The following is a 112,682-nucleotide window of genomic DNA, read 5'->3' as shown; positions in this document are numbered from 1 at the left end:
CGGCACCCCGCTGCTGGGCGTCAACCTGGGGCACGTCGGGTTCCTGGCCGAGGCCGAGGTGGCCGACCTGGCGGCGGCGGTCGACAGCGTCGTGGCCGGCCGCTACGACGTCGAGGAGCGGATGACGGTCGATGTTCTCGCCCGGCAGAACGGCCGGGTCCTGGCCGACACCTGGGCGCTGAACGAGGCCACCGTCGAGAAGCAGGAGCGCATGCTGGAGGTCGTCGCCGAGATCGACGGCCGGCCGCTGTCCAGGTGGGGGTGCGACGGGGTGATCTGCGCCACTCCCACCGGTTCCACCGCGTACGCGTTCTCCGCCGGCGGGCCCGTCGTCTGGCCCGAGGTGGAGGCGCTGCTCATGGTGCCCATCAGCGCGCACGCGCTGTTCGCCAAGCCGCTGGTCGTCTCGCCCCGCTCCACGCTGGCCGTGGAGATCCTGCCGGACACGCCCGGCGGGGTTCTGTGGTGTGATGGAAGGCGCAGATTCGAACTCCCGTCCGGAACCCGGGTCGAGGTCCGCCGGGGCGCCGAGCCGGTGCGCCTGGCGCGGCTGCACGGTGTGGAGAGCACCGGCGCGCCGTTCACCGACCGGTTGGTGGCCAAGTTCGAGCTTCCTGTCCAGGGGTGGCGCGGAAGGGCGCGACCCTGAGTGAATGGAGGTAAGAGCGCGTAGGATCACGTGGGCAGTGACGGGCCGCCCGCGAGCGGTCCGTCGAAGGCAGCGGCGTCAGACACGGCAGTGAACGGGAGTGGGCAGTGCGACCGAGGGTCGAGGAGGTCCGCATCCAGGGGCTCGGCGTCATCGACGAGGCCGTGCTCGAGCTTTCGCCTGGCTTCAACGTGGTCACCGGCGAGACGGGTGCGGGCAAGACGATGGTCGTGACCGGGCTCGGGCTGCTGTTCGGCGGCCGGGCCGACCCCTCGCGCGTGCGGCCGGGGGCCGACAGGGCGAGCGTGGAGGGCACGCTGGTCATCGAGCCGGGCGGGCGCGTGGCCCAGCAGGTCGAGGACATCGGCGGCGCGGCCGAGGACGGCGAGCTGATCATCTCGCGTACGGTCTCGGCCGAGGGCAGGTCCAGGGCGTGGCTCGGCGGGCGCACGGTGCCCGTGGGCACGCTGACCTACCTGGCCGACGACCTGGTGGCCGTGCACGGGCAGATGGACCAGCAGCGGCTGCTGCAGCCCGCCAGGCAGCGGGCCGCGCTCGACCGTTACGCCGGCAACGACCTGGTCAAGCCGCTGCGCGCGTACTCGCAGGCGTACAAGCGGCACAAGCAGGTCGCCGCGCAGCTCGAAGAGCTGACCACCAGGGCCAGGGAGCGGGCCCAGGAGGCCGACATGCTGCGCTTCGGCCTGGAGGAGGTCGAGAAGGTCAACCCCAAGGCGGGCGAGGACGACGAGCTGCGCGGCGAGGAGGAGCGGCTCTCGCACGCCGACGCCCTGCGCAGCGCCGCCACGACCGCGCACACGGCGCTGCTCGGCGACCCGATGGAGGCCGCGGGCAGCCCGCACGACGTGATCTCGCTGCTGGGGGAGGCGCGGGCCGCCGTCGAGGCGGTGCGCGACTTCGACACCCAGCTCGCCGGCGTGGCCGACCGCCTCGCCGAGGCCGGATACCTCATCTCCGACGTGGCCACCGACCTGGCCGCCTACGCCGAGTCGATCGAGGCCGACCCGGCGCGGCTGGCGTCCGTGCAGGAGCGCCGCTCGGTGCTGTCCAGCCTGATCCGCAAGTACGCCGAGGACAGCGCGGGAGTGCTGGCCTGGGCGCAGCAGGCCGCCGCCCGGCTGTCCGAGCTGGAGGGCGACGACGAGCGCATCGACGAGCTGACCCGCGAGTTTGACGAGCTGACCGCCCGCCTCACCGAGCTGGCCACCGAGCTGACCAACGTGCGCCAGGCCGCCGCCGAGCGGTTCGGCGAGGCCGTCACCGAGGAGCTGACCGCGCTGGCCATGCCGCACGCCAGGGTCGTGGTGCAGCTCACCCAGGCCGAGGAGTTCGGCCCCGAGGGGCGCGACGAGGTGGAGCTGCGGATGGCGGCGCACCCCGCCGCGCCGCCGCTGCCGCTCAACAAGGGGGCCTCGGGCGGCGAGCTGAGCCGCGTGATGCTGGCGATCGAGGTGGTCTTCGCCGGCGCCGACCCCGTCCCGACGTTCGTCTTCGACGAGGTGGACGCGGGCGTCGGCGGCAAGGCGGCGGTCGAGATCGGGCGCAGGCTGGCCAGGCTGGCCCGCACCGCGCAGGTGATTGTGGTCACACACCTGCCGCAGGTGGCGGCGTTCGCCGACCAGCATCTGGTGGTCGAGAAGGCGAGCGACGGCAGCGTCGTGCGCAGCGGTGTCGTGACGCTCAACCACGAGGGCCGCGTACGCGAGCTGTCCCGCATGCTGGCAGGTCTGGAGGACTCCGAACTGGGCCGGGCGCACGCGGAAGAGCTCCTGGGGCTGGCGGCAGCAGACAGGTGATCCTGGGTGACATAGCGGACACGCCGCGTCATGCGTGGCCTCCGCGCTGTTTCGCTCTGGCAGGATGGTCTTGATGAAGGTTCCGGGAAGCAGATTGCCGGGCCTCCGCGGCAGGAAGGTCGAGGGCCTTCCCGGTGTAACGGCAGTGGCGAGAATCGACCGGCGGACCAAGAGGCTCACCAAGCGCCTCCAGCCCGGTGAAATTGCGATTATCGACCACGTCGACGTTGACCGGGTCAGCGCGGAGGCGCTCGTCGCGTGCGGCGCCGCGGCCGTGGTCAACGTCGCCAGCGGCATCAGCGGCCGTTACCCCAACCTGGGGCCACAGATTTTGCTGGACAGCGGCGTGCCGTTCGTCGACAACGCCAACCAGGAGCTGTTCGAGCGCATCAAGGACGGCGACGTCGTCCGCGTTTGCGAAGGGGTCGTCTACCTCGACGACGACGTGGTCGGCAAGGGCGAGCCGCAGACCATGGAGACCGTCGAGGCGGCCATGGCCGAGGCGCGCGCCGGTCTCGCCGTGCAGATCGAGGCTTTCGCCGTCAACACGATGGAGTACGTTCGCGGTGAGGGCAAGCTTCTCATCGACGGAGTCGGCGTGCCTGAGATCCGCACCCCCATGGAGGGCAGACATGTCCTCATCGTGGTGCGCGGATATCACTACAAGGAAGACATCGCCACGCTGCGCCCGTACATCCGCGAGTACCGTCCGGTCCTCGTCGGCGTGGACGGCGGCGCCGACGCGCTGCTGGAGGCCGGCTACCTGCCCGACGTGATCGTCGGCGACTTCGACTCCGTCTCCACCAAGGCCCTCACCTGCGGCGCCGAGCTCGTCGTGCACGCCTACCGCGACGGCAGGGCGCCCGGCCTGGAGCGCGTGCACCAGCTCGGCCGCGAAGCGGTCATCTTCCCCGCCACCGGCACCAGCGAGGACATCGCGATGCTGCTGGCCGACGACAAGGGCGCCGAGCTCATCGTCGCGGTCGGCACGCACGGCACGCTGGAGGAGTTCCTCGACAAGGGCCGCTCCGGCATGGCCAGCACCTTCCTCACCCGGCTGATCATCGGCAGCAAGCTCATCGACGCCAAGGGCGTCAGCAGGCTCTACCGCAGCCGCATCACCACCTCCCAACTGCTCCTGCTCGTGATCACAGCGCTGATCACCATGGGGGTCGCGCTGGGCCTGTCGCCTCTCGGCCGCACCTGGCTGAACGGCCTGCAAGACCTCTGGAACGCATTCATCTTCTGGCTGGTCGGACTCTTCTCGTGATCGATTTTCGCTACCACCTCGTCTCCATCGTCGCGATCTTCCTGGCCCTCGCGGTGGGGATCGTCCTGGGCACCACGCTGCTGCAGGGGCCGGCGGTCAAGTCCATCGAGGAGGTGACCGCGGGGCTCACCGCGTCCAACGACGAACTGCGCGCGCAGATCGACACGCTGCGCGGGCGCGAGGCGGGCAACGACCAGTTCATCATCTCCGCCACCGGCGACCTGGTGGCCGGTGACCTGACCGGGCAGCGGGTGCTGCTGGTCGAGTCGCCCGGCTCGAGCAACGCCGTACGCGAGGCCTCCGAGCAGGTGCTCGACCAGGCGGGCGCCGAGATCTCCGGACGCGTCGCGCTGAGCGAGAAGTTCTTCGACCCCAAGAACAAGGGCGTGCTCGACGGCCTGGTCAACCAGCTCAAACCGGTCAACATGGTCTTCCCCGCCACCGCCACGAGCTGGGACAGGGCCGCCGCGCTGCTCGCCGCCACCCTGGTCACCACCGACCAGGCCCAGGGCGGCACGCCCAACCCGGCCACCGCCGACGTCGTCAGCACGTTCGAGGCGGGCGGGCTGCTCTCCACCGAGGGCGACCCGGTCAAGCGGGCCACGCTCGTGGTGATGTTCGCGCCGGAGAAGGCGTACGAGGGCGAGAACGCCGAGACGCAGGCGGGCGCCATCGTCTCCGTCGCCGACGGGCTCGACGTCGGCAGCCAGGGCGCGGTGCTGGCAGGGACGGCCGACGCCGCGGCCTCGGCCGGCGACGCGATCAGCGCCGTGCGCGACGAGGGCGAGGTCTCCAAGCGCGTGTCCACGGTCGATACCGCCGACATGCCCGTGGGGCGCGTCGCGATCGTCTACTCTCTGCGGGAGCAGCTGTCCGGGCGTGCCGGCCAATACGGCGTGGGCAAGGGAGCCTCGGCCCCCATCCCCGCGGTGACGTCCGCGACTCCGTCACCCACCACCACGTCAGGGAGCTGACATGCCTGCCAGCCGGGCCCGTGGCCTGCTGTACGCCATCGCCGGAGCCGCGATCGGCGCCGTGGCCGCCCGCGCCGCCTACGCGGCCTTCACCCGCGACCGGCCCGCCGACCTGAGCGGCCGCTGGACCAGGAAGAACCACCGCGGCGAGCCCATCACCCTGCTCGAAGGCCCCGCGTTCGCGGCCGGAGCGGGAGCCGCCGCCGCGCTCGCGCCCGGCCTGCCGCCCAAGGTCCGCGCGGCCGCGCTGCTCGCGGGCGCCGGCAGCGGCGCGGTGGGGGCCTACGACGACCTGTACGGCACCGCCTCGTCCAAGGGCTTCAAGGGGCACCTCAGCGCCCTGGCCCGCGGCGAGGTCACCAGCGGCGCCGTCAAGATCCTCGGGATCGGCGCCAGCGGCCTGGCCGCCGCCGCCCTCGTCTCCGACGGCCCCGCCGACACGCTGGTCAACGGCGCGACCATCGCCGCCACCGCCAACCTCGCCAACCTCTTCGACCTGCGCCCCGGCCGCGCCATCAAGGTCGGCCTGCTGACCGGCGGGCCGCTGCTGGCCGCGGCGCTGCTGGGCGGCTGGCCCGCCACCGCCGCGCTGGCGGCCGCCCCGCTGGGCGCCGCCGCCGCGCTGCTGCCCGACGACCTCGGCGAGCGCGCGATGCTCGGCGACGCCGGCGCCAACGCGCTGGGCGCCCTGCTCGGCCTGGCCGCCGTCACCGGGCTCAACAGGCCCGGCCGGTACGCCCTGCTGGGCACCGTCGTGGCGCTGACGGCGGCGGCGGAGAAGGTCAGCTTCACCAAGGTCATCGCCGGCAACCGCGTGCTGAACAGGATCGACATGCTCGGCCGCCGCCCGGTCGACGCCGTGTGACCCGCGTTCCGCGATTGTCGGTCCGGCCTGCCAGGATGTCTGCGTAACGTGGATGGCTGAGGGAGGCCGGGTGGGTGCGGTGACGGCGCGGGGCGTCGCGGGCGGTGCGATGCTCATCGGGGCGATCACCGTGCTGGCGCGCGTCATCGGCTTCGCCAAGCAGTACGCCTTCGCCGGCACCGTGGGCACCAACTGCCTGTCCACGGCCTACATGACGGCCAACCAGATTCCCAACATCATCTTCGAGGTGGTGGCAGGAGGAGCGCTGGCGGGCATGGTCGTGCCCATGCTGGCCGGCGCGGCCGACCGGGGCTCGCGCGAGCGGGCCGGCTGGATCGGGTCGGCGCTGCTGACGTGGGTGCTGGTCCTGCTCGTCCCGGCCGGCGTGCTGCTGGCGGTGTTCGCCGGGCCGATCACCGGGCTGTTCTTCGGCGGCGCCGTCGCCGGGTGCGACGTCGGTGACGTGAGCGCCGTCGCCACCCGCATGCTCGTCGTCTTCGCCCCCCAGATCCCCCTGTACGGCGTCGCCGTGGTGCTCTACGGCGTGCTCCAGTCGCACAGGCGGTTCACCGGGCCCGCGGTCGCGCCCCTGGTGTCCAGCATCGTGGTCATCGTCGCGTACCTGCTGTTCGTGCCGCTCAGCGGCGGGACGAGCGACCCCGGCTCCCTGCCGCAGCCCGCCGAGCTGGCACTGTCGGTGGGCACCAGCCTGGGGGTGCTGTCGCTGGTGCTGGCCGTGATCGGGCCCGTGGCGCGGCTGGGGCTGCGCTGGCGGCCCACCTTACGGTTCCCCGACGGGGTGGCCGGGCAGGTGCGCAGGCTCGCGCTGGCGGGCATCGCGGCGCTGCTCGCCCAGCAGGCGGCCATGATCGTGGTGCTGGTGCTGTCGAACCACGCGATCGGCAACGGGGCCATCGCCGTCTACAACTACGCGTGGGCGATCTACCTGGTGCCGTACGCGGTGCTGGCCGTGCCCATCGCCACCAGCGCGTTCCCCCGGCTGTCGGCACGGGCGGACGATCCTGAGGAGTTCGCGGCGCTGGCGGCGCGCACGACCCGGGCCGTGGTGCTGGTGTCGGGGCTGGCGGCGGGGGTGCTGGCCGCCGCGTCCGGTCCCGGTGCGGTCGTGTTCCTGGCGAACAAGAGCGAGGTGCCCGCGGGGGAGCTGGCAGCGGCCATCGCGCTGTTCACGCCGGGGCTCGTCGGTTATGGGCTCATCGCGCATCTGAGCCGGGTCCTGTACGCGGCCGGACGGGGGCGCGCGGTCGCCGCCGGGACGGTGGCCGGGTGGGGGGTCGTGATCGTCGCCCAGATCGTCTTCGTGCTGGTGCTGCCCGACGGGTGGAAGATCGGCGGGATGGCGCTGGGGATGAGCGTGGGGATGAGCGTGGGCGGCGGGCTGCTGCTGCGGTCCGTGGTGCGGGCGCGGGGTGCCGCGGCGGTGGCCGGGCTGGTCAGGGCCGGAGCGGCGGCGGTCGCCGGAGGTGTGCTGGGGTACCTGGCAGGGGCCGGGGCGGTGGCGCTGCTCGGGGTGAGCGGCGTGTGGGCGAACGTGGGGGCGGCCGTGCTCGGGGCCGTCGTGGCGCTCGTCGTGGGCGGGGGCGTCGTGGCCCTGGTGGACCGGGGCGACGCGGAGGCGGTGACCGGGTCGTTGCGGCGGGGCGGGAACGGCTGAGGCTCCGGTGAGGAATGCGGGCGGGGGATGCGGCGTGGCGAAGGATGAGACGCCTTGGTGTGAAGCTGAGGCTCCGGTGAGGGGCTGAGGCTCCGGTGAGGGGCTGAGGCTCTGGTGAGGGGCTGAGGCTCTGATGAAGGGCTGAGGCTCTGATGATGGACGTGGTGAGCGGTTGAGGAGGGATCGGGGCGTGCGGGTGGCTTTCGTGCTGGGCACCACGTCCGGCGGCACCGGGCGGCATGTGCTGATGCTCGTGGAGGGCCTCGTGAAGCTGGGCCACCAGGTTTTGGTGATCGGGCCGCGGAGCATCGGCGAGCAGTTCCCGTTCGGGGAGGCGGGGGCCAGGTTCGCGGAGGTGCCCGTCTCCGACCGGCCCGACCCCGTGAACGACGTACGGGCGGTGCTGGCGATCCGGCGGCTGACCCGGGGCGCCGACGTCGTGCACGCCCACGGGCTGCGCGCGGGGGCGCTGGCCGCGCTCGGGCGGCGCGGGCCGGTGGTGACGCTGCACAACGCGCTCACCGCGGGCGGGTTCGTCGGGGTCGTGTACGGGGTGCTGGAGCGGATCGTGGCGCGGCGGGCCGGGCACGTGCTGACCGTCTCGCCGGACCTGGGCGAGCGGATGCGGCGGCTCGGCGCCAGGGACGTGCGGGCGGCCCTGATCGCGGCCCCCGTGCCGAGACCGGCGAAGCGCACGCCCCAGGAGATCAGGGACGAGCTGAAGGCGGGCGAGCGGCCCATCGTGCTCACCGTCGCCAGGCTCGCCCAGCAGAAGGGCCTGGAGACCCTGCTCGACATTGCGGCCGGGCCGTGGCAGGCGGGACGCCAGCCGCTGTTCGTGGTGGCCGGGGGCGGGCCGTTGCGGGGCGAGCTGCAGCGCAGGATCGACGCCGAGGGGCTGCCCGTCGTGCTGCTGGGCAACCGGGACGACGTGCCCGACCTGCTCGGCGCCGCCGTCGCGCTGCTGATGCCGAGCCGGTGGGAGGGGCAGCCGCTCACGCTCAGGGAGGCGCTGATGACCGGCACGCCCGCCGTGGCCTCCGAGGTCGGCGGGATTCCGGAGATTCTCGGGGACGCCGGGATCCTGGTGCCCTACGGGGACGCGGGGAAGTTCCGTGACGCCGTACGAGAGCTGCTGGAAGAGCCGGGAACCGCGCGGACACTGGCGGAGGCGGCCGAGCGGCGCGGGCGGGAGATGCCCGGCGGTGACGAGGTCGTGACGAACGTGCTCGGGGTGTACCGAGCGTAAGCCCCTGAGGATGATTACGCGTGCTCGGCGCGTTCTCATATACTGCCTGGGTTAGGGAGGGGAGTATCCCTTCGCGACAGCCTCGTCATCACGGTGCAGCCCCGCTCCACGGGGCCCCCGGGGCTGCCGGTCCGCAGATCACCGCGGGCGGGAGAGACCTCCGGCGCTGAAGCATGCATGCCGGAGGGTCTGAGTGACTGAACCCCTGTGGGCCTGGATCGCCGTCATCGGCGGTCTCCTCGTTGTCCTTGCCATTGACTTGTGGATCGTCGACCGCGGAGAAGCACGTGAATTCTCCATGCGGCAGGCCGGCTACTGGGTCACCTTCTACGTCGCTCTCGCCGTGGCGTTCGGCGTGCTCCTGTGGTTCACCTCAGGGGGTGACAGAGCCGGCGAGTTCTTCGCGGGCTACATCACCGAGTACAGCCTGAGTGTCGACAATCTCTTCATTTTCTTCATCATCATGAGCCGGTTCGCCGTGCCCAAGGCGTACCAGCACAAGGTGCTGCTCGTCGGCATCCTGCTCGCGCTCGTGATGCGCGGCATCTTCATCGCGCTCGGCGCCGCGGCGCTCGAGCGGTTCAGCTGGCTTTTCTACGTCTTCGGCGCCTTCCTCGTCTACACGGCGATCAACATCGTCCGCCAGCACCTCAAGGGCGAGGACGAGGAGTTCAACGAGAACGTCGTGCTGCGGTGGGTGCGCAGGGCCTTCCCGACCACCGAGGGGTACGTCGGCTCCAAGGTCACCGTCAAGATCGACGGCAAGCGCATGGTGACCCCGATGCTCATTGTGATGGTCGCCATCGGGAGCACCGACCTGCTGTTCGCGCTCGACTCGATTCCGGCGATCTTCGGGCTCACCAAGGACCCGTTCATCGTCTTCACGGCCAACGCGTTCGCCCTGATGGGGCTGCGTCAGCTCTACTTCCTGCTGGGCGGGCTGCTGCAGCGGCTCGTGTACATCAGCTACGGTTTGGCGTTCATCCTGGGGTTCATCGGGGTTAAGCTCGTATTGGAGGCGTTGCACTCCAGCCATGTCTCCTGGGCGCCCGAAATTCCCATCTGGGTGTCGCTCTCGGTCATCGGCGCCACCATGGTCATTGTCACCGTGGCGAGCCTGCTCAAGGCCCGTATCGACGCGCGCAAGGGCGAGGAGCCGCATCCGGAGCAGGTCTAGCGAAATGGGCTTCGAGGCGCTTTGCTTGTGTAGTTGTGCCGTGTAATAGTTGCTGGTTCTGTAACATCACGGCAAAGCGCCCAGTCCAGTCACCACCAAAGGTTGTACGTGTCAGACGATTCTGCTAAGCCGAGCCGCATGAGGCTCGCGCGCGGGGTCTCCCCGTGGCTCCTCCCGACGGCGGCCGCGGCGGCCGCCACCGCTCTGCTGACGCGCCGGGACCGGCGATGGGCGTTCGCGGCGGTGCCGCTGAGCGCGCTCACCGGGGGCATGCTCTGGTTCTTCCGCGACCCCGACCGCACGCCGGGCGAGGGCCGCGTCCTGTCGCCCGCCGACGGCGTGGTGCAGAGCATCGACCCGTGGCCGGACGGCCGCACCCGGGTCGCGATCTTCATGAGCCCGCTGAACGTGCACGTCAACCGTGCCCCCCTTGCGGGAAATGTCACCTCCGTGCAGCATGTGGCAGGTGGGTTCCTGCCGGCGTTCAACAAGGACAGTGACCAGAACGAGCGCGTGGTGTGGCATTTCGAGACCACGCTGGGCGACATCGAGATGGTGCAGATCGCGGGCGCGGTGGCGCGCCGGATCGTGCCGTACCTGAGCGCCGGGGCCAAGGTCGAGCAGGCCGAGCGGATCGGGCTCATCCGGTTCGGTTCGCGGGTCGACATCTACCTGCCCGAAGGGATCGTTCCCGCGGTGTCCGTGGGCCAGAAGACGGTTGCGGGGGTGACCAGAATTGACCGCGGCTGACGCCGGTAGTTGGCAGGCGGACGAGGAAGAACCTCGGGGTCCGGTCGGCAAGGCGTTCCGCCTGTCCGCCGCGGACTCGCTCTCGCTCGGCAACGCCGTCTGCGGGTTCCTGGCGGTGTGCGTGCTGGCCTACTCGGCCATCCAGCAGCTCCAGGTCGACGGCGGCCGGTTCACGCCCGCGCCCAGCTACTTCGCGACCGCCATCGTGCTGCTGCTCATCGGCGCGACCTGCGACCTGTTCGACGGGCTCGTGGCCAGGCGCTTCCGCGCCTCGGCGATGGGCGCCGAGCTCGACAACCTCGCCGACGTCATCAGCTTCGGGTTCGCGCCCGCGTTCATGATCGTCATCTGGGGCGGTTTCACGCAGCAGGTGCCGTTCATGGCGGTGCTGGCCGCCGCGGCGGCCGTGCTCGTCGCCGGCGTGGTACGGCTGGCCAGGTTCGCCTGCGTCAAGACCAAGAGCGGCGACTTCATGGGCCTGCCCATCCCGATGGGCGCCATGACCGTGATCTCGATCGTGCTGCTGTTCCAGCCGAGCATCTGGTCGCTGCTGGCCGTGCTCGGCGTGGCGTGGCTGATGGTCAGCCGCATCGAGTACCCCAAGCCCAAGGGGCAGCTCGCCGCGGTCGTGCTCGGCTGGATCATGGTGAACGTGGCGTTCCTCACGTTCTGGGTGGCCTGGCCCTCGGGCGGCGACCTGCCCATCAAGATCGGGGCGACCATGCAGATCGCGCTCGTGGCGGCCATTCCGCTGCGGGTGCTGTTCTACAAGCGCGAGCAGCGCAGGGAAGCCGAGCGCATCGGGCACTACAAAGGCTAACCGATCCGTAAGTGACGGGATTTTTCGTCATACTTCGGCTTTGATGGAGCCATGTCGGCCACGCCGCGCGAGCACACGCGCACGTACCATCTCGGCAAGCTGGCCACGGAGCTGGAGCAACGCGGGCTGACCGCCCTGCTGCGGTCGCACCCGCCCGCGTTGCGGGTCAGCCATCCCGACACCGTCATGCTGGCTGAGACCGTTGACTGCGTGCCGTTGTCCGAGGGGTGGTTTTATCGGTGGTCTTGGGGGGAGCTTGTCGGGCTTACCGATGATCCTGCCCTTGCGGCCGATCGGATCGTTCATGTGCTGGCGGCTCGGCCCTGAGCCGTCCGTCTGAGCCGCCCGCGCTAGGCAGCGTCACGTGTGCGCCCGCATCGCGCGTCACCTGGCCACGTACGCTCACGTACGCCCGCGGCGCGTCACCTGGTCACGTACGCGCGCCCGCGTCGCGTCACCTGCTCACACGCGCGCGCTCGCAGGTCTGAGCGGCGTGGGCCGGGTGGGGCGGCTTGGGCACGAGCGGCCTGCGCCTGAGAGGCTCGTCTGGGCCGCCCTGCGAGACCGCGCCCCTGAGCGCATGCTTCGCCCGGTGGCGCGGTGGGCGAGCGGGCGGTGTGTGGTGAGTGGCCCGTGGGCGGGCGGCGCGTGGGCAGCCCGCCCTTGGGCGGTGGCGCTGGTTACCAGCCTCTGGCCTTCCATTCCGGCAGTGCGGGGCGCTCCACGCCGAGCGTCGTGTCCTTGCCGTGGCCCGGGTACACCCACGTCTCGTCGGGCAGCCGGTCGAAGATGCGCTCCACCACGTCGGTGTAGAGCTGGTTGAAACGCTCGGGATCCTTCTGGGTGTTGCCGACGCCGCCAGGGAACAGCGAGTCGCCGGTGAACAGGTGATGGCCCGCCTCACCGCCGTCGTACAGCAGCGCGATCGAACCGGGTGTATGCCCCCGCAGATGGATGGCCTCCAGGATGACCGCGCCGACCGTGATCGTGTCGCCGTGCTCGACCGTGCGGTCCACGGGCACGGGGAGGCCGGGGGCGTCGAGCGGGTGGGCGACCACCTGCGCGCCGGTCACCTTGGTCACCTGCTCCAGGGCCTGCCAGTGGTCGCCGTGCTGGTGGGTGGTGACGATCGTGGCGACCGGCTGGTCGTTCATGAGGGCGAGCAGGCGGTCGGAGTCGGCGGCGGCGTCGATGAGCAGGCTCTCACCGGTCTCGGCGCAGCGCAGGAGATAGGCGTTGTTGTCGTACGGGCCGACGGCGAGCTTGCAGATCGTCAGCGCGGGCAGCTCGCGCACGTCGGCGGGGCCGCCGACCTGGACGTCACCTGTGTAGGTCATGGGTAGTCCTTCGGGGGCGTCGCGGGTAGATCAGCGGGGGCCGTCATCGACAGCCACGGTGGCGGCTTTGGAAGATCGACGCCCCCGGGACCTGGCACATGCGACTGCCCCGCGGGCAACAGACTAACGCCCTGACCCCCCGACCTGCCGGTGAGCCAGGCAAGCAGGTCTCGTGGCGTGCCCGTGACGGCGGGTCCGTGACCGAGGCCGGGCCACACTTCGGCCGTCCCGGCGCCGGCGAGTAATGCGCTATTCGGTGCCCTGCCGCTGGCTGCGTCGGCAGGTGGTGCCGCGTCTGGCGTGTCGGTGGGTGGTGCCGTGCCCGGTGCCCCGCCGCCTGCCGTGGTGGTGGGTGGTGCCGTGCCCGGTGCCCCGCCGCCTGCCGTGGTGGTGGATGGTGTCGTGCCGGATGCCTGGCCGCCTGGCGTGCCTGCGGACGATGACGCGCCGGGTCTCGTGCTGTGCGCCGCCGCACCGCCGTGCGATAAGGCGCCCGTTCCGGGGCCGCTTGGGGTGCGGTCCAGGATGACGATCTCGCCGATCGTGGCGTGGTCGGGGGGCCAGGTGCGGAGGCAGTCGTGCAGTTCTCTGCGGACGAACGAGGCGGGCCAGTTCGCGGGGCCGAACCCGGCGGCCAGGTCCACGTGGTGGAAGCCGACCTCGCGCAGACGGCGTACGAGCACGTACCAGGCGGGGTGGGGAGGAGGGCGCATGCCCTGCACCGGCGCCCGCCAGGCGTGCTCGGGCAGGTCGCGGACGGCGGCGGCGAAGCGGGCGGCGCCGTCCTCGACGTCGGCCAGCAGCCGGGCCGCGGGGCGGCGGGCGGTGGCCTCGATCTCGGCGGCCCTCGCCTCGTAGGAAATGTATTGGGGCGTGCGGATGCCGGTCTTGGCCCAGGTCAGGAGGTTGACGTAAGAGTCGGCATTCCTGGCGAGGTGGGTGAGGACGTGTCCTCTGGTCCAGCCGGGCAGGAGGGAGGGGGCGGCGACGTCGGCGTCGGAGAGCGAGGCGGCCGTGGCCAGCAGCTGGTTCGTCGCGGCGGCGAGCTCGGCCTGCAGCGCAGGTAGGACGGTCATGTTCACGGATTTTGTCATCTAGGGTGACTGTGGCAGGGCGGGCATAAAACCGCAGGTCAGGAGGTTGAATGTTGAAGGGCTCCGTCCTGTGGGGGAGTTGGCCGTAACCTGTGAGGGACGGATTTTCGGGGGCCGCGAAGCGGGCCGCCGAAATTGTCGGAGCCGCCGTCTACCATCCCCCGTGGACCTATCCGCCTTTCGACTTCCGGGATCGCCGTGGCAGACCGCCTCATCGTGCGTGGTGCACGAGAACACAACCTCAAGGACGTCTCGCTCGACCTGCCGCGAGACTCGCTGATCGTCTTCACCGGCCTGTCCGGCTCGGGCAAGTCGAGCCTGGCCTTCGACACGATCTTCGCTGAGGGCCAGCGGCGCTACGTCGAGTCCCTGTCGGCGTACGCCCGCCAATTCCTCGGGCAGATGGACAAGCCCGACGTCGACTTCATCGAGGGCCTGTCTCCGGCCGTCTCGATCGACCAGAAGGCCACCAGCAAGAACCCCCGCTCGACCGTCGGCACGATCACCGAGGTCTACGACTACCTGCGGCTGCTGTGGGCGCGCATCGGAAAGCCGCACTGCCCGGTGTGCGAGCGGCCGATCGCCCGCCAGACGCCGCAGCAGATCGTCGACCGGGTGATGGAGCTGGAGGAGGGCACCCGGTTCCAGGTGCTGGCACCGGTCATCAGGCAGCGCAAGGGCGAGTACCTGGAGCTGTTCCGCGAGCTGCAGACCAAGGGCTTCGCCAGGGCCAGGGTCGACGGCACCGTGGTGCGGCTGGAGGAGCCGCCGACGCTGAAGAAGTACGAGAAGCACGACATCGAGGTCATCGTCGACCGCCTGTCGGTCAAGGACACGGCGGTGCGCAGGCTCACCGACTCGGTCGAGACCGCGCTGCAGCTCTCGGGCGGCACGATCACGCTGGAGTTCGTCGACCTGCCGGAGGGCGACCCGGGCCGCGAGCGCTTCTACTCCGAGCACCTCTACTGCCCCTACGACGACCTGTCGTTCGAGGAGATGGAGCCCCGCTCGTTCTCCTTCAACTCGCCCTTCGGCGCCTGCCCCGAGTGCACGGGCCTGGGCACCAAGATGGAGGTGGACCCCGACCTGGTGGTGCCCGACCCCGAGCGCGAGCTCGGCGACGGCGCGCTGCACCCGTGGTCGGGCGGCCACACCAGCGAGTACTTCGCCAGGCTGATCGAGGCGCTGGGCCACACGATGGGCTTCACGCTGGAGACGCCGTGGGACCGGCTGCCGAAGAAGGCGCAGAAGTCGCTGCTGTACGGCCACGACGAGCAGGTGCACGTCCGCTACAGCAACCGCTACGGCCGCCAGCGCTCCTACTACACCACCTACGACGGCGTCATCCCGTGGGTGCAGCGCCGGCACGCCGAGGCCGAGAGCGACGCGGCGCGCGAGCGCTTCGAGGGCTACATGCGGGAGATCCCGTGCCCGGCCTGCAAGGGGGCCAGGCTCAAGCCGGTCAGCCTCGCGGTGACCGTGTCGGGCAGGTCGATCGCCGACGTGTCGTCCATGTCGATCGGCGAGTGCGCCAAGTTCCTGGCCACGCTCAAGCTGTCCGACCGCGACATGCAGATCGCCGAGCGGGTGGTCAAGGAGATCAACGCCCGCATGGGCTTCCTGCTCGACGTCGGCCTCGACTACCTGACCATGGACCGCGCCGCCGCCACCCTGGCGGGCGGCGAGGCGCAGCGCATCCGGCTGGCCACGCAGATCGGCTCCGGCCTGGTCGGCGTCCTGTACGTGCTGGACGAGCCGTCCATCGGCCTGCACCAGCGCGACAACATGCGGCTGCTCGACACGCTGATCAGGCTGCGCGACATGGGCAACACGCTGATCGTCGTCGAGCACGACGAGGACACGATCGCGGCGGCCGACTGGGTCGTCGACATCGGCCCCGGCGCGGGCGAGCACGGCGGCCAGGTCGTGGTCTCCGGCACTGTCCAGGACCTCCTCGCCAGCGAGGAGTCGATGACGGGGGCGTACCTGTCGGGACGCAAGAGCATCGCGATCCCCGCCAAGCGCCGCAAGCGCGACAAGAAGCGGCAGATCACCGTCAAGGGCGCGCGCGAGCACAACCTCAAGGGCGTCGACATCGAGTTCCCGCTCGGGATGTTCACGGCCGTCACCGGGGTGTCGGGGTCCGGCAAGTCGACGCTGGTCAACGACATCCTGTACAACGCGCTGGCCAAGGAGCTCAACGGCGCCCGCACGGTGCCGGGGCGGCACTCGCGGATCAACGGCATGGACCAGGTCGACAAGGTGGTCCACGTGGACCAGTCGCCGATCGGGCGCACGCCGCGCTCCAACCCGGCCACCTACACCGGGGTGTTCGACCACGTGCGCAAGCTGTTCGCCGCCACGGCGGAGGCGAAGGTGCGCGGCTACCAGCCCGGGCGCTTCAGCTTCAACGTCAAGGGCGGGCGCTGTGAGGCGTGCGCGGGCGACGGCACGATCAAGATCGAGATGAACTTCCTGCCGGACGTCTACGTCCCCTGTGAGGTCTGCCACGGCGCCCGCTACAACCGGGAGACGCTGGAGGTCCACTACAAGGGCAAGACGATCGCCGAGGTGCTCGACATGCCGATCGAGGAGGCCCTGGGCTTCTTCGAGGCGATCCCCGCGATCAAGCGGCACCTGCAGACGCTCAACGACGTCGGCCTCGGATACGTCCGGCTCGGCCAGCCGGCCACCACGCTGTCGGGCGGTGAGGCGCAGCGCGTCAAGCTCGCCTCCGAGCTGCAGCGGCGGCAGACCGGCCGGACCATCTACGTTCTCGACGAGCCGACCACCGGCCTGCACTTCGAGGACATCCGGCGGCTGCTCGGGGTGCTCGGGCGGCTGGTGGACGGCGGGAACACGGTCATCGTCATCGAGCACAACCTCGACGTGATCAAGACCGCTGACTGGATCATCGACATGGGGCCCGAGGGCGGGTCCCGCGGCGGCACGCTGGTGGCCAGCGGGACGCCGGAGGAGGTGGCGCTGGTGGACGAGAGCCACACGGGCCGCTTCCTGCGCAAGATCCTCGCTCACTGAGCGGCCGGCGCCCGCCCGTCCTGCAGGGGGAAGGGCGGGCGCACGGACGACGCCGCTCCCGGGCTCGCCGGGCGTGGGGCCGAGCCGTGCCCAGGTCCGGCCGACGTGAGGGTGAGTCGCGCCGGGGTTGCCGGGTGTCGGGGCGGGAGCGCGCCCGGGGCCGGGAGGCGCGGCCGTGTGGTGGGCGCTGGTCCCGGGAGGCACGGGCGTGTGGAGGGCGCTGGGGCCGGGAGGCGCGGGCGCGTGGTGGGCGCTGGTCCCGGGAGGCGCGGGCGTGTGGACGGCGCTGGTCGCGGCGTGTGGTGGGCGCTGGTCTTGGAAGGCGCGGGCGTGTGGACGCGTCCGGGTTAGGGTCCGGCCGGTGTGCGGATGGGGTCGTGCCCGGTGGGAGCGGGACGGGTGCGGCGGCGGCGTCTGGCGGCGTCGCCGCGCTCCAGCCACCACTCGGCCACCAGCAGCGGCAACGTCCAGCCGAGCCAGGCGGCCAGCGCGGCCACCGTGCTGACGAACAGCGCCACGTCACCGTGGAAGGTGGTCTCGAGCTGCGGCTCCAGCATGACGACGATCAGCGCCGTCCACAGCCGGTTGGTGATGATGGACATGGTGAGCGCGAAGCTGCGCACCATCCACCGGCGGTGGTCGACGAACCGCCGCTGCCTGGCCATCCGCCACCCCGCCAGCGTGCACCCCAGCCAGAGCAGCGCCAGCATGACGTCGCTGACCCTGGTGACCGGCCCGTACGGCGTCGCCAGCCCCACCACGAGCCCCAGCAGCCCGCTCGGCAGGCAGCCGCCGAACACGTACACGCGGCCGATGAGCCGGTGGGCGCGGGGATGGCGCGCGCGGAACCACGGCCAGATCTGCAGGCAGCACGTGATCATGGCGATCGAGCCGAACAGCACGTGCATGGACAGCATCACGAAGTGCGGCGGGAAGAAGCCGGGGTCGGGCACCCGTGACCGGCTGGGGTCGAACGACAGGTACGGCGGCAGCGAGAACGCCAGGAACGCGACCGCCACCACCATCAGCGGCGCCACCCACGGCCGCCGCCACCAGCGGGGGCGAGCGGGCGGGCGTTCGGTTGGAAGAGTCATGCGGGCAGCCTGCGGCCCGCGGCTGACGACCGGCCTGCCACGCGCTGACGACCGGCCTGCCACCCGCTGACCGGACCGGGGGCCTGCGTCAATACCCTGGTAACGCCCGCACCTACGGGGGGCAAAAGGCGACACGAGGTGCGGGCTTGTACGGATCACACGATCGGGGGCGGAGCCATGTCGGAAACCGGGCTGGGACGTCGGGAGATGCTGGGCACGGCGGGTGTCGCCGCATGCGGGCTGGCGCTGACGGCGTGCGGAGCCGGCGGCGCGCAGGCGAAGCCGAACCTGAAGGGCAAGGTGCTGGCGAAGACCGCGGAGGTGCCGGTGGGCGGCGGCAAGCTGATCGAGGACCTGAAGGTCGTGGTGACGCAGCCTGCGCAGGGCGTCTTCAAGGCGTTCAGTTCGTCGTGCACGCACAAGGGCTGCCAGGTGTCCACGCCCAAGGACAACGTGATCAGGTGCGCCTGTCACGGCAGTGAGTTCGCCGCCGACAGCGGCAAGGCCACGAAGGGCCCGGCGACGGCGCCGCTGGCGTCGTTCCTGGTCAAGGTGGAAGGCGACGGGATCGTGGTGGCCTGAACAGGTAATTGTGCGTAGTTACCGGGATTGGCCTCGGGCACGCTGAACCGGCGCGAGGGCGCTGGCCGTACCTGAAGAGAGAGCCAATCTGGGAGGACGCACGATGACGGAGACGACGCGCCGGACGGTGATGCTGAGCGCAGGCGGCGCTGGGCTCGCGGCGGTTCTGACGGGCTGTGCCAGCTACGGCTCGCCGACGACGGGAGCGGAGGTCGAGCCGCCCGCGGAGGAGGCGTCGTCCGAGGCGCCCAAGAAGAAGAGCGAGGCCAAGGCGAAGGCGCTGGCGAACACCAGCGACATCCCCGAGGGCGGCGGGAAGGTCTTCAAGAACCAGAAGATCGTGGTGACGCAGCCCACGGCGGGGGAGTACAAGGCGTTCAGCGCGGTCTGCACCCATCAGGGCTGCACGGTCGACGAGGTCGCCGACACGATCAACTGCCCCTGTCACGGCAGCGCGTTCAGTATCACGGACGGTTCCGTGGCGAACGGGCCCGCCACCGAACCGCTGGAGGAGAAGCAGATCAAGGTGGACGGCGAGAAGATCAGACTGGCCTGAGAAAGGTCTCATGAATTTCTCACCTTGGTTCGCTTGGGTGAGCTGCATGGCAGATGACCTTCAGAGCCGCAGGGCGGTGTTCGCAAGCGTCGGAGCGGGTGGCCTGGCGCTTGCGATCACCGCGTGCAGCGGCGGTACCGACACCGCTACGACGGCGGGAACCGCCACGCAGTCGAGCACGGAATCAAGTGCGCCGCAGTCCAGCGCCCCGCAGTCCAGCGCGCCGCAGGCCGGTGGCGCGCTGGCCAAGACCGCCGACATCCCGGTCGGCGGGGGCACGGTCTTCAAGGACCAGAAGGTCGTGGTGACGCAGCCGACGGCCGGGGAGTTCAAGGCGTTCAGCGCGATCTGCACGCACAAGGGCTGCCCGGTGGGCAGCGTCGAGGGCGACGCGATCGTGTGCCCGTGCCACAACAGCAAGTTCGCGATCACCGACGGCTCGGTGACGGCCGGCCCGGCCGAGCAGCCGCTGGCCGCCCAGCAGATCAAGGTGGAGAACGACCAGATCATGCTGGCCTGAGGCGAGGTTGCCCGCCGTACCGTTCGCGAAGAGTACGGCGGGCAACCTTGTCGGTGCGGGCTACTAGGCTGACAATGTGGCGAGATCAGCGGGTAGCACCTTGAGTTTCCGGCCCAAGCCGGGCTCCATCCCCGAATCCCCCGGGGTCTATCGGTTCAGGGACGCGCACGGCAGGGTGATCTACGTCGGCAAGGCCAAGAGCCTGCGCCAGCGGCTCAACTCCTACTTCGCCGACTTCTCCGCCCTGCATCCCCGCACCCAGACGATGCTGACCACGGCCGCCGACGTCGACTGGACGGTCGTCGGCACCGAGGTGGAGGCGCTGCAGCTCGAATACTCCTGGATCAAGGAGTTCGACCCCCGCTTCAACGTCAAGTACCGCGACGACAAGTCCTACCCCTACCTCGCGGTCACCATGGGCGAGGACTTCCCGCGCGTGCAGGTGATGCGCGGCGCCAAGCGCAAGGGCACCCGCTACTTCGGGCCCTACTCCCACGCCTGGGCCATCCGCGAGACGGTTGACCTGCTGCTGCGGGTCTTCCCGGTGCGCACGTGCAGCAGCGGCGTGTTCAAGCGGGCCGGGCAGATCGGCCGGCCGTGCCTGCTCGGCTACATCGACAAGTGCTCGGCGCCGTGCGTCGGCAGGGTCTCCCCGCAGGAGCACCGCGACCTGGCCGAGGACTTCTGCGACTTCATGGCGGGCAACACCGGCCGCTTCATCAAGCGGCTGGAGAAGGAGATGCGCGAGGCCGCCGCCGAGCAGGAGTACGAGCGGGCGGCGCGGCTGCGCGACGACGTGCAGGCGCTGCAGCGGGCGCTGGAGAAGCAGGCGGTGGTGCTCGGCGAGGGCACCGACGCCGACGTGATCGCGCTGGCGGAGGATCCGCTCGAAGCCGCCGTCCAGGTCTTCTACGTGCGCGGCGGCCGCATCCGCGGCCAGCGCGGCTGGGTGGTCGACAAGGTCGAGGAGACCTCGCCCGGCGAGCTGGTCGAGCAGTTCCTGCTGCAGATGTACGCCGAGGCGAGCCCCGACTCCATGCCCCGCGAGGTGCTGGTGCCGGCGCTGCCGCCCGACAGCGAGGCGGTCGCCGAGCTGCTGACGGAGCAGCGCAGGGCCAGGGTCGAGGTGCGGGTGCCGCAGCGCGGCGACAAGCGCTCGCTGATGGAGACCGTCGAGCGCAACGCCAAGGAGTCGCTGGCCCAGCACAAGGTGCGCCGCGCCGGCGACCTGACCACCCGCAGCAAGGCGCTGCAGGAGATCGCCGACGCGCTCGACCTCGACCAGGCGCCGCTGCGCATCGAGTGTTACGACGTCTCCCACCTGCAGGGCGAGAACGTGGTGGCGTCCATGGTGGTCTTCGAGGACGGCCTGGCGCGCAAGAGCGAGTACCGCCGCTTCGCCGTCAAGACGAAGGAGGGCGACGTCGCCTCGATCCACGAGGTGATCATGCGCCGGTTCCGCCGCTACCTGGAGGAGCGCTCGGCCACGGGCGAGCTGGCCGCCGACGACGACGACGGCCACGGGCCGATCGACCCGGAGACGGGCCGGCCGCGCAAGTTCGCCTACCCGCCCAACCTGCTGGTGGTCGACGGCGCGGGCCCGCAGGCCGCGGCGGCGCAGCGGGCGCTCGACGAGCTCGGCATCGACGACGTGGCGGTGTGCGGGCTGGCCAAACGGCTGGAGGAGGTGTGGCTGCCCGGCGACGACCAGCCGGTGATCATGCCTCGTTCAAGCGAGGGTCTCTACCTCCTGCAACGGGTCAGAGACGAAGCACACAGGTTCGCCATCACCTACCATCGATCCAAGAGGTCCAAGACGGTGAAGGAGAGCGCGCTCGACGGCGTGCCCGGCCTCGGGCCGGCGCGCAGGCAGGCGCTGCTCAAACACTTCGGCTCCGTGAAGAAGCTACGCGAGGCCACTGCCGCCGAAATCTGCGAGGTTCCCGGCATCGGCCCGTCCATCGCCGAGGTCATCGTGTCGACGCTGAAGGGAGAGTCACCTTGATCTCGCCAGGATGCCAGGGTGCCGTCCGCACCGGTCACGAGGTGGGGCGATGAGCACCGAGCCCGCGTTCGTCATCGTCACCGGCATGTCCGGGGCGGGGCGCAGCACCGCGGCCAAGGCCCTTGAGGATCTGGGCTGGTTCGTCATCGACAACCTGCCGCCGGGTCTGCTGTTCGCGATGGCGGAGGAGGCCGGCAAGGTCAAGCTGGCCGCCGACAAGGTCGCGGCCGTGGTCGACGTGCGCAGCCTCGCCTTCACCACCGACCTGAACGCGGCCATCGAGGAGCTGGAGGGGCGCGGCGTGCGCGTGCGCGTCGTGTTCCTGGAGGCCAGCGACGAGGAGCTGGTGCGCAGGTTCGAGAACGTGCGCAGACCGCACCCCTTGCAGGGCGAGGGGCGGCTGGTCGACGGCATCACCCGCGAGCGGGGCATCCTGCGCGAGGTGCGGGCCAACGCCGACCTGGTCATCGACACCTCCGCGCACAACGTGCACGACCTGCGCAACAAGATCGTCGCCTACTTCGGCGGGGAGGACCGGCCGGGGCTGCGGCTCAACGTCGTGTCCTTCGGCTTCAAGTACGGCCTGCCGGTCGACGCCGACCTCGTGGTCGACTGCCGGTTCCTGCCCAACCCGCACTGGGTGCCCGAGCTGCGGCCGATGAACGGGCTCGACCCCTCGGTCAGCGACTACGTGCTCGGCCAGCCGGGCGCCAAGGAGTTCCTCGACGCCTACGAGGAGGTCCTGCAGGTCGTCGCCGCCGGATACACGCGCGAGGGCAAGAGCTACGCGACGCTGGCGGTCGGCTGCACGGGCGGCAAGCACCGCAGCGTGGCCATGGCCGAGCAGGTGGCCGCCCGGCTGCGTGACCGCGGCATGGAGGTCCAGGTGAGCCACCGGGATGTGGGGCGGGAGTGACCGATGAGGGCTTCGAGGCCGCCGCGCCGGTAGCCGGCGAGACGAGGTACGCCGGGTTCGGGCCGTCCGTCGTGTCCCTGGGCGGCGGGCACGGGCTGTACGCGTCCCTGTCGGCATTACGGATGGTCACCGACCGGTTGACCGCCGTGGTCACCGTCGCCGACGACGGCGGCTCCAGCGGGCGGCTGCGCCGCGAGCTGGGCGTGCTGCCGCCCGGCGACCTGCGCATGGCGCTGGCCGCGCTGTGCGGCGACGACGAGTGGGGCAGCACCTGGAGCGAGGTCGTCCAGCACCGTTTCCGCAGCGAGGGCGACCTGCACGGCCACGCCGTCGGCAACCTGCTCATCGTCGCCCTGTGGGAGCTGCTCGGCGACCCGGTGGCCGGGCTCGACTGGGTCGGGCGGCTGCTGGGCGCGCACGGCCGCGTCCTGCCGATGGCCTCGGTGCCGCTCGACATCGTGGCGGAGGTGGAGCTCGACGGCGTCATCTCGACCGTGCGCGGCCAGGTGGCGTGCGCCCTGACCCCCGGGCGGGTGCAGGCCATCTCGCTCGTGCCGGAGGACCCCCCTGCCCGCCCTGAGGCGGTCGCGGCGGTGCTGGAGGCCGACTGGGTCGTGTTCGGGCCCGGGTCGTGGTTCACCAGCGTGCTGCCGCACCTGAAGGTGCCCGAGCTGGCCAGGGCGCTGCACGCGACCAGGGCCAGGCGGCTCGTCACGCTCAATCTCGCGCCGCAGCCGGGCGAGACCGACGACTTCTCCCCCCAGCAGCATCTGGAGGTGCTCCGACAGCACGCACCCGATCTGTCGATCGACGTCGTGCTCGCCGACACCGGGGTCGTGGACGATCCCGACGCGCTGGACAAGGCCGCCGCGGCGCTCGGCGCGCGGCTCGTGATGGCCGACGTCGCCGCCGCGGACGGCTCCGCGAGGCATGACCCACGACGTCTTGCCTCCGTCCTGGACGAGATTTTCCTCTCGAAGCGTTGATCCTGGTCGGCGTGGCGCGAAGGTGCGAGAGACTCGGAGGAGCCGGTCTGAATGGGGGAGAGGACTAACGCATGGCGATGACAGGTGTGGTGAAAGACGAGCTGAGCCGCCTGCCGGTGCTCAAGCCGTGCTGCCGGAAGGCGGAGGTCTCGACGTTGCTGCGGTTCGCCAGCGGCCTCCATCTGGTGGGCGGGCGGATCGTGATCGAGGCGGAGCTCGACACCAACGCCACCGCACGGCGGCTGATCAAGGACATCGGCGAGGTGTTCGGCCACAAGGCGGAGGTGCTGGTGCTGGCGCCCGCCGGGCTGCGCAAGGGCTCCCGCTACGTGGTGCGCGTCTACCGCGACGGTGAGGCGCTGGCCCGGCAGACGGGCCTGATCGACAATCACGGCCGCCCGGTGCGCGGCCTGCCCCGTCAGGTGGTGGCGGGGGCCTCCTGCGACGCGGAGGCGGCCTGGCGCGGCGCGTTCCTGGCGCACGGCTCGCTGACCGAGCCGGGGCGGTCCATGTCGCTGGAGGTCACCTGCCCGGGGCCGGAGGCGGCGCTGGCGCTGGTGGGCTCTGCGCGGCGGCTGAAGATCCACGCCAAGGCGCGCGAGGTGCGCGGCGTGGACCGGGTCGTGGTGCGCGACGGCGACGCGATCAGCGCGCTGCTCACCCGGCTCGGCGCGCACGACAGCGTGCTGGCCTGGGAGGAGCGGCGGATGCGCCGTGAGGTGCGGGCCACCGCCAACCGGCTCGCCAACTTCGACGACGCCAACCTGCGCCGCTCGGCGCGGGCCGCGGTGGCGGCGGGCGCGCGGGTGCAGCGGGCGCTGGAGATCCTCGGGGACGAGGCGCCTGAGCACCTCGTGGTGGCGGGGCGGCTGCGGGTGGAGCACAAGCAGGCGTCGCTGGAGGAGCTGGGGCAGATCGCCGACCCGCCGCTGACCAAGGACGCCATCGCGGGCCGCATCAGGCGGCTGCTGGCGATGGCCGACAAGCGGGCGTCCGACCTGGGGATTCCCAACACGGAGGCGAACCTCACCGTCGACATGCTCGCGCCTTAGGTTTTGTGACGGCGAGCCGGCAGAGTTTTTCTGTTACGGCAAGCCAGGCAGGGCCCACCCACCGCACGTGGCTGGGCCCTGTCCAGGGGGACGCTCCGCCGGTGGGGGTGGCGGGGCGCCGTTACGCGCGCACAGTGGGCCGTGGACGTGGCAAAACCCGGCGGCACGCCCGGGATGCTCAGTCCCTGGCCGGGTCGCGGGGGGTGAACAGGTCGGCCGTCGGCTTCGGGGTGGGCTGCTGGGCGGGCTCGAACGGGGCCCGGTACTCCGGCTCCTCCGGCTCCGTCTCGGCGGCGGCCTGCTCCGCGCGCAGGGCGCGGCGTACGCGGGTGACCCTGAGGGCGACCAGGGCGAGGGCGGCCAGGGCCGCCACGGCGATGCAGAGCCAGGCCGCCCAGGTCTGCGTCAGCGCGCCCCGGTAGAGCGACAGGGCGTCGCCGAGGCCCGCGTTGAGGTTCTCCAGGGTGACGTCCCCCACGTCCACGGTCACGTTCATGGTCGAGCGCTGCGGCGTGCGCAGGGCGGCGCCGTCCATGACGGCCTTGCCGGTGATCTGGCCGGCCGCCACCGCGCCGCCCGCGTACAGGGCGGCGAGGGGGAGCAGGGCCAGGCTGCGCGGGCGGACGGCGCTGATCGCGAGCGCCACCACGACGGCGATCAGCAGCGACAGCGCGAGCGAGACCGGCAGGCCGCCGCCGAAGGTCATGACGGCGGCGGGAAGGCGCTGCTGGAACAGGATGGCCGCCCCCAGGCCGGCCGCGCACAGGAGCGCGGCGAGCAGGCCCGTGAGGAGCCCCGAGAGCAGGCCGGACCGCTTATGTGACATCTCAGCCCCCAGAGAATGCACGAATTTACTCCGACGAGTCGGGCACTTTACTCGAACCTCGCAAAACGTGTCGCCAGAACGGTGATTCGCGCCGCGGTACCTGCAGTGGTCTAAACCAATTTGGGTCCGATAAGGTTCGTGGTTGAGGTTTCAGCCCGCCATCTGTTCGAGGAGTTCGGTTCCCGTGAGCATCCGCGTAGGCGTCAACGGCTTCGGCCGCATCGGTCGCAACTTCTGGCGCGCTGTCGCCGCCAGCGGCAAGGACATCGAGATCGTCGCGGTCAACGACCTGACCGACACCGCGACGCTCGCGCACCTGCTGAAGTACGACAGCATCCTCGGCCGCCTGCCCTACGAGGTGAAGGCGTCCAGCGACGAGATCACCGTCGACGGCAAGGCGATCAAGGTCTTCGCGGAGCGCGACCCGGGCAAGCTGCCCTGGGGCGAGCTCGGCGTGGACGTCGTGCTGGAGTCGACCGGCCTGTTCACCGACGCCACCAAGGCCAAGGTGCACGCCGACAACGGCGCCAAGAAGGTCATCATCTCCGCCCCGGCGAAGAACGAGGACGTCACGGTCGTCGTGGGCGTCAACGACGGCACCTACGACCCGGCGCAGCACACCATCATCTCCAACGCCTCCTGCACCACCAACTGCCTGGCGCCGCTGGCCAAGGTCCTTCACGACACCTTCACCATCGAGAAGGGTCTGATGACCACCATCCACGCCTACACGCAGGACCAGAACCTCCAGGACGGCCCGCACAAGGACCTGCGCCGCGCCCGCGCCGCCGCGCTCAACGTGGTGCCCACCTCCACCGGCGCCGCCAAGGCCATCGGCCTGGTCCTGCCCGAGCTCAAGGGCAAGCTCGACGGCTTCGCCATGCGCGTGCCGATCCCCACGGGCTCGGCCACCGACCTCACCGTCGAGGTCGGCCGCGACGTCACCGTCGAAGAGGTCAACGCCGCGTTCAAGGCCGCCGCCGATGGCCCGCTCAAGGGCATCCTCACCTACACCGAGGACGAGATCGTCTCCTCCGACATCGTCACCGACCCGGCCTCCTGCATCTTCGACGCCGGCCTCACCAAGGTCATCGGCAACCAGGTCAAGGTCGTCGGCTGGTACGACAACGAGTGGGGCTACTCCAACCGTCTCGCCGACCTCATCGAGCTCGTGGGCCGCGGCCTCTGAACGTACGGCTGAACGGGAGCATGAGCATGCGCACGCTCGACGAGCTCGACGTGAAGGGGCGGCGCGTGCTCGTGCGCGCCGACCTCAACGTCCCCCTCGACGGGGAGACGATCACCGACGACGGCCGCATCCGGGCGTCGGTGCCGACGATCAAAACCCTGGTGGGGCGCGGCGCGAAGGTCGTCGTCTGCGCCCACCTGGGCAGGCCCAAGGGCCAGGTCAACCCGAAGTACTCACTGCGGCCCGTGGCGGCGCGGCTCGGCGAGCTGCTCGGCCAGGAGGTGGCCTTCGCCACCGACGTGGTCGGCGACAGCGCCACCAGCACCGTCGAGGGCCTCCAGGACGGCCAGGTGGCCCTGCTGGAGAACCTGCGCTACGAGCCCGGCGAGGAGTCCAAGGACGACGCCGTGCGCGGCGAGTTCGCCGCAAAGCTCGCCGGGCTGGCCGAGCTGTACGTCGGCGACGGCTTCGGCGCGGTGCACCGCAAGCACGCCAGCGTCTACGACGTGCCCGGCCTGCTGCCGCACGCCGCGGGCGGGCTCGTGGTGGCCGAGGTCGAGGTGCTGAGGAAGCTGACCGAGGACACCGAGCGGCCCTACGTGGTGGTGCTGGGCGGCGCCAAGGTCTCCGACAAGCTCGGCGTCATCGCCAACCTGCTGACCAAGGTCGACCGCCTGCTCATCGGCGGCGGCATGGCCTACACCTTCCTCAAGGCCCAGGGCCACGAGGTCGGCAACTCGCTGCTCCAGGAGGACCAGCTCGACCAGGTGCGCGGCTTCCTCCAGGAGGCGGACGAGCGCGGGGTCGAGCTCGTGCTGCCGGTCGACGTGCTGGCGGCGGTCACCTTCGCCGCCGACGCCGAGCACGACGTGGTCGAGGCCACCGCCATCCCGGCCGACCGGGAGGGCCTGGACATCGGGCCGAAGACCCGCGAGCTGTTCGCCGCCAAGCTGGCCGACGCCAAGACCGTCTTCTGGAACGGGCCGATGGGCGTGTTCGAGTTCGACGCGTTCTCCGGCGGCACCAAGGCGGTCGCCCAGGCACTGATCGACTCCGAGGCCTTCACCGTGGTGGGCGGGGGCGACTCGGCGGCGGCCGTGCGCAAGCTGGGGTTGCCCGAGGACGGCTTCTCGCACATCTCCACCGGTGGCGGGGCCAGCCTCGAATACCTCGAAGGCAAGGAACTGCCCGGACTCGAGGCTCTGGAGGACTAGTTGACTCAGCGGAAGCCGCTCATCGCCGGCAACTGGAAGATGAACCTCAACCACTTCGAGGCCATCAAGCTGGTCCAGAAGCTGGCCTTCGCGCTCAACGACAAGGACTTCGACAAGGCCGAGGTCGCCGTCCTGCCGCCGTTCACCGACCTGCGCAGCGTCCAGACCCTGGTCGACGGCGACAAGCTCAGGATCGTCTACGGCGCCCAGGACCTGTCCCAGCACGACGCGGGCGCCTACACCGGCGAGGTGTCGGGCGCCATGCTGGCCAAGCTCGGCTGCACGTACGCGACGATCGGGCACTCCGAGCGGCGGCAGTACCACGCCGAGGACGACGACCTGGTCAACGCCAAGGTGCAGGCCGCCTACCGGCACTCGCTGACCCCCATCCTGTGCGTGGGGGAGCCGCTGTCGGTGCGCCAAGAGGGGGGCCACATCGCGTACTGTCTTGCCCAACTCGACGGCGCGCTGCGCAAAATCAGCGCCGAGCAGGCAAAATCGATAGTGGTGGCCTACGAGCCGGTGTGGGCGATCGGCACCGGCGAGGTGGCCACCCCTGAGGACGCGCAGGAGGCCTGTGGAGCGTTGCGGGTGAGACTCGCTGAGCTCTACGACACCGAAGTGGCCTCCGGGATCCGTATCCTTTACGGTGGCTCGGTCAAGTCAGGCAATATCAAGGGGATCATGGCTCAGCCGGATGTCGATGGCGCCCTCGTGGGTGGCGCGAGCATCGACGCCGACGAGTTCGCGAAGATCTGCCGATTCTCCGATATGCCCGGCTAACTGAGCCGTTCTGGGGGTGCGACTTGACATCAGGTCGTACCCTCAAGAGGCAAGTCTGAATCGTCACGCGTAACAGAGCATTGAAGGAACAGGCATACCGTGGAAATCGGAATCTCCATCGCCCTCATCCTGGCGAGCCTTCTCATGATCCTGCTCGTCCTGCTCCACAAGGGCAAGGGTGGTGGCCTGTCTGACATGTTCGGCGGCGGCTTCTCGTCGAACTTCGGTGGTTCCTCGGTGGTGGAGCGCAACCTCGACCGGCTCACCGTGATCACGGGCACGGTCTGGTTCGTCTGCATCATCGCTCTCGGCCTGCTTCTGAGGCCCTGAGCAACAAAGTTAAACGCGTGACAGTGATTCTCCCCCCGTGTCTGTACGCGGGGCGATCGAGCGAGGAGTTCATCCGTGGGTAGTGGCAACGCGATCCGTGGCAGCCGAGTCGGCGCCGGCCCGATGGGGGAGGCCGAGCGCGGCGAGGCGGCTCCGAGAGTGCGGGTCTCGTTCTGGTGCGCCAACATGCACGAGACGCGCCCCAGTTTCGCCAGCGACGCGGCGGTCCCCGAGACGTGGGACTGCCCCCGTTGCGGCCTTCCTGCCGGACAGGACGAAGCGGCGCCGCCTGCCCCGCCGAAGAACGAGCCGTACAAGACGCACCTGGCTTACGTGAAGGAGCGCAGGAGCGACAAGGACGGCAAGGCGATCCTCGAGGAGGCACTGGAGCGCCTGCGGAACAACAAGTCCCCCTGGTAGTCACAGGCGACGACGAAGGGCCCCGGGAGTGAACTTCCCGGGGCCCTTCGTCGTGCGCGGCGGGTCTCGTGGGCGGGCGCGCCCAGCGTGTCAGGTGCGCGTGTGCGCCCGGCGGCTCTCGTGCGTACGTGCGTGCGGCGGGTTCAGGGCCGTTCGAAGACGGGGTCGCCGTCCACGAACGTCATGCGGGCCTGGGCGGTCCAGATGTCGGAGGGCGGGAGCTCGAACGGGTCGCGGTCCAGCACCACCAGGTCGGCCGGGCGGCCCGGCTCGACGGCGCCGGCGGGGGAGCGGTTGATCCAGGCCGAGCCCGCCGTGTACGCGGTCATCGCCGTGGCCAGGTCGATGCGCTGGCCGGGCAGGAACGGCGTCTGCGCGGTCGGGTAGCCGGCGTGCACGGAGCTGCCCGGCTCGGTGCGGTTGACGGCCACGTGCATGCCCTGCAACGGGTCGGCGTTGGAGACGGGCCAGTCGCTGCCCGCGCAGAAGCGGGTGCCGTGCGCCAGCAGGTCGGCGAACGGGTACTGCCACGACGAGCGCGGCTCGCCCAGGTAGGGCAGCGTCAGCTCGTCCATCTGGGCGTGGTGGGTGGCCCACAGCGGCTGCAGGTTGGCCGTGACGCCGAGCGCGGCGAAGCGGGGCACGTCGGAGGGCTCGATGATCTGCAGGTGGGCGATGTGGTGCCGGTTGGCGGGGTCCGTGCCCTCGAAGCTGTCCAGGGCCTCGCGCACCGCGCGTTCGCCGATGGCGTGGAAGTGCACCTGGAAGCCGTTACGGTCCAGCTCGGCGACGTACTCCCTGAGCTTGGCGGGGTCCACGTACGACAGGCCCGTGCCGCCGCACAGGCAGTACGGCTCCAGGGTGGCGGCCGTGAAGTTCTCCGTGATGCCGTCCTGCATGATCTTGACGGAGGTGGCTCTGAAGCGGCCGAGCCCCTCGGCGGAGGCGCGGCGCGCGATCAGGTCCTCGATCTGCTCGGCGCCCCGCGTGCGGTCCCACCACAGCGCGCCCACGACGCGGGCGCGCAGGCGTCCGGAGCGGGCCGCCTCCAGGTAGGTGGGGAGCTGGTCGTCGGAGCCCGCGTACGAGCCCACGATGGCGTCCTGCCAGCCCGTGATGCCCAGCGAGAACAGGTGCCGCTCGGCGTCCGCGAGGGCGTCCAGCAGGTCCTGGGCGGCCGGGCGCGGGGTGAGCAGGCCGACGAGGTCCATGGCGCCCTCGTGCAGGACGCCGGTGGGCTCGCCGGCGGCGTCACGCTCGATGCGGCCGTCGGCCGGGTCGGGGGTGTCGCGGGTGATGCCCGCCCTGCCGAGCGCGGCGGTGTTGACCCAGGCGGCGTGGTGGTCGCGCTGGATCAGATAGACGGGACGGTCGAGGAAGTCGATCTGGTCGCGGTGCGGAAGGCCACCCGGAAATGCCGACATGTCCCAGCCGCCGCCATCAATCCACTCTTTATCAAGATTTTTAGTGGCATAGTCGGCGATCTTTTCTATGTACGCGTCAAGGCCGAATACCTCGGACAAATCGCACTTCGCTCGTTCGAGCCCGGCCTGAACCGGATGCAGGTGCGCGTCCGTGAAACCCGGCGTCAGCAGACCGCCGTTCAGATCCACCGTTTCGTGCGGCTCGCGCGCCAGCTCCCGCTCAGGGCCGACGGCGGCGATCACGCCGTCGCGCACCAGCACGGCCTCGGCCAGGACGCCGCGCGGGGTGAAGACGCGCCCGCCTCGGAAGAGCAGGTCCATGGGGGGTGTTCCCTTCTGCGAAAAAGTCAGTGTCCCGTGATCAGGTCGGCGAAGCGGGCCAGCACCGAGGTGCGCGGCATCGTCCGCTCCCGGTGGTCGGCCACCCGGTACAGGCGGTACATCGTGTGCACGCCCAGCCACCGCAGCGGCTCCGGCTCCCAGGACCGCACCCGGCGGCCCACCCACGGCAGCGACGTCAGCTCCGTCTCCTCGCCCAGTATCAGGTCACGCAGCGTGCGGCCGGCCAGGTTGGTGGTGGTCACGCCGTGTCCGGTGTAGCCGCCCGCCCAGCCGAGGCCGGTGGCCCGGTCCACGTGCACGGTGGAGCACCAGTCGCGCGGCACGCCGAGCACGCCGGACCAGGCGTGCGCGATCGAGGAGGAGCGGGCGGCGGGGAAGAACTCGGTCAGCAGCCGCCACAGCGCCTCGACGGTCCACTCGTGGGTGTGGCCGCGGGCGTCCACGCGGGAGCCGTACAGGTAGGGCCGGCCGCGCCCGCCGAAGGCGATGCGGTCGTCGGCGGTGCGCTGGGCGTACATGTAGTAGTGGGCCATGTCGCCGAGCAGCTCGGCGCCCTGCCAGCCGACCTCGTCCCAGAACGAGGCGGGCAGCGGCTCGGTGACGATCATCGAGCTGTTCATCGGCAGCCACTGGCGGCGCAGGTGCGGCAGGCGGGCCGTGAAGCCCTCCGTCGCGCGGATCACGTGGCCCGCCGTCACGGTGCCGTACGGGGTGACGGCCCGGTGCGGGGCGATCTCGGTCACCGGGGTGCGCTCGTAGATGGGCACGCCCAGCTCGCGTACGGCCCTGGCCAGGCCCTGGGCCAGCTTCGCCGGCTGGATGCGCGCGCAGTGGGGGCTCCAGGAGCCCTCCAGGGCGCCGGCGACGCGCAGGTGGTCGGAGGGGTCGACCAGGCGCAGATCGGCCTCCTCGATGCCCCACGAGCGGGCCGAGGACACGCTCTCCCGCAGCCGGGCGGCCTGGGCGGGGGTGCGCGCCACGTTCAGCACGCCTCCCTTGACCAGGTCGCAGTCGATGGACTCCTTCTCGCAGACCGCGATGACCTCGTCGATGGAGGCGTACATCTCGCGCTGCAGCCGCCGCGCGCCCGCGCCGTAACGCTCGTGCGAGCCCGCCAGGTCGCCGGTCAGCCAGCCGCCGTTGCGCCCCGACGCGCCGAACCCGGCGAACTCCTGCTCCAGCAGCACCACGTTGAGTGAGGGGCGGGCGCGCTTGAGGTAGTACGCGGTCCACAGGCCCGTGTAGCCGGCGCCGACGACGGCCACGTCGGCCTGGAGGTCGCCGTCGAGGCGGGGGCCGGGGGCGGGCAGGCCGGCGGACCGGTACCAGAAGGAGACGTCGCCGTTCACGTACTCGGACGACAAGGGGACACGCACGCTCATGGCGACATATCCTCCTATATCGGGATAAGTCGGCGCATCTTGCGACGAAATACGCAATGAAACACGTCGTTAGCGGCCGTGTAACAGCCGCCGGGCATGCTCGTACGCATGGGATTCTTGCGCATCCGCACCACGGTGGACGAGCGACCCGGCCGGCTGGCCTCGCTGGCGGCGGCCCTGGCCCACAGGGGCGGCAACATCCTCGGCCTGAGCGTACAGTCCGACACCGACGGCACCGTAGACGAGTTCGTCGCCGACATCCCCGCGAGCCCCGAGACCGTGCGCGAGGCTCTCGAAGCGGCCGGGGGCCGCAACGTCAAGGTGGTGCCCGCCACCGCCCACGAGCTGACCGACGAGCCCACCAGGGCGCTGCTGCTCGCCTCCAGGCTGCGCACCATGCCGTGGCGGCTGCCCGAGCTGCTCGCCGAGCTGCTGCGCGCGGACGACGCACGCTGGGTCTATGGTGAGGCCGTGAGTGATCTTCCCGACCCGACCCAGCTCATCGTGCCCGTCGCGCCGCGCAGAGCCGTCCGGCTGCGCCGCGCCGACCTGCCGTTCAGCCTGACCGAGGCGGCCAGGGCGGCCTCCTTCGCCCGGCTCGCCCAGCCCGCGACCGAGCAGAGCACCACCGACGGAGCGGTCAAGCTCGCCGACGGCGTCGAGGTCACCGTCCGCCCGCTCACCTCCATCTACCGCGAGGCCGTGCGCGACCTGCACGACAGGTGCTCGCCGGAGTCGCGCAGGTTCCGCTACTTCACCTCGATGCCCGCGCTGCCGCCGCGCATGTTCGACAAGCTCTGCGATCGGAACAGGGGGTACTCGCTGGTCGCCGGGCACGACGGCCAGGTCGTCGGCATGGCCAACCTGATGTTCACGAACGATCCCGGCACCGCCGAGATGGCCTTCCTGGTCGAGGACCGCTGGCAGGGGCGCGGTCTGGGCACGGCGATGGCCCGGATGCTGGTGCGGGCGGCTCGCGACCTCGGATACGCCGAGGTCAGGGCCACCATGTTGTCCGACAACGCGCGCATGCGGCGGCTGCTGCTGTCGCTGGGCGCCACCCTCGGCTACACCGAGGACCCCGGCGTGATCGAGGCCCGGCTGCCGGTCGGCGCGATGGTGTCGGCCTAAGGAACCTGTTCCCGGCGCAGGCCGGGGTGGTGCTGTCGGCTCAGGGCCTCGCCCCCGGTGCCGGGGCAGGGGCTTGCCTCCGGCGTCGGCAGGCGCGATGGCGTCGGGGCGGGAGCGTCAGCCCAGGGCCTCGCCCTCGCCTTCGCGGGGCTCCTCGTCCGCCTTGTCGCGGGGCGGCGGCGTGTCGCGTTTGATGCCCAGGTGGCGCTCGATGCGGTCGAGGCTGTCCTGGATCTGGGTGAGCCGCTCGTTCAGCACGGAGCCGCCCGCGAAGAACATCTCGCTCGGCCGCTCCTTGGAGCCGCGCCCCACGCGGTCCAGGACGCGCTGGCGCACGTCGATCAGGTCCGTGCCGGCGTCCACGAGCGCCTGGGCGGCCAGGCCCTCGCCCTCCCTGATCAGGCCGAGCAGGATGTGCTCGGTGCCGATGTAGTTGTGCCTGAGCTGCAGCGCCTCGCGCAGCGACAGCTCCAAAACCTTCTTGGCGCGCGGCGTGAACGGGATGTGCCCCGCCGCCGCCTTGGCGCCGGACTGCCGGGTGCCGCCGGGCGCGGCCCCGTCGCGGCCCACCTCGCGCTCGACGAAGGCGCGTACGTGGTCGAGCTCCACGCCGCAGCTCTCCAGGACGAGCGCGGCGAGCCCCTCACCCTCGTGGATGAGGCCGAGCAATATGTGTTCCGTGCCGATGTAGTTGTGGCTCATCATCCGCGCCTCCTCCTGGGCGAGGACGACGACCCTGCGCGCACGGTCGGTGAAGCGTTCGAACACCGGGGGGCCTCCGTTCGGCTGGAGCTGCCTCCACTATGCGCTAGAAGGACGCGCATGTGGGGTATTTGTGCTGTGTGGATCTTGACGAGGTGGCGGACCGGCTGTACGGGCTGACGCCGTCCGAGTTCACCGCCGCACGCACGGCCGAGGCCCGTGCGGCCAAGGACGCGGGCGATGCGCGGCTCTCGCGCGAGATCGCGCGGCTGCGCAGGCCGACGGTGTCCGCCTGGGCGGTGAACAGGCTCGCCCGCGAGCACCCCGGCGAGCTGGCCGAGCTGCTGGAGGTGGGGGAGCGGCTGCGCGCCGCCTGGCAGGAGCAGGACGCCGACGCGCTGGCCGAGCTGACCCAGCGCAGGGGCGAGGTCGCGGCCAAGGTGGGGCGGCTGGCCAGGCAGGCGGGCGGGCTGTCGGCGGCGGCTGGCACCGAGGTGGACCAGACCCTGGACGCGGCGCTGGTGGACGCGGGGGCGGCCGGGGAGGTGCGGCAGGGGCGGCTGGTCAAGCCGTTGCAGTACAGCGGGTTCGCGCCCGCGCCCGTCTCGCGCGCTCCCGTCTCACGGAGGAGGCGCAGTGAGGAGGAGCGGGCCGAGGAGGAGGCTTCGCGGGCGCGGGCCCGTGAGGAGGCCGAGGCCAGGAAGGCGCGCGAGCGCGAGGAAGCGGAGGCGGCGCACCGGGAGTGGGTGCGGGAGCTGGACGCCGCGCGGGCCGAGCACGAGGAGCGGGCGGAGAAGGTGGCCCGGCTGGAGAAGAAGCTGGGCAAGGCGCGCAAGAAGCTGGACGAGGTCAGGCAGCGGCTGGAGGTGACCCAGCGCGAGGAACGCCACGCCCGGCAGCGGCTGGAACGCTGAGCCCGACCGGCGCACGGGGAACGGCGAAGGGGCCGTGCCGGGCGCGCGCAGGGCGGCGCTCTCCAGTTCGGTGGTGCGTCAGACGGGGAAGCGGGGGTGGCGGCGGCCCGCCAGGCCGCGGCGGGCCATCGCGCGCCGCGCCATCCGGCGGGCCGAGCGGCGGCGGTGCGTCCAGGAGCGCTGCCGGGTCCGCCTGCTCCCCGCGACCCAGCGGGACAGCGCGAGCGGCCCGTACGCGGCCAGCACCGCCCCCACCTCCACGGCCCGCCCGGCAGCCGCAGGCACGGCCAGCGCGGCGGCGGTGGTGAGGGCGTACACCATGGAGAAGCGCGCGGCGGAGCGCACGCGCACGGCGGCGCGCCGGAGCCGGGCGACGGTCCACCGGCGCGGGACCGCGCCGCTCACCAGGAAGGTCAGCGCGACGGCGCCGAGGTTGGTCGCGACGGGCGACCAGAACGCGCGCAGGCTCAGGTAGACCAGCGCGTACAGGACGCAGGAGGCCGCGTTGACCATGACGAACGACCGGAAGGTGGCCTCGCGCGGCCGGGCGACCACCGCGTCCGGGTGCCTGGGCCTCGGCTCGGGCCGCGCCACCTCGACCCTGGCCCGCCCTCTGCAGATGGACCAGGCGACCCTGGCCAGCCCCTTCAGGTCGTCGACTGCGGTCCTGACGACGCGCACCCGCGAGTCGGTGTCCTCGATCCAGTCGACGGGCACCTCGTGCACGCGCAGCCCGTTGTGCTCGGCCAGCAGGAGCAGCTCGGTGTCGAAGAACCAGGCGTCGTCCCTGACGTGGCCCAGCAGCGGCCTGACCACGTCGGTCCTGGCCGCCTTGAAGCCGCACTGGGCGTCGCTGAAGCGCACTCCGAAGCCGTGCCTGAGCAGGGCGTTGTAGCCGCGCGATATCACCTCGCGGCGCAGCGAGCGGCGGGTGCGGGCGCCGGGCGCCAGCCGGGTGCCGATGGCGATCTCCGAGTGGCCGCTGGCCACCGAGGCGACCAGCGGGAACAGGGCGTCGAGGTCGGTGGACAGGTCCACGTCCATGTAGGCGACGATGTCGGCCGTGCTGTCCTGCCAGGCCGCGCGCAGCGCCGCGCCCCGGCCGCGGATGTCGAGCCGGCGGGCGTGCACCTGCTCCAGCTCGTTCGCCAGTGAGGCGGCGACGCGCCAGGTGCCGTCGGTGCTGCCGTTGTCGACGATCGTGATGCGCCACGGCAGCGGGAAGCCGCCGAGGTAGGCGGCCAGTGTCCGGACGCAGCCCGGCAGCGCGCGCTCCTCGTTGAGTACGGGGATGACGATGTCCACGCTGACCGGCGTGGCCGCAGGCGCGCCGTGCCACGCCTGCAGCCTCCGGCGGGCCGGCGCGTTGCTCACATGCCGGACCACGGCCGGACGGGAACGACGTAGAAGCTCTGGTTCACGTTGCCGTGGCAGCGGTAGGCGACGATGGAGGCCCCGTCGCCGAGGCTGCCGTCGCGCACGTCCAGGCACTTGCCGGCGGAGGTGCGGATGGCGAACCGGCCGCGGCTGACGGGCGTGAACCGGAAGCGCTGGTTGTGCTCGGCGTGGCAGCGGAACTGCACGAGCCGCGCGCCGTCGTCGCGGCTGCCGTGCTCGACGTCGAGGCACTTGCCGCTGAAGGTCTGGACGGCCACCGAGCCGTCGGGCATCCGGCGGAGCCGGAAGCGCTGGTGGGACTCGTCGTCGCAGCCGTACTGGATGATCGGCGTCCGGTCCTCGGCGCTGATGCCCGCAACGTCGAAGCACTTGTCGGCGTGGGTCTGGATCTCCACGACGTCGCCGCCGTACCGCGGGTCCGCGACGGCGGGCGGCGCGGAGAGCGTGGTGAGGGCGATCGCCGTGACGGCGCAGCTCGCGGCGGCGCGAGCGGTGGTGCACAACCTCATGGTGGGTCCTTTTTTGTCATGAATAGCCGGTTGACGCCCGGCGACGTGAACATCGCGAATATCGCGAAGTCATGCTAACGGCGGGCGTGAGAATTCTCCGGAAGTGCGCTGGGTGTGTCGCGATCGGCGTAGCTTTTCGAAATATCGGACATTTCCCATCGTGTGTGGGCGATATGACTCTTTGCCAGGCTTTTGGTAGCGGGATCAAGGCTGTGAGCTGCGGCAACAGTGATAATCGGTGTCGGGTTGGACGGTACGGGCAAATCTCCTGACCCCGTGAATTGTGGCGACCCGTGGCCCTATCGGATCGCATCGTTGGAGAGACATGACTTGTACGGATGTGGGCGTTCTGCGATTCGGTGCGACGACGGGCGGATGCGTTAGATTCGGATATTTCCGTACGACATTCGCCGCCGGCGCGGCGCCGAGGCGGTGAGCGCGGCATGCCGTCCCAGGAACATCCGCCAGGGCTGAACCCGGTCGGGAAGGACGACTCGGTCGCCGTCGTCTTCCCCGCGCGTCCCCGTCCCGACGACCTCGAACACGGCGTGGAGGCCCTGCTCGCGACGCTCGCGGAAGCGGGCCTGGAGCACCGGATCGTCATCGTCGGCCGGCCGGGCGGCGCGCCCGGTGCCCTGGACGCGCTGGCGTCGCGCTATCCCGACCGCGTCATCACCGTGCCGCACAACGGGCCGCCCGACTCGCCGGAGGCCGAGCGCGCCGGGATCCTGGCCGCGCTGGAGCGCACCGACATGCGGCGGCTCGTGCTCGTCGGGCCAGGCGACCGGATCGACGCCGCCGACCTGCCCGTGCTGCTGCGCGTCCAGCGCGAGGAGCGGGCCGACGCGGTGGTCGGCACGCCGGAGCGGACCCGCTCCCGCTCCCGCCGCGCCACGGTGCTGACCTGGGCCGCGTGGGAACGCCTGCTGCCCAGGGGCCGGGCGAGCAGCGGCGCCTGCTCCTACCGGCTGCTCGACAGATGGCTGCTGGAGGAGCCGGAGCACGGCGGGGCGGCGCGGCCCGCGCCCCTGGAGACGGCCGGGCGCGGGGACGTCAGGATCGTCGAGCTGCCCCTGTCGCCGCACGGCCGCACCCCGGTGCCGCGGGCCGTCTCGCGAGCCAGGGCGGGCCTGCGCCTCGACGGCGGCCGGCGCCGCCCCGCCTGGCGGATGCCGCGCGACCCGCTGCTCGCCGTCGTGACGCTGGCCGGCGTGGCGCTGTCGATCATCGCCTGCCTGTACCACCTGGAGCTGGGCACCGTGCTGGCCTACAAGGACAGCGGCTCGCACCTGCTCATCGCCCGCCGGGTGCTCGACAGCCCGACCCCGGGGCTGGCCCAGCTCGGCGGCGTCTGGCCGCCGCTGCCGCACGTGCTGTCCCTGCCCCTCATCTGGCACGACGCGCTGTTCTACTCGGGGCTGGCGGGCTCGCTGATCTCGATGGTCTCGTACGTGGTCACCGTGCGGTACGCGTACCTGATCGCCGCCGGGATGGCCGGAACCGACCGCACGCGCCGCAGGGCGGCCGGGGTGACGGCGGCGGCACTGCTCGCGCTCAACCCCAACCTGCTCTACCTGCAGAGCACCCCGATGACGGAGCTGCTGCTGTTCGCCTGCATCGCCGCGGCGGTGCACCACCTGGCGCAGTGGTGCCGCACCGGCCGGTACACGCAGCTCTCGATCGCCTCGGCGGCGACGTTGCTGGCCACGCTGACCCGCTACGAGGGCTGGGTGCTGGCGGTGGCGATGACGGTCGTGGTGGGGTACGTCTCGTTGCGCCGCTGGCGCGGGCTCGCCCGCCTGGAGGCGCATCTGATCTTCTTCGGGGTGGTGGCGTTCGCCGGGATCGCCGGCTGGGTCGCCTGGGCCTGGCTGATCTTCGACGACTGGCTGTACTGGCACTCCGGCGAGTACGCCAAGCCCGCGCTGTGGGTCGCCTCAGGCGATCCGAACATCGGCGCGGCGGGCGTCGCCCTGAGCACCTACGCCTACGCCATGGCGCACGCCCTCGGCACGCTCACGCCGCTCGCAGGGGCGGCCGGGGTGCTGGTGTACGCCTGGCGGCGACGGCTCCAGGTGGAGGCGGTCGCCCCGTACGCGCTGCTGGTCTTCCTGCCGTTCTTCGTCCTGGCCCTGTACCTGGGGCAGCGCCCGCTGCACGTGCCCGAGGTGCACGGCGGCGGCCTCTACAACGTGCGCTTCGCCCTGGTGATGGCGCTCGCCGCGGCCGTCTTCGCCGCCTACCTGGTGTCGCTGATCCCGCCGCGCCGCCGCTGGGCGCCGGCCGCCGCGGCCTGCGCCATGATCGGCACGGTGCTGGCGGTGCCCGGCACCGCGACGCTCGCCGAGCCGCTGCACTGGGACGCGGGCCACGAGGGGCGCGTCGCCGCGGGGGCGGTGGCCTGGCTGCGGAGCCACTACGACGGCGGGCTCGTGCTCATGGAGAACCACGGCAACGAGATCGTCGCCTTCGACTCGCGCGTCCCGCTGGGGCGCATCGTCTACGAGGGCAGCTTCCGGCTGTGGCGCCCGGCGCTGAAGGACCCGGCGGGCAGCGGGATCCAGTGGATCTACGCGCGTACCGCGCCGGGCAAGGAGGACCGCACCTGGCGGGCGCTGCGCGACCGGGCCTCGCTGACGCACGACTTCACGCTGGTCTACCGGGACGCCGCCCAGCGCATCTACCGGAGGCGAGTGTGATGAGCACCTCACATCGTGAGCGCGACGGCCGGGCGGCCATCGGCGTCCTCGACCCGGACCTGAGCGCCCGGCGCCTGCTCAGCCGGGGGCAGGCGGGCGTCGCCGTCGCCGTCCCCGCCGTGATCGCCGTCGCGCTGCTCACGCACCTGGCCTTCGGCTGGGGGCCGTCGCCGCTGTGGTGGTGCCAGGCCGCCATAGCGCTCGCCACCGCCGTCTACCTCGTCGTGCTCGCGTTCAAGACGGTCGTGGTGCTGGGCGCGTGGGAGGCCGCGGTCATCGACCTGGACGAGGCGGACGTGCACCGGCTGTCCGGCGAGGCGCTGCCGCCCTACACCGTGCTGGTGCCGCTGTACCGCGAGGCGGCGGTGCTGCCGGCCCTGCTGGAGCGGCTGGCCGGGCTCGACTACCCGGCCGAGTCGCTGCAGATCATGCTGCTGATCGAGGAGGACGACGAGGAGACCCGCGCGGCGCTGCCCGAGCTGAGCGCGCCGTTCGAGGTGGTGCTCGTGCCGCCGTCCGCGCCGCGCACCAAGCCCAAGGCGTGCAACATCGGGCTCGCCAGGGCGCGCGGCGAGTACGTCGTCATCTACGACGCCGAGGACCGCCCCGACCCCGACCAGCTCCGCAAGGCCGTGCTCGCCTTCCGCGCGCTGCCCGGCAGGGTCGTCTGCGTCCAGGCCGAGCTGCAGTACTGGAACCCCTGGACCAACTGGCTGACCCGGTGCTTCGCCGCCGAGTACGCCACCCACTTCAGCCTCATGCTGCGCGGCCTCGACCGCTACCGGCTGCCGATCCCGCTGGGCGGCACCTCCAACCACTTCCGCGCCGACGCGCTGCTCGCCCTGGGCGGCTGGGATCCGTACAACGTCACCGAGGACGCCGACCTGGGCATCCGCATCGCCCGCCGGGGCTGGGACGTGCGCATGATGGTCTCCGTCACCGAGGAGGAGGCCAACAGCCGCCTGGGCAACTGGATCCGCCAGCGCAGCCGCTGGATCAAGGGCTACCTGCAGACCTGGCTCGTGCACACCAGGCACCCGGTGCGGCTGTGGCGGCAGCTCGGGACGAGGCGGACGCTCGCCTTCCACCTCACGATGGGCCTGTCCACGATCACCACGCTGGTGAACCCGTTCTTCTGGGGCCTGACGCTGCTCTACCTGTGCACCGGCACCCAGTACGTGCAGGCGCTCTTCCCGCCCGTCTCGCTCTACTGCGGCGCCGCCGCCATGGTGATCGGCAACTCCCTGATGATCTACTGCATGATGGCCGGGTGCCTGGAACGCGGGCTCTTCCCCGCGGTGCGGGCGATGCTGACCATCCCGCTGTACTGGGCGCTGATGAGCGTGGCCGCGTACAAGGCGCTGTGGCAGCTCGCCCGGCCTGACCGGCGGCACTTCTGGGAGCTGACCGAGCACGGCCTGGTGGAGGGTGATCTTCAGCCCGCGATCGGTGATGTAATGGGGGCGAAACGGGCTCGTACTCCGGAGTGACGATGACGACGTGGACCCCCGACTCCATGCCCGGCCTGAGCGGCAGGAGCGCCGTCGTGACCGGCGCCAACAGCGGCATCGGCCTGCCGACCGCGCTGGAGCTGGCCCGCCACGGCGCGCACGTCGTGGTGGCCGCCCGCGACCCGGCCAAGGGCGCCGAGGCCGTCCGCCGGATCAGGCGCGCGGCGCCGGACGCCCGGGTCGAGCTGGGGCAGCTCGACCTGGCCGACCTCGCCTCGGTCAGGAGCTTCGCCGCCGGAGTGCGCGAGGTGGACCTGCTCGTCAACAACGCGGGCGTCGGCCTGACCCCGAAGGGGCTGACCAAGGACGGCTTCGAGACCCAGTTCGGCACCAACCACCTGGGGCACTTCGCGCTCACCGGGCTGCTCCTGCCCCTGCTCGCCGCCCGCCCCGGCGCGCGGGTGGTGACCGTGACCAGCGACGCGCACGCCGCCGGGCGGATCGACTTCGACGATCTCGGGCTGGAGCGCGGCTACGGGCGCATGGCCGCCTACGCCCGCTCCAAGCTCGCCAACCTGCTGTTCGCGCTGGAGCTGCAGCGGCGGGCCGATCGCGCGGGCGTGGATCTCAAGAGCGTCGCCACCCATCCGGGGACGACCGCGACGAACATCGTCAAGGTGGGGCCGCTCCAGCCGCTCGTGCGGCTGCTGCTGAAGGCGCCCGCGGCCGGGGCCGTGCCCTCGCTGTACGCCGCCACTTCGCCGGACGTGCGCGGGGGTGAGTACTTCGGGCCCAAAGCCAGGCTGCTGCGGCCCGCGCGGGCGGCGCAGTCGGAGGAGCTGGCGGCCCGGCTGTGGGAGGTGTCGGCCGAGCTGACGGGCGTGCGCTTCGAGCAGCTCACCGGCCGCTGAACGAGGTGCGGTCCGTGCATCGCCCGGCCGCTGAACGACGTGCGGTCCGAGCATCGGCCCGGCCGTTGAAGGCGGTCACCTGACGGCGCGTGCCAGGTAGGCGCAGACGGGGAACCCGTCCCGCTCGTACGGCGCCGCGAGCCGGGCGTACTCGGCCCTGATGCGCCGCACGACCTCCGGCGGCTGGAAGCCGATCATCCCGAACCGCGGCCCGCCCACCTCCACCACGTCCGTCCACCACGCCGCCACATCGACCTGGTGCCGCCACCGCACCGCCTCCACGGCCGCCTCCCTGAACCCCGCCCCCTTCAGCAGGGCGGTGAACAGCGGCGGCGTGTCGTGGGCGGAGAAGGGCCGGGCCGGCGGGTCGTAGGGGACCCCGGACGCGGCGATGGCCTCGGTGAACACGCTGGTGGCCGTCATCTCGTCGGACTTCCACCAGCTCAGCGCCAGGGTGCCGCCGGGCCGCAGCACGCGGCGCAGCTCGCCGAGCGCGGCGGGCGCGTCGGTGACGTGGTTGATGACGAAGTTGCCCGCGACGCAGTCGAAGCCGCGGTCCTCGAACGGCAGCTCGGGCAGCGCGGCCCGGCGGATGGTCGCGTAGGGGTGCCGCCGGGCGAGCAGCTCCAGCATGACCGGGTCGCTGTCGACGGCGGTGACCTCTGCGCCCAGCGCGAGCGCCGCCGCCGTCACCACGCCGGTGCCGCAGCCCACATCGAGCAGGCGGCGGGCGCGGCTCTGGCGGGCGGGGGCGAGGAGGTGGCCGACGGTGTGCGAGCTGAGGTGGGCGAAGCCGCGATCGTACGCTTCGGCGTTGGTCACCGGCCCAGCCTAGCCCAGGCGCGAACTTGACAATCTCAGGTGAGATTCCACCGCAAAGCCTGTTTTTTCGCGAAATGTCGGCCTTAAGGTCGTCGGCATGACCTCCATCGACGCCTTCATCGACGCCCTGCCCAAGGCCGAGCTGCACGTCCACCTGGTGGGCTCCGCCTCGGTCGCCACCGTGCTGGAGCTGTCGCGCCGCCACCCGGGCAGCGCCGTCCCCACCAGCGAGGAGGAGCTGCGCCGGTTCTACCGGTTCGTCGACTTCCCGCACTTCGCCCGCGTCTACCGGGCCGTCAACGCGCTCGTCCGCGAGCCGGAGGACGTCGCCACGCTCGTCCTCGGCCTGGCCCGCGACCTCGCCGGACAGGGCGCCCGCTACGTGGAGCTGCAGGTCACCCCGTACGCCCACCACGTGGTCGGGATGCCCATGCGCGAGGTCACCGAGGCCCTCGACCTGGCCGCCGCCCGCTCACTCGCCGACCACGGGGTCGAGATGGCCTACATCTTCGACATCCCGGGCGAGTACGGCGAGGAGGCCGCGAAGGTGACGCTGGAGCACGCCCTCCAGGAACCTCCCGCCGCCCTGGTAGGTTTCGGCATCGGCGGAATCGAACAGGAACGCGCCAAATACCGGGACGCCTACCGCGCCGCCTTCTCCGCCGCCCGCGCCGCCGGCCTGCACAGCGTTCCGCACGGCGGCGAGATGACCGGCCCCGAGACGATCTGGGAGGTCATCGACGGGTACGGCGCCGAGCGCATCGGCCACGGCATCAACTGCCTGTCCGACCCGCGCCTGGTGGCCCACCTGCGCGAGACGCGGCTCCCGCTGGACGTCTGCCCCACCTCCAACGTGTGCACCGGCCAGGTCGGGCGCATCGAGGACCATCCGCTGCCCAGGATGCTGGAGGAGGGCCTGTACGTGACGCTGAACAGCGACGACCCGCCCATGTTCGCCACCACGCTGGCCGAGGAGTACCGGGTGGCGCACCGGGTGTTCGGGTTCGGCGAGCCGGAGCTGGCGCAGTTCGCGCGCAACGGGGTGCGGGCGTCGTACCTGGGGGAGGGGCGCAAGCGGGAGCTGCTGGCCGAGATCGACACCCTCCTCGCGGCGGGCTGATCCCGGCCAGGCCCCTCTCAGCGCCTCACGGCGAGGCGATGCGTCCCAGCTCGGGCGGGATCTTGCTCGCCGCCTTGCGGTCCAGCAGGAACAACGTCCGCCCCCGCCCACGGGCCCCGGCGGCCGGCACCTGCACGGGCCCGGACTCCGACAGCGCGAGCCGCACGGCCCCCGACTTCTCCTCGCCGGCCGCCACCACCCACACCTCGCGGGAGGCCTGGATGGCGGGCAGCGTCAGGGAGATGCGGGTGGGCGGCGGCTTGGGCGAGCCGTGCACCGCGACCACCGGGCGCGTGTCGTAGAGCGCGGGCATCCCGGGGAACAGGGACGCCACGTGCGCGTCGGGGCCCATGCCGAGCAGCATCACGTCGAAGCTCGGCACCGGCCCGTGGTCCTCGGGCCTGGCGGCCTTGCGCAGCTCGGCGGCGTACGCGTCGGCCGACTCCTCGGCCGTCATGCCCGAGTCGGGGCCGCGCATGACGTGCACCCGCGCGGGGTCCACGTCCACGTGGTCGAGCAGGGCGTCGCGGGCGCCGGTCTCGTTGCGCTCCTTGTCGCCGGAGGGCACGAAGCGTTCGTCGCCCCACCAGACGTCCAGGCGCCGCCAGTCGACGGCGTCCCTGGCGGGGGTGGCGGCGATGGCCGCGAGCGTGGCGATGCCGACGGTGCCGCCCGTCAGCACGAGCGACGCCGAGCCCTTGGCCGACTGGACGTCCACGAGCCGGGTGATGATCCGCGCGGCGACGGCCTTGGCCAGGACGTCGGCGTCGCGGTGCACGACGATGCCGGGAACGCTCATGGTCGTCTCCCCTTGAACTGCCGTCATCCCTTGTACGTCCTCGCGAACCGCTTGACCGCGGCCTCGTAGATCTCGTCGGTGTCGAGCCTGCGCAGCTCCTCGGCCATCAGCTCCGAGGTCTGCCGCCTGGCCAGCGCCACGTTCCTGTCGGGCTGGCCGGGGCGGCACAGCGTGGCCAGCCGGGCGTCGGTCCTGACGACCGCCAGCTCGCCGTCGGAGACCTGGAGCCGCACGGCGGTCAGGCCTGGCCCGGGCGAGTCGACGACCTTGATCGGGGCGCCGAGCCGCTCCGACAGCCACGCGGCCAGCAGCGGCGCGCTCGGGTGGCCGGGCGAGGCCTCCACGGTGCCCTTGCGCACCTTGCCCACCGGCTGGTCGAACGCGGCGGCCAGCAGGCTGCGCCACGGCGTCAGCCGCGCCCACGACAGGTCGGTGTCGCCGCGCGCGTAGCCCTTGGCCCGGACGACCAGCGACTTGACGCCGCCGTCGTCGAACCCCTTGGCGTCGGTGATGCGCCGCTGCGCCAGCGCCCCGATCGCGTCCTTGGCCGGCGCGTCGGGCGCCGCGCCCGGCCACCACGCCACCACCGGCGTGTCGGGCAGCAGCAGCGGGCTGACCACGGAGTCGGCGTGGTCGGTGAGCTCGCCGTACAGGCGCAGCACCACGACCTCGCCTGGCGTGTTCTCGCCGATGCGCAGCTCCGCGTCGAGCCTGATGGCCTCCTCAGGCTCGCGCTTGATCACCACGATGATGCGCGACGGGTGCTCGCGGGCGGCCTCCGTGGCGGCGCGCAGCGCGTCGTACTGGTGGCGCTCCTCGCTGACCACGACGAGCGTGAGCACCATGCCGATGGCCGGTGCGCCCATCTGGTGACGGAGATGGGTGAGCTGGGCGGCGATCTTGCCCGCCGTGGTGTCCGTCAACATGAACGTGGTCATCTAGAGCCTCCTCCACACGCGGCCGTCGCGGGCCATCATCGCGTCGGCCGACTCGGGCCCCCACGAACCGGACTCGTACGGCTCCGGCTGCCCCTGCGTGGCCCAGAACTCCTCGATCGGGTCGAGGATGTTCCACGACAGCTCCACCTCCCGCTGGTGCGGGAAGAGCGGCGGATCGCCGATCATCACGTCGAGCAGCAGCCGCTCGTACGCCTCCGGCGACGACTCCAGGAACGACTCGCCGTAGGCGAAGTCCATGGACACGTCGCGGACCTCCATGGCGGTGCCGGGCACCTTCGACCCGAACCGCACCGTGATGCCCTCGTCGGGCTGGACGCGGACCACCAGCGCGTTCTGGCCGAGGATCTCGGTGTCGTCCTTGCTGAACGGCAGGTGCGGCGCCCGCTGGAACACCACGGCCACCTCGGTGACGCGGCGGCCCAGCCGCTTGCCGGTGCGCAGGTAGAACGGCACCCCGGCCCAGCGCCTGTTGGCGATCTCCAGCTTGATGGCGGCGTAGGTCTCGGTCGTGGACTGCGGGGAGATGCCCTCCTCCTGCAGGTAGCCGACGACCTTCTCGCCGCCCTGCCAGCCCGCGGAGTACTGGCCGCGCGCGGTGTTCAGCCCCAGGTTGGCGGGCAGCCGCACGGCCTTGAGCACCTTCTCCTTCTCCCGCCGCAGCGAGTTGGCCTCGAAGGAGGTCGGGTCCTCCATCGCGACGAGCGCGAGGAGCTGGAGCAGGTGGTTCTGGATCACGTCGCGGGCGGCGCCGATGCCGTCGTAGTAGCCGGCCCGGCCGCCGATGCCGATGTCCTCGGCCATCGTGATCTGCACGTGGTCGACGAAGCTGCGGTTCCAGATCGGCTCGTAGAGGTTGTTGGCGAACCTCAGCGCCATGATGTTCTGGACGGTCTCCTTGCCCAGGTAGTGGTCGATCCGGAAGATCGAGCTCTCCGGGAAGGCCGAGGTGGTGATCTCGTTCAGCTCGTGAGCCGACTTCAGGTCGTGCCCGAACGGCTTCTCGATCACCACGCGCCGCCACGACCCGTCGGGCGCGTCGGACAACCCCGTCCGCTTGAGCTGCTCCACCACCACGGGGAAGAACTTCGGCGGCACCGACAGGTAGAAAGCGTAGTTTCCGCCGGTGCCGCGGGTCTCGTCGATCTCAGCCAACGCCATGGCCAGCGCGTCGAACGCCCCGTCGTCAGAGAACTCGCCGGGCACGAAATGGATGCCCTCGCGGATCTGCTTCCAGACCTCCTCGCGGAACGGGGTCCTGGCGTGCGCCTTGACGGCGTCGTGCGTCAACTGGGCGAAATCCTGGTCTTTCCAATCGCGCCGGGCGAAGCCGACCAGCGAGAAGCCGGGCGGCAGCAGCCCCCGGTTCCCCAGGTCGTAGATCGCCGGCAGCAGCTTGCGCTTGGCCAGGTCACCCGTCACGCCGAACAACACCATCACACACGGCCCGGCCACCCGGGGCAGCCGCTTGTCGCGCGGGTCGCGCAGCGGGTTGGCGGCTGCCACTTCCTCAGTGGTGGCGGTGCCCGCGACGGCCGCCGCAACGGTGGCGGCTTCCTCCGCGGGTGCTGCCGGGTCTGTCATCTCAAGCCTCCTGTGCGGCTGCGAGCAAACGCGCGACGCCCGCCGCGCGGTCGGTCAAATGCAGGCGTACGGCCGGGCGCCCGCGGGTCTCCAGCGCCGCCAGATCCCCCAGGGCCTGGGCGAGCTGGAGCCTGCCCAGGCTGTACGGCCTGCCGGGCACGGCGACGTCCTCCGTCACCACCCCCGTGATCTGCAGGAACACGCCGTTCTGCGGCCCGCCCTTGTGGTACTGCCCGGTGGAGTGCAGGAACCGCGGCCCCCAGCCGAACGTCACCGGCCGGTCGGTCCGCAGCGCGAGCAGCGTCCGCAACGTCAGCGGATCGGCCATCATCCACGCGTCGGTCATCTGCTCGAAGTCGGCACCCTCGGGCACCGGGGCGTCGAAGGCGGCCAGCCGGTCCAGATAAGCCATGATCGCCAGGTAGCCGTCGCCGGGGATCGCGTGCAGCAGCTCCGCGAACAGCCCCGGCAGGTCCTTGGCCGTCGCCGCCCCGTACACCTCGACGGGGCCGTCGGTGAACGCGGGCGCGCCCGTCGGCAGGTCGGGCAGGGCCAGCAGGGCGGTGGTGTTCTCCTTCGACTCGGCCACCTGCGGCTGGTCGAACGGATCCACCTCCAGCAGCAGCCCGGCCACGGCGGTGGCGTACTCCCAGACCAGGAACTGCGCGCCCAGCGGCCCGTCCACGCGCACGTCGCCGACGTCGGACTCGATCGCGACGACCAGCTCGTCGCCCGACCGGTTGGGGTCGGCGCCGACGACCGGCAGGATGCCCCTGCCCTGCTTGCCGGTGGACTCGGCGACGAGCTGCTCGATCCAGTCGGGCAGCCCGAAGATGGGCGAGAGCTGGTCCTCCAGGAGCAGCTTGTCGCGCCCGGCCAGCGCCGCCCCGCCGAGCGCCGCCCCCAGGTCGAGCCCGGGGTTGCCGGTGTCGAGCGACAGCAGCGGCAGCACCTCGGCGGCCTCGTCGAGCAGCCCCGCCACGTCGGCCCCGGCCAGCGCGGCGGGCACCAGCCCGAACGCCGACAGCGCCGAGTAGCGGCCGCCCACGTCGGGCGGCGCGAGCACCAGCTCGTGGCCGCCGTCGGCGGCGAGCTGCTCCAGCGGCGAGCCCGGGTCGGTGACGACCACGACGCGGCCCGCGGGGTCGAGGCCCGCGTCCGCGAAGAGCCGCTGGTAGATCCGCAGATGACAGTCGGTCTCCACGGTCGAGCCGCTCTTGCTCGCCACCACCACGACCGTGGACTCCAGGCGGTCGGTCAGCGCGCGGCGGACCTGCCCCGGGTCGGTCGTGTCGAGCACGGTGAGCGGCACGTCGCCGGTGGCGCAGATGATCTCCGCGGCCAGCGACGAGCCGCCCATCCCGGCCAGGACCACGTTCGTCAGGCCCGCGGCGCGGGTTCTCGCCGCGAGCTCGCCCAGGGCGGGCAGCAGCTCGCGGGAGGAGCGGGGCAGGGTCAGCCAGCCGAGCCTGACCGCCGCCTCCGCCTCGGCGTCCTCACCCCACAGCGTGGGGTCGCCGCCGGCGAGCCGCGCGGGCACGCCGTCGGCGACGAGGCGCCCCGCGACGGAGGAGGCGGCCGAGGCCACCCCCTCCTCGCGGTAGGACACCTCCATCACGGAACCAGGTTCTTGGTGACGCTCTCGAGCAGCTCGTTCCAGGACGCCTCGAACTTCTCCACGCCCTCCTCCTCCAGGACCTTCACCACGTCGTCGTAGTCGACGCCGGCGTCCTTGAGCGCGGCCATGGTGTTCCAGGCCTGCTCGTAGAACGGGCGGACGGTGTCGCCGGTGACGTTGGCGTGGTCGGCCGTGGCGTCGAGCGTCTTCTCCGGCATCGTGTTGACGGTGCCGGGGGCGACGAGCTGGTCGACGTACATGGTGTCGGAGTATTCAGGGTTCTTGACGCCCGTCGAGGCCCACAGCGGGCGCTGCGGCCGGGCGCCGGCGGCGCGCAGGCTCTGCCACCGCTCGGAGTTCATGACCTCCTCGAACGCCGCGTACGCCAGGCGCGCGTTGGCGATGCCCGCCTTGCCCTTCAGCTCCGGCTTGCCGAGCTGCTCCAGGCGCTTGTCGATCTCGGTGTCGACGCGGCTGACGAAGAACGAGGCCACCGACTCGATCGAGGCCAGGTTCAGGCCCTTGGCCTGCGCGGCCTCCAGGCCGGCGAGCCAGGCGTCCATGACCGCGCGGTAGCGCTCCAGGGAGAAGATCAGCGTGACGTTGACGCTGATGCCCTCCGACAGCGCCTGCGTGATCGCGGGCAGGCCCTCGACCGTCGCCGGGATCTTGATCATCAGGTTGGGCCTGTCGACCAGCCACCACAGCGCGCGGGCCTCGGCGATCGTCTTCTCGCTCTCGCGGGCCAGCCGCGGGTCCACCTCCAGCGACACGCGGCCGTCCACGCCGCCGCTGGCGTCGTAGACCGGGCGCAGCACGTCGGCGGCCCAGCGGATGTCGTAGGCGGTGAGGGCGCGTACGGCCTCGCCCACCTCGACGCCGCGTACGGCCAGGTCGTGGAGCTGGCTGTCGTAGGCGTCGCCCTTGCTGAGCGCGTTGGCGAAGATCGTGGGGTTGGAGGTGACCCCGACGACGTTCTTCTCGCGGATCAGCTGCTCCAGGTTGCCGCTGCGCAGGCGCTCACGGCTGATGTCGTCGAGCCAGATGGCAACGCCCTGGCCGGACAGCTTCTTGAGGATCTCGCTCATCTCTTCTTCAGTTTCCCGTCGTCTCGCCCTTGTCCTGACCCAGCTTGGCCAGGCTCGCCTTGGCCGCCGCCGCCACGCGCTCAGCCGTCAGCCCGAACTGCTCGTACAAAGTCTTGTACGGCGCAGAGGCACCGAAGTGTTCGAGGCTGACCACCTCGCCGCACTCGCCGACGTACTCGTGCCAGCCGAGCGCGATGCCCGCCTCGACCGCCACCCGAGCCCGGATCGACGAGGGCAGAACCGTCTGCCTGTATGCGGTGTCCTGCCCGTTGAACCACTCGACACACGGCATCGAGACCACCCGCGTGGGGATGCCCTGCGCCTCCAGGAGGTCGCGGCCGTTCAGCGCGATCTCCACTTCGCTGCCCGTGGCGATGAGGATGACCTTCGGCTGGCCGTCGGACGCCTCACGCAGCACGTAGCCGCCGCGGGCCACGCCCTCGGCGCTGGTGCCCTCGACGACCGGCAGGTTCTGCCTGGTCAGCGCCAGCGCGGCGGGGCGGTCGGTGTGCTCCAGCACGGTCTTCCACGCGTACGCCGTCTCGTTGGCGTCGGCCGGGCGCACCACGTCGAGGCCGGGGATCGCGCGCAGCGCCCACAGGTGCTCGATCGGCTGGTGGGTGGGGCCGTCCTCGCCGAGGCCGATCGAGTCGTGCGTCCACACGTACGTGACCGGCAGCTTCATCAGCGCGGCCAGCCGAACCGCGGGCCGCATGTAGTCGGAGAAGACCAGGAACGTGCCGCCGTACGGGCGGGTGCCGCCGTGCAGCGCGATGCCGTTGAGAATGGCGCCCATGGCGTGCTCGCGGATGCCGAAGTGCAGCGTGCGGCCGAAGCGGTTGCCCTTGAAGTCCTTGGTCTGGAACTCCTCGGGGATGAAGGACGGCTCGCCCTTCATCGTGGTGAGGTTGGACTCGGCCAGGTCGGCCGAGCCGCCCCACAGCTCGGGCAGCACCGGGGCCAGCGCGTTGAGCACCTCGCCGCTCGCCTTGCGGGTGGCGACGGAGGAGCCCTTCTCGAACGACGGCAGCGCGGTGGCCCAGCCGGCCGGCAGCTCGCGGCGGGAGATGCGGTCGAGCTCGGCGGCGCGCTCGGGGTTGGCCAGGCGCCACTCGGCGTAGGACTTGTCCCACTCGGCGTGCTCGGTGCGCCCGCGCTGGGCGACGCCGCGGGCGTGCTCCAGCACCTCGGCCGGCACGTCGAAGGTCTTGGCCGGGTCCAGGCCCAGCACTTCCTTGGTGGCCTTCACCTCGGCCTCGCCCAGGGCGGAGCCGTGGATCTTGCCGGTGTTCTGCTTGTTGGGCGCCGGGTAGCCGATGATCGTGCGCAGCCGGATGAACGACGGCCTGTCCGTCTCCGCCCTGGCCGCCTGCAGCGCCTCGTAGAGGGCCTGGACGTCCTCGACGTACTCGCCGGACTCGGTCCAGTCGACGCTCTGGGTGTGCCAGCCGTAGGCCTCGTAGCGCTTGACCACGTCCTCCGACAGGGCGATCTGCGTGTCGTCCTCGATGGAGATGTGGTTGTCGTCGTAGACGACGACGAGGTTGCCCAGCTTCTGGTGGCCGGCGAGCGAGCTGGCCTCGTGGCTGATGCCCTCCTCGATGTCACCGTCGCTGACGAAGCACCAGATGTTGTGGTCGAACGGCGAGGCGCCGTCGGCGGACTCGGGGTCGAACAGGCCGCGCTCGCGGCGGGCCGCCATGGCCATGCCGACGGCGTTGGCGATGCCCTGGCCGAGCGGGCCCGTCGTGGTCTCCACACCCGCCGTGTGCCCGTGCTCGGGGTGACCCGGCGTCAGACTGTCCCACTGCCGCAGGCGCCTGAGGTCGTCCAGCGTCAGGCCGTAACCGGACAGGTAGAGCTGGATGTAGAGCGTCAGGCTGCTGTGGCCGCACGACAGGACGAAACGGTCACGGCCGAGCCAGTTCGGGTCAGTCGGGTCGTGACGCATCACGCGCTGGAACAGCAGGTATGCGGCGGGGGCCAGACTCATGGCGGTGCCGGGGTGACCCGAGCCCGCCTTCTCCACTGCGTCCATCGCCAGTGCTCGAACGACGTCGACCGCCTGCTTGTCGAGGTCGGTCCATTCAAGGGCTGGCACGAGTTCGGTGCTCAAGTGCTCGATCTCCGGAATCTAGTTGTCATTGGTCGTACCGCCTGCCGCGGCTCGCCGCAGGTTGCGCTGCGCGCGCGCCTACACGGAAACCCTAACCGGGTGGAGCTGGCGATCGATTCCCATTCCCACCTTCGCGTGTCCATGTACGGCGCAAGCCCCCCATTGGCCGGACCGGCCGCCCCTGCGACTACAGTTTGTTTGTTCGCAGGGGCGCCACCGGCGCCCGCCCATGGATCCGCTCTCATCAGAGGTTACGCGTTGACTTCCGACAGGCTGGAAGCGCCTTGACGGTGCTGACCAACAGGCAGGCGACGGCCCCATCACCGCAGGTGAAGGCGCCGCGCTCGATCGGCATGATCGTCAAGGCCTACATCGCGCTCACCAAGCCGCGGATCATCGAGCTGCTGCTGATCACGACACTGCCCGTGATGTTCCTCGCGGCGGGCGGCCTGCCGCCGCTGTGGACGTCGATCGCGGTCATGGTGTTCGGCACCCTGTCGGCGGGCAGCGCCAACGCGCTCAACTGCTACGTGGACCGCGACATCGACCAGAAGATGCGCCGCACCCGCCGCAGGCCGCTGGCCAGGCACCAGGTCTCGCCGCGCGGCGCGCTGATCTTCGGCATCGTGCTGGGCGTGCTGTCCACGGCCGGCCTGTGGCTGACCACCAACTGGCTGGCCGCGGTCCTGTCGCTCGCCGCGATCCTGTTCTACGTGCTGGTCTACTCGATGCTGCTCAAGCGCCGCACGGCGCAGAACATCGTGTGGGGCGGCATCGCGGGCTGCATGCCGGTCATGATCGGCTGGGCGGGCATCACCGAGCGGCTCGACTGGGCGCCGCTGGTGCTGTTCGGGGTGGTGTTCTTCTGGACGCCGCCGCACACCTGGACGCTGGCCATGCGCTACAAGGAGGACTACGCGGCGGCCAAGGTGCCGATGCTGCCGGTGGTGGCCACCGAGCGGCGGGTCATCATGGAGTCCATCGCCTACACCTGGGCCACCGTGCTGTGCTCGCTGGCGTTGTGGCCGGTGGCGGGCACCACGTTGTTCTACCCGGTCGTGGCGGCCGTGCTGGGCGCGATGTGCCTGTGGGAGGTGCACCGCCTGCTGGCCAGGCTCAACTCGGGCAAGAGCGGTGTGGACCTGCGGCCGATGCGCTTCTTCCACTGGTCGAACGCCTACCTGGCGCTGCTGTTCCTCGCGGTGGCGATCGACCCGCTGCTGGCCTGATCGTGGAGAGCCCGGCCGTTGCGCCGGGCTTTTTCGCGTTCCTATGATGCACATGTGAACAGCTCTTCAGGTGTTGTGACGCACTTGAGGGAGACGGGATGAGCGGGGGCCACGGGCACGGTCACACGGCCGGCGCCGACAGGCGGTACCTGATCGGCGCGCTGGCGCTCATCGCCGGCTACATGGCCGTCGAGGTCGTCGCGGGTGTGATCGCCAACTCGATCGCGCTGATCTCGGACGCCGCCCACCTGCTGACCGACGCCAGCGCCATCGCGCTGGCCCTGGTCGCGATGCGCATCGCCGCCAGGCCGGCCGGCGGCGCCTACACCTTCGGCTACCAGCGGGCCGAGATCCTCTCCGCGCAGATCAACGGCGTGACGCTGCTCCTGCTGGTGGCGTACTTCGCCTACGAGGGCGTGCGCCGCCTCCTCGACCCGCCCGACGTGCACGGGCCCGTCGTGCTGGGCACCGCCGTGGCGGGCGTCGCCGTGAACGCGCTGGCCGCGTGGCTGCTGTCCAGGGCGAACCGGCGCAGCCTCAACGTCGAGGGCGCCTTCCAGCACGTGCTCAACGACATGTACGCGTTCATCGCCACGGCCGTCTCGGGAGCCGTGGTCTGGCTGACCGGCTTCCGCCAGGCCGACACGATCGCCGCCCTGGTCGTGGCCGCGCTGATGCTCAAAGCAGGCTGGGGCCTGCTGCGCGACTCCGGCCGGGTGCTGCTGCAGGCGGCCCCCGCCGGCCTCGACCCGGACGAGATCGGCCGCCTGCTGGCCGCTCAGCGCGACGTGGAGGAGGTGCACGACCTCCATGTCTGGACGGTGACGAGTGGCTACCCGACCCTGTCGGCCCACGTGCTGGTGGCGCGCGGCGCCGACTGCCACCGGGTGCGCACGCGGCTCGCCGACCTGCTGCACGAGCGGTTCGCGATCGGCCACACCACCCTCCAGGTCGATCACGGCGCCCCCGGCCTGGAGCGGCACTGCGTGGACCCGCACGGACCCCGGCACTCTGATCCGTTAAAGTCACCCTATGGCGAGCCGTGATCCACGCTGGGTGTTGAAGGACCGCCCGTCGTTCGCGTTGATCATCGGGCTGGTCCTCACCGGCATCTGCGCCCTGGTCTCGTTCTCCTTCGACGTGTTCAACGGCGCGCCGGTGCAGTTCTTCATCGCCCTGGCGCTGGCGCTCGCGCCGGTTCCGCTGCTGCTGGCGGCCGTGCTGGCGCTCGACCGGATGGAGCCGGAGCCGCGCAGCAACCTGATCTTCGCCTTCGCCTGGGGCGCGGGCGTGGCGGTGCTCGTGGCCGGCGTGATCAACTCGCTCAACCTGCACTACATCATCGACACCGCCAAGCTGTCGGAGGCCAGCGCGCGCAACCTCGCGGCCACGTTCGGCGCGCCGGTGGTGGAGGAGACGATGAAGGGCCTGGTGCTGCTGGGCCTGCTCCGCTTCCGCAGGGCCGAGCTCGACGGGCCGACCGACGGCATCATCTACGCCAGCATGGTCGGCCTCGGCTTCGCCATGAGCGAGAACGTCAGCTACTACCTGGGCGCGCTGTCCACCTCCGGGGTCAAGGGGCTGGCCGTCACCGTGGTGCTGCGCGGCATCCTGTCGCCGCTGGCCCACCCGCTGTTCAGCTCGATGATCGGGGTCGCCGTCGCGTACGCGGCCCAGCGCAGGGGGCCCGAGCGCAGCACGTACGTGCTGGCGGGGTGGACGGCGGCGATGATCCTGCACGGGCTGTGGAACGGCCTGGCCTCCTACGGCGGGTTCCCCGGGCTGGTGGTGGCCTATCTGACGCTGCTGGTGGTGCTGGTCGTGCTCATCGGCGTGGTGTTCAGGGACCGGCGGCGCATCGTGGCGCTCATCCAGCGCTACCTGCCGGCGTACGAGCCGACCAAGCTGGTCACCCAGGCCGACATCTTCATGCTCTCGGCCTTCGCCCGGCGGCGGCAGGCCAGGCAGTGGGCCCGCGCGCACGGCGGCAAGCCGGGGCTGCGGGCGATGCGCGACTACCAGCTCGCCGCCACCGAGCTGGGCCTGCTGCACGAGCGGGCGGCCCGCCACATGGTCGACGAGCACACCTTCCACGAGGAGCAGCGGGCGCTGCTGGAGTGCATGAGCACCGCCCGCGCCGACTTCCCGGTGCCGGAGATGCACGCCAGGTCGGTGGCCAGGGGGTCGCCGCCGCCCGGCTACGCGCCCGGCGCGCCCGGCTGAGACAGAGCGCGGGGTGACCACACGCCGTGGGACCTCCGGCTACGCGCCCGGCTGGGACAGGATGCGGGTGAGTGAGACCTCGCGGGGCCCCGGGTAGACCGGGTCGGAGTTCAGGACCAGGGCGTCGGTGAAGGCCTTGGCGGTGGCGAACAGCTCGCGGGCGGCGTAGGCGTACGTGGTCGCGGCCCAGCGCCTGGAGGAGTCGTCACCGGCGCCGAACGCCTCCAGCCCGGCCGTCCTGCACAGCGTCACGGCCCTGGGGATGTGGAACTCCTGGGTCACCACGGTCACCCGCTCAGCGCCGAACACCTCGCGCGCCCGCACGCACGAGTCCCACGTGTCGAACCCGGCGTAGTCGAGCACCATCACCGCGTCGGGCACCCCCTTGGCGCGCAGGTAGTCGCGCATGGCGGTGGGCTCGTCGTACTCCACGCGGCTGTTGTCGCCCGACAGCAGCAGCGCCTTCACCTTGCCCGCCAGGTACAGCTCGGCGGCGATGTCGAGCCTGCGGGCCAGCATCGGGGAGGGGTGCCCGGCGAACAGGCCGGCGCCGAGCACCAGCGCGGCCTGCGTCTCGGGCACCCGCCGGATCCAGCCCGCGTCCTCGGCCATCGCCCGGTGTCCAGAGCTGCCGAGCCAGGCCCACGTCATGGGCGCCAGCGTGAGCACGCTGGCCAGCACCAGCCCCTGGTACGCGCGGCGCAGCGCCTTCCGGGAGAGGCGGACTTTTCCCCGCAAAGCACACCCCTTCCGGGCCGGGGGAGTGGCGAACGTAACACCACATACCCTGGCATATCCGCTCAGGCGACGGCGGCTGCCTCGGTGGGGGAGTGGGCGGCGGCCGACGGCTCGGGGTCGCGGGAGCGCAGCGAGGTGGCGACCCTCAGCGCGGCGATCCAGACCAGCGTCGAGCCGACGACGTGCAGCAGGACCAGCACCGCCGGCACGGCCAGGAACCACTGCGTGTAGCCGATCACGCCCTGCAGCAGTTCCACGCCGAGCGCGGCCAGCGCCGCCCGCTTGGCCGCTCGCGGCGCGTCGGTCACGTGCAGGGCGAACAGCAGCGCGAACGTCAGCCCCACCACCACGTAGGCCACGTCGGCGTGCAGCCTGGCCACGGTCTCGATGTCTAGGTCGAAGCGGGAGGCCATCTCGTCGCCCGAGTGCGGCCCAGTGCCGCTGACCACGACCCCGATCACCAGCAGCGCGAACACGGCCGCCACCAGCGAATGGCCGAGCACGCGGATGTTGCGGTGGACGACCGGCCGCGCCGGCCCGTCGCCCTCGCCCGCGCGCGCGTACAACATCCAGCAGGCCGCGATCAGGCCGCTGGAGATGAGGTAGTGCATGCCGACGGTGAACGGGTTGAGCGTCGTGTTGACCACCACCCCGCCCCACAGGGCCTGCGCGATGATCCCGATCGGCTGCAGCCAGGCCAGGCGGATCAGGGAGACGCGGCGCGGGCGCATCCGCACGGCGGCCACCCAGCAGGCGATGCCCACGGCCAGCACCAGGAACGCGAGCAGCCGGTTGCCGAACTCGACGGCCATGTTCAGCGGCGACACCTCGGGGTGCGCGACCGGGATGAAGCTGTCGGGCGTGCACCTGGGCCATGTGGGGCAGCCGAGCCCGGAGGCGGTGACGCGCACGCCCGCCCCGGTGACCGTGATGCCGGCGTTGACCACCACGGAGGCCAACGCCCAGACGCGCATCGAGCGCGTCGTCGGCGCCCAGAAGGACCGGATGAAACGCGCGAGGAGGTGGGGGTTGTCCGTGGGTAGCTTCACGTCATCGATGGTAGGGGCCCCACTGGCCGGTCCGGCCATCGGGCTCGTGGGAGCTGCGGACTTCTCAAGCATCCAAGGTATGTGACATATTACTGGCAGGAGGTGGTGATGTCCGACGTGATCGTCGTCGGCGCGGGAGTGGTGGGAGCGGCCTGCGCCTACTACGCGGCGCGCGCGGGCCTCGACGTGACCGTGATCGACCGCGGCCCGGTGGCCGGCGGCACGACCGGCTCGGGCGAGGGCAACGTGCTGGTCTCCGACAAGGAACCGGGCCCCGAGCTGGACCTGGCCGTGCTGTCGAACCGGCTGTGGCGCTCGCTGGCCGAGCTCGGCGGGTTCGAGTTCGAGCCGAAGGGCGGCCTCGTCGTCGCCGAGACCGAGGACGTCCAGCGGCAGCTCACCGAGCTGGCGGGCAAGCAGGGCGTCGAGCACACCCTCGTGCCCGCCCCCAGGCTGCGCGACCACGAGCCGCACCTGGCGGAAGGCCTGGCCGGAGGCGTGTTCTACCCCCAGGACGCCCAGGTGCAGCCCATGCTCGCCGCCGCCGCCCTGCTGCGGCACGGCGCGGAACGCTTCGGCCACGGCACGCTGCGGCTGCGGCTCGGCGCCACCGTGACCGGCGTCCTGCGCTCGGGAGACCGGGTGACCGGCGTGCGCACCACACAGGGCGACGTACTCGGCGACGCCGTCGTCAACGCGGCGGGCACCTGGGGCGGCGAGGTCGCCGCGCTCGCGGGCGTGCACCTGCCGGTGCTGCCCAGGCGCGGGTTCATCCTCGTCACCGAGCCGCTGCGCGAGCCGCTCATCAGGCACAAGGTCTACACCGCCGCCTACGTGACGAACGTGGCCAGCGACTCCGCAGGGCTGGAGACCTCCGCCGTGGTGGAGGGCACGCCCGCCGGGACCGTGCTCATCGGGGCCAGCAGGGAACGCGTCGGGTTCGACAGGACCACGTCGGTGCCGGTGCTGGCGCGGCTGGCCGAGCAGGCGGTCGCGCTCTTCCCGGCGCTGAAGGAGGTGCGGGCGATCCGGTCGTACTGCGGGTTCCGGCCGTACTGTCCCGATCACCTGCCGGTCATCGGGGCGGATCCGCGGGCGCCCGGGTTGTATCACGCGTGCGGTCATGAAGGCGCGGGGATCGGGCTGGCCCCGGCCACCGGGCACCTGCTCGCCCAGCTTCTCGCGGGCGAGCAGACCGATCTCGACCTGCGGCCCTTCCGCCCCGACCGTTTCCCCGCACCCTCGCTCTCCTCCGAGGAGGCCTCGTGACCTTCCACATCACCGTCGACGGCCGCCCCGTGCCCGTCGTGCCGGGGCAGACCATCGGCGCGGCCCTGCACGCGGCCGGGGTGCGGTCCTGGCGCACCACCCGCTTCGGCGGCCGGCCGCGCGGGCTGTTCTGCGGGATCGGGGTCTGCTTCGACTGCCTGATCTCGGTGAACGGGCGCCCGCCCGAGCGGGCCTGCCTGCTGGAGGCCGAGCCCGGGGACGAGGTGACGACGGCGTGACGTACGACCTCGTGGTGGTCGGCGGCGGGCCCGCCGGCGTGGCGGGCGCGCTCACGGCGGCGCTGGCCGGGCTGCGGGTGGCGCTGGTGGACTCCGGGATCCGGCTCGGCGGCCAGTACTTCAGGCACGCGGCCCGGCCCGAACGCGCGCCCGGACTCGATCGGTTCCTGCGGCAGGCGCGGGTGCTCGACGCGCGCGCCGACGTGCTGCTGCGGCACCAGGTGTGGGCGGTGTCCCGCGAGCCGGACGGCGACCTGCTCGTGCACTGCGCGACCAGGGACGCCTCCGCGCCCGGCGAGCGGGCGGTGGTGCTGCGGGCGCGGCGGTTGCTGATCGCGACCGGGGCGCACGACCGGCCGCTGCCGTTCCCCGGCTGGGACCTGCCGGGCGTGCTCACCGCCGGCGGCGCCCAGGCGCTGCTCAAGGGCGGCGGAGTGGTGGCGGGCCGCCGCATCGTGGTGTCCGGCACCGGCCCGTTCCTGCTGCCCGTCGCCACGGGCCTGGCGGGCGCGGGGGCGCGGGTGCTCGGCGTGTACGAGGCCAACGGCGGCCTCGGCCTGGCCAGGCACCCCGTACTGGCGCTGGGCAAGTCCGGGGAGGCGGCGGGATACGCGGCGGCCCTGGCCAGGCACCGGGTGCCGTACCGGACGAGGCAGGCGGTGGTGGCCGCGCACGGCGAGCACGAGGTGGAGGCCGTCACCGTCGCCCGCCTCGACCCCGACTGGAACGTCACCGGCACCCACGTCGTCGAGTGCGACGCTCTTGCCGTCGGGTACGGCTTCGTGCCGCAGATCGAGCTGGGGACGCAGCTCGGCTGCGAGACCCGCCACGACGTGGACGGCAGCCCGGTGCTGAGCGTGGACGCCACCCTCCGGACCAGCGTGCCGGGCGTGTGGGCGGCGGGCGAGCCCGTGGGGGTGGGCGGCTGGCGGCTGGCCGAACTGGAGGGCCGCCTCGCCGGCCGCGCCATCGTCGCCGACGCCCGCCAGGCCCGTGGCGCCGACGCCCGCCCCGCGCCTGGGGCCGACGATCGCACCGCGCCCGCTGGCGTTCGTCGCGTGCCAGGGGCCGGAGGCGTGCCGGTGGGTGGGAGCGCGGCCGCTGTCGTGCCGCCGTTGTTCGCGCGGAGGCGGGAGCGGTGGCGGGCGTTCGGGGAGGCGCTGCAGCGCGCGTACCCCGTCAAGCCCGGCTGGCAGGGCTGGTTGCGCGACGACACGCTCGTGTGCCGGTGCGAGGAGGTGCCGCTGGCCCGGGTACGCGAGGCGCAGGCCCTCGGCGCCACCGACGCGCGCGCGGTCAAGCTGCTGGCCAGGCCCGGCATGGGCTGGTGCCAGGGCCGCGTCTGCGGCTACGCCGTCTCCTGCCTGGCAGGCGAACGGCCGCAGCCGCCCCGCCGCCCGATCGCCCAGCCCGTCACTCTGGGCGCCCTGGCCTCCCTCACCACCCCTGCTGACGATGACACCAGCGACACTCCCCCCGACGACCCTTCCGCTCACTGACCCCCCGACACCTGGAGGACCTCCCCATGGAACACCGCAGCAAGCCCTGGCAGGGCGTCATGGTCGCCACCGCGCTCCCCCTGCGCGAAGACCTCTCGGTCGACTACGACGGCTACGCGGAGCACTGCCGCTGGCTGGTCGACAACGGCTGCGACGGCGTCGTACCGAACGGCTCGCTCGGCGAGTACCAGACGCTCACCCCGCAGGAGCGCACGAAGGTCATCGAGACGGCGGTCGCGGCGGTCGGCGGCGGCAACGTGATGGCGGGCGCGGGCGCGTACGGCGCCGCGGAGTCGCGGCGCTGGGCCGAGCAGGCGGGCGAGGCGGGCTGCGGCTCGGTCCTCCTGCTGCCGCCGAACGCCTACCGGGCCGACGAGCGGGCGGTCGTGGCGCACTACCGGGAGGTCGCCAAGGCGGGGGTGCCGATCGTGGCCTACAACAACCCCTACGACACCAAGGTGGACCTCACCCCCGCGCTGCTGGCCAGGCTGCACGAGGAGGGGCTGATCGTGGCGGTCAAGGAGTTCAGCGGCGACGTGCGCAGGGCGTACGAGATCGCCGAGCTGGCACCCGGGCTGGACCTGCTGATCGGCTCCGACGACGTGCTGCTGGAGCTGGCCGTGGCCGGGGCGGTCGGCTGGATCGCCGGCTACCCGAACGCGCTGCCCGCCTCCAACAGCGCCCTGTACCGCGCGGCCGTGGCCGGTGACCTGGAGACGGCGCTGCCGCTGTACCGGACCCTGCACCCGCTGCTGCGCTGGGACTCCAAGACGGAGTTCGTCCAGGCCATCAAGCTGTCCATGGACGTGGCGGGCCGCCACGGCGGCCCGTGCAGGCAGCCCAGGCAGCCGCTGACGGACGAGCAGGCCGCTATCGTGCGTGCGGCGACCGAGAAGGCACTGGCAGAAGGGCTGCGATGAGGACCAAGCGCGTTTTCCACGCCGTCGACTCCCACACCGAGGGCATGCCCACGCGGGTCATCACCGGCGGCATCGGCGTCATCCCCGGCGCGAGCATGGCCGAGCGGCGCGTGTACTTCCGCGACAACCTCGACCACGTCCGCACCCTGCTGATGACGGAGCCGCGCGGCCACTCGGCCATGAGCGGCGCCATCCTGCAGCCGCCGACCAGGCCGGACGCCGACTACGGCGTGCTGTTCATCGAGGTGTCCGGGCTGCTGCCGATGTGCGGGCACGGCACGATCGGCGTGGCCACCGTGCTGGTGGAGACCGGCATGGTCGAGGTGGTCGAGCCGGTCACGACCGTGCGCCTGGAGGTGCCCGCCGGGCTCGTCGAGGTGGACGTCGCCGTCGAGGACGGCATGGCCATGTCGGTGACGCTGCGCAACGTGCCGTCCTACTGCGACAGGCTGGACGCGAGCGTGACCGTGCCGGGGTTCGGGGAGATCCCGTACGACCTCGCGTACGGCGGCAACTTCTACGCCGTCGTGAACCTCGACCACTACGGCCTGCCGTTCGACCGCAAGGCCAAGAACGAGATCATCGCCGCCGGCCTGGCCACCATGGAGGCCGTCAACGCCGCCGACGAGCCCGTCCACCGCGAGGACTCCCGCATCCGCGGCTGCCACCACGTCTACTTCGCCGCCCCCGGCTCCGACGCCCACCACTCGCGGCACGCCATGGCCATCCACCCGGGCTGGTTCGACCGCTCGCCGTGCGGCACCGGCACCAGCGCCCGCATGGCCCAGCTCCACGCCAGGGGCGAGCTGCCGCTCGGCCGGGACTTCACGAACGAGTCGTTCATCGGCACCCATTTCATCGGGCGGCTGCTGGAGGAGACCACGGTGGGCGGGCGGCCGGCGGTCCTGCCGTCCATCACCGGGCGCGCCTGGATCACCGGAACCGCCCAGTACTTCCTCGACCCGCGCGACCCGTTCCCCGCGGGGTTCGAGCTCTGATGGTGACGACGGTCGACTACCACACCGCCGGGGAGCCGTTCAGAATCGTCACGGGCGGGGTGCCCGAGATCCCCGGCTCCACCGTGCTCGACCGCCGCACCACCGCGATGGCCGAGCTCGACGACCTGCGCCGGCTGCTGTGCAACGAGCCGCGCGGGCACGCCGACATGTACGGCTGCTTCCTGGTGCCGCCGGACGACCCGGGTGCGCGGTTCGGGGCGCTGTTCTGGCACAAGGACGGCTTCTCCACCGCCTGCGGGCACGGCACGATCGCGCTGGGCGTGCACGCGGTGCGCGAGGGCCTGGTCGAGGCCGCCCCCGACGGGGTGACGGACGTGGTCGTGGACGTGCCGTCGGGGCGCGTCACGGCCCGGGTGCGGCTGTCCGGCGGCGAGATCGAGGGCGTCACGTTCGTCAACGTGCCCTCGTACGTGATCGCCTGTGACGTCCCCGTGGCGGGCGTGCGCGCCGACGTCTCCTACGGCGGCGCCATCTACGCGTCCGTACGCGCCGCCGACCTCGGCCTGACGGTCGAGCCACGGCACGTCAACGCCCTCATCGAGCACGCCCGCCGGATCAAGGCCGGGCTGGCGGGCCACCCCGCCGCCCGGCACCCGTCCGACGAGCGGCTCTCCGGCGTCTACGGCGTGATCTTCTACGACGAGCTGCCCGACCTGGACGGCGTCAGGCGGCAGCGCAACGTCACCGTGTTCGCCGACGGAGAGGTGGACCGCTCGCCCTGCGGCTCCGGCACCGCGGCCAGGATGGCGCTGCTGTACGACGCCGGCAAGACGGCCGGCCTCGTCCACGAGAGCGTCGTGGGCAGCGTGTTCACCGCCCGCGTGGGGGAGACGACCGGGGAGGGCGTGATCGTGGAGATCGACGGCATGGCGTACCGGACCGGGCGGCACGTCTTCGAGCTCGACCCGGGCGACCCGTTCCCGACCGGGTTCACGCTGCGATGAGCGGGCTGCCGTACCTCGACGCCGCCGCCGTGGAGCGGCTGGTGCCCATGGGGCGGGCCGTGGACGTGCTGGAGGAGGCGCTGCGGGCCGGGCTCGACCCCGAGACGACCCCGCGCCGGCCCATCGTCGACCTGCCCGCCGGGCAACTCCTGCTCATGCCCGCCTCCACCCGGCGGTACGCGGGCGTCAAGGCCGTCAGCATCGCGCCCGGCAACCCGGGGCGGGGGCTGCCCCGCATCCAGGGCACGTACCTGCTGTTCGACGGCGAGACCCTGGCCCCGCTGGCCGCGCTGGACGGGATCGCGCTCACCTCGCTGCGCACGCCCGCCGTCTCCGCCCTCGCCGTCCGGCACCTCGCGGAGCCGGGGGCGCGGCGGCTGGTGGTGTTCGGGAGCGGGCCGCAGGCGTACGGGCATGTGCTGGCCCTGCGGGAGGTGCGGCCGGTGGAGGACGTCACCGTCGTCGCCCGCGACCGGCACCGGGCGGAGGCGCTCGCGGCCTGGTGCCGCGAGCTGGGGCTGACCGCCCGCGCCGCCGACTCCGGCGCGCGGCTGGCGGAGGCGGTGGCGGGGGCCGATCTGGTCGCGTGCTGCACCACGGCCAGAGACCCCCTGTTCCCCGGTAAGCTCGCCCGCGACGGCGTCACCGTCGTCGCGGTCGGCTCGCACGAGCCCGGCGCCCGCGAGCTCGACGGCGACCTGATCGCCCGCGCCACCGTGGTCGTCGAGGCCAGGGCGGCCGCCCTGGAGGAGGCGGGCGACATCGTCGTGCCGATCCGCCAGGGTACGATCACCTCTCATCATCTCGCCGGGAACCTCGCCGACCTGATCGCCGGAAGGGTGGTCGCCGGTCCGGGGCCGCGCGTGTTCAAGAGCACGGGCATGGCGTGGGAGGACCTCGTGGTCGCGGCTGCCGCCTACGAGGCCGCACAGCAGGGCCCAGGTGAGGGCCCGCGTTCGCGGGCACAGGCATGAGGGTGGACAGAGAAAGGGAGCGGCCGATGGCTGCCGAGGACCGGCTCGACCTGCCGATGGTGGGGGAGCGGCAGAGCTTGCGCGAGCAGGTGGCGCACGCGCTGCGCGCCGCGCTGATCACCGGTGAGATGCGGCCGGGGGTGGTCTACTCGGCGCCGGTGCTGGCCGCCCAGTTCGGCGTCTCGGCCACGCCGGTGCGCGAGGCGATGCTCGACCTGGCCAAGGAGGGCCTGGTCGAGGCCGTCCGCAACAAGGGGTTCAGGGTCACGGAGCTGTCCGACCGCGACCTGGACGAGCTGACCGAGATCCGCCAGCTCATCGAGGTGCCCACGGTGGCGAGGCTGGCCGACAGCTCGCGGGCGGAGGAGTTCGAGCGGCTGCGGCCGATCGCCGAGGAGATCGTGTCGGCCAGTGAGCGGGGCGACCTGCTCGCGTACGTGGACGCCGACCTGCGCTTCCACGTCGAGCTGCTGTCGCTGTGCGGGAACGCGCACCTGGTGTCGGTGGTGCAGGACCTGCGCAACAGGGCCAGGCTGTACGGCCTGTCGCAGCTTTCCGAGCGCGGCACGCTGGGCGACTCGGCGAGGGAGCACCTGCAACTGCTGGACGCGCTCAAGAGCGGCGACGGCGCCGCCGTCGGGCACCTGATGGCGGAGCACATCGGCCACGTCCGCGGCATCTGGGCAGAGCACTGACCGGCAAACAGGGTTAAGTTCTGAAATTCGGGATCGGGCACTCCCCGATGGCGGTAATCTCAATGCGGATCGGCCGGGCGACGCCTGGCGCGAGCGCCGCCGATCCCGCGTCCCCGGTCCGCAACGGACCGGCCCCTTTCGGCACATGCCTGGTCAAGCGGACACCCGCACTCCGCTGACCTTCATGGGCTCGGCACACCCCGCCCACCGAGCCGAGCCCACCGCCGCGCGCCCGAGACCCCATCCCACGGGCGCGCGGCGGCCCTCATCAGCGTTCGCGCGTGCGGGTCGAGCCCAGGCTGGCGGCCACGATGCAGATGATCGCCGCCCACTGCTGGACGTGCAGGATCTCGCTCAGCAGCAGCACCCCGATCAGCGCCGCCACGGCGGGCTCCAGGCTCATCAGGATGCCGAACACGTGCTTGGGCATGCGCCGCAGCGCCTGCAGCTCCAGCGAGTACGGGATCACCGACGACAGCAGCCCCACACCGAGCCCGATGAGCAGCAGCTCCGGCTGCAGCAGGTCGGCGCCGCCCGTCGTGACGCCGACCGGCAGGATCACCAGCGCCGACACGATCATGGCGAACGACAGCCCGCTCGTCCCGGGAAAGCGCCGCCCGGCCGCCGCCGACAGCAGGATGTAGGCGGCCCAGCAGGCGCCCGCCACCATCGCGAACCCGATGCCCACCCAGCTCACCGACGCCGACTCGCCCCACGGGGCCAGCAGCAGCACGCCGATGGCGGCCAGCCCGACCCACACCAGGTCGATCCGCCGCCGTGAGGCGGCCACCGCGACGCCCAGCGGCCCGAGGAACTCGATCGCCACCGCGATGCCCATCGGCAGCCGCGCCAGGGCCTCGTAGAAGGTCAGGTTCATGACGGCGAGCGTCAGGCCGAAGCCGGCCCCCACCGCCCAGTCGCGCCAGGACAGCCCCCTGAGTCTGGGCCGCGCGACCGCCCCCATGATGAGCGCCCCGGCCGCGATGCGCAGGAACACCACCGCGCTCGGCGGCAGCGTCGCGAACAGCTCCTTGGCGAACCCGGCGCCGAGCTGTACCGAGAAGATTCCCAGCAGCACGAGCCCCGAGGGCGGGATGCTGTCGGCGGCGCCGCGGAGCAGCTTGCCCGGCCGGGGGAGGCCGGGCCCCCGGTCGATGGGCTCGTCGAGTGCGAAGGCGGTCACGGAACTCCTCGTCAGAACAGGTGGGGCAACCTGCAGAGCCTACTCAACGCGCCCGATATTCCCCCCTTTAAGGTGGTACTACTGCCGACTGGATCATTTATCCGGACAAATAGAACATGGACCTATGAAAGCCCCCGCTCCTCCCGTCAGTCTCACCCGCCCGCCGCTGACCCTGTCCGTGGCCGGGTTCGTCAGCAGCTTCGACCGGTTCGCCGTGAGCCCCATGCTCGTGCTCATCGCCGCCGACCTGGGCGTCCCGCTGTCGGCCGCGGTCGCCGCCGCCAGCGGCTACTACCTGGCGTACGGGCTGACGCAGCCGCTGTGGGGCCTGCTGTCCGACCGCTTCGGACGCGTGAGCGTGATGCGGTGGGCGCTGTTCGGCGCGGCGCTGGCGGGCCTGGCCTCGGCGCTGATGCCCGTGCTCGGCGCGCTCGTCGTGGCCAGGGTGGTGACGGGCGCCTGCTTCGGCGCGGTGATCCCGACAGGGCTGACGTACGTCGGCGACACCGTCGCGCCCTCGGTGCGCCAGCGCGCGCTCACCGACCTCATGGCCGCCGCCGCGCTCGGCACGGCGCTCGCCACGGGGCTGGGCGGCGTCGTCGCGGGCCTGCTGGACTGGCGGGTGGCCTTCACCGTGCCCGCCGTCTGCGCGCTGGCCTGCGCGCTGTCCCTGCGCACGCTGCCCGAGCCGCCCCGCCACGAGAACGCCGGCAGCGGGGTGCTCAGCCACCTCGGGGCGGTGCTCGGGCAGCGGTGGGCGCTGCTGGTGTTCGCGCTGGCCTTCACCGAGGGGGCCATCATGCTGGGCGTCATGCCGTTCCTGGCCCCCGCGCTCCAGCACACGGGGCTGGCCGCCGCCGTGGCCGGGCTGTCGATCACCGCGTACGGGCTGGGGCTGTGGGGCTTCGCCAAGCTCGTCAAGCACCTGTCGGGACGCTGGTCCGCGCCCCTGCTCATGGTCGTGGGCGGTGCGCAGCTCTGCGCGGGGTTCGCCGTCGTGGCCGTGCACGTCAGCGTGCCCGTCGTGGTCGTCACGGCGCTGCTGCTGGGCGGGGGCTGGTCGTTCCTGCACTCCTCGCTGCAGACCTGGGCCACCTCCGTCGTGCCCGAGGCCCGCGGGACCACCATCGCGTTCTTCGCCTGCGCGTTGTTCGTGGGCAGCGCGGTCGCCTCGTGGGCGGCGGGGCCGCTGGCGCAGGACGGGCGCTACGGGCTCCTGTTCGGGCTGGCGGCCGGTGCGGCCATCCCCCTCACGGCGGTGGCCGCCCTCACCCGCCGCCACTACGGCGCCCTGCGCCCCGAACCGCCGCGCCCGGAGTAACGCCCGCCCCGGACCCGGAGACGCCCGCGCCGAGCCGCCCACGCCGAGCCGCCCACCTGCCGCCTCGCTCCCGCCGTCCTCACTCCCAGCGGAACGTGCGCGACACCAGCCCCAGCGACACCACCGCCCACGCCGCCAGCACGACGACCGGCACCAGCGGCAGAGCCGCCCCTTGGGCGAGCACCGCGCGCAGGCCGCCGGTCAGCGCCGAGATGGGCAGCGCCTCCAGCACCGGCCGCACCCCGTCGGGGAACTTGGACAGGGGGAACATCACTCCGCCCACCCCCAGCAGCACCAGGTAGACCAGGTTGGCCGCCGCCAGGGTGGCCTCGGCGCGCAGCGTGCCGGCCATCAGCAGCCCGAGCCCGCTGAACGCCGCCGTGCCCAGCACGATCAGCACCACCGCGCTCAGGAACGAGCCCTGGGGCCGCCACCCCAGCGCCAGCCCCACGGTCACGATGACCACGGCCTGGATGAGCTCCACGCCGGCCACCGCCGCCGTCTTGGCCAGCATGAGCCCGCTCCTGGACAGCGGGGTGGCGCCCAGCCGCTTGAGCACGCCGTAACGGCGCTCGAAGCCGGTGCCGATGGCCTGCCCGGTGAAGGCGGTGGACATGACGGCCAGCGCGAGCACGCCCGGCACCAGGAAGTCGACGCGCCGCCCGCCGCCGACGTCGATCAGCGGCGCGAGCGAGAACCCAGTCAGCAGCAGCACCGGAATGATCATGGTGAGCAGGAGCTGCTCGCCGTTGCGCAGCATGGCGCGGATCTCCGCGCCGGCCTGCGCCAGCACCATGCGCGGGAACGGCGCCGCGCCGGGAGCGGGGGTGAGGTCGAGGGCGGTCATCGCAGCTCCCTGCCGGTCAGCTCCAGGAAGACGTCTTCGAGGGTGCGGCGCTCGATGCGCAGGTCGTCGGCCGTGACGCCCTCGGCCGCGCACCAGGCCGTCACCGTGGCCAGCAGCTCGGGCCCCACCAGGCCCTCGATGATGTAGTGGCCGGCCGGTGACTCCTTGGCCGCGCTGCCCGTGGGGAGCGCGTTGAGCAGCTCCTCCAGCGCCAGCCCTGGCCGCGCCCTGAACCTGAGCTGCCGCTCGGCCCCGGTGAGGGAGGCGGGGCTGCCCTCGGCCACCACGCGGCCCCTGTCGATGATGACGACGTGGTCGGCCAGCCGCTCGGCCTCGTCCATGTGGTGGGTGGTCAGCATGACCGACACGCCGGCGGCGCGCAGCTCGCCGACGAGGTCCCAGCAGGCGTGCCTGGCCTGCGGGTCGAGGCCGGCCGTGGGCTCGTCGAGGAAGACCAGCTCGGGCCGCCCGACGACGGCCGCCGCCAGGGACAGCCGCTGCTGCTGGCCGCCCGACAGCCGCCGGTACGGGGTGCGTACGTGATCGGTCAGCCCCAGCCGTTCGAGCAGCGCGCCCGCGTCGAGCGGGTGCGCGTAGAAGCGGGAGACCAGCCGCAGCCACTCGGCGCAGCGCATGGCCGGCGGCACGCCGCCCGCCTGCAGCATGACGCCCACCCGCGCGCGCAGCTCGGGCAGCGCGGGCGCCAGGCCGAGGACCTTGACCGTGCCGGCGTCGGCCTTGCGGAACCCCTCGCAGATCTCCACCGTGGACGTCTTGCCCGCGCCGTTGGGACCGAGGACCGCGGTGACGGCGCCGCGCTCGGCGCGGAAGGTGAGGCCGTCGACGGCGGTGCTGCCGCCGTAGCGTTTGACCAGGTCGACGATCTCGACGGCTGGGGAATCCATGGCCACGAGTTTAGGGACTCCCGCAGGCGGTCCGGGCCGCAGGTAAGCATGACCGCGTTGGCCTGGTAAGGCACCCCATCGGATGAGATTTCCGGAAATATCTGATGACTGGGAATTCGGAGGACCGAAACATGGTTTGACCATCCGGCCCTCGTGGGGCCACAGGCCTACGAGGGAGAGGGGTACACGCATGTCCGTGGCTGAGATCGCCACGTCCGCCGCCGTCGTCCAACCGGAGCGGAGGAGCCGCCGCGGAGTGCTGCTGGTGATCCTCGGCGCCCTGTCGGCGATCGGCCCGCTGTCCATCGACATGTACCTCCCCGCCCTGCCCGCCATCACCTCCGAGATGCTCAGCGGGGAGGCGCAGGTCCAGCTCACGCTCACCGCCTGCCTCATCGGCGTGTCGCTCGGTCAGGTGATCGCCGGGCCCACGAGCGACGTGCGCGGCCGGCGGGTGCCGCTGATGATCGGGGTGGCCGGGTTCATGGTCGCCTCGTTGCTGTGCGCGTTCGCGCCGTCGGTGCCGATGCTCATCGTCTTCCGCCTGCTGCAGGGCATGCTGGGCGGCGCGGCGCTGGTCATCGTGCGGGCGGTCGTCCGCGACCTGTACGACGGCGCCGCCATCGCCCGCATCTTCGCCACGCTGATGCTGGTCAGCGGCCTCGCGCCGATCCTGGCGCCCATCGCGGGGGCGCAGCTCCTCGCGTTCACCTCGTGGCGCGGCGTGTTCGTGGCGCTCAGCGTCGCCGGGCTCCTGCTGCTGCTGGCCGTGCTGGCGGGCGTGCGCGAGACGCTGCCCGCCGAGGAGCGCGAGAGCGGCGGGCTCAGGCACACCGTGAGCACCTTCTGGCACCTCCTGCGCGACCGCTCGTTCATGGGCTTCGCGCTGACCGGCGGGCTGGCGTTCGCGGCCATGTTCGGCTACATCTCGGGCTCGCCGTTCGTCCTCCAGGACGTGTACGGCGCCACGCCGCAGCAGTATTCCCTCATCTTCGGCCTGAACGCCTTCGCCCTCATCGCGACCTCCCAGCTCGGCGGCCGGCTGTCGGGCCGGGTGCGGCCGGTGCTGCTGGTGCGCGCCGGACTCGGCGTCGCGCTGCTCGGCGCGGCGCTGCTGATGACCGCGGCGCTGGCGGACCTCGGCCTGTGGGGCATCGTGAGCGGGCTGATCGTCATCATGCTGGGCCAGGGCCTGGTCCTGCCCGGCACCGGCGCGCTGGCGCTGGGCTCCCAGCCCGCGCAGGTCGCCGGGAGCGCCTCGGCGCTGACCGGCGTGCTGCAGTTCGCCCTGGGCGCGGCTGCCGCCCCGCTGGTCGGACTTGCCGGAACCGGCTCCGCGGTGCCCATGGCCTGTGTCATGCTCGGGCTCTTCTTCTGCTCGGCCCTGGCGTTCACGATCCTCGGCCGGACAAAAGTTAGGTAAGGCTACCCTGCGTGACAAATTCCATTCCCGTCCCTGCTCAGATCCGTTTGTGAAGCGGGAAGGAATTACGGCACACTGATGTTGTGAAAAACATGCCCACGATGGAGCCCGGTGGTGAGCGCGGCACCCGCGCCCGCGTCGCCAGGCTGATTCTTGAGCATGGTCCCGTCACGGCCGCGGCTCTCGGCGAGCGGCTCGGGCTCACGCCCGCCGCCGTCCGGCGTCACCTCGACGCGCTGCTGGCCGACGGGATGATCGAGCCTCGTACGGTACGCCCGCGCGGACAGCGCGGGCGCGGGCGGCCCGCCAAGCTGTTCGCGATCACCGACGCGGGGCGCAGTGCTTTCGAGCACGCCTACGACGACCTGGCCGGGAGCGCGCTGCGTTTCCTGGCCGAGCGTATGGGGCGAGAAGCCGTGGCAGACTTCGCCCGCGAGCAGGTGGCCAGCCTGCTCAGGAGGCTGGAGCCCGTCATGGCGACGGTGCCCGCGGACCAGCGCGTGCAGGTGCTGGCGCAGGCGCTGTCGGCAGAGGGGTATGCCGCCTCGGCCAGCAAGGCCAAGTCGGGTGGCGACCAGCTCTGCCAGCACCACTGCCCGGTGGCGCACGCGGCCGCGGAGTTCCCGCAGCTGTGTGAGGCCGAGACGGAGGCGTTCGCGCAGCTGCTCGGCACCCCGGTGCAGCGCCTGGCCACGATCGCCCACGGCGACGGGGTGTGCACGACGCACGTGTCCCCGCAGTCATTGGCCGATTCCGCACATAGAGACAAGAGCAAGGAGACCGGAAGGTGACTGTCACCGACCGCCCGGAGCTGGAAGGCCTCGGGAATTACAAGTTCGGCTGGGCCGACCCGGATGCCGCGGGCGCGGCGGCCAAGCGCGGCCTGTCCGAGGAGGTCGTCCGCAACATCTCCGCGCTCAAGAACGAGCCGGAGTGGATGCTCGACCTTCGCCTGAAGGGCCTCCGCCTGTTCGCCAAGAAGCCGCTGCCCACCTGGGGCTCCGACCTCACCGGCATCGACTTCGACAACATCAAGTACTTCGTGCGCTCGACCGAGAAGCAGGCCGCTTCCTGGGACGAGCTGCCGGAGGACATCAAGAACACCTACGACAAGCTCGGCATCCCGGAGGCGGAGAAGCAGCGCCTCATCGCCGGTGTCGCGGCCCAGTACGAGTCCGAGGTCGTCTATCACAAGATCCGTGAGGACCTCGAGGAGAAGGGTGTCATCTTCGTCGACACCGACACGGGCCTGAAGGAGCACGAGGAGCTCTTCAAGGAGTACTTCGGCTCGGTGATCCCGGTGGGCGACAACAAGTTCGCCGCGCTCAACACCTCCGTGTGGTCCGGTGGCTCGTTCATCTACGTGCCGCCGAACGTCGAGGTCGAGATCCCGCTGCAGGCCTACTTCCGGATCAACACCGAGAACATGGGCCAGTTCGAGCGGACCCTGATCATCGTCGACGAGAACAGCTACGTGCACTACGTCGAGGGCTGCACCGCGCCGATCTACTCCTCCGACTCGCTGCACAGCGCGGTCGTCGAGATCATCGTGAAGAAGAACGCCCGCTGCCGTTACACGACCATCCAGAACTGGTCGAACAACGTCTACAACCTGGTGACCAAGCGCGCCGTCGCCTACGAGGGCGCCACCATGGAGTGGATCGACGGCAACATCGGCTCCAAGGTCACGATGAAGTACCCGGCCGTCTACCTGATGGGCGAGCACGCCAAGGGCGAGACGCTGAGCGTCGCGTTCGCGGGCGAGGGCCAGCACCAGGACGCCGGCTCCAAGATGGTGCACCTGGCGCCCAACACCAGCTCCAGCGTCATCTCCAAGTCGGTGGCGCGCGGCGGCGGCCGCACCTCCTACCGCGGTCTCGTGCAGATCGAGGAGGGCGCCCACGGCAGCGCCAGCACCGTCAAGTGCGACGCCCTGCTGGTCGACCAGATCAGCCGCTCCGACACCTACCCGTACGTCGACGTCCGCGAGGACGACGTCTCGATGGGCCACGAGGCCACGGTCTCCAAGGTCAGCGAGGACCAGCTGTTCTACCTCATGAGCCGCGGGCTCGACGAGGACGAGGCGATGGCGATGATCGTGCGCGGCTTCGTGGAGCCGATCGCGCGCGAGCTGCCCATGGAGTACGCGCTCGAGCTGAACCGGCTGATCGAGCTGCAGATGGAAGGAGCCGTCGGCTGATGGGCCTGAACGAGAAGCCCCTGTCGACCCTGCACGAGAAGGCGTCCTACGAGCTGGGCGACTTCGAGGTCCCGACCGGGCGCGAGGAGGCGTGGCGCTTCACGCCGCTGTCCCGCCTGAAGGGCCTGCACAACGGCAAGGCCGATCCGGTCGGCCACGTCCGCGTGGACGTGGACGCCGCCCCCGAGGTCACCGTCGAGACGGTCGGCCGTGACGACGCCCGCGTGGGCAAGTCGTTCATGCCGACCGACCGGGTGAGCGCGCAGGCGTGGAACAGCTTCGAGAAGGCCACCGTGATCACGGTGCCGCGCGAGGCCGTCACCTCCAGGCCGACCGTGCTGACGCTGACGGGCGAGGGCGACGGCGCGACCTACGGCCACATCGTGGTCAAGGTCGAGCCGATGGCCGAGGCCGTGCTCGTGCTCGACCACAAGGGCAGCGCCGTCTACGCCGACAACATCGAGTTCGTCGTCGGCGACGGCGCCAACCTCAAGGTCGTCAGCCTGCAGGACTGGGAGGACGACGCGGTCCACGTCTCCCACCACCACGCGCGGCTCGCCAAGGACGCGACCTTCCGCAGCTTCGTGGTGACGCTCGGCGGCGACCTGGTACGCCTGTCGCCCAGCGTCACCTACACCGCGCCGGGCGGCGACGCCGACATGTCGGGCGTCTACTTCGTCGACGCCGGGCAGCACCTGGAGCACCGCCTGCTGGTCGACCACTCGCAGCCCAACTGCAAGAGCAACGTCGACTACCGCGGCGCCCTGCAGGGCGAGGCGGCGCACGCCGTCTGGATCGGCGACGTGATCATCAGGGTCGAGGCCGAGGGCACCGACACCTACGAGCTCAACCGCAACCTCATCCTCACCGACGGCGCCCGCGCCGACTCGGTGCCCAACCTGGAGATCCTCACCGGCGAGGTCGCGGGAGCGGGGCACGCCTCCGCCTCCGGCCGCCTCGACGACGAGCACATCTTCTACCTCCAGGCCCGCGGCATCCCCTACGACGAGGCTCGCCGCCTGGTCGTGCGGGGCTTCCTCGGCCAGCTCGTGGAGAAGATCCAGATCGAGGAGATCCGCGAGCGCGTCATGGCCGCGCTGGAAGCGGAACTGAGCCGATGAGCACGTTCGAGAAGGTGTGCAAGGTCGAGGACATCCCTGACGGGGGCGTCATCGGCGTCGAGGTCGGCGCGGACGAGACGCCCGTGGCGCTCGTGCGCAAGGGCCACGAGGTGCGCGCCCTGCACGACGTCTGCTCCCACGCCGAGGTCAAGCTCAGCGAGGGCGAGGTGTACGACGGCACCCTGGAGTGCTGGCTGCACGGCTCGTGCTTCGACATCAACACCGGCAAGCCCACCGGGCCGCCCGCCACCCAACCCGTGAACGTCTACACAGTGAAGATCGACGGCGATGACGTCCTCGTCTCGCTCTCGAAGGAGTCCTAAGCACATGTCCACCCTTGAGATCCGTGACCTCCAGGTCGCCGTCGAGGACAAGGAAATCCTGCGCGGCGTCAACCTGACCGTGAAGGCCGGGCAGACCCACGCCATCATGGGCCCCAACGGCTCGGGCAAGTCGACGCTCGCCTACGCCATCGCCGGTCACCCCAAATACACGATCACCGGCGGCCAGGTGCTGCTCGACGGCGTGGACCTGCTTGAGCTGTCCGTCGACGAGCGCGCCCGCGCCGGCCTGTTCCTGGCCATGCAGTATCCAGTCGAGGTGCCCGGCGTCTCGGTGTCCAACTTCCTGCGCTCGGCCGTCACCGCCGTCCGCGGCGAGGCGCCGAAGCTGCGCGAGTTCGCCAAGGACCTCAAGAGCGGCATGGACGCCCTGTCCATCGACCCCGCCTTCGCCCAGCGCAACCTGAACGAGGGTTTCTCCGGCGGCGAGAAGAAGCGCCACGAGATCCTCCAGATGGAGCTGCTCAAGCCGAAGATCGCGGTGCTCGACGAGACCGACTCCGGCCTCGACGTCGACGCGCTGCGCGTGGTGTCGGAGGGCATCAACCGCTTCCGCGCCTCGGGCGAGACCGGCGTGCTGCTGATCACCCACTACACCCGCATCCTGCGTTACGTGAAGCCGGACTTCGTGCACGTCTTCGCCGCCGGCCGGATCGTCGAGGAGGGCGGCCCCGAACTGGCCGACAAGCTCGAGGCCGAGGGCTACGAGCAGTACACGAAGGCATCTGCATGACTTCCACCAGCTTCGATGTGGAGAAGATCAGGAAGGATTTCCCGGTCTTCTCCCGCGAGCTGCCCGACGGGCGACCGCTCGTCTATCTCGACTCGGGCAACTCCTCACAGAAGCCCAACCAGGTCATCGAGACCATGCGGGAGCACCTGGCGCTGCACTACAGCAACGTCGGGCGCGCCATGCACGTGCTCGGGGCCGAGTCGACCGACGCCTACGAGGGCGCCCGCGACAAGATCGCGGGCTTCGTCGGGGCGCCGTCGCGCGACGAGGTGATCTTCACCAAGAACGCCTCCGAGGCCCTCAACCTGCTCGCCTACTCCTTCGGGCGTAACACATGGCGCGCCTCCGGCACGACCGATGCCAACACCGACCCGCGCTTCACGATGGGCCCCGGTGACGAGATCGTCATCTCCGAGATGGAGCACCACTCCAACATCGTGCCGTGGCAGCTGCTCGCGCAGCGCACCGGCGCGAGCCTGAAGTGGTTCGGCGTCACCGACGAGGGGCGGCTCGACTACGACCCCGCCCTGATCACCGAGCGGACGAAGATCGTCTCGGTCGCCCACCAGTCGAACGTGCTGGGCACGGTCAACCCGGTGGCCGCGATCGCCGCGCGGGCGCACGAGGTCGGGGCGCTCGTCGCGCTCGACGCCTCCCAGTCCGTGCCGCACCACCCGGTGAACGTGACCGAGCTGGGCGCCGACTTCGTGGCCTTCACCGGCCACAAGATGGTCGGCCCCTCGGGCATCGGCGTGCTGTGGGGGCGGGCCGAGCTGCTGGAGGCCATGCCCCCGTTCCTGGGCGGCGGCGAGATGATCGAGGCGGTCTGGATGGACCGCTCGACGTACGCGCCGATCCCGCACAAGTTCGAGGCGGGCACGCCGCCGATCGTCGAGGCCATCGGGCTCGGCGCGGCGGTCGACTACCTCACCGACATCGGTCTCGACGCCGTCGAGGCCTACGAGCGGGAGCTTACGGCGTACGCGCTGGAGGCTCTGCGCGAGGTGCCCACGCTGCGCTTCATCGGCCCCGATACGCTGGAGCAGCGCGGAGCGACGGTGTCCTTCACACTGGAGGGCATCCACCCGCACGACGTCGGGCAGATCCTGGACGACCAGTTCGGCGTGGCCGTCCGCGTCGGGCACCACTGCGCGCGCCCGCTGCACCTGCGGTTCGGAATACCCGCGACCACGCGGGCGTCGTTCTACCTGTACAACACCACGGGCGAGATCGATGCCCTGGTCCGCGGCCTCCATCACGTTCAGAAGGTGTTCGCATAGCCATGATCGGCGAGTCGATGTACCAGGAGCTGATCCTGGAACACTACAAGCACCCGCAGGGGCGGGGGCTGCGCGAGCCGTACGACGCCGAGGTTCACCACGTGAACCCGACGTGCGGCGACGAGATCACGCTCAGGGTCAAGGTGGGCGACGCCGGCAAGATCCTGGACGTGTCCTACGAGGGTCAGGGCTGTTCGATCAGCCAGGCCGCCGCCTCGGTGCTGCACGAGCTGACCACCGGCTCCACGGTGGACGAGACGCTCTCGGTGGTCGACGAGTTCACCCGGCTGATGCAGGGCAGGGGGAAGGTCGAGGCCGACGAGGAGGTCCTCGGCGACGCGGTCGCGTTCGCGGGCGTGGCCAAGTTCCCGGCGCGTGTTAAATGTGCGTTGCTTTCGTGGATGGCCTACAAGGACGCTGTTGTGAGGAGTGCTGGGCAATGAGCAAGCCGACGGAGACGCCGACGAGCTTCGACGGTGACACGACCGTCGATGAGATCATGGAGGCGCTCAAGGACGTCGTGGACCCCGAGCTCGGCATCAACGTCGTGGACCTGGGCCTGATCTACGGGCTCAACCTCGACCCGGCCGACGGCGGGCAGCCCGTGTGCACCATCGACATGACGCTGACCAGCGCGGCCTGCCCGCTCACCGACGTGATCGAGGACCAGGCGCACTCGGCGCTCGACGGCATGGTCTCCGACGTCAAGATCAACTGGGTCTGGCTGCCGCCGTGGGGTCCCGACAAGATCACCGACGAGGGGCGCGAGCAGCTTCGTATGCTAGGCTTCAACGTCTGATCTTTCTGCTGTCACCCCTGACGGTAAAACGTCGGGGGTATCAGCGTGCCTTGCGTTTTCGCAAGGTCCACCACGCATAGCCGGGGAATATCCGATAACATCCCCGGCGTTGAGTGACAGGTACACCTGACGTCTCATCACGCGTATCGCATCGCCTGCGGCCGATGCCCTGGGTGTCCCCCTCATCTTCACCCCGCCCCCATGACGGCGGGTGCCCTTGAACCTTGTGCGGCCTCCGAGGCCGCACATCATGGCTCGTCCTTTCGCAGAAGTGACGCGCCACTTCGACGGAAAGGCACGACTTTCGTGACCATGCTTGACGCTGTCATGCCCACGCTCGGCGACACCTCCGCTGCCGCGGAGACCCCCGCTGCCGAGCCGGGCCCGTCCGAGTTCGAGCTGCTCGGCCTGCCGAAGCCGCTCGTGAACGGGCTGGCCAAGCTGGGCTTCGACAGCCCGTTCCCCATCCAGAGCGCGACGATCCCCGACGTGCTCGCCGGCAACGACGTGCTCGGCCGCGGCCAGACCGGCTCCGGCAAGACGCTCGCGTTCGGCCTGCCCACCATGGCGCGCATCGCCGGTGTGAAGCCCGCTCCGGGCCGCCCCCACGCGATGATCCTGGTGCCCACCCGTGAGCTGGCCCTCCAGGTGCACGACGCCCTCGAGCCCCTCGGGCGCGGCCTCGGCCTGCGCATGAAGGTCGTCGTCGGCGGCATGTCCATGGGCAAGCAGATCGAGGCGCTGCGGCGCGGCGTGGACGTCGTCATCGCCACCCCGGGCCGCCTCGGCGACCTGATCAGGCAGGGCGAGTGCTCGCTGGGCGACGTCGAGGTGAGCGTGCTCGACGAGGCCGACCACATGTGCGACCTCGGCTTCTTCCCCGTCGTCACCGACCTGCTCGCGCAGACCCCGGCCGACGGGCAGCGGCTGCTGTTCTCCGCCACCCTCGACGGCGACGTCGACAAGCTGGTGCAGCGCTTCCTCAAGAACCCGATCACGCACTCCGTGGCCCCGGCGACCTCGCCGGTCGACACCATGGAGCACCACGTGATGCAGGTCACCCGCGACGACAAGTTCGACGTGACGGCCGAGATCGCCAACCGCGAGGGCCGCACCATCATCTTCGTCCGCACCCAGCACGGCGTGGACCGGCTGTGCAAGCAGCTCGCCCGCGTCGGCGTCAAGAGCGGCGGCCTGCACGGCGGCAAGCGCCAGAACCAGCGCACCCGCATCCTGTCGGAGTTCCGCGAGGGCTCCGTCAACGTGCTGGTCTGCACCGACGTCGCGGCGCGCGGCATCCACGTCGACAACATCAGCCTGGTGCTGCACGTCGACCCGCCGCAGGACCACAAGAGCTACCTGCACAGGGGCGGCCGCACCGCCCGCGCCGGCGAGAAGGGCACCGTCGTCACGCTGGTGCTGCCGAACGAGCGCCGCTCGACCGACGCGCTCACCCGCCGCGCCGGGATCCACCCGTTCCGCCTGAAGGCCACGCCCGGCCACCCCAGGCTCGCCGAGGTGACCGGCGCCCGCACGCCGAGCGGCGAGGCCATCCCCGTGTGGGAGCCGGACGTCCGCAAGCCGCTGCGCCCCCGCCGTGAGGGCGGCGGCGGGTCCGAGCGCCGTGGCCGCCGTGGCCGCCGCGACTTCGACGGCGAGCGCCGCCCGCGCCGCCACGACGACGGCGAGCGTCCGTTCAACTCCGGTGACGATCGCCGCCCGCGCAGGCACGAGGACGGCGGGCGTCCCTTCAACTCCGGTGACGACCGCCGCCCGCGCCGCCACGAGGACGGCGACCGCCCTTTCAACGCGGGTGACGACCGTCGTCCGCGCAGGCACGGCGAGGGCGAGCGGCCGTTCGGCCGCACGCAGGAGCCGCGCACGTTCGGCGACGACCGCCGGCGTGACGGTCAGGGCCGCGGCGGCTACCGCTCCGACGACCGGCCGTTCCGGCAGGACGACCGCGGCGGCGACCGGGTCAACGACCGGGGCCCGCGCTACAACTCCGACCGTGGCCGCCCCTTCACGGGCGACCGCGACCGGGGCTTCCGCACCGACGACCGCCCGGCCCGTGACGGCTACCGCTCCGGTGACCGTCCCTCCGGTGACCGTCCCGCGCGTGACGGTTTCCGCGCCGCCGAGCGTCCGGCGCGCGACGGCTACCGCTCCGGCGCCGGCCGCTCGGACGAGCGCGGCAACGGCGGCGGCTTCCGCCGCAACTCCGGCCGCCGCTTCGAGCGCTGACCGGGCCGTACCACGCGACCGGCCGGACTTCGCTGACCGGCCACGAAGCGCGACCGCTGCCCGCCGCACCTTCCCGGTGCGGCGGGCAGCGCCGTTTTCACCCCTTCAGCCCGCTCAGCGCGATCCCCCGGACGAAGTACCGCTGGAACATCAGGAAGAAGACGATCGTCGGCACCGACGCGATCAGCCCGCCCGCCATGATCGCCCCCTGATGATCCGGCCCCGCGTAGTACGAGTTCAGCCGCGCCAGCGCCACCGGCAGGTTGGCCATCTCGTCGCTCTGCACGATGATGAGCGGCCACAGGAAGTTGTTCCACTCCCCGAGCACGATGAAGATCGACATCGCGGCGAGCGCCGGCCGCAGCAGCGGCAGCACGATCCGCCACCAGATGCGCCACTCCCCGGCCCCGTCCACCCTGGCCGCGTGGATCAGCTCGTCCGGCAGCGACTGCAGGAACTGCACCAGGAAGAACAGCACGAACGCCTTGGCCAGCGCCGGCATGATGTATCCGGCGTAGCTGTCCAGCCACCCCAGGTTCCGCATGATCACGTAGTTGGGGATGAGCGTGGTCTGCCAGGGCACCATCATCGAGGCGACGACCAGCAGGAAGATGACCCGGCGGCCCTTGATGTCGTGCTTGGCGATCACGTACGCGGCCAGCGAGCAGATCAGCAGCGCCCCGACGGTGATGACGCTGGTGATGAACAGGCTGTTGAACAGGAACCGCCAGAACCCGAAGTCCACCTGGAACCGCTGGAAGATGCCCTGCAGATGGCCCGGGTTGACGCGCTCGGCCGACCACTCGGCGTCGTAGAAGTTGGCGACGGTCGGCGACTGCGGCACGAACGACGGCGGCGTCCTGGCCAGCTCGGCAGGCGGTTTGAACACCGTGATGAGCAGCCAGTAGAACGGCACCACCATGGTCAGCGACAGCAGGTAGAACGGCAGGCGCAGCAGGTGCCCGCCGGCCCGCGACCGGCCGGGGGCCGCGGGAACCGCGCGGGCCGCCGGGGCGGCGGAGGCCGCGGTGGCCATCACAGCTCCTTCATCGCGCGGCCCAGGCGCAGGTTGACGAGGCTGAGCACGAAGATGACCAGGAAGAGCACCCAGGCGATGGCCGAGGCGTAACCCAGCTTGAAGTGGGTGAACCCCTGGTCGTACAGGTAGGGGACGATCATCAGGCCGGAGTCGAGCACCCCGCCGACGCTGTTGGTGCCGCGGAAGACGATGTAGACCGCCTCGAACACCTGGAAGGCGCCGATCAGCCCGGTCACCACCACGTACGTGGTGACGGGCCGCAGCAGCGGCAGCGTGACGTGCAGCAGCCGCCGCCAGGCCGAGGCGCCGTCGATCTCGGCCGCCTCGTAGTACTCCCGGGGGATCGAGCCGAGCCCGGCGACGTACAGCACCATGCCGTAACCCATGCCGCCCCACACCGCCATCAGCACCAGGATCGGGATGGTCAGCCCCGGCGTGGCCAGCCAGGCGACGGCCGTGCCGCCGAACCAGCGCACGATCGTGTTGGCCAGGCCCACGTCGCTGGGGAACAGCACCCACTTCCACATCAGCATGAGCGCGATGGAGGAGGTGACGGACGGCAGGAAGAAGACGGTGCGCATGATGCGGTGCGGCCAGCTCGGGCCGCCGAACGCCAGCGCCAGGCCGAGCGACAGCAGGGTGCCGATGAGGACGGACGCGACCACGTACCCGCTGGTGTTGCTCAGCGCGTGCAGGAAGCGGGTGTCCTCGGCCAGCAGCCGGAAGTTCTCCAGGCCGGTGAAGGCGGCCGGGTTGATGCCGTCGAACGTGGTGAAGCTCAGGTAGAGCGAGTTGGCCAGCGGCCAGATCAGGAACGCCGCGAACAGCGCGAGGAAGGGCAGCAGCATCGCGTACGAGGTGCCGTAGCGGCGCAGCCTGCTGCGCAGCGGGACGGGGTTCGCCATGTCGGGGGCTCCTCCTCAGCCGGCGTTGCGCTCCATCACCTTGGCGGCCTCGGCCAGCGCGGTCTTGACGTCCGCCTTGCCGAGGATGGCCGACTGCAGTTGCTTGGAGACGTCCGGGGCGCTCTCGTCCCAGCCGGGGCAGCCGGGCGCGGCCTTGCCGGTGCTGAACGCCTGCTCGAAAACGCGGGCCTGGTCGGGCGTGAACGACGAGGAGTCCACCACCTTGTCGGGACGCGGCGGGATGTAGGGCAGGTTCCGCTTCCTGGCCTCGTCCACGATCGCCGCGATGGCCTCGTCGCTGTACATGAATTTCACGAAGTCCGCGCCCGTCTGGGCGTGCTTGCTGAAGGACGTCACGCCGATCGCGCGCCCGCCGATGAACGTGGTCGGCCCGGCCGGGCCCGCGGGCAGCGTGGTCATCGCCCACTTGCCCTTCAGCTTCGGCTTGTTGACGTCGATGCCCTTGGCGATCCAGTTGCCGCCCACCACCAGCGCGGTGCCGGTGTCGAGCGCGTCGGAGGCCTCCACGCTGGCGGTCGGCGCGCCGTGCTCGCGGTACAGGTCCACCCAGTACGCCAGCGCCTGCTCGGCCTGCGGGGTGCCGAGCGAGGGCTTGCACTCGGGCGTGTAGAAGGCGCCGCCCGCCTGGTAGAGGTAGTTGAAGTAGCCGATCCAGTCGAGGTTGCCCCAGTCCTGGCTGTACGGCTTGGCCACCCCGGCCGCCTTCAGCTTGCCGATGGCCGCGGTCAGCTCCTCCCACGTCTTCGGCGGTCCGTCGAGACCGGCCTTCTCCAGCAGGTCGGTGCGGTAGTAGAGGGCGAGGGTGGACATGTCCAGCGGCACGCCGTACACCGAGCCGTCGGGAGAGATGGCGGACTCCCACTGCGCGGGCTGGGCCTGCGCCTTGAGCGACTCCAGGCCGTGCTTGCGCAGGTCCACCATGGCGCCTCTGGCGCCGAACTGGATGGTCCAGGTCATGCCGCCGGAGATGACGTCGGGGCCGCTGCGGCTGGTGGCCGCCGCCAGGAGCTTGGCGTACGCGTCGTCCCACGACAGGGTCTGCACCTTGACCGTCACGTTGGGGTGTTTCTGGTGGTAGAGGTCGGCCGCCTTCTGGAAGATCGCCGTCTCGTCGTCGCCGCCGGTGGACCAGAAGGACAGGGTCGCGGGGGCGTCGGTCGCCGCCTGCTGGGTCTGGGGCCGGCCGCTCGTGGCGCAGGCCGCGCTCACGAGCGCGAGCAGGACCGTGGTGCATGCCGCCGTCGTACGTCGCATGGGGAGCCATCCGATCTCTCGCCGCCTAATGTGCGGAATCTCATCACTTAAACGGGTAAGTGACAACTCTGAGTCATGTAAGTTTCATCGCTGTGTGAGCGACGCGGCGCTGGCCTGTCGAGATGCGGTTTTGGCACGATGCACGGCCTGCCGGGGGCGGCTTTCCCGGTTCAGGGCTTGCGGGTAGGGTGGCGCGATGTTCGTCGACATGCCCCTGCCGCAGCTACGCGAGTACCTGCCCGAGCGGGACGAGCCCGCCGACTTCGACGCCTTCTGGCAGCGGACACTCGCCGAGGCCCGCGCCCACGACCTCGCCCCCGAGTTCGTCCCCGTCCCCACCGGCCTGACCGTGGCCGACGTGTTCGACGTGACCTTCGCCGGCTTCGGCGGCCACCCCATCAAGGGCTGGCTGCTGCTGCCGCGCCACACCACCGGGCCGGTGCCGTGCGTGGTCGAGTACCAGGGGTACGGCGGCGGGCGCGGGCTGCCGATCGACTGGCTGCTGTGGCCCAGCTTCGGGTACGCCGTGTTCGCCATGGACAGCCGCGGCCAGGGCGCGGGCGGGTGGCGGCGCGGCGACACCGCCGACCCGTACCCCGGCACGGGGCCGCAGACGCCGGGCGTGATGACCAGCGGCATCCACGACCCCGGCGCCTACTACTACCGGCGGCTCTACACCGACGCCGTGCGCGCGGTCGAAGCAGCCAGGGCGCATCCCGGGATCGGCGCGGTCGCGGTCGGCGGCGCGAGCCAGGGCGGCGCGATCGCGCTGGCCGTGTCCGCGCTGGCGCCCGGCCTGGCGTGCGCGCTGCTGGACGTGCCCTTCATGTGCCACATCAGGCACGCCACGCAGATCACCCCCGAGTACCCGTACGCCGAGCTGGCCGCCTACTGCCGGGCGTTCAAGGACCAGGTGGAGCGGGTCTTCGCGACCCTCGCCTACTTCGACGGGGTCAACTTCGCCGCCAGGGCGCGCACGCCCGCGCTGTTCTCCGCCGGGCTGCAGGACGGGATCACGCCGCCGTCCACGGTGTTCGCCGCCTACAACCACTACGCGGGGGAGAAGGACATCAGGGTGTACCCGTACAACGGGCACGAGGGCGGCGAGTCCGCGCACGCCATGGAACGGGTGGCCAGGGCAAGGAAGGCACTGGGATGAACAGCGGGTGACGCCCGTCTCGCGTGGCGGACGCGGGGCGGCGTCACCCCGTGACGCAGACTAGGCTTAACAGGCACGTCATCCGACCGACGAGAGAGATCATGAAGACCTTCGAAGAGCTGTTCGCCGAGCTGTCAGAGAAGGCCCGTACCCGGCCCGCGGGCTCGGGCACCGTGGCCGCGCTCGACGCCGGCGTCCATGCCATCGGCAAGAAGGTCGTCGAGGAGGCCGCCGAGAGCTGGATGGCCGCCGAGTACGAGTCAGACGACAGGGCCGCCGAGGAGATCTCGCAGCTCCTCTACCACGTGCAGGTGCTGATGATCGCCAAGGGCATCGGCCTCGACCAGGTCTACAAGCATCTCTAGGGCGCCGCGGTGCGCCCGCCACCAGAGATAGCGGAAGGCACACACACGTAAGGACCTACGGACATGCTGCGTCTGGCAGTACCCAACAAGGGCTCGCTCAGCGAGGCCGCCCAGGACATGCTGAAGGAGGCCGGTTACCGGTCCCGCAGGGACAGCAAGGAGCTCGTCGTCGTCGACGAGGCGAACGGCTGGGAGCTGTTCTTCCTGCGCCCCCGCGACATCGCCGTCTACGTCGGTGAGGGCACCCTCGACGTCGGCATCACCGGCCGCGACATGCTGATCGACTCCGGCGCTCCGGTCGAGGAGATCATGCCGCTCGGCTTCGGTGCCTCCACCTTCCGGCTGGCCGCCGCGGCCGGCACGATGTCCTGCGCACAGGACCTCAACGGCAGGCGCATCGCCACCTCCTATGCGGGCCTGCTCGACAAGTACCTCTCCGACCAGGGCGTGGACGCCCGGGTGATCAAGCTCGACGGCGCCGTCGAGACGGCCATCAGGCTGGGCGTGGCCGACGCCGTGGCCGACGTCGTCGAGACCGGCACCACGCTGCGCAACGTCGGCCTGGAGGTGTTCGGCGACCCGATCATGAAGTCGGAGGCCGTGCTGATCAAGCGGCACAGCGCGCCCGACACCCCGGGGGTCGGCCAGCTCGTCCGCCGCTTCCAGGGCGTCGTGCAGGCCCGCGACTACGTCATGATGGACTACGACATCCGCGCCGAGCGCATCGAGGAGGCCATCGCGCTGACGCCCGGCATGGAGGGCCCCACCGTCTCGCCGCTGCACCGCGAGGGCTGGGTCGCCGTGCGCGCCATGGTCCGGCGCAAGGGCCACCAGCAGGTGATGGATCAGCTCTGGGACATCGGCGCAAGGGCCATCCTGGTCACCGACATCTACGCCTGCCGCCTGTGAGGTCTGCCCGCTAGGCCACCGGCCCGGCGGGCATACCGGAACCGTGCGTAACGAAGCGGTCGCTTGGCGTGGTTCAGCCAGGCAGATGTGGTCCTTACTCGAACAGGGCAACCGGCGCTGGGCGGCGGGCAAGTCCGCCCACCCGCACCAGGACCCGCGACGCCGGAGACAGGTCGCCTCCGGGCAGCAGCCCCGGGCGGTCGTGCTCTCGTGCATCGACTCCCGGGTGCCGCCCGAGGTCGTCTTCGACGTCGGCCTCGGCGACCTGCTGGTCGTCCGTACCGCCGCCCACACCCTCGACTCCCTCGTCACCGCCGCCGTCCAGTACGGCCCGCAGGACCTGCGGGCCAGCCTCGTCGTGGTCCTCGGCCACCAGCGCTGCGGCGCGGTCACGGCGGCCGCGCGGGCCTTACGCCGGCGCCTCACCCTGCCCGGCGAGCTGCCCGCGATCGTCGAGGCGCTCGAACCCGCCTACGCCACCTCCAACGGCCGCGTCGAACCCATGGTCCAGGCCCACATCCGGCGGACCGTCCAACGCCTGAGAGCCGACCCCCTCCTGTACGGCAGCGCCACCGTCATCGGCGCCTACTACAGCCTCGACACGGGGCTGGTGAGCCGCGTGATCTGACAAATGTCACCGCCAGAAGCGGAAGGAACGCACTGCCGCCGTCCCGCGGGCCCGGCCTAACGTTCCGGTCATGACCGGCATCGTGTTCGACCACGTCAGCAAGCACTACGGGGACGTGCTCGCCGTGGACGACCTCTCACTCACCATCGAGCCCGGCACCACCGTGGCCCTGCTCGGGCCCAACGGCGCGGGCAAGTCGACCTCCATCAACCTCCTGCTCGGCCTGCTGCGGCCCAGCCGGGGCACGATCGCCGTCCACGGCCGTGCCCCGGCCCAGGCCGTCGCGGCCGGCGAGATGGGCGCCATGCTGCAGGACGGCGCGCTCATCCCCGAGCTGACCGTCAAGGAGACCGTGGACCTCGTCCGCGGGCTCTACCCCGACCCGCTCGCCCTCGACGAGATCCTCTCCATGGCCGACCTGACCGAGCTCGCCGGGCGGCGCGCGAACAAGCTGTCCGGCGGGCAGGCGCAGCGCGTCAGGTTCGCCCTGGCCGTCGCGGGCGCGCCGCGCGTCCTGCTGCTCGACGAGCCGACCGCGGCCATGGACGTGGAGTCCAGGCTGCGCTTCTGGGCCGCCATGCACGACTACGCGGCCGGCGGCAGGACCGTGCTGTTCGCCACCCACTACCTGGAGGAGGCCGACGAGCACTCCGACCGGGTGATCGTCATCGCCAGGGGGCGGCTGGCCGCCGACGGCACCGCCGCCCAGATCAAGGCCGACGCCGGCGGCCACACCGTCAGCTTCACGCTGGGCGCCCAGCCCTCGGCCGGGCTCGACCGGCTGCCCGGCGTCACCGCCGTGGAGATCGCCGACGGCACCGCCGTCCTGCACACCCGCGACGCCGACGCCACGCTCGCCGGCCTCTACCGCGGCACCACGCTGGACGTGCGCGGGATCCGGCTCTCCTCCGCGGACCTCGAGTCCGCCTTCCTCCAGCTCACCAGGGAGTCCTGATGCTGCTCTCCTTCGCCAGGGCCGAGACGCTGCGCACCCTGCGCAACCGGCGCTACCTCATCTTCGTCGTCGCCTTCCCCGTCCTGCTCTACCTGATCAACGCCAACATCTACGGCAGCCAGGCCGACGGGACCGGCGTCGGCTACAACGTCGTGCTCATGGTGTCGATGGCCGCCTACGGCGCGCTGGCCTCGTCCATGATGAGCTCCGCCGTCCCGCTGGCCGCCGAACGGCAGTCCGGCTGGCTGCGGCAGATCCAGATCACCCCGCTGCCGCCCTGGGCCGTCGTCGCCGCCAAGCTCGCCAGCGCCATGACGCTCGTGCTGCCCTCGCTGCTGCTGGTCGGCCTGGTCGCGGTCGTGCAGCAGGGCGTGTCGCTGCCGCCAGGACGGTGGCTGGCGCTGCTGCTGGCGCTGTGGCTGGGCGTCGTGCCGTTCGTCGCGCTGGGGCTGGCCCTCGGGTCGCTGCTGTCCGCGGACGCCTGCCAGCCGGCCACCATGATCTGCATGTTCGCGCTGACCATCGCCGGCGGCCTGTGGTTCCCGCCCGACCTGTTCGGCGGCGTGATGCGGACCGTCGCCGAGATCACCCCGTCCTTCCACTACGCGAGCCTCGGCTGGAGCCTGGCGGGCGGGCACGGCGTCGCGATGCTCGACGTGCTGGTGGTGGCCGCGTGGGCGGTCGTGCTGGGCGGGGCGGCGGCGCTGCTCTACCGGCGGGCTACCGTACGGGCATGAGCTTCGCCGACAGGATCAGCTTCAACGAGACAGGCTCGCCGCCGCGGCGGCTGCTCGGCATCTCGGTCGGGCTGGTCTACCTGGTCTTCCCCGCCGCCGAGATCGTGACCGGCGAGATCACGGGGGCGCGGGCGGTCTGGGCGGGGGTGGCGCTGGCCGCGTACGTCGCCGGCTTCCTGGCCACGGTGCTCAGCGCGAAGAGCATCACCGAGCGCGGCCGGTGGACGTACCTGCTGCTCGTGATCACCACCGTGCTCGGGATGGGCGCCGCGGCGGTCTTCGGCGGCGCCTGGCTGTCCCTGCCGGTCTTCACCGTCGTGCTGTACGGGTTCACGCTCCCGGCCCTGTGGGCGCTGTGGGCGATCAGCGTCAACCTGGTGACCGTGATCGCCGCGGGCGTCGTCCACGACAACGACGCCGCCGGCCTCATCGTGCTGGCCTTGCAGGTGGTGACGCTCGGCGTGCTGTTCATCAGCATCCGCAACAGCCGGGCCATGGGCATCAAGCTGCGCCTGGCCCAGGACGAGGTGGCCCGGCTGGCCGCGACGGAGGAACGGCTGCGCATCGCCCGCGACCTGCACGACCTGCTCGGCCACAGCCTGTCGCTGATCGTGCTCAAGAGCGAGCTGGCCGGCCGCCTCGCCGAGCAGTCGCCCGAGATCCGCGGCGAGATCGGCGACATCGAGGCCGTCGCCAGGAAGGCCCTGGTCGAGGTGCGCGAGGCCGTCACCGGCTACCGGCGGCGCAACCTGGAGGAAGAGCTCGACAGCGCCAGGGCCGTGCTGCGGGCGGCCGGGGTGCACGCCGAGGTGCGGCTGTCGGGCACGCCGCTGCCCGAGCCGCTCGACGGCCTGTTCGGGTGGGGCGTGCGCGAGGGCACCACCAACGTCGTACGCCACGCGCGGGCCACCCGGTGCGAGATCAGGATGACGTACGAGAAGGACGCCGCCATCCTGGAGATCATGGACGACGGGAACGGCGACGGCCGGCCGTACGAGCAGGGCAGCGGCCTGCGCGGGCTGACCGAACGGGTGACGGGCGCGGGCGGCACCGTCATGGCGGGCCCCGCGCCGGGCGGCGGGCACCGGCTGAGCGTGCGGGTGCCGGCGTGATCCGGGTGATCCTGGCCGAGGACCAAGGCATGGTGCGGGGCGCGCTGGCGTCCCTGCTGGGCCTCGAACCGGACATCGAGGTCGTCGGCGAGGCCGCGAACGGCGACGAGGCCCTGACCGTGGCGGCCGCGGCCCGGCCCGACGTGGCGCTGCTCGACATCGAGATGCCCGGCACCGACGGGCTCACCGCCTGCGCGCGGATCACCTCACGGGTGCCCGGCTGCCGGGTGATGATCCTCACCACGTTCGGGCGGCCCGGCTACCTGCGGACGGCCATGGAGGCCGGGGCGGTGGCGTTCCTCGTCAAGGACAGCCCGGCCAGGGAGCTGGCGGCGGCCATCCGGCGGGTGCACGCGGGGGAGCGGGTCATCGACCCGGCACTCGCCGCGGCGGCGCTCAGCGCGGGGCCCAACCCGCTGTCGGGGCGCGAGCGCGACGTGCTGGCCGCGGCGGCGGACGGCTCGACCATCGGGGACATCGCCTCGGCGTTGCATCTGTCGGAGGGCACCGTGCGCAACTACCTGTCGTCGGCCATCCAGAAGACGCACGCCCGCAACCGCATCGAGGCGGTGCGGCGGGCCAGGGCGCAGGGCTGGGTGTAGGGCTCGGTGCAGGGCTGGGCGCAGGAGTCAGTAGCGCAGCTCGGCCAGCACCCCGTAGTGGTCGGAGCCGGGCTCGGCGCCGTCGCCGACCACCTCGCAGCGCGTCGGATGCCCCGCGCCGCCCGCCCTCGGCCAGGCGCTCAGCACGTAGTCGAAGCGCCGGTCGGGGTAGAGGCCGGGCCGCGCGTACGGGTTGGCGTTGCTCCAGGTGTGGCCGGGGCCGCCGTCGCCGGCGACCTCCCACGCGTCGTAGAAGACGAGCCCCGGCACGGGGGTCGCGGCGCGCCCGGTCAGCATCCGCATCTCGTCGCTGTCGGGCGGCGCGTTGAAGTCGCCGCACACCAGCGTCGGATGCCGGCGGGAGGCCACCTCCCGGACGAACGCGGCCAGCGCCCGTACCTGCTCCTGCCGTGCCCGCGAGTCGCCCAGCCGGTAGGCCCCGATCATCACGCTGAACACCTGCAACGGCCCGCGCGGCCCGTCCACCTCGCAGAACTGCGCCCGGCCTGGCAGCACCGCGCCCGGCTCGCCCTCGGGCGGCCCGCCCGGCAGCAGGCGATCCGCCTGCCGCACGATCGGCCAGCGCGACAACACGGCGACCGGCGCCTGCGCGGTGACGGCCGCCGCGTGCTCGTAGCCGAAGCGCTGACCGGCCCACTCCTGTAACGCCACCACGTCGGGCGTCAGGTCGCGCACCGCCTTCTCGACGCGCGGCGCCCGCTCGGCGTACGGGCCGTGCTCGCCCCACACGTTCCAGGTCAGCACGCGCACGCCGGTCCCGATCAGCGGCCCGTACGGCTCCGACCAGATCATCTCAGCCCCTCCACCGCCTTGACCGCCGCGTCCACCTGCTCGGGACCCGTCACGATACTCGTGCCGAACCGCAGCAGCGAGGGGTTGTACGGCGTCACGCTCGCGACCACCTTGCGCTCGTGCAACCGCCGCACCGCCTCGAACGGCTCCATCCCGGCCACCGAGCAGCACACCAGCCCCGCCGACAACTCGGGAGCCCGCGGCGTGGCCAGCGTGACGTGCGGGATTTCGGCCAGGCCCGCCTTCAGCCGGGTGGCCAGCTCCTGGGTGCGCGCCCGCACCCGGTCCTTGCCGATCGCCGTCATGAACGCGAACGCCTGCGGCATCGCCCACCGGTGCTCGAACGCCTTGAACCCGCCGGGCGTGACCAGCTCGGCCGTCGTGGCGCCGGGTGAGCCGCCGCCCTGCCAGGCGGTGAAGGCGGCCTGGCTGAAGCTCGGCACGATCGGGGCGACCGCGTCCCAGGAGCGGCCCCACACGATGCCGGTGCCGCGCGGCCCGAACAGCCACTTGTGGGTGCCGCTGGCCAGGAAATCGCAGCCCAGGTCGGCGACACCGTCGTCCATCGCGCCGAACCCGTGCACGCCGTCCACGCACAGCAGCGCCCTGTCGTGTTCGGCGCGGCCCTTGTTCGCCTCGGCCAGCAGGTCGGCGATGGCGCGGATCGGCACGCGCACGCCGGTGCTGGAGTGCACCCAGGTGACCGCCACGACCCGGGTGCGCGGGCCGAGACCCTCCTTGATCGCCGACACCATGCGGTCGGCCGAGGCGCGGGCCGGGTCGTCGTACAGGCGGACCCTGCGCACCTCCGCGCCCGTGCGCGCCGCCAGCAGGCGCAGGCCCTCGTGGGTGGCCAGGAAGTCGTGCTCGGTGGTCAGCACGTCCTGGCCGGGGCGCAGGACGAGGCCGGAGTAGAGCAGCGCCAGGCCCATCGTGGTGCTGTCGGTCAGCGCGATCCCGCCCGGGTCCGTCTTCAGGTAGCGGGCGGCGGCCTCGCGCACGGCCCCGTCGGGGGAGCCGTCCGGCGAGCCGCCGCCGGGCGGCGTGTACTCCGGGTCGGCGTCCAGCCCGTCGCGGTGCGTCCTGATCGCCTCGCGCACCTGCGCCGGGGCGGGGGCCAGCACGAACGCGGCGAACTGGCCGTACGCCGGGTCGAGCGCGAACTGGGCACGCACCGACGCCCAGTCGGCCGGATCGAAACTCCGCGGCGGGGCGGACGGCGGGGACGGTTTGGCGGTGCACGCCGACGCCCCGGCAAGCAGCCCGGCACCGAGCAGGGCCCGTCTGTTCAGCATGCCTGCTTCCTACCCGCATGCGTCGGCCATGCTTGCTTCGTGCGTGCATGCGTCCGCCATGCTTCCTGCCGGCATGCGTCGGCGATGCTTTGCTTCCTGTCCACATGCGTCGGCCATGCCTGCATTCCACCCGCATGCGTCAGAGAGTGCCTGCTTCTCACCCGTATGCGTCAGCTGCGGATCGCGGCGATCTGCCTGATCAGGTCGGAGACGCGGACGATGCCCAGGCAGCGGTTCAGCTCGTCGGTGACCACCAGGTCGTCGTAGACGCGGGTCGCGTCCCGGCCGGCCGCCTGCATGGCGGCGATGGCCGGGGTGGTGCGCGGCACCGTACGCGGCGGGTCGGCCAGCCGCTGAGCGGGTTTCGAGCCGTGCAGCGCGTGCCCGTAGCGGGCCGCGAACGACAGCAGGAAGCGGCTGCGGTCCAGGCTGCCCTTGGGCCGCTGGAACTCGTCCACCAGGATCACGCTGGTGATCGTCGGCTCGTGCCCGAACGCCGCCACGGCGTCCTCCGCTTTCGCCTCCGCGGGCAGCGTCACGGCGGGCAGCAGCAGCTCCTGGACACGCGGGCCGAGCATGACCGTGGCGGGCGACTCGTCCGAGACCGGCAGCGGCACCCGGATCTTGCCGTCCGGGCCGGGCGCCAGCAGCGGGCCGTGCGCGAGCCGCACGCCCAGCCCGCGCGCCGTCGCCACCTGCGCCTCGCGCTCCACGCCCGGCGCCATGACGTGCGCGCCGATCCCGCGCGCCAGCGTCACGACCGCCCGCGCCACCGCGATCGCCCGGTGGTCGCCGGGGATGCGCGAGACCACCTCGGGGTCGAGGGCCAGCAGGTACGGGGAGGAGTCGGTGATCAGGTCCAGGGCCGCGCCCGCGGTGCCCACGTCCGCGAAACCGAGCAGGTAGCCGATCGTGCGCAGCCCGTCGAGCCCTACCTTGAGCAGCGGCCTGTCCTGGTCGTGGCACGGTCCAGCGAGCAGCAGGATCGCCTCGCGCGGATGCCTGCCCGCTCTGCGCAGCGCCTCGTGCAGGGGGGCCAGCGCGCCCGCGCCCGACAGCACCACCCGGACCGGCAGCTCCAGCACCATGGGCAGCGGGACGGCGCGGAGGGTGCCGGTGGCGTCCACGAGGGCGGGGTGCGCGATGACGGCCCCGGTGTCGAGATCCACCAGGGGACTCGTGAGCAGGGAGGACACGTACAGATGGTGCTCCTGTCACAGGGGTATCAGAAGCCCCGCGAAACAGAATTTACCGACATTTCCGCTTTGGTTCCCGGGCGCGGCTCTGTTCGGGACGCCTGTTCTCGCTGTTTCGGCGTTGTTCCGCGTGAGGGGGACCGGTGGGGGTCCGCTAGCCTGCGGGGCATGAGTGCGCGTCCGGCGAGGGGCGGCGGGCGGTGGGTCACCGTGCCGCCGGAGCGCCTGCACCCGTGGATCGACGGGTTCGCCACGCGTCACGGGCCCTTCTCGGCGAGCGGCGACGAGCGGGTCGTGCGGCTGGTCGCGGGCGACGGGGCGGTGGCCGAGCTGCACGTGCCGTTCCCGCCCATGACGCCGCCGGGGCCGCCGCACGTGACCAGGCTCGTCGCGCACGCCGGCCGGGAGCGGCGCATCGGGGTGTTCCTGGTACGGCTCGGCGGGTACGCGGCGGGGGTCTTCCACGGCGGCTCGCTGGTGGCGTCCAAGGTCGGGTCGCGGCTCGTGCAGGGGAGGACGGCGGCCGGGGGGTGGTCGCAGCAGCGGTTCGCCAGGCGGCGCAGGAACCAGGCGGCGCAGGCGTTCGACGACGCGGTGGGCACGGCGGTGCGGGTGCTGGGGCCGTACCTGGGGGAACTGGACGCGGTCGTGCTCGGTGGTGACCGCAGGGCGGTGGACGCCCTGCGCGCCGACCGGCGGCTGGCGCCGGTGCTGGCGCTGGAGACCGAGCCCTTTCTGGTGGTGCCGGATCCGCGGCTGGCCGTGCTCCGCGACACACCCGCGCTGTTCCGAGCGGTACGCGTCCGCGTCATCGACCCCGCCTGACGCGTCCAGGCGATCAGGGCTGACGCCCCCAGACGGCCCGCCTCGATCACGCCCGCCTCCTGCACCCGGCCTCCTGCACCCGGCCTCATGCGCTCGCCTCCTGCGCCCAGTTGGGGTGCTTGCCTTGTGCGCCCGGTTGAGGTGCCCGGCTGAGGCGATCCGTCATGCGCCCCCGTCATGCGCCTGCCTGACCGTGCCCGCCTCAAGGGCTCGGCTGACGCGTCCGGCTGGGGTGTTCAGGCGAAGGCGTGCTTGTGGTCGGTGAGGAAGGCCTGCCATGTGCGGGGCGCGCGCCCCGTGACCTCCTCCACCACCCCCGTGGTCGGCGCCCAGCTCCCATCCCCCGTCTCGGCCTGCAGCTCGGCCAGCTCCCCCGCGAACGGCTGCGGAATGCCCTGCCGCTCCAGGTGGGCGGCCATCTCGGGCACGGACAGGTTCACGTACCGGACCTCCCGCCCGAGCACCTCGGCCACCTGCCCGGCGATGGCGGAGTGGGAGAGGGACGGCGGGCCCGTCAGCAGGTAGTCGCGGCCGGGGCCCACGGGCGAGGTGAGCAGGGCGGCGGCCACGTCGGCGATGTCGCGGGTGTCGATGTAGTTGACCGGGGTGTGGCCGTAGGAGCCGTACATGGTGCCGTCGTGGAAGTCGCGGGGGAGGGTCTGCATGAAGCCGCTGGGCTGGAGGATCGCGTACGGGACGCCGGACTTCCTGAGGTGGGCGTCGATGAGGCCGTGCATGCCCATGCCGAGCCGCGCGCCCGGCGCGGCGTCGCGGACGGAGACGGCGACGATCTGCGCGACGCCCGCCTCGGCGGCCAGGTCGATGACGGCGCGGTGGGCGTCGACGAAGCCGGGCCAGATGCCGCTGTTGAGGAAGAGCCGGTCGCCGGGGGACAGCAGCGCGCCGATGGTGCGGGGCTCGTCGAAGTCGGCCGGCGCGTACGGGCTGCCCAGGTCGTCGGCGGGGCGGCGGACGACGGCGAGCGTGTCGTGGCCGTGGCCGTGCAGCCGCCCGGTGAGGGCGCGGCCGATGTTGCCGGTGGCACCGGTGATCACGATCATGGGAGTCCTCCCGGTAAGTGGAATCTCGGATTCCGGTTGCCTGGACGGTACACTAAGCGGAATCGGATCGTCCACTTGGAGGTCGTGGGTGCGCGCGGATGCCAGGCGGAACCTGCACAAGATCGTCGAGGCGGCCGCGGAGGTCGTCGCGGAGCGCGGCGTCAACGCCCCCATGGAGGCCATCGCCAAGCGCGCCGGCGTCGGCATCGGCACGCTCTACCGCCGCTTCCCCGACCGCGACGCGCTGATCGCGGCCGTCGGTGACCACTACATCCACACGATGGCCGAGGCGCTGGACACCGCCGCCGCCGGTTCCGCCGACGCCTGGAGCGCCATCTGGGAGTTCGTCTCCTGGGTCGCCGAGCCGGGCCGGGCCGCGCTGTCCACCGCGCTGGCCGTGCTGCCGGAGGAGGCGGTCGTGGACCGGGAGGAGTTCGCGCGGGTGCGGGCGGGCTGGGTGGAGCAGTTCGCCGCGCTGGTCAGTAAGGCGCAGGCCGAGGGGTCGATGCGGCCGGACGTCGGCGTCGAGGACCTCATCCACCTGCTGAACGTCTTCACCTGCCACCCGGACCAGCTTCCCGCCCCGGTGGCCGCCGATCCGGGCCGGTATCTGCGCCTGATGCTCGACGGGATGAAGTCCGGCGCGGCCACGCCTTCCGGAGCGTGACCACCCCGAGTCGTTGAGACGATTCAAAACAATCTTGAATGCCGCTATGATGAGCCGAAGTTCACGGTGAACCGCAGTCGGCGGTTCGCCGTACGCAGCGAGTCCTGCGTTTTATCACTCTGATCGACGTACTTCTTCTGCAGCACGGCCTCGTGAGGATCGATGGCGACCAGGAACATCAAGGAGGTCGCGCAGCTGGCGCGCGTCTCAGTGGGGACGGTGAGCAATGTGCTCAACCGCCCGGAGATCGTGTCCCCCGCCACACGCGAACGCGTCTTCGAAGCAATCAAGAAACTCGGCTTCGTCCGCAATGAGGTGGCCCGCCACCTGCGGGTGGGCCGCAGCAGGACGGTGGGGCTCGTCGTGCTGGACGTGTCCAACCCGTTCTTCGTGGACGTCGCCCAGGGTGCGGAATCCGTGGCCGACGACCACGACTCGATGGTGGTGCTCTGCAACAGCGCCGGCGACACCGGCCGCGAGCGCCGCCACCTCGACCAGCTCGAACAGCAGCGGGTGATGGGCATACTGATCACCCCGGTCGAGACGGAGAGCCCGTGGGTGGAGGAGCTGATCGCCCGCGGCACCCCTGTCGTGCTGGTCGACAGCCCCGCGACCGGGCTGCAGTGCTCGGTCGCCGTGGACGACCGGCTCGGCGGGCAGATCGCCGGCGCGCACCTCATCGAGCGCGGGCACCGGCGGATCATGTTCGCCGGCGGGCCGATGTCCATCAAACAGGTGGCCGACCGGCACGCGGGCGTGACCAGCGCCGTCGCCGCCGCGGACGGCGCCGTCGAACTGCTCACCTCCAGCGCGCCGACGCTGACCGTGGCGGAGGGGCGGGCCATCGGCGAACGGGTGGCGGCGCTGCCTCCCGACGAGCGGCCGACCGCCGCGTTCTGCGCCAACGACATGATGGCGCTGGGGTTTTTACAGGCCATGGCCTCGCACGGGCTCCGCGTCCCCGAGGATCTGGCGATCATCGGCTACGACGACATCGACTTCGCGGCCGCCGCGGCCGTGCCGCTGTCCTCCGTCCGGCAGCCCAGGGAACTCCTGGGACGCACGGCGATCGACCTGTTGCTGGAGGAGGTCGCCGACCCCGAGCAGCATCGGCACCGTCAGGTCATCTTCCAGCCTGACCTGGTGATCCGGGAGTCGAGCGCGCTGCGCCGCGACGCCTGAGCGCGGGGGTGGCCCCACCGCCGGGCGATCACCGGCGGTCGTTCAATCGTTTGCCCCGCACAAGGGAGCACCTTCATGAGAGTTCTCTATGAGAATTCCCTGTCCACCCCTCAGGACCTGGCCGGTTTCCGCATGGAGGGGGACGGCGCCCTGTCGTTCCCGCAGGGCAGGCTGCGGCTGGAGAGTCTCCGGCCGCCGTCCGACGGTCAGGCGGCCAACCTCGTCCTCTGGTGTCCCGAGGAGTTTCCGCAGGACATCCGCGTCGAGTGGGACTTCTGGCCCGTCAGGGAGCCGGGCCTGGCGATCATGTTCTTCCACGCCAGGGGGAGGGACGGCGAGGACCTGTTCGACCCCGCCCTGACGCCCCGCAACGGGCCCTACGAGCAATACCACCACGGCGACATCGACGCCTACCACGTGTCGTACTTCCGCCGGATGTGGCCCTCCGAACGGGCCCTGCACACCTGCAACCTGCGCAAGAGCCATGGCTTCCACCTGGTCGCCCAGGGGCCTGACCCGCTGCCGGCCGTGCTGGACGCCGACGGTCCCTACGCGATCCGCCTCGACGTCGAGGCGGGAGCCGTGACGTTCGCAATCAACGATTTGGTCTCGTTCCGCTGGGAGGACGACGGGTCCATCGGCGGCCCCGCCCTGGCAGGAGGCAAGATCGGGTTCCGGCAGATGGCTCCGCTGATCGGAGAGTACGCAAATCTCCGCGTATCTCGTCATTGACTTTGAGTCGATTCAACACTAATTTCGCACCAACCGCCGTTCACTCGCTTGTAACTGGGCAGGAACCACGGTGCAATACTCCACCCCCGTATCCGTGCACATGCCACGAGAAGGTGGTGCCGGATGAACCATCCCGCCATGTCGATCAGGATCCAAGCTGCCTGCTCAGAGGTCATCTGGGCGGCTCGCCTGAACCTGATCTGGCTCGTGTTCACCCTCGCGGGAGGCGTGATTCTCGGGCTCGGGCCCGCTACCGTGGCCGCCTACACCCTGGCGCGGAGGCATGCCCGGAATGAAACGTTTCAGGCTTGGACCGAATTCTGGACCGTCTACCGACGGGAGTTCGTCCGGGCCTCGTTGCTGGTCCTGCCGGCGGTGCTCGTCGCCACCGTGCTGGTCGGCAACTACCTCTACTTCTCCGCCCTGGGGCCTGACCTCGCAGCGCCGCGAATCGCCAGTTTCGTGGCACTCATCGTGCTCGCGGGTGTGGGGGCACATGTGGGGCCGCTCTACACGCACTACGACCTGCCGCTCTGGGCCTACTGGCCCAAGGCGGTCCAGCTAGCGCTGCTGCGTCCGGCGTCGTCCGTGATCTTGCTGCTAGCGCTCTCGGCCATCGCCTACGCGACCTTGGCGCTGCCCATCCTGGCGCCGCTGATCAGCTTCGGCGCGTGGATCTATCTCAACACGTGGCTCTGCCAGCGCTTCTTTCAGGAGAACGAGGCGCGCTTGCATTCGAAAGGGAACTCATGAGCGCATCCCGTCGTCGGCGGCTTCTTGCCGGTGTGTTAACGCTAACGGCTGCTCTCACCGCCTCGGCCTGTTCTGGAGGTGGCGACGCGGCCCAGTCGGACCCGAACACGATCACGTTCATGGCGAAGCTGTTCGGCACCGCGCCCGAGCCCACCGGCGAGTTGCAGCAGGCCATCGAGAAGTTCCTCGGCAAGAAGATCAAGGTCACCTGGGTCCCCAACGCCGAGTACACCGAGAAGATGAACGTCACGCTGGCCTCGGACAGCATTCCGCAGGTCGTCGTCGTGGACCCGAAGATGCCGGCGTTCGTGAAGTCCGCGCAGGCCGGGGCGTTCTGGGACCTGACCGACAAACTGGACAAGTATCCGAACCTCAAGCCGGCGGACGAGCGGACCGCGCTCAACGCCTCCGTCAACGGCAAGATCTACGGCCTCTACCGCATGCGCCCCCTGCTGCGTTCGGCGGTCGTGATCCGCAAGGACTGGCTGGAGAAGGTCGGCCTCAAGGAGCCGACGACGATCGAGGAGTTCTACGAGGTCGCCAAGGCCTTCACCGAGAAGGACCCGGACGGCAACGGCAAGAAGGACACCTACGGCCTCATCATCCCGAAGTGGCCGTCCAGCTCCTACGCCAGCGCCAGCCCGTACGACGTGGTCGAGACCTGGTTCGGCGCCCCGACCGGCTGGGGCGAGCGCGACGGCAAGGTCATCCCCGGCTTCGACACGCCGGAGTTCATCGAGGCCAACAAGTTCCTCAAGAAGATGGTCGACGAGGGCCTGGTCAACCCCGACTTCGCCACCCTCGACACCGCCAAGTGGAACGAGCCGTTCTTCCACGGCCGCGGCGGCATGATCATCGACGTCAACATCCGCTCCCGCCAGGTCCTCGACCTGTTCAGGGAGGACGGCGACCAGAACTACGGTGACAAGGTCACCATGGTCGGCAACCTGGCGCGCTCCGACGGCAAGAAGTTCTCCTACCCCTTCAGCGGCTACGCCGACTCCCTGGCCATCTCCAAGCAGAGCGTGCGGACCGAGGCCGAGCTGGACAACGTGCTGAAGACGCTGGACAAGCTGGCCACCAAGGAAGGCCAGGTCCTGCTGCAGAACGGCATCGAGGGCCGCAACTTCAAGGTCGAGAACGGCGACACCGCCACGCTGATCAACGTGGACGACCCCGCCGTCAGGACCATCCAGGACAACGTGGACGACGCGTTCACCCAGCTCAGCACCAAGGGCACGATGGACATCGGCGGCATCGCCTACCAGCGCATCCCGCCCGGCCAGCCGTACAGGGACATCATCGCCAAGCAGAAGGAACTGGTGGAGGAGGACCTCAAGACGGCGGTGCACAACGTCGCGCTGCCCGTCGTGGCTCCCGCTCAGGTCGAGAAGGGCCCGCAGATCGACAAGATCATCGGTGACGCGCGGGTCAAGTTCCTCTCGGGCGCGATCGACGAGGCGGGCCTGAAGGCCGAGATCCAGAAGTGGCACACCGGCGGCGGCGACCAGATCATCACCGAGGTCAACGACCTGCTCGCCAAGCTCCCCAAGTAGAACGACCCCCCGCGTGAGGGGCCCGGCTCCCGCCGGGCCCCTCACATCGAAAGGAGGCCGCTGTGGCCACCGACCTGGCGACGCCTCCTGAGGCGGCGCCCAAGGCGAAGAAGCCGAAAAGGGCCGACAAGGTGCCGCTCGGCACCGCGGTCCTGCGTTATCGCTGGCTCTACCTGATGCTCCTGCCGGGCGTCGCCTACTTCGTGATCTTCAAGTACCTGCCGATGTACGGCGTGACGATCGCGTTCCAGGACTACCTGCCCTTCCTCGGTTACTCGGGCAGCCCCTGGGTCGGCCTCAAGCACTTCGAGCAGCTCTTCTCCGGGCCTGACTTCACCCGGCTGCTGGCCAACACGCTGATCCTGGCGGCGCTGCACATCATGTTCGTCTTCACCGCGCCGGTCATCGTCGCGCTGATGCTGAACGAGCTGCGGGTCAACATCCTCAAGCGCTCGATCCAGTCGCTCATCTACATCCCGCACTTCCTGTCGTGGACCATCGTCGCGGCGCTGACGTACGTGCTGTTCGCGGCCGACTTCGGGGTGATCGCCGCCTGGATGCGCGATCTGCTGGGCGACACCACCAAGATCGACTACATGGCGCAGGAGCAGTGGTTCCGCGAGATCGTCATCCTCCAGCAGCTCTGGAAGATGACGGGCTGGGGCACGATCATCTACCTGGCCGCGCTGGCCGGCGTGGACCCCAACCTGTACGAGGCCGCCCGCATGGACGGCGCCGGCCGCTCCCGCCAGCTCTGGCACGTCACGCTGCCCGCGATCCGCCCGACGGTCGTCGTCATGGCCATCCTCGCCTCCGGGAACCTGCTGGACTCCGGCTTCGAGCAGATCTGGCTGATGACCACTTCACTGAACCGCGAGGTCGCCGAGGTGTTCGACACCTACGTCTACTACGCCGGCGTCCAGAACGGGAACTTCAGCTACTCCACCGCGGTCGGCCTGTTCAAGGGCGTGGCCGGCGTCATCCTGATCTTCGGCTCCAACTGGCTGGCCAAGCGCATGGGCCAGCGGGGACTGTTCTAAGGGGGCCCGGCCATGACCACTATGACTGAGACCAAGCCCAAGCAGCTCGCGGTCAACAACAGCAGCTCCGTCGGCAGCCGCGTCTTCGACGTCCTCAACGTCGTCGCGCTCGTCGGCCTGGCGTTGATCACGGTGCTGCCGCTGCTCTACGTGCTGGCCGCGTCGCTCGCCAGCGAGCCCGAGATCGCCTCCAGGCCGTTCTTCCTGTGGCCGGAGAAGATCGTCACCGAGGCGTACGAGTACATCTTCGCCACCCCCACCTTCATCCGATCCCTGCTCACGACCGTCGTCGTGACGGCGGTCGGCATGGTGGTGCAGGTCATGCTGACCTTCACCATGGCCTACCCGCTGGCCAAGCGGTACCTGCCGGGCCGCACGCTGGTGCTGAACCTGGTCATCTTCACCATGGTCTTCTCCGGCGGCATGATCCCCACCTACCTGGTGGTGCGCGACCTGGGGCTGCTCGACAGCTACTGGGCGCTCATCCTGCCGCTGGCGATCAACCCGTTCTACCTGATCATCGTCAAGAGCTTCTTCCAGGAGCTGCCGCAGGCGCTGGAGGAGGCGGCCAGGATCGACGGCTGCAACGAGATGGGCGTCTTCTTCAAGATCGTCCTTCCGCTGTCGAAGCCGATCATCGCGACGTTCTCGCTGTTCTACGCGGTGGCGATCTGGAACGACTACATGTCGCCGCTGCTCTACATCACCGATCCGAACAAGTGGACGCTGCAGATCCTCGTCCGCCAGCTCGTGGCCACCGACCCCGCGGCCGCCCTGTCGCAGATGGACCGCACCTGGGTGCCGCCGGAGCAGGGCGTCAAGTTCGCGATCATCGTGATCGCGACGCTGCCGATCCTGTTCTTCTACCCGTTCCTGCAGAAGCACTTCGCCAAGGGCGTGCTGATCGGGGGCGTCAAGGAGTGAGCACCCGCACCGTGCTGCTGGCGGGGGACTCGACGGTCGCCTCCTGCCCGGCCTTCGAAGCACCGATGTCCGGATGGGGGGCGCAGCTCGGATCGTACGTCGGCGGCCCGGTGCGCAACCTCGCCAAGGGCGGCGCCACCACGGCCAGCCACCGCGCCGAAGGGTTGTGGGCGGCGTTGCTGCGCGAGACCTCGCCCGGTGACGTGGTGGTGATCCAGTTCGGGCACAACGACCAGAAGGAGCCCGGGCTGCCGTACCGCGAGAACCTGCGCGCCTTCGTCGAGGAGGCGCGCGGGGCGGGCGCGCTCGCGGTGCTGTGCACACCTGTGCAAAGGCGCAGGTTCGAGGGCGGGCGGCTGGTGCCCACGCACGGCGACTACCCCGGCCTGGTGCGCGAGCTGGCCGCCGCCGAGGACGTACCGCTCATCGACCTGACGCGAGCCACCACCGAGCTGTACGAACGCCTCGGCCCCGAGGGGTCGAAGGCCCTGTTCACCCACTTCCCGCCGGGCACGCATCCGCTCTATCCGGACGGCGTGGCCGACGACACCCACTTCTGCTTCCGCGGCGCCGACGAGGTGGCCGCGATCGTCGCCGGACGACTGAAGGGAATCGCATGACCGAGCTGCGCTGGCTGGACCGACCGGGAGAGCAAGGGGTGACCTGGGGAGTCCCGTGGCCACGCGGCACGGTCGGGCGGGGCACGCCGTTCGTGCTGGCCGACGGCGACGGCCGCCGGGTGCCGGTGCAGAGCTGGGTGACCGCCACCTGGCCGGACGGCTCGGTCAAGTGGACGGCCCACGCCATCGGCGCCCGGCCCGCCGCGAAGACGTACCGGCTCGAACCCGGCGCGCCCGCCGCGCACGAGCACCGGCCGGAACCGGGCGGCACGCCCGCCGCGCACGAGCACCGGCCGGAACCGGGCGGCGAGCCCGCGGCCCCCGGGGCTCAGGCCGCCGCGAAAGAGGAGCGGCTCGAACCCGCCGTCACCGTCGCCCACGAGGGTCGTGACCTGGTCGTGGACACGGGTGTCGTGACCTGGAGGATCGGCGGCGGCTCGGTGGCCAGGTCGATCTCGCGCGGGAGCCGCGAGATCGCCAGGGACGTGCGCCTGATCAGCCTCCGCCAGGCCGAGCCCACCCCCGACGAGGGCGGCCACGTCGCCCGCGAGCAGGCGGAAGGCGTCGTCGAGAGCGTCACGGTCGAGCAGGACGGGCCGGTGCGCGCCGTCGTCAGGCTGGAGGGCAGGCACGGCGACTGGCTGCCGTTCACCGTGCGGCTGTACTTCTACGCGGGCGCCGAGCAGGTGCGCGTCCTGCACACCTTCATCTGGGACGGCGACCCCGGGCGTGACTTCCTGGCCGGGCTGGGCCTGCGCGCCGACGTGATCATGCGGGACGAGCCGCACGACCGGCACGTGCGGCTGGCCGGCGGCGACGGGTTCCTCACCGAGGCCGTGCGCGGGCTGACCGGCCTGCGCATCGATCCGGGCGAGGCCGCCCGCCGCGCCCAGGTGGAGGGCCGTCCGGCGGGCGAGCTGGATCGGGAGGTCGCGAGCCGCCTGCACCTCATCCCCGCCTGGAACGACTACACCCTCGACCAGACCTCGGCCGACGGCTACACCCTGCGCAAGCGCACCAAGGAGGGCCACTCCTGGGTGACGATCCCCGCGGGCGCCCGCTCGAACGGCTACGGCTACGTGGGCGGGGTCAGTGGCGGGCTCGGCTTCGGGCTGCGCGACTTCTGGCGGCTGCACCCGTCCCGGCTGGACGTCAGGAACGCCGCGGGCGACGTCGCCACCGCCACCGTCTGGCTGTGGTCGCCGTCCGCGCCCGCCATGGACCTGCGGTTCTACCACGACGGCATGGGCCAGGACACGTTCGAGGAGCAGCTCGAAGGCCTGGAGATCACCTACGAGGACTACGAGCCGGGGTTCGGCGATCCGCGCGGCATCGCGCGTACGCACGAGCTGAGCCTGCGCGTCCACGACGCCACGCCGTCCGCGCGGGACCTGGCGGCGCACGCCGCCGCCATGAACGAGCCGGGGCTGCTGGTCGCGAGCCCGGAGCGGGTGCGCGAGGCGGGCGTGTTCGGCGTGTGGGGCCTGCCCGACCGCTCGACGCCCGCGCACGCCGAGATCGAGGACCGCCTCGACTTCCTCTTCGACCTGTACGTGCGCGAGCGCGAGCAGCGCCGCTGGTACGGGTTCTGGGACTACGGCGACGTCATGCACACCTACGACGGCGACCGGCACACCTGGCGCTACGACGTCGGCGGCTACGCCTGGGACAACTCGGAGCTGTCGCCCGACCTGTGGCTGTGGCTGCAGTTCCTGCGCACCGGCCGCGCCGACGTCTTCCGCTTCGCCGAGGCCATGACCCGGCACACCGGCGAGGTGGACGTCTACCATCTCGGCAGGTGGAAGGGCCTGGGCAGCCGCCACAACGTGCAGCACTGGGGCTGCAGCTGCAAGCAGTTGCGCATCTCCAACGCCGCCTACCGGCGCTTCTACTACTACCTGACGGCCGACGAGCGCACCGGCGACCTGATGGACGAGCTGAGCGTCCCGGAGGAGACGTTCCTGGCGATCGACCCGCTGCGCAAGGTGCGTGAGGACGTCTACACGCCCGACCGGTCGGCGCTGTCGGTCGGGCTCGGCACCGACTGGGGCTCGCTGGCGGCGGCCTGGCTGACCAGGTGGGAGCGGCACGGCGACGAGCGGGCCAGGGACCGGCTGCTCGGCACGATGGCCGACATCGGCGCGATGCCGCGCCGCTTCCTGACGGGCGAGGGCCGCCTCGACCTGGACAGCGGGCGCTTCGACACCGCCCGCGACCAGATCTCCGTCTCGCACCTGTCGTCGCTGTTCGGGCTGCCGGAGATGTGCGCGGAGCTGATCGCGCTGGACCTGGACGTGCCCGGCTTCGAGCAGGCGTGGCTGGAGTACTGCCGCCTCTACCTGGCGCCGCCGGAGCAGCAGGAGGCCGAGGTGGGGCAGCGGCTGAGCGGGATCTCGCTGATCCAGGCGCACAGCCGGCTCACGGCGTACGCGGCGGCCCGCACGGGCGACGCGGAACTGGCGGCGTGGGCGTGGCGCAAGTTCCGGCTGGGGGAGGGCGACCAGCTCAACCGCAACCCGTTGCAGCAGCAGGAGAACTGGGAGCTGACGCTGGTGGACGGGCCCGAGGTGCCGCATCCGGTGCACGAGGCGCCGTTCGTCAGCACCAACAGCGCCGCGCAGTACGGCCTGGCCGCCATTCACAACCTGGTGCTGATCGGCGAGCACCTGCTGAAGCGTTAACGAGAGGTGGGGCTCCCGCCGGGAGCCCTACACTGATCGGTATGCATACTCCCGATTGACCGGCGGCGCACGCCCAATCCTGTTTCCTAGCTCGGGAGTGTTTCCGGTCACCATGATCATCGCTAATGATATCGAGCTGCGCGCGGGCGCGCGCCTGCTCATCGAGAAGGCCTCGTTCCGGGTCAATCCCGGCGACAAGATCGGCCTCGTCGGCCGCAACGGCGCGGGCAAGACGACGCTGACCAAGGTGCTGGCGGGTGAGGGCATCCCCGCCGCCGGCACCGTCACCACCACCGGCAGCGTCGGCTACCTGCCGCAGGACCCGCGCACCGGCGACCTCCAGGTGCTCGCCCGCGACCGCATCCTGTCGGCGCGCGGCCTCGACGAGGTCATCCGCAAGCTGCGCGAGGCCGAGCTCGGCATGTCCTCGGCCGACGACCGCACCAGGGAGAAGGCCGTCAGGCGGTACGGCCGGCTGGAAGATCAGATGCACGTCCTGGGCGGGTACGCCGCCGAGTCGGAGGCCGCCTCCATCGCCTCCAGCCTGGGGCTGCCCGACCGGGTGCTCGGACAGCCCTTGCAAACGCTTTCCGGCGGTCAGCGCAGACGCGTGGAATTGGCACGAATTCTTTTCAGCGGGGCGGAAACTCTCCTTCTAGACGAGCCCACAAACCACCTAGATGCGGACTCAATCGGGTGGCTTCGCGATTTTTTGCGCAGTCATCAAGGTGGCTTGGTGATCATCAGCCACGATGTCGGGCTTCTTGAAGCGACGGTCAACAAGGTCCTGCACCTGGACGCCAACCGCTCGGTGATCGATCACTACAACGTCGGCTGGAAGGCGTACCTGGCCCAGCGGGAGACCGACGAGAAGCGCAGGAAGCGCGAGCGGGCCAACGCCGAGAAGCAGGCCGGCGCCCTGCTGGCGCAGGCCGACAAGATGCGCGCCAAGGCCACCAAGGCCAAGGCCGCCCAGGACATGATGCGCCGCGCGCACCGCCTGCTGGCGGGCACCGAGGAGGAGCGGCAGAGCGACAAGGTGGCGCGGCTGCGCTTCCCCGAGCCGCAGCCCTGCGGGCGCACCCCGCTGACGGCTCAGGAGCTGTCCAAGTCGTACGGGTCGCTGGAGGTCTTCACCGACGTCAACGTGGCCATCGACCGAGGTCACAGAGTCGTGATCCTGGGGCTGAACGGCGCAGGCAAGACCACTCTGCTGCGCATTCTCGGCGGCATCGAGCAGCCCGACACCGGCGAGATCAGGCCCGGCCACGGCCTCAAGATCGGCTACTACGCGCAGGAGCACGAGACCCTCGACGCAGGCCGCACTCTGCTGGAGAACATGCGCTCGGCGGGGGGCGAATTCACCGACACCGAGCTGCGCAAGGTGCTCGGCTCGTTCCTGTTCACCGGCGACGACGTGGACAAGCCCGCCGGTGTTCTGTCGGGCGGCGAGAAGACTCGCCTGGCACTGGCGATCTTGGTACTGTCGAGCGCCAATGTCCTCCTTCTCGACGAGCCCACGAACAACCTCGATCCGGTCAGCCGCGAGCAGGTTCTCAACGCCCTGAGGTCGTATTCAGGAGCAATCGTCCTAGTCACACATGACGAGGGTGCCGTTGACGCCCTGTCACCGGATAGGGTGATCTTGCTACCGGACGGAACTGAAGACGCGTGGAGCGACGAATTTTCCGATCTTGTGGCACTTGCCTGATCTTAATTTGAGTGGGTACGGATCTTTTCCCGTGGAGTAGGTAGCCGATCCCGCTGAAATGACTGATCATGGCGGAGTAACGCTGCGGAAGTCCGGCACTACAGGAGGTACTCGTGGCCGAGACACTGAAGAAGGGCACCCGGGTCACCGGGGCCGACCGGGAAAAACTGGCCGGCGATCTCAAGAAGCGCTACGCCGCGGGCGAGAGCATTCGCGCCCTGGCCGCTTCGACCGGTCGGTCTTACGGGTTCATCCACCGCATCCTCAGCGAGTCCGGTGTGACTCTGCGCGGGCGCGGCGGGGCGACCCGAGGCAAGTCCAAGCGCTGACGGCCGCCTCGGAACGTGCGACCGCAGCCGCCCGTCCCTAGTCAGCCGCCGTCGCGCCCGTGCCAGAACGATATTCTGTAGGCTCGGGCGCGACGGTCAGCACTCCGGACGAAGGAGCGGGCGATGGCGGAAGCGCAGGCGCAACAGCGCGGGGGGTATGCGGACGACGGCCCTGCCACGGCAGAGGGCGGAGTTCGCTTCGAGGTGGACGGTGAGATAGCGACGATCACGCTGGCCCGGCCGGAAAAGCGCAACGCACAGACGTTCGCGACATGGTCGGCACTGGCTCGCATCGGCAACAGCCTGCCTGAGCAGGTACGCGTCGTCGTCGTGAAAGGTGAGGGACCGTCCTTCTCGGCAGGGATCGACCTGCGAATGTTCACACCTGAGGGGGTGCCCGGACAGGGCTCGTTCAGCTCGGCGGCCAGAAGCGAGGGCGCCGATTTCGAGCAGCGCATCAGACAGGCCCAAGCGGGGTTCCTGTGGCTGCGCCGCCCGGAGATCGTCTCCGTCGCCGCAGTGCGAGGGCACGCGATCGGGGCGGGATTCCAACTCGCGCTCGCCTGCGACCTGCGGATCGTGGCCGACGACGTCAAGTTCTGCATGAAAGAGCCCGCACTGGGCCTGGTGCCCGACCTGACGGGGACCAAGCCCCTGGTCGAGCTGGTCGGCCTGGCCAAGGCGATCGACATCTGCCTGACCGCCAGGACCGTGCACGCCGACGAGGCCATGCGCATCGGCCTCGCCGAGTCAGTGGTCGCCGGGGGCGACCTGGACGACGCTGTACGTGAGAAGGTCGCGCAACTGCTGTCCACCAACCGGGACGCGGCCGTGGCGACCAAGCGGCTCCTCCAGGGAGCGCAGTCACGCACCCTGGAGGAGCAGAGTGTGGCCGAAGGGGTCGAGCAGGCGGCGCGGATCAAGGCCTTGTTCGGCTGAGTTGTTCGGCTGATTGAACGGTCAAGGAAGTCGCGGTTGACGTGCGTCGGCGGCGAGCGCTTTCCGTCCGCCGCCGGGCCGTGAGGGGGTCTGTGCCGTCCTTATGGTGATTTTGTAGCCGCTCTATGGGGGAGCGGCTGTGTGGCGCTCAGAGGGGGCTTCGAGGGGCGCCGAAGGGGTGCTGAGGGCGTGCCGGGGCGGGGCGTTCGCCAGGAGCCGTGCGAGGGGCGTTCGGGCGCGGGACGCCGTCAGTCTGGGCCGGAGTTTCGCGGTGAGCTGAGCCGGGAATCCCCATGCGCTCCGGCGGCGCTGTCTCCGGCGGAGTAGGAGGGGATCCCCCGGATGGCGATGATGGGCGGCGGCTTCGGCCCCAGCACGATGATGTCCCTGCGGCGTGACGGTTCGGTCACCAAGCAGCGGCTGCGTCCCGGCACGGTGCGGCGCATCGCGCGCTACGCGCGGCCGTACACCCGGCAGATAGCGGCGTTCCTGCTGCTCGTCGTGGCGGGCGCGGTGATCGTGATCGCCAACCCGCTGCTGATGAAGGCGATCATCGACGACGGCATCCTGCCAGGTCAGACCAGCGTGGTGATCGGCCTGGCCGTGGCCATCGCGGGGCTCGCGGTGGTGGACGCCGGGCTGACGCTGGTGCAGCGGTGGTTCTCGGCGCGCATCGGCGAAGGGCTGATCTACGACCTGCGCACCGAGGTGTTCGACCACGTGCAGCGCATGCCGGTCGCGTTCTTCATGCGCGCGCAGACCGGCGCGCTGGTCAGCAGGCTCAACACCGACGTGATCGGCGCCCAGCGCGCGCTGACCAGCACGCTGTCCTCCGTCGTGTCCAACGTGGTCAGCCTGGTGCTCGTGCTGGGCGCGATGCTGGCGCTGTCGTGGCAGGTGACGCTGGTCGCGCTGGTGCTGCTGCCGATCTTCATCGTGCCCGCCAAGTACGTCGGCCGCCGCATGTCGGCGCTGACCCGCGAGCAGATGCAGCTCGACGCCGAGATGAGCTCCGTCACCACCGAGCGCTTCAACGTCGCCGGCGCCATGGTCGCCAAGCTCTACGGCAGGCCGGAGGACGACGCCGCCGTGTTCGGCTCCCGCGCGGCCAGGGTGCGCGACGTCGGCGTGACCGTCGGCATGTACGGCACCGTGTTCCGGGTCGCGCTCGGCCTGGTCGCGGCCCTCGCCACCGCGCTGGTCTACGGCATCGGCGGGGTGCTGGCCGTGTCCGGGGCGTTCGAGCTGGGCACGCTGGTGGCGCTGGCCGCGCTGCTGATGCGCCTGTACGGGCCCCTCACGTCGCTGTCGAACGTGCACGTGGACGTGATGACCGCGCTCGTCAGCTTCGACCGGGTCTTCGAGATCCTCGACCTCAAGCCCATGGTGGCGCAGAAGCCGGACGCCGTGCCCGTGCCGGAGGGCCCGGTCACGATCGAGTTCGACGACGTGCGCTTCCGCTACCCGGCCGCCGAGGAGGTGTCGCTGGCCTCGCTGGAGTCGGTGGCCAGGCAGGACAGCGGCCCGTCCTACCCCGTGCTGAAGGGCGTGTCGTTCACCGCCGCGCCCGGGCAGCTCATCGCGCTCGTCGGGCACAGCGGGGCGGGCAAGACCACGATCACCTCGCTGGTGTCGCGGCTGTACGACGTCAACGAGGGCGCGGTGCGGATCAACGGGCTCGACGTGCGCGACGCCACCCTCGACTCGCTGCGCGACACCGTCGGCGTGGTCATGCAGGACGCCCACCTCTACCACGACACGATCGGCGCCAACCTCCGCTACGCCAGGCCCGGCGCGAGCGACGAGGAGATCTGGCAGGCGCTGCGCGCGGCGCAGATCGGCGAGCTGGTCGAGAGCCTGCCCGACGGGCTGGACACCGTCGTGGGGGATCGCGGCTACCGGCTGTCCGGCGGCGAGAAGCAGCGGCTGGCGCTGGCGCGGCTGCTGCTGAAGGCGCCCCGCGTGGTCGTGCTCGACGAGGCCACCGCCCACCTGGACTCGGAGTCGGAGGCCGCGGTGCAGGTGGCGCTGAAGACCGCGCTGCGGGGGCGTACGTCGCTGGTCATCGCGCACCGGCTGTCGACGATCAGGGAGGCCGACGAGATCCTCGTCATCCACGACGGCCGGGTGGCCGAGCGCGGCGGTCACGAGGAGCTGCTGGCGCGCGGCGGGCTCTACGCCGAGCTCTACCGCACCCAGTTCAGCTCCGCGGGCAGCCCGGCCGCCTGAGCCGCCCGCCCGGCTCAGCTCTGCTGGTAGCCCAGCCGCTTGAGCTCCTCCCTGGCCACCTTCTCCACCAGCTCCAGGTCGGCGCGTCGCAACCGGGTGCGGTAGACGCCGACCTTGGGCACCGCGGTGTCGTACAGGACGACCTTGGACACCCGCGTCTCCAGGAACTCCGCCAGCGTCGCCACCGACTGCGGCGGCTGCTCGACCAGATCCTCATAGCGCAGCGTCAGGAGCTGCGGCTCGGGCAGCGCGCGGCGCAGCTCGGCGCTCATCCGCACGGCGCTGCGCCAGCGCAGCGCGCTCTTGCCCGCCGCCGGCATGGTCTTCCACCGCTCCAGGTGCTCGTCCTTGTTGACGCCCAGGAACGCGTTGGGGAACTCGGTCTGCCCGCTCAGCATCGCCGGCTTGAACCAGGCCAGGCAGGCCGGGTCGCCCAGCATGCCGGCCACCACGTCGCGGCCGTCGCGGATGAGCTGGACGAACCGGGCGTCAGGGAAGGCCTGCAGCAGCACGGGCGCGCTGTAGAGCAGGTCGGGGCTGCCGTCGCCGAAGCGGGTGACGTCGTTCGCGGCGACGCAGGGGCCCGCGCCGGTGACGCCGCCGGCCTCACGGCACGGCTCGGCGCACTCGGCGCAGGAGCGGGGCAGCACCTGCCACGACTCGGCCAGCGCGTCACGCAGGACGCGCACGGCTCCCGACGTGCGGGCGATGGACGGCTTGCGGGCGAACGCGTACACCACGTGCGCCACGCTCGCGCGGCCCATCGTCACGTGGAAGCCCGGCGAGCGTTTCAGGGCGCGGGCCAGCAGGTCGACGCCGGAATGCGGAGCTCCGAGCAGGAAGACAGGCCGGCGGACCTTGATGCCGTTGACCACGAGGATGTGGGGCGGAAGTCGCATACGGAAAGCAAGTGTGACACCGTTTGCCACGTGAACGAGCCAACCTCTGTGTCGGTGCTCACCGGTGCGGGCATCTCCACCGACTCCGGCATCCCCGACTTCCGGGGGCCGCAGGGGGTCTGGACGAAGAATCCGCAGGCCGAGGCCAATGCCACGATTGATCGTTACCTCGCGGACCCCGACGTCAGGCGCGCGACGTGGCAGTCCAGGCTGGAGTCCCCGGCGTGGCAGGCCAAGCCGAACGTCGCCCACCACGCGCTGGTCGAGCTGGAGCACGCCGGGCTGCTGCGCGCGCTCATCACGCAGAACATCGACGAGCTGCACCAGCTCGCCGGCTCCTCGCCGGAGAAGGTCATCGAGCTGCACGGCACCATGCGCCGCGCCGAGTGCCTGTCCTGCGACCTGATCACCCCCATGGAGGAGGTGCTCGCCAGGGTGGCCGCGGGCGAGGCCGACCCGCCGTGCCCGCGCTGCGGCGGCATCCAGAAGTCGAACACGATCTCGTTCGGGCAGAACCTCAGGCGCGAGGTGATCGACGCGGCGCTCGACGCGGCCCGCTCGTGCGAGCTGTTCGTGGCGGTCGGCACCTCGCTGACCGTGCACCCCGCCGCCGGGCTGTGCGGCGAGGCGCTCGACGCCGGCGCCCGGCTGGTGATCGTGAACGCCCAGCCCACCCCGTATGATCCGTTCGCCGACCGGGTCATCGCCGAGCCGATCGGCCAGGCACTACCAGCGCTCGTCAAGGAGCTGATCGATGCGGCCAGGTGACACCGTCGCCGTCGTCTCCCCGTCAGGACCGGCCAACGCCGTGCTGCTCAAGCGCGGCATCCAGCGGCTGGAGTCACTCGGGCTCAAGGTGATCGCGGGCGAGCACGTCCTCGCCCGACAGGGGCTCGACTACCTGGCGGGCGACGACGCCGCCAGAGCCGCCGACCTCCAGGCCGCCTGGTGCGACCCGGCCGTCTCCGGCGTGTTCTGCTCCAGGGGCGGGTACGGCGCCGCGCGGCTGCTCGGCCTGCTCGACTGGGACGCGATGCGGGAAGCCGGGCCCAAGGTGCTGCTCGGGTCGAGCGACATCACGGCGCTGCACAACGCGTTCGCCATCGAGCTGGGCGTGCCCACCCTGCACGGGCCGATGGCCGCCTGCGACGTCATCGCGGGCGACGAGAACGGGCCGGAGCCGCAGACCTGGGAGAGCCTGCGCGCGGCGCTCTTCGGCACGCCCGGCACGGTCACGGGCGACCGGGTGCTGGCGCCGGGGCGGGCCGAGGGCGTGGTGCGCGGCGGGAACCTGTCGCTGATCGCCTCGATGTGCGGCACGCGGTGGCAGCCGTCGTTCGACGGGGCGATCGCGTTCCTGGAGGACGTGGGGGAGGAGCCGTACCGGATCGACCGCATGCTGACCCAGCTTCTGCAGGCCGGCGTGTTCGACGGGGTGCGCGGGATCGCGCTGGGCTCGTGGGTGAAGTGCGGTGATCCGTACCCGGTTCTGGAGGACCGGCTGAAGCCGCTCGGAGTGCCGATCGTGGCGGGGCTGCCGGTCGGGCACGGCTCACCCCAACACAGTGTCTGGTTCAACGTACTTGGTGGTATCGATACCGAATCGTGCTCGCTATCTGGCGTGATGCGGAATGAGGAGCAGGCAAGGTAGGAGGGACGAATCCGACAGAAAGGGACACGACGCGTGAACTTGTTCAGGCGTGAGCCCTCTCGCCGGCCGGTCGAGGACGTCGATCTCGACTCGTTGCTCGCTCTCGTCGCGGAGTCGCTCGGATACTCCTTCGAGTTCGCTCCCGACGGCTCCACCGTGGCCCTCGGCGGGCCGCAACCGCTTGTCGTCCAGCTCAAAGGGCTGCGGCGCGAGGCCGGGCGCAGGGCCAGGGAAGACTGGCCCATGCTGGTCTCCGAGCACCTCGCGCACGCCGTGGCCACCGCGGGCGACCGGCTCGACGTGTGCGAACTCAAACAGGTCCGGTCCCTGCTGCGCACCCGCGTGGAGGCCGTGGACGAGATCCCCGACCTGACCCGCGTCGTCGGCCGTCACCTCAACGCCGACCTCGTCGAGCTGCTGACCGTCGGGTCGCGGCCGGTGCGGCCCGAGGAGTCCGGCTGCTGGCCCGTGCCCACCGGGCAGGCCCTCGACCTCGCCGTCGCCAACGTGCGGGCCAGGGAGCGGCTGCGGGTGGAGCACATC

Annotated in this window: 105 protein-coding genes and 1 pseudogene (2 of these 106 running past the window's edge); 77 read left to right on the top strand and 29 right to left on the bottom strand. The window is 71.3% G+C overall.

Features of this window, described 5'->3' with window-relative positions:
* From ABD331_RS17235 to ABD331_RS17185, 11 genes are all read left to right on the top strand, one after another.
* On the top strand, positions 1-649 hold the 3' portion of the coding sequence (locus ABD331_RS17235) for an NAD kinase (RefSeq protein ID WP_148433035.1). 281 nt of this gene lie to the left of the window's left edge; the window shows 649 of its 930 coding nt (coding positions 282-930); its start codon lies off the left edge, out of view; it ends in the stop codon at positions 647-649.
* A 107-nt stretch (positions 650-756) separates the two neighbouring features.
* On the top strand, positions 757-2,466 hold the full coding sequence (gene recN, locus ABD331_RS17230) for a DNA repair protein RecN (protein WP_344475730.1): 1,710 nt from the start codon (positions 757-759) through the stop codon (positions 2,464-2,466).
* Positions 2,467-2,539: 73 nt separating this feature from the next.
* Entirely contained in the window at positions 2,540-3,736 is a 1,197-nt protein-coding gene (gene steA / locus ABD331_RS17225) for a putative cytokinetic ring protein SteA (protein WP_344475728.1), read from the top strand.
* Positions 3,733-4,710 (top strand): copper transporter, encoded by a 978-nt coding sequence (locus ABD331_RS17220; RefSeq protein ID WP_344475726.1) that lies wholly within the window; start codon positions 3,733-3,735, stop codon positions 4,708-4,710. The genes steA and ABD331_RS17220 overlap by 4 nt, the downstream gene beginning before the upstream one ends.
* A gap of 1 nt (position 4,711) precedes the next feature.
* Complete coding sequence (locus ABD331_RS17215) at positions 4,712-5,575, top strand: hypothetical protein (protein WP_344475723.1); 864 nt, start codon at positions 4,712-4,714, stop codon at positions 5,573-5,575.
* 52 nt (positions 5,576-5,627) lie between these two features.
* Positions 5,628-7,250, top strand: a complete 1,623-nt coding sequence (murJ, locus tag ABD331_RS17210; protein WP_344475721.1) for a murein biosynthesis integral membrane protein MurJ — start codon at positions 5,628-5,630, stop codon at positions 7,248-7,250.
* Positions 7,251-7,440: 190 nt separating this feature from the next.
* Positions 7,441-8,499 (top strand): glycosyltransferase family 4 protein, encoded by a 1,059-nt coding sequence (locus tag ABD331_RS17205; protein WP_344475719.1) that lies wholly within the window; start codon positions 7,441-7,443, stop codon positions 8,497-8,499.
* A gap of 193 nt (positions 8,500-8,692) precedes the next feature.
* Complete coding sequence (locus ABD331_RS17200) at positions 8,693-9,676, top strand: TerC family protein (protein ID WP_148433028.1); 984 nt, start codon at positions 8,693-8,695, stop codon at positions 9,674-9,676.
* Positions 9,677-9,814: 138 nt separating this feature from the next.
* Positions 9,815-10,426, top strand: a complete 612-nt coding sequence (locus ABD331_RS17195; RefSeq protein ID WP_344475716.1) for a phosphatidylserine decarboxylase — start codon at positions 9,815-9,817, stop codon at positions 10,424-10,426.
* Positions 10,413-11,246: a CDP-diacylglycerol--serine O-phosphatidyltransferase gene (pssA, locus tag ABD331_RS17190; RefSeq protein ID WP_148433026.1), complete on the top strand. Its 834-nt coding sequence runs from the start codon at positions 10,413-10,415 to the stop codon at positions 11,244-11,246. The genes ABD331_RS17195 and pssA overlap by 14 nt, the downstream gene beginning before the upstream one ends.
* Positions 11,247-11,297: 51 nt before the next feature.
* The gene (locus ABD331_RS17185; protein WP_344475714.1) at positions 11,298-11,573 is read left to right on the top strand and encodes a hypothetical protein; all 276 of its coding nucleotides are present in this window, start codon (positions 11,298-11,300) and stop codon (positions 11,571-11,573) included.
* A 353-nt stretch (positions 11,574-11,926) separates the two neighbouring features.
* Here ABD331_RS17185 and ABD331_RS17180 read toward each other — a convergent pair whose 3' ends face one another.
* Together ABD331_RS17180 and ABD331_RS17175 are read right to left on the bottom strand one after the other, a co-directional pair.
* Positions 11,927-12,583 carry an MBL fold metallo-hydrolase gene (locus ABD331_RS17180; protein ID WP_344475712.1) on the bottom strand — a complete coding sequence of 219 codons (657 nt, stop codon included), beginning with the start codon at positions 12,581-12,583 and terminating at the stop codon, positions 11,927-11,929.
* Entirely contained in the window at positions 12,580-13,659 is a 1,080-nt protein-coding gene (locus tag ABD331_RS17175) for a maleylpyruvate isomerase N-terminal domain-containing protein (protein ID WP_344475711.1), read from the bottom strand. Before ABD331_RS17175 ends, ABD331_RS17180 begins: the two co-directional genes overlap by 4 nt.
* A 216-nt stretch (positions 13,660-13,875) precedes the next feature.
* Here ABD331_RS17175 and uvrA point away from each other — a divergent pair, with 216 nt between their 5' ends.
* Entirely contained in the window at positions 13,876-16,716 is a 2,841-nt protein-coding gene (uvrA, locus tag ABD331_RS17170; RefSeq protein WP_344475709.1) for an excinuclease ABC subunit UvrA, read from the top strand.
* A gap of 347 nt (positions 16,717-17,063) precedes the next feature.
* On the opposite strand, the gene ABD331_RS17165 is transcribed toward uvrA, so the two are convergent.
* Positions 17,064-17,810 (bottom strand): DUF2306 domain-containing protein, encoded by a 747-nt coding sequence (locus ABD331_RS17165; RefSeq protein ID WP_344475707.1) that lies wholly within the window; start codon positions 17,808-17,810, stop codon positions 17,064-17,066.
* Positions 17,811-17,987: 177 nt separating this feature from the next.
* Here ABD331_RS17165 and ABD331_RS17160 point away from each other — a divergent pair, with 177 nt between their 5' ends.
* From ABD331_RS17160 to whiA, 7 genes are all read left to right on the top strand, one after another.
* Positions 17,988-18,392 (top strand): Rieske (2Fe-2S) protein, encoded by a 405-nt coding sequence (locus tag ABD331_RS17160; protein WP_344475705.1) that lies wholly within the window; start codon positions 17,988-17,990, stop codon positions 18,390-18,392.
* A gap of 103 nt (positions 18,393-18,495) precedes the next feature.
* Positions 18,496-18,948 carry a Rieske (2Fe-2S) protein gene (locus ABD331_RS17155; RefSeq protein ID WP_344475703.1) on the top strand — a complete coding sequence of 151 codons (453 nt, stop codon included), beginning with the start codon at positions 18,496-18,498 and terminating at the stop codon, positions 18,946-18,948.
* Positions 18,949-18,994: 46 nt separating this feature from the next.
* Positions 18,995-19,468, top strand: a complete 474-nt coding sequence (locus ABD331_RS17150; RefSeq protein WP_344475701.1) for a Rieske (2Fe-2S) protein — start codon at positions 18,995-18,997, stop codon at positions 19,466-19,468.
* Between the two features lie 100 nt (positions 19,469-19,568).
* Positions 19,569-21,473: an excinuclease ABC subunit UvrC gene (gene uvrC, locus ABD331_RS17145; protein ID WP_425566002.1), complete on the top strand. Its 1,905-nt coding sequence runs from the start codon at positions 19,569-19,571 to the stop codon at positions 21,471-21,473.
* Between the two features lie 49 nt (positions 21,474-21,522).
* A complete protein-coding gene (gene rapZ / locus ABD331_RS17140; RefSeq protein WP_344475697.1) occupies positions 21,523-22,389 on the top strand; it encodes an RNase adapter RapZ in 867 nt (288 codons plus the stop codon).
* 122 nt (positions 22,390-22,511) lie between these two features.
* Positions 22,512-23,375 (top strand): gluconeogenesis factor YvcK family protein, encoded by an 864-nt coding sequence (locus ABD331_RS17135; RefSeq protein WP_425566006.1) that lies wholly within the window; start codon positions 22,512-22,514, stop codon positions 23,373-23,375.
* Positions 23,376-23,446: 71 nt separating this feature from the next.
* Entirely contained in the window at positions 23,447-24,427 is a 981-nt protein-coding gene (gene whiA, locus ABD331_RS17130; RefSeq protein ID WP_043628190.1) for a DNA-binding protein WhiA, read from the top strand.
* Positions 24,428-24,605: 178 nt separating this feature from the next.
* On the opposite strand, the gene ABD331_RS17125 is transcribed toward whiA, so the two are convergent.
* A complete protein-coding gene (locus tag ABD331_RS17125; protein WP_344475694.1) occupies positions 24,606-25,253 on the bottom strand; it encodes a hypothetical protein in 648 nt (215 codons plus the stop codon).
* A 184-nt stretch (positions 25,254-25,437) separates the two neighbouring features.
* On the opposite strand from ABD331_RS17125, the gene gap reads away from it, so the two are divergent.
* The 5 genes from gap (at position 25,438) to ABD331_RS17100 (ending at position 29,189) form a co-directional block, all read left to right on the top strand.
* Positions 25,438-26,442: a type I glyceraldehyde-3-phosphate dehydrogenase gene (gap, locus tag ABD331_RS17120; RefSeq protein WP_344475692.1), complete on the top strand. Its 1,005-nt coding sequence runs from the start codon at positions 25,438-25,440 to the stop codon at positions 26,440-26,442.
* Positions 26,443-26,468: 26 nt separating this feature from the next.
* Positions 26,469-27,656, top strand: a complete 1,188-nt coding sequence (locus ABD331_RS17115; RefSeq protein WP_344475690.1) for a phosphoglycerate kinase — start codon at positions 26,469-26,471, stop codon at positions 27,654-27,656.
* The gene (tpiA, locus tag ABD331_RS17110) at positions 27,657-28,439 is read left to right on the top strand and encodes a triose-phosphate isomerase (protein WP_344475688.1); all 783 of its coding nucleotides are present in this window, start codon (positions 27,657-27,659) and stop codon (positions 28,437-28,439) included.
* Between the two features lie 99 nt (positions 28,440-28,538).
* Positions 28,539-28,769, top strand: a complete 231-nt coding sequence (gene secG / locus ABD331_RS17105) for a preprotein translocase subunit SecG (RefSeq protein WP_305921278.1) — start codon at positions 28,539-28,541, stop codon at positions 28,767-28,769.
* Positions 28,770-28,844: 75 nt separating this feature from the next.
* Complete coding sequence (locus ABD331_RS17100; protein WP_148433012.1) at positions 28,845-29,189, top strand: RNA polymerase-binding protein RbpA; 345 nt, start codon at positions 28,845-28,847, stop codon at positions 29,187-29,189.
* A gap of 143 nt (positions 29,190-29,332) precedes the next feature.
* Here ABD331_RS17100 and ABD331_RS17095 read toward each other — a convergent pair whose 3' ends face one another.
* Both ABD331_RS17095 and ABD331_RS17090 read right to left on the bottom strand, forming a co-directional pair.
* The gene (locus ABD331_RS17095; RefSeq protein WP_344475682.1) at positions 29,333-30,934 is read right to left on the bottom strand and encodes an amidohydrolase; all 1,602 of its coding nucleotides are present in this window, start codon (positions 30,932-30,934) and stop codon (positions 29,333-29,335) included.
* Positions 30,935-30,960: 26 nt separating this feature from the next.
* The gene (locus ABD331_RS17090) at positions 30,961-32,337 is read right to left on the bottom strand and encodes an NAD(P)/FAD-dependent oxidoreductase (protein WP_344475680.1); all 1,377 of its coding nucleotides are present in this window, start codon (positions 32,335-32,337) and stop codon (positions 30,961-30,963) included.
* Positions 32,338-32,445: 108 nt separating this feature from the next.
* On the opposite strand from ABD331_RS17090, the gene ABD331_RS17085 reads away from it, so the two are divergent.
* Positions 32,446-33,468, top strand: a complete 1,023-nt coding sequence (locus tag ABD331_RS17085; protein WP_344475678.1) for a GNAT family N-acetyltransferase — start codon at positions 32,446-32,448, stop codon at positions 33,466-33,468.
* A gap of 318 nt (positions 33,469-33,786) precedes the next feature.
* On the opposite strand, the pseudogene ABD331_RS17080 reads toward ABD331_RS17085, so the two are convergent.
* Positions 33,787-34,236: pseudogene (locus tag ABD331_RS17080) on the bottom strand (Clp protease N-terminal domain-containing protein); the annotation flags it as partial.
* Between the two features lie 74 nt (positions 34,237-34,310).
* Here ABD331_RS17080 and ABD331_RS17075 point away from each other — a divergent pair.
* Positions 34,311-35,084 carry a hypothetical protein gene (locus ABD331_RS17075; protein WP_344475676.1) on the top strand — a complete coding sequence of 258 codons (774 nt, stop codon included), beginning with the start codon at positions 34,311-34,313 and terminating at the stop codon, positions 35,082-35,084.
* A 78-nt stretch (positions 35,085-35,162) separates the two neighbouring features.
* On the opposite strand, the gene ABD331_RS17070 is transcribed toward ABD331_RS17075, so the two are convergent.
* Together ABD331_RS17070 and ABD331_RS17065 are read right to left on the bottom strand one after the other, a co-directional pair.
* Positions 35,163-36,458, bottom strand: coding sequence for a glycosyltransferase (locus ABD331_RS17070; RefSeq protein ID WP_344475674.1), 1,296 nt, complete (start codon positions 36,456-36,458; stop codon positions 35,163-35,165).
* Entirely contained in the window at positions 36,455-36,991 is a 537-nt protein-coding gene (locus ABD331_RS17065) for an RICIN domain-containing protein (RefSeq protein ID WP_344475672.1), read from the bottom strand. The genes ABD331_RS17070 and ABD331_RS17065 overlap by 4 nt, the downstream gene beginning before the upstream one ends.
* 443 nt (positions 36,992-37,434) lie before the next feature.
* On the opposite strand from ABD331_RS17065, the gene ABD331_RS17060 reads away from it, so the two are divergent.
* Genes ABD331_RS17060 through ABD331_RS17050 form a run of 3 tightly spaced genes read left to right on the top strand, consistent with a single transcriptional unit; the run spans position 37,435 to position 42,052 of the window.
* Positions 37,435-39,690: a hypothetical protein gene (locus tag ABD331_RS17060; RefSeq protein WP_344475670.1), complete on the top strand. Its 2,256-nt coding sequence runs from the start codon at positions 37,435-37,437 to the stop codon at positions 39,688-39,690.
* Positions 39,690-41,180: a glycosyltransferase gene (locus ABD331_RS17055; protein WP_344475668.1), complete on the top strand. Its 1,491-nt coding sequence runs from the start codon at positions 39,690-39,692 to the stop codon at positions 41,178-41,180. The genes ABD331_RS17060 and ABD331_RS17055 overlap by 1 nt, the downstream gene beginning before the upstream one ends.
* Positions 41,181-41,182: 2 nt before the next feature.
* Positions 41,183-42,052, top strand: a complete 870-nt coding sequence (locus ABD331_RS17050; RefSeq protein ID WP_344475666.1) for an oxidoreductase — start codon at positions 41,183-41,185, stop codon at positions 42,050-42,052.
* Positions 42,053-42,127: 75 nt separating this feature from the next.
* On the opposite strand, the gene ABD331_RS17045 is transcribed toward ABD331_RS17050, so the two are convergent.
* Positions 42,128-42,874, bottom strand: a complete 747-nt coding sequence (locus ABD331_RS17045) for a class I SAM-dependent methyltransferase (protein WP_344475664.1) — start codon at positions 42,872-42,874, stop codon at positions 42,128-42,130.
* 97 nt (positions 42,875-42,971) lie between these two features.
* Here ABD331_RS17045 and add point away from each other — a divergent pair, with 97 nt between their 5' ends.
* Positions 42,972-43,994, top strand: coding sequence for an adenosine deaminase (add, locus tag ABD331_RS17040; protein ID WP_344475662.1), 1,023 nt, complete (start codon positions 42,972-42,974; stop codon positions 43,992-43,994).
* Between the two features lie 25 nt (positions 43,995-44,019).
* On the opposite strand, the gene pgl is transcribed toward add, so the two are convergent.
* Genes pgl through tkt form a run of 6 tightly spaced genes read right to left on the bottom strand, consistent with a single transcriptional unit; the run spans position 44,020 to position 52,077 of the window.
* The gene (pgl, locus tag ABD331_RS17035) at positions 44,020-44,793 is read right to left on the bottom strand and encodes a 6-phosphogluconolactonase (RefSeq protein WP_344475660.1); all 774 of its coding nucleotides are present in this window, start codon (positions 44,791-44,793) and stop codon (positions 44,020-44,022) included.
* Positions 44,794-44,816: 23 nt separating this feature from the next.
* Positions 44,817-45,731 carry a glucose-6-phosphate dehydrogenase assembly protein OpcA gene (locus tag ABD331_RS17030; RefSeq protein ID WP_344475658.1) on the bottom strand — a complete coding sequence of 305 codons (915 nt, stop codon included), beginning with the start codon at positions 45,729-45,731 and terminating at the stop codon, positions 44,817-44,819.
* A complete protein-coding gene (zwf, locus tag ABD331_RS17025; RefSeq protein ID WP_344475656.1) occupies positions 45,732-47,333 on the bottom strand; it encodes a glucose-6-phosphate dehydrogenase in 1,602 nt (533 codons plus the stop codon).
* A gap of 1 nt (position 47,334) precedes the next feature.
* Positions 47,335-48,948, bottom strand: a complete 1,614-nt coding sequence (locus ABD331_RS17020; RefSeq protein ID WP_344475761.1) for a glucose-6-phosphate isomerase — start codon at positions 48,946-48,948, stop codon at positions 47,335-47,337.
* Positions 48,948-50,039 (bottom strand): transaldolase, encoded by a 1,092-nt coding sequence (gene tal, locus ABD331_RS17015; RefSeq protein ID WP_344475653.1) that lies wholly within the window; start codon positions 50,037-50,039, stop codon positions 48,948-48,950. Before tal ends, ABD331_RS17020 begins: the two co-directional genes overlap by 1 nt.
* Before the next feature lie 7 nt (positions 50,040-50,046).
* Positions 50,047-52,077, bottom strand: a complete 2,031-nt coding sequence (gene tkt, locus ABD331_RS17010; RefSeq protein WP_425566005.1) for a transketolase — start codon at positions 52,075-52,077, stop codon at positions 50,047-50,049.
* A 362-nt stretch (positions 52,078-52,439) separates the two neighbouring features.
* On the opposite strand from tkt, the gene ABD331_RS17005 reads away from it, so the two are divergent.
* The 3 genes from ABD331_RS17005 (at position 52,440) to ABD331_RS16995 (ending at position 55,607) form a co-directional block, all read left to right on the top strand.
* The gene (locus tag ABD331_RS17005) at positions 52,440-53,384 is read left to right on the top strand and encodes a heme o synthase (protein WP_344475647.1); all 945 of its coding nucleotides are present in this window, start codon (positions 52,440-52,442) and stop codon (positions 53,382-53,384) included.
* Positions 53,385-53,482: 98 nt separating this feature from the next.
* Positions 53,483-54,430 carry a cation diffusion facilitator family transporter gene (locus ABD331_RS17000; protein ID WP_344475645.1) on the top strand — a complete coding sequence of 316 codons (948 nt, stop codon included), beginning with the start codon at positions 53,483-53,485 and terminating at the stop codon, positions 54,428-54,430.
* Positions 54,417-55,607 (top strand): PrsW family intramembrane metalloprotease, encoded by a 1,191-nt coding sequence (locus tag ABD331_RS16995; RefSeq protein WP_148432993.1) that lies wholly within the window; start codon positions 54,417-54,419, stop codon positions 55,605-55,607. The genes ABD331_RS17000 and ABD331_RS16995 overlap by 14 nt, the downstream gene beginning before the upstream one ends.
* 39 nt (positions 55,608-55,646) lie before the next feature.
* Here the strand turns inward: ABD331_RS16995 and ABD331_RS16990 are convergent, their stop codons facing one another.
* Together ABD331_RS16990 and ABD331_RS16985 are read right to left on the bottom strand one after the other, a co-directional pair.
* The gene (locus ABD331_RS16990; RefSeq protein WP_344475641.1) at positions 55,647-56,345 is read right to left on the bottom strand and encodes a SanA/YdcF family protein; all 699 of its coding nucleotides are present in this window, start codon (positions 56,343-56,345) and stop codon (positions 55,647-55,649) included.
* A 62-nt stretch (positions 56,346-56,407) separates the two neighbouring features.
* Positions 56,408-57,394, bottom strand: a complete 987-nt coding sequence (locus ABD331_RS16985) for a COX15/CtaA family protein (RefSeq protein ID WP_344475640.1) — start codon at positions 57,392-57,394, stop codon at positions 56,408-56,410.
* Between the two features lie 81 nt (positions 57,395-57,475).
* On the opposite strand from ABD331_RS16985, the gene ABD331_RS16980 reads away from it, so the two are divergent.
* From ABD331_RS16980 to ABD331_RS16945, 8 genes are read left to right on the top strand one after another with little or no spacing between them, the layout of a single operon-like run.
* Positions 57,476-58,663: an NAD(P)/FAD-dependent oxidoreductase gene (locus ABD331_RS16980; RefSeq protein WP_344475638.1), complete on the top strand. Its 1,188-nt coding sequence runs from the start codon at positions 57,476-57,478 to the stop codon at positions 58,661-58,663.
* Positions 58,660-58,902 carry a (2Fe-2S)-binding protein gene (locus tag ABD331_RS16975; protein WP_344475636.1) on the top strand — a complete coding sequence of 81 codons (243 nt, stop codon included), beginning with the start codon at positions 58,660-58,662 and terminating at the stop codon, positions 58,900-58,902. Before ABD331_RS16980 ends, ABD331_RS16975 begins: the two co-directional genes overlap by 4 nt.
* Positions 58,899-60,401, top strand: coding sequence for an FAD/NAD(P)-dependent oxidoreductase (locus ABD331_RS16970; RefSeq protein WP_344475634.1), 1,503 nt, complete (start codon positions 58,899-58,901; stop codon positions 60,399-60,401). The genes ABD331_RS16975 and ABD331_RS16970 overlap by 4 nt, the downstream gene beginning before the upstream one ends.
* Positions 60,402-60,427: 26 nt before the next feature.
* Positions 60,428-61,321, top strand: coding sequence for a dihydrodipicolinate synthase family protein (locus tag ABD331_RS16965; RefSeq protein ID WP_344475632.1), 894 nt, complete (start codon positions 60,428-60,430; stop codon positions 61,319-61,321).
* Entirely contained in the window at positions 61,318-62,319 is a 1,002-nt protein-coding gene (locus tag ABD331_RS16960) for a proline racemase family protein (protein WP_344475629.1), read from the top strand. The genes ABD331_RS16965 and ABD331_RS16960 overlap by 4 nt, the downstream gene beginning before the upstream one ends.
* Positions 62,319-63,284 carry a proline racemase family protein gene (locus tag ABD331_RS16955; RefSeq protein WP_344475626.1) on the top strand — a complete coding sequence of 322 codons (966 nt, stop codon included), beginning with the start codon at positions 62,319-62,321 and terminating at the stop codon, positions 63,282-63,284. The genes ABD331_RS16960 and ABD331_RS16955 overlap by 1 nt, the downstream gene beginning before the upstream one ends.
* Complete coding sequence (locus ABD331_RS16950) at positions 63,281-64,258, top strand: ornithine cyclodeaminase family protein (protein WP_344475624.1); 978 nt, start codon at positions 63,281-63,283, stop codon at positions 64,256-64,258. The genes ABD331_RS16955 and ABD331_RS16950 overlap by 4 nt, the downstream gene beginning before the upstream one ends.
* Positions 64,259-64,284: 26 nt before the next feature.
* Complete coding sequence (locus ABD331_RS16945) at positions 64,285-64,953, top strand: GntR family transcriptional regulator (protein ID WP_344475622.1); 669 nt, start codon at positions 64,285-64,287, stop codon at positions 64,951-64,953.
* 268 nt (positions 64,954-65,221) lie between these two features.
* Here ABD331_RS16945 and ABD331_RS16940 read toward each other — a convergent pair whose 3' ends face one another.
* Positions 65,222-66,136, bottom strand: coding sequence for an EamA family transporter (locus tag ABD331_RS16940; RefSeq protein ID WP_344475620.1), 915 nt, complete (start codon positions 66,134-66,136; stop codon positions 65,222-65,224).
* Between the two features lie 124 nt (positions 66,137-66,260).
* Here ABD331_RS16940 and ABD331_RS16935 point away from each other — a divergent pair, with 124 nt between their 5' ends.
* Complete coding sequence (locus ABD331_RS16935; protein WP_344475618.1) at positions 66,261-67,457, top strand: MFS transporter; 1,197 nt, start codon at positions 66,261-66,263, stop codon at positions 67,455-67,457.
* 79 nt (positions 67,458-67,536) lie between these two features.
* Here the strand turns inward: ABD331_RS16935 and ABD331_RS16930 are convergent, their stop codons facing one another.
* Positions 67,537-68,304 (bottom strand): ABC transporter permease, encoded by a 768-nt coding sequence (locus ABD331_RS16930; RefSeq protein ID WP_344475616.1) that lies wholly within the window; start codon positions 68,302-68,304, stop codon positions 67,537-67,539.
* Complete coding sequence (locus ABD331_RS16925) at positions 68,301-69,209, bottom strand: ABC transporter ATP-binding protein (RefSeq protein WP_344475614.1); 909 nt, start codon at positions 69,207-69,209, stop codon at positions 68,301-68,303. Before ABD331_RS16925 ends, ABD331_RS16930 begins: the two co-directional genes overlap by 4 nt.
* A gap of 190 nt (positions 69,210-69,399) precedes the next feature.
* Between ABD331_RS16925 and ABD331_RS16920 the strand changes: the two genes are divergently transcribed.
* The 10 genes from ABD331_RS16920 (at position 69,400) to ABD331_RS16875 (ending at position 79,350) form a co-directional block, all read left to right on the top strand.
* Positions 69,400-70,632 (top strand): multidrug effflux MFS transporter, encoded by a 1,233-nt coding sequence (locus tag ABD331_RS16920; protein WP_344475612.1) that lies wholly within the window; start codon positions 69,400-69,402, stop codon positions 70,630-70,632.
* 92 nt (positions 70,633-70,724) lie between these two features.
* Positions 70,725-71,423, top strand: a complete 699-nt coding sequence (locus ABD331_RS16915; RefSeq protein ID WP_344475610.1) for a helix-turn-helix transcriptional regulator — start codon at positions 70,725-70,727, stop codon at positions 71,421-71,423.
* Positions 71,420-72,832 (top strand): Fe-S cluster assembly protein SufB, encoded by a 1,413-nt coding sequence (gene sufB, locus ABD331_RS16910; protein WP_344475608.1) that lies wholly within the window; start codon positions 71,420-71,422, stop codon positions 72,830-72,832. Before ABD331_RS16915 ends, sufB begins: the two co-directional genes overlap by 4 nt.
* Positions 72,832-73,953 (top strand): Fe-S cluster assembly protein SufD, encoded by a 1,122-nt coding sequence (sufD, locus tag ABD331_RS16905; protein WP_344475606.1) that lies wholly within the window; start codon positions 72,832-72,834, stop codon positions 73,951-73,953. The genes sufB and sufD overlap by 1 nt, the downstream gene beginning before the upstream one ends.
* Complete coding sequence (locus tag ABD331_RS16900) at positions 73,950-74,276, top strand: non-heme iron oxygenase ferredoxin subunit (protein ID WP_344475604.1); 327 nt, start codon at positions 73,950-73,952, stop codon at positions 74,274-74,276. Before sufD ends, ABD331_RS16900 begins: the two co-directional genes overlap by 4 nt.
* A gap of 4 nt (positions 74,277-74,280) precedes the next feature.
* Entirely contained in the window at positions 74,281-75,027 is a 747-nt protein-coding gene (gene sufC / locus ABD331_RS16895; protein ID WP_148432974.1) for a Fe-S cluster assembly ATPase SufC, read from the top strand.
* Positions 75,024-76,307 (top strand): cysteine desulfurase, encoded by a 1,284-nt coding sequence (locus ABD331_RS16890; protein WP_344475601.1) that lies wholly within the window; start codon positions 75,024-75,026, stop codon positions 76,305-76,307. Before sufC ends, ABD331_RS16890 begins: the two co-directional genes overlap by 4 nt.
* A gap of 2 nt (positions 76,308-76,309) precedes the next feature.
* The gene (sufU, locus tag ABD331_RS16885; RefSeq protein WP_344475599.1) at positions 76,310-76,750 is read left to right on the top strand and encodes a Fe-S cluster assembly sulfur transfer protein SufU; all 441 of its coding nucleotides are present in this window, start codon (positions 76,310-76,312) and stop codon (positions 76,748-76,750) included.
* Positions 76,747-77,106 carry a metal-sulfur cluster assembly factor gene (locus ABD331_RS16880; RefSeq protein ID WP_344475597.1) on the top strand — a complete coding sequence of 120 codons (360 nt, stop codon included), beginning with the start codon at positions 76,747-76,749 and terminating at the stop codon, positions 77,104-77,106. Before sufU ends, ABD331_RS16880 begins: the two co-directional genes overlap by 4 nt.
* 312 nt (positions 77,107-77,418) lie before the next feature.
* Positions 77,419-79,350 (top strand): DEAD/DEAH box helicase, encoded by a 1,932-nt coding sequence (locus ABD331_RS16875; protein WP_344475594.1) that lies wholly within the window; start codon positions 77,419-77,421, stop codon positions 79,348-79,350.
* 97 nt (positions 79,351-79,447) lie between these two features.
* Here the strand turns inward: ABD331_RS16875 and ABD331_RS16870 are convergent, their stop codons facing one another.
* Genes ABD331_RS16870 through ABD331_RS16860 form a run of 3 tightly spaced genes read right to left on the bottom strand, consistent with a single transcriptional unit; the run spans position 79,448 to position 82,569 of the window.
* The gene (locus ABD331_RS16870) at positions 79,448-80,386 is read right to left on the bottom strand and encodes a carbohydrate ABC transporter permease (protein ID WP_344475591.1); all 939 of its coding nucleotides are present in this window, start codon (positions 80,384-80,386) and stop codon (positions 79,448-79,450) included.
* Positions 80,386-81,294, bottom strand: a complete 909-nt coding sequence (locus ABD331_RS16865; protein WP_344475587.1) for a carbohydrate ABC transporter permease — start codon at positions 81,292-81,294, stop codon at positions 80,386-80,388. The genes ABD331_RS16870 and ABD331_RS16865 overlap by 1 nt, the downstream gene beginning before the upstream one ends.
* Positions 81,295-81,309: 15 nt before the next feature.
* Positions 81,310-82,569 (bottom strand): extracellular solute-binding protein, encoded by a 1,260-nt coding sequence (locus ABD331_RS16860; protein WP_344475585.1) that lies wholly within the window; start codon positions 82,567-82,569, stop codon positions 81,310-81,312.
* Positions 82,570-82,765: 196 nt separating this feature from the next.
* On the opposite strand from ABD331_RS16860, the gene ABD331_RS16855 reads away from it, so the two are divergent.
* The 8 genes from ABD331_RS16855 (at position 82,766) to ABD331_RS16820 (ending at position 89,036) form a co-directional block, all read left to right on the top strand.
* Positions 82,766-83,728, top strand: coding sequence for an acetylxylan esterase (locus tag ABD331_RS16855; RefSeq protein ID WP_344475583.1), 963 nt, complete (start codon positions 82,766-82,768; stop codon positions 83,726-83,728).
* Positions 83,729-83,829: 101 nt separating this feature from the next.
* Positions 83,830-84,093: a phosphoribosyl-ATP diphosphatase gene (locus ABD331_RS16850; RefSeq protein WP_043628104.1), complete on the top strand. Its 264-nt coding sequence runs from the start codon at positions 83,830-83,832 to the stop codon at positions 84,091-84,093.
* A gap of 63 nt (positions 84,094-84,156) precedes the next feature.
* On the top strand, positions 84,157-85,002 hold the full coding sequence (hisG, locus tag ABD331_RS16845) for an ATP phosphoribosyltransferase (protein ID WP_344475580.1): 846 nt from the start codon (positions 84,157-84,159) through the stop codon (positions 85,000-85,002).
* Positions 85,003-85,087: 85 nt separating this feature from the next.
* On the top strand, positions 85,088-85,630 hold the full coding sequence (locus ABD331_RS16840; protein ID WP_344475577.1) for a carbonic anhydrase: 543 nt from the start codon (positions 85,088-85,090) through the stop codon (positions 85,628-85,630).
* A 70-nt stretch (positions 85,631-85,700) separates the two neighbouring features.
* On the top strand, positions 85,701-86,585 hold the full coding sequence (locus ABD331_RS16835) for an ABC transporter ATP-binding protein (protein WP_344475575.1): 885 nt from the start codon (positions 85,701-85,703) through the stop codon (positions 86,583-86,585).
* Positions 86,585-87,322: an ABC transporter permease gene (locus tag ABD331_RS16830; RefSeq protein WP_344475573.1), complete on the top strand. Its 738-nt coding sequence runs from the start codon at positions 86,585-86,587 to the stop codon at positions 87,320-87,322. Before ABD331_RS16835 ends, ABD331_RS16830 begins: the two co-directional genes overlap by 1 nt.
* Positions 87,319-88,434 carry a sensor histidine kinase gene (locus ABD331_RS16825; RefSeq protein WP_344475571.1) on the top strand — a complete coding sequence of 372 codons (1,116 nt, stop codon included), beginning with the start codon at positions 87,319-87,321 and terminating at the stop codon, positions 88,432-88,434. The genes ABD331_RS16830 and ABD331_RS16825 overlap by 4 nt, the downstream gene beginning before the upstream one ends.
* Positions 88,431-89,036, top strand: coding sequence for a response regulator (locus tag ABD331_RS16820; protein WP_344475569.1), 606 nt, complete (start codon positions 88,431-88,433; stop codon positions 89,034-89,036). Before ABD331_RS16825 ends, ABD331_RS16820 begins: the two co-directional genes overlap by 4 nt.
* Before the next feature lie 27 nt (positions 89,037-89,063).
* Here the strand turns inward: ABD331_RS16820 and ABD331_RS16815 are convergent, their stop codons facing one another.
* The 3 genes from ABD331_RS16815 to ABD331_RS16805 all read right to left on the bottom strand — a co-directional run bounded on the left by ABD331_RS16815 (position 89,064) and on the right by ABD331_RS16805 (position 92,340).
* Positions 89,064-89,849 (bottom strand): endonuclease/exonuclease/phosphatase family protein, encoded by a 786-nt coding sequence (locus ABD331_RS16815; protein ID WP_344475567.1) that lies wholly within the window; start codon positions 89,847-89,849, stop codon positions 89,064-89,066.
* The gene (locus tag ABD331_RS16810; RefSeq protein ID WP_344475565.1) at positions 89,846-91,144 is read right to left on the bottom strand and encodes an aminotransferase class V-fold PLP-dependent enzyme; all 1,299 of its coding nucleotides are present in this window, start codon (positions 91,142-91,144) and stop codon (positions 89,846-89,848) included. Before ABD331_RS16810 ends, ABD331_RS16815 begins: the two co-directional genes overlap by 4 nt.
* Before the next feature lie 170 nt (positions 91,145-91,314).
* Complete coding sequence (locus tag ABD331_RS16805; protein WP_344475564.1) at positions 91,315-92,340, bottom strand: EAL domain-containing protein; 1,026 nt, start codon at positions 92,338-92,340, stop codon at positions 91,315-91,317.
* 168 nt (positions 92,341-92,508) lie between these two features.
* Here ABD331_RS16805 and ABD331_RS16800 point away from each other — a divergent pair, with 168 nt between their 5' ends.
* Complete coding sequence (locus tag ABD331_RS16800) at positions 92,509-93,165, top strand: acVLRF1 family peptidyl-tRNA hydrolase (protein ID WP_344475562.1); 657 nt, start codon at positions 92,509-92,511, stop codon at positions 93,163-93,165.
* Positions 93,166-93,401: 236 nt separating this feature from the next.
* Here the strand turns inward: ABD331_RS16800 and ABD331_RS16795 are convergent, their stop codons facing one another.
* Positions 93,402-94,226 carry an NAD(P)H-binding protein gene (locus ABD331_RS16795; protein WP_344475561.1) on the bottom strand — a complete coding sequence of 275 codons (825 nt, stop codon included), beginning with the start codon at positions 94,224-94,226 and terminating at the stop codon, positions 93,402-93,404.
* A gap of 88 nt (positions 94,227-94,314) precedes the next feature.
* Here ABD331_RS16795 and ABD331_RS16790 point away from each other — a divergent pair, with 88 nt between their 5' ends.
* The 13 genes from ABD331_RS16790 (at position 94,315) to ABD331_RS16730 (ending at position 109,589) form a co-directional block, all read left to right on the top strand.
* Positions 94,315-94,893, top strand: a complete 579-nt coding sequence (locus ABD331_RS16790) for a TetR/AcrR family transcriptional regulator (protein WP_344475559.1) — start codon at positions 94,315-94,317, stop codon at positions 94,891-94,893.
* 162 nt (positions 94,894-95,055) lie between these two features.
* The gene (locus tag ABD331_RS16785; RefSeq protein WP_344475557.1) at positions 95,056-96,075 is read left to right on the top strand and encodes a LacI family DNA-binding transcriptional regulator; all 1,020 of its coding nucleotides are present in this window, start codon (positions 95,056-95,058) and stop codon (positions 96,073-96,075) included.
* A gap of 75 nt (positions 96,076-96,150) precedes the next feature.
* Positions 96,151-96,807 carry a DUF1961 family protein gene (locus ABD331_RS16780; RefSeq protein WP_344475555.1) on the top strand — a complete coding sequence of 219 codons (657 nt, stop codon included), beginning with the start codon at positions 96,151-96,153 and terminating at the stop codon, positions 96,805-96,807.
* Positions 96,808-96,930: 123 nt separating this feature from the next.
* Entirely contained in the window at positions 96,931-97,560 is a 630-nt protein-coding gene (locus tag ABD331_RS16775) for a YesL family protein (protein WP_344475553.1), read from the top strand.
* A gap of 119 nt (positions 97,561-97,679) precedes the next feature.
* Complete coding sequence (locus ABD331_RS16770; RefSeq protein WP_344475551.1) at positions 97,680-99,116, top strand: extracellular solute-binding protein; 1,437 nt, start codon at positions 97,680-97,682, stop codon at positions 99,114-99,116.
* A gap of 62 nt (positions 99,117-99,178) precedes the next feature.
* A complete protein-coding gene (locus tag ABD331_RS16765) occupies positions 99,179-100,156 on the top strand; it encodes an ABC transporter permease (RefSeq protein WP_344475549.1) in 978 nt (325 codons plus the stop codon).
* A gap of 12 nt (positions 100,157-100,168) precedes the next feature.
* The gene (locus ABD331_RS16760; protein WP_344475548.1) at positions 100,169-101,080 is read left to right on the top strand and encodes a carbohydrate ABC transporter permease; all 912 of its coding nucleotides are present in this window, start codon (positions 100,169-100,171) and stop codon (positions 101,078-101,080) included.
* Positions 101,077-101,700, top strand: coding sequence for a rhamnogalacturonan acetylesterase (locus ABD331_RS16755; RefSeq protein ID WP_344475546.1), 624 nt, complete (start codon positions 101,077-101,079; stop codon positions 101,698-101,700). Before ABD331_RS16760 ends, ABD331_RS16755 begins: the two co-directional genes overlap by 4 nt.
* On the top strand, positions 101,697-104,381 hold the full coding sequence (locus tag ABD331_RS16750; RefSeq protein WP_344475544.1) for an exo-rhamnogalacturonan lyase family protein: 2,685 nt from the start codon (positions 101,697-101,699) through the stop codon (positions 104,379-104,381). Before ABD331_RS16755 ends, ABD331_RS16750 begins: the two co-directional genes overlap by 4 nt.
* A gap of 112 nt (positions 104,382-104,493) precedes the next feature.
* Positions 104,494-106,092 (top strand): ABC-F family ATP-binding cassette domain-containing protein, encoded by a 1,599-nt coding sequence (locus ABD331_RS16745; RefSeq protein WP_344475542.1) that lies wholly within the window; start codon positions 104,494-104,496, stop codon positions 106,090-106,092.
* 113 nt (positions 106,093-106,205) lie between these two features.
* Positions 106,206-106,421 carry a helix-turn-helix domain-containing protein gene (locus ABD331_RS16740; protein WP_020547488.1) on the top strand — a complete coding sequence of 72 codons (216 nt, stop codon included), beginning with the start codon at positions 106,206-106,208 and terminating at the stop codon, positions 106,419-106,421.
* A gap of 123 nt (positions 106,422-106,544) precedes the next feature.
* The gene (locus ABD331_RS16735) at positions 106,545-107,360 is read left to right on the top strand and encodes an enoyl-CoA hydratase/isomerase family protein (RefSeq protein ID WP_344475540.1); all 816 of its coding nucleotides are present in this window, start codon (positions 106,545-106,547) and stop codon (positions 107,358-107,360) included.
* Positions 107,361-107,702: 342 nt separating this feature from the next.
* The gene (locus ABD331_RS16730) at positions 107,703-109,589 is read left to right on the top strand and encodes an ABC transporter ATP-binding protein (RefSeq protein WP_344475538.1); all 1,887 of its coding nucleotides are present in this window, start codon (positions 107,703-107,705) and stop codon (positions 109,587-109,589) included.
* Positions 109,590-109,603: 14 nt separating this feature from the next.
* Here ABD331_RS16730 and ABD331_RS16725 read toward each other — a convergent pair whose 3' ends face one another.
* A complete protein-coding gene (locus tag ABD331_RS16725; protein ID WP_344475536.1) occupies positions 109,604-110,488 on the bottom strand; it encodes a sulfotransferase family protein in 885 nt (294 codons plus the stop codon).
* A 30-nt stretch (positions 110,489-110,518) separates the two neighbouring features.
* On the opposite strand from ABD331_RS16725, the gene ABD331_RS16720 reads away from it, so the two are divergent.
* The 3 genes in view from ABD331_RS16720 to ABD331_RS16710 are tightly spaced (at most 33 nt apart) and all read left to right on the top strand, a layout consistent with a single transcriptional unit that may run on beyond the window.
* Entirely contained in the window at positions 110,519-111,256 is a 738-nt protein-coding gene (locus tag ABD331_RS16720) for an SIR2 family NAD-dependent protein deacylase (RefSeq protein WP_344475534.1), read from the top strand.
* Complete coding sequence (locus ABD331_RS16715; protein WP_344475532.1) at positions 111,243-112,139, top strand: S66 peptidase family protein; 897 nt, start codon at positions 111,243-111,245, stop codon at positions 112,137-112,139. Before ABD331_RS16720 ends, ABD331_RS16715 begins: the two co-directional genes overlap by 14 nt.
* Before the next feature lie 33 nt (positions 112,140-112,172).
* Positions 112,173-112,682 carry the 5' portion of a hypothetical protein gene (locus ABD331_RS16710; RefSeq protein ID WP_344475531.1) on the top strand. Its footprint extends 354 nt past the window's final position, so 510 of the gene's 864 nt are visible here — the first part of the coding sequence; it begins with the start codon at positions 112,173-112,175; its stop codon lies off the right edge, out of view.

The sequence above is a fragment of the Nonomuraea monospora genome, assembly GCF_039531895.1.
GTDB classification, from domain to species: domain Bacteria; phylum Actinomycetota; class Actinomycetes; order Streptosporangiales; family Streptosporangiaceae; genus Nonomuraea; species Nonomuraea monospora.
The sequence above is the reverse complement of the archived record's forward strand: the minus strand, read 5'-3'. Positions and strand labels throughout refer to the sequence as shown.

Excerpts from the sequence above, each read along its gene's own strand:
- steA (WP_344475728.1), top strand. The coding sequence starts at position 2,540 with ATGAAGGTTCCGGGAAGCAGATTGCCGGGCCTCCGCGGCAGGAAGGTC.
- ABD331_RS17215 (WP_344475723.1), top strand. The coding sequence starts at position 4,712 with ATGCCTGCCAGCCGGGCCCGTGGCCTGCTGTACGCCATCGCCGGAGCC.
- murJ (WP_344475721.1), top strand. The coding sequence starts at position 5,628 with ATGGCTGAGGGAGGCCGGGTGGGTGCGGTGACGGCGCGGGGCGTCGCG.
- ABD331_RS17195 (WP_344475716.1), top strand. The coding sequence starts at position 9,815 with ATGAGGCTCGCGCGCGGGGTCTCCCCGTGGCTCCTCCCGACGGCGGCC.
- ABD331_RS17185 (WP_344475714.1), top strand. The coding sequence starts at position 11,298 with ATGTCGGCCACGCCGCGCGAGCACACGCGCACGTACCATCTCGGCAAG.
- ABD331_RS17180 (WP_344475712.1), bottom strand. The coding sequence starts at position 12,583 with ATGACCTACACAGGTGACGTCCAGGTCGGCGGCCCCGCCGACGTGCGC.
- ABD331_RS17175 (WP_344475711.1), bottom strand. The coding sequence starts at position 13,659 with ATGACCGTCCTACCTGCGCTGCAGGCCGAGCTCGCCGCCGCGACGAAC.
- ABD331_RS17165 (WP_344475707.1), bottom strand. The coding sequence starts at position 17,810 with ATGACTCTTCCAACCGAACGCCCGCCCGCTCGCCCCCGCTGGTGGCGG.
- ABD331_RS17160 (WP_344475705.1), top strand. The coding sequence starts at position 17,988 with ATGTCGGAAACCGGGCTGGGACGTCGGGAGATGCTGGGCACGGCGGGT.
- ABD331_RS17155 (WP_344475703.1), top strand. The coding sequence starts at position 18,496 with ATGACGGAGACGACGCGCCGGACGGTGATGCTGAGCGCAGGCGGCGCT.
- ABD331_RS17150 (WP_344475701.1), top strand. The coding sequence starts at position 18,995 with ATGGCAGATGACCTTCAGAGCCGCAGGGCGGTGTTCGCAAGCGTCGGA.
- rapZ (WP_344475697.1), top strand. The coding sequence starts at position 21,523 with ATGAGCACCGAGCCCGCGTTCGTCATCGTCACCGGCATGTCCGGGGCG.
- ABD331_RS17135 (WP_425566006.1), top strand. The coding sequence starts at position 22,512 with ATGGTCACCGACCGGTTGACCGCCGTGGTCACCGTCGCCGACGACGGC.
- whiA (WP_043628190.1), top strand. The coding sequence starts at position 23,447 with ATGGCGATGACAGGTGTGGTGAAAGACGAGCTGAGCCGCCTGCCGGTG.
- ABD331_RS17125 (WP_344475694.1), bottom strand. The coding sequence starts at position 25,253 with ATGTCACATAAGCGGTCCGGCCTGCTCTCGGGGCTCCTCACGGGCCTG.
- ABD331_RS17115 (WP_344475690.1), top strand. The coding sequence starts at position 26,469 with ATGCGCACGCTCGACGAGCTCGACGTGAAGGGGCGGCGCGTGCTCGTG.
- ABD331_RS17095 (WP_344475682.1), bottom strand. The coding sequence starts at position 30,934 with ATGGACCTGCTCTTCCGAGGCGGGCGCGTCTTCACCCCGCGCGGCGTC.
- ABD331_RS17090 (WP_344475680.1), bottom strand. The coding sequence starts at position 32,337 with ATGAGCGTGCGTGTCCCCTTGTCGTCCGAGTACGTGAACGGCGACGTC.
- ABD331_RS17085 (WP_344475678.1), top strand. The coding sequence starts at position 32,446 with ATGGGATTCTTGCGCATCCGCACCACGGTGGACGAGCGACCCGGCCGG.
- ABD331_RS17065 (WP_344475672.1), bottom strand. The coding sequence starts at position 36,991 with ATGAGGTTGTGCACCACCGCTCGCGCCGCCGCGAGCTGCGCCGTCACG.
- ABD331_RS17060 (WP_344475670.1), top strand. The coding sequence starts at position 37,435 with ATGCCGTCCCAGGAACATCCGCCAGGGCTGAACCCGGTCGGGAAGGAC.
- ABD331_RS17055 (WP_344475668.1), top strand. The coding sequence starts at position 39,690 with ATGAGCACCTCACATCGTGAGCGCGACGGCCGGGCGGCCATCGGCGTC.
- ABD331_RS17050 (WP_344475666.1), top strand. The coding sequence starts at position 41,183 with ATGACGACGTGGACCCCCGACTCCATGCCCGGCCTGAGCGGCAGGAGC.
- add (WP_344475662.1), top strand. The coding sequence starts at position 42,972 with ATGACCTCCATCGACGCCTTCATCGACGCCCTGCCCAAGGCCGAGCTG.
- pgl (WP_344475660.1), bottom strand. The coding sequence starts at position 44,793 with ATGAGCGTTCCCGGCATCGTCGTGCACCGCGACGCCGACGTCCTGGCC.
- ABD331_RS17030 (WP_344475658.1), bottom strand. The coding sequence starts at position 45,731 with ATGACCACGTTCATGTTGACGGACACCACGGCGGGCAAGATCGCCGCC.
- zwf (WP_344475656.1), bottom strand. The coding sequence starts at position 47,333 with ATGACAGACCCGGCAGCACCCGCGGAGGAAGCCGCCACCGTTGCGGCG.
- ABD331_RS17020 (WP_344475761.1), bottom strand. The coding sequence starts at position 48,948 with ATGGAGGTGTCCTACCGCGAGGAGGGGGTGGCCTCGGCCGCCTCCTCC.
- tal (WP_344475653.1), bottom strand. The coding sequence starts at position 50,039 with ATGAGCGAGATCCTCAAGAAGCTGTCCGGCCAGGGCGTTGCCATCTGG.
- tkt (WP_425566005.1), bottom strand. The coding sequence starts at position 52,077 with ATGGACGCAGTGGAGAAGGCGGGCTCGGGTCACCCCGGCACCGCCATG.
- ABD331_RS17000 (WP_344475645.1), top strand. The coding sequence starts at position 53,483 with ATGAGCGGGGGCCACGGGCACGGTCACACGGCCGGCGCCGACAGGCGG.
- ABD331_RS16995 (WP_148432993.1), top strand. The coding sequence starts at position 54,417 with ATGGCGAGCCGTGATCCACGCTGGGTGTTGAAGGACCGCCCGTCGTTC.
- ABD331_RS16965 (WP_344475632.1), top strand. The coding sequence starts at position 60,428 with ATGGAACACCGCAGCAAGCCCTGGCAGGGCGTCATGGTCGCCACCGCG.
- ABD331_RS16960 (WP_344475629.1), top strand. The coding sequence starts at position 61,318 with ATGAGGACCAAGCGCGTTTTCCACGCCGTCGACTCCCACACCGAGGGC.
- ABD331_RS16955 (WP_344475626.1), top strand. The coding sequence starts at position 62,319 with ATGGTGACGACGGTCGACTACCACACCGCCGGGGAGCCGTTCAGAATC.
- ABD331_RS16950 (WP_344475624.1), top strand. The coding sequence starts at position 63,281 with ATGAGCGGGCTGCCGTACCTCGACGCCGCCGCCGTGGAGCGGCTGGTG.
- ABD331_RS16945 (WP_344475622.1), top strand. The coding sequence starts at position 64,285 with ATGGCTGCCGAGGACCGGCTCGACCTGCCGATGGTGGGGGAGCGGCAG.
- ABD331_RS16935 (WP_344475618.1), top strand. The coding sequence starts at position 66,261 with ATGAAAGCCCCCGCTCCTCCCGTCAGTCTCACCCGCCCGCCGCTGACC.
- ABD331_RS16930 (WP_344475616.1), bottom strand. The coding sequence starts at position 68,304 with ATGACCGCCCTCGACCTCACCCCCGCTCCCGGCGCGGCGCCGTTCCCG.
- ABD331_RS16925 (WP_344475614.1), bottom strand. The coding sequence starts at position 69,209 with ATGGATTCCCCAGCCGTCGAGATCGTCGACCTGGTCAAACGCTACGGC.
- ABD331_RS16920 (WP_344475612.1), top strand. The coding sequence starts at position 69,400 with ATGTCCGTGGCTGAGATCGCCACGTCCGCCGCCGTCGTCCAACCGGAG.
- ABD331_RS16915 (WP_344475610.1), top strand. The coding sequence starts at position 70,725 with ATGCCCACGATGGAGCCCGGTGGTGAGCGCGGCACCCGCGCCCGCGTC.
- sufD (WP_344475606.1), top strand. The coding sequence starts at position 72,832 with ATGGGCCTGAACGAGAAGCCCCTGTCGACCCTGCACGAGAAGGCGTCC.
- ABD331_RS16900 (WP_344475604.1), top strand. The coding sequence starts at position 73,950 with ATGAGCACGTTCGAGAAGGTGTGCAAGGTCGAGGACATCCCTGACGGG.
- sufC (WP_148432974.1), top strand. The coding sequence starts at position 74,281 with ATGTCCACCCTTGAGATCCGTGACCTCCAGGTCGCCGTCGAGGACAAG.
- ABD331_RS16890 (WP_344475601.1), top strand. The coding sequence starts at position 75,024 with ATGACTTCCACCAGCTTCGATGTGGAGAAGATCAGGAAGGATTTCCCG.
- sufU (WP_344475599.1), top strand. The coding sequence starts at position 76,310 with ATGATCGGCGAGTCGATGTACCAGGAGCTGATCCTGGAACACTACAAG.
- ABD331_RS16880 (WP_344475597.1), top strand. The coding sequence starts at position 76,747 with ATGAGCAAGCCGACGGAGACGCCGACGAGCTTCGACGGTGACACGACC.
- ABD331_RS16875 (WP_344475594.1), top strand. The coding sequence starts at position 77,419 with ATGCTTGACGCTGTCATGCCCACGCTCGGCGACACCTCCGCTGCCGCG.
- ABD331_RS16870 (WP_344475591.1), bottom strand. The coding sequence starts at position 80,386 with ATGGCCACCGCGGCCTCCGCCGCCCCGGCGGCCCGCGCGGTTCCCGCG.
- ABD331_RS16865 (WP_344475587.1), bottom strand. The coding sequence starts at position 81,294 with ATGGCGAACCCCGTCCCGCTGCGCAGCAGGCTGCGCCGCTACGGCACC.
- ABD331_RS16860 (WP_344475585.1), bottom strand. The coding sequence starts at position 82,569 with ATGCGACGTACGACGGCGGCATGCACCACGGTCCTGCTCGCGCTCGTG.
- ABD331_RS16855 (WP_344475583.1), top strand. The coding sequence starts at position 82,766 with ATGTTCGTCGACATGCCCCTGCCGCAGCTACGCGAGTACCTGCCCGAG.
- ABD331_RS16850 (WP_043628104.1), top strand. The coding sequence starts at position 83,830 with ATGAAGACCTTCGAAGAGCTGTTCGCCGAGCTGTCAGAGAAGGCCCGT.
- hisG (WP_344475580.1), top strand. The coding sequence starts at position 84,157 with ATGCTGCGTCTGGCAGTACCCAACAAGGGCTCGCTCAGCGAGGCCGCC.
- ABD331_RS16840 (WP_344475577.1), top strand. The coding sequence starts at position 85,088 with ATGTGGTCCTTACTCGAACAGGGCAACCGGCGCTGGGCGGCGGGCAAG.
- ABD331_RS16835 (WP_344475575.1), top strand. The coding sequence starts at position 85,701 with ATGACCGGCATCGTGTTCGACCACGTCAGCAAGCACTACGGGGACGTG.
- ABD331_RS16830 (WP_344475573.1), top strand. The coding sequence starts at position 86,585 with ATGCTGCTCTCCTTCGCCAGGGCCGAGACGCTGCGCACCCTGCGCAAC.
- ABD331_RS16825 (WP_344475571.1), top strand. The coding sequence starts at position 87,319 with ATGAGCTTCGCCGACAGGATCAGCTTCAACGAGACAGGCTCGCCGCCG.
- ABD331_RS16815 (WP_344475567.1), bottom strand. The coding sequence starts at position 89,849 with ATGATCTGGTCGGAGCCGTACGGGCCGCTGATCGGGACCGGCGTGCGC.
- ABD331_RS16810 (WP_344475565.1), bottom strand. The coding sequence starts at position 91,144 with ATGCTGAACAGACGGGCCCTGCTCGGTGCCGGGCTGCTTGCCGGGGCG.
- ABD331_RS16800 (WP_344475562.1), top strand. The coding sequence starts at position 92,509 with ATGAGTGCGCGTCCGGCGAGGGGCGGCGGGCGGTGGGTCACCGTGCCG.
- ABD331_RS16795 (WP_344475561.1), bottom strand. The coding sequence starts at position 94,226 with ATGATCGTGATCACCGGTGCCACCGGCAACATCGGCCGCGCCCTCACC.
- ABD331_RS16785 (WP_344475557.1), top strand. The coding sequence starts at position 95,056 with ATGGCGACCAGGAACATCAAGGAGGTCGCGCAGCTGGCGCGCGTCTCA.
- ABD331_RS16780 (WP_344475555.1), top strand. The coding sequence starts at position 96,151 with ATGAGAGTTCTCTATGAGAATTCCCTGTCCACCCCTCAGGACCTGGCC.
- ABD331_RS16775 (WP_344475553.1), top strand. The coding sequence starts at position 96,931 with ATGAACCATCCCGCCATGTCGATCAGGATCCAAGCTGCCTGCTCAGAG.
- ABD331_RS16770 (WP_344475551.1), top strand. The coding sequence starts at position 97,680 with ATGGCGAAGCTGTTCGGCACCGCGCCCGAGCCCACCGGCGAGTTGCAG.
- ABD331_RS16760 (WP_344475548.1), top strand. The coding sequence starts at position 100,169 with ATGACCACTATGACTGAGACCAAGCCCAAGCAGCTCGCGGTCAACAAC.
- ABD331_RS16750 (WP_344475544.1), top strand. The coding sequence starts at position 101,697 with ATGACCGAGCTGCGCTGGCTGGACCGACCGGGAGAGCAAGGGGTGACC.
- ABD331_RS16745 (WP_344475542.1), top strand. The coding sequence starts at position 104,494 with ATGATCATCGCTAATGATATCGAGCTGCGCGCGGGCGCGCGCCTGCTC.
- ABD331_RS16735 (WP_344475540.1), top strand. The coding sequence starts at position 106,545 with ATGGCGGAAGCGCAGGCGCAACAGCGCGGGGGGTATGCGGACGACGGC.
- ABD331_RS16730 (WP_344475538.1), top strand. The coding sequence starts at position 107,703 with ATGGCGATGATGGGCGGCGGCTTCGGCCCCAGCACGATGATGTCCCTG.
- ABD331_RS16725 (WP_344475536.1), bottom strand. The coding sequence starts at position 110,488 with ATGCGACTTCCGCCCCACATCCTCGTGGTCAACGGCATCAAGGTCCGC.
- ABD331_RS16715 (WP_344475532.1), top strand. The coding sequence starts at position 111,243 with ATGCGGCCAGGTGACACCGTCGCCGTCGTCTCCCCGTCAGGACCGGCC.